The 104,555-nt window shown below is 64.2% G+C and carries 87 protein-coding genes, 5 tRNA genes and 1 pseudogene; 42 read left to right on the top strand and 51 right to left on the bottom strand.

Annotated elements, in window-relative coordinates:
* Positions 1-100 precede the first annotated feature (100 nt).
* Positions 101-1,465 (top strand): annotated as a pseudogene (gene istA / locus Q0877_RS10890) (IS21 family transposase); the annotation flags it as partial.
* Positions 1,462-2,250, top strand: coding sequence for an IS21-like element helper ATPase IstB (gene istB / locus Q0877_RS10885; RefSeq protein WP_299167648.1), 789 nt, complete (start codon positions 1,462-1,464; stop codon positions 2,248-2,250). The pseudogene istA and the gene istB, both read left to right, overlap by 4 nt.
* Before the next feature lie 390 nt (positions 2,251-2,640).
* Here the strand turns inward: istB and Q0877_RS10880 are convergent, their stop codons facing one another.
* The 13 genes from Q0877_RS10880 to Q0877_RS10825 all read right to left on the bottom strand — a co-directional run bounded on the left by Q0877_RS10880 (position 2,641) and on the right by Q0877_RS10825 (position 17,610).
* Positions 2,641-3,477 carry a hypothetical protein gene (locus Q0877_RS10880; protein WP_299167646.1) on the bottom strand — a complete coding sequence of 279 codons (837 nt, stop codon included), beginning with the start codon at positions 3,475-3,477 and terminating at the stop codon, positions 2,641-2,643.
* 166 nt (positions 3,478-3,643) lie between these two features.
* A complete protein-coding gene (locus Q0877_RS17100) occupies positions 3,644-4,099 on the bottom strand; it encodes an ASCH domain-containing protein (protein ID WP_367182163.1) in 456 nt (151 codons plus the stop codon).
* On the bottom strand, positions 4,096-6,105 hold the full coding sequence (locus tag Q0877_RS10875) for a GNAT family N-acetyltransferase (protein WP_299167644.1): 2,010 nt from the start codon (positions 6,103-6,105) through the stop codon (positions 4,096-4,098). Before Q0877_RS10875 ends, Q0877_RS17100 begins: the two co-directional genes overlap by 4 nt.
* Before the next feature lie 1,360 nt (positions 6,106-7,465).
* Positions 7,466-8,137, bottom strand: a complete 672-nt coding sequence (locus Q0877_RS10870; RefSeq protein ID WP_299167642.1) for a Type 1 glutamine amidotransferase-like domain-containing protein — start codon at positions 8,135-8,137, stop codon at positions 7,466-7,468.
* 252 nt (positions 8,138-8,389) lie between these two features.
* Positions 8,390-10,483 carry an iron ABC transporter permease gene (locus Q0877_RS10865; RefSeq protein WP_299167640.1) on the bottom strand — a complete coding sequence of 698 codons (2,094 nt, stop codon included), beginning with the start codon at positions 10,481-10,483 and terminating at the stop codon, positions 8,390-8,392.
* A 5-nt stretch (positions 10,484-10,488) separates the two neighbouring features.
* Positions 10,489-11,490 carry an iron-siderophore ABC transporter substrate-binding protein gene (locus tag Q0877_RS10860; RefSeq protein WP_299167638.1) on the bottom strand — a complete coding sequence of 334 codons (1,002 nt, stop codon included), beginning with the start codon at positions 11,488-11,490 and terminating at the stop codon, positions 10,489-10,491.
* Between the two features lie 55 nt (positions 11,491-11,545).
* Complete coding sequence (locus Q0877_RS10855; RefSeq protein WP_299167658.1) at positions 11,546-12,343, bottom strand: ABC transporter ATP-binding protein; 798 nt, start codon at positions 12,341-12,343, stop codon at positions 11,546-11,548.
* A 151-nt stretch (positions 12,344-12,494) separates the two neighbouring features.
* Complete coding sequence (locus tag Q0877_RS10850) at positions 12,495-13,358, bottom strand: prenyltransferase (RefSeq protein WP_299167636.1); 864 nt, start codon at positions 13,356-13,358, stop codon at positions 12,495-12,497.
* On the bottom strand, positions 13,355-13,678 hold the full coding sequence (locus Q0877_RS10845; protein ID WP_299167633.1) for a lycopene cyclase domain-containing protein: 324 nt from the start codon (positions 13,676-13,678) through the stop codon (positions 13,355-13,357). The genes Q0877_RS10850 and Q0877_RS10845 overlap by 4 nt, the downstream gene beginning before the upstream one ends.
* Entirely contained in the window at positions 13,675-14,025 is a 351-nt protein-coding gene (locus tag Q0877_RS10840; protein WP_299167631.1) for a lycopene cyclase domain-containing protein, read from the bottom strand. The genes Q0877_RS10845 and Q0877_RS10840 overlap by 4 nt, the downstream gene beginning before the upstream one ends.
* Entirely contained in the window at positions 14,025-15,632 is a 1,608-nt protein-coding gene (crtI, locus tag Q0877_RS10835) for a phytoene desaturase family protein (protein ID WP_299167629.1), read from the bottom strand. The genes Q0877_RS10840 and crtI overlap by 1 nt, the downstream gene beginning before the upstream one ends.
* Positions 15,629-16,543 (bottom strand): phytoene/squalene synthase family protein, encoded by a 915-nt coding sequence (locus tag Q0877_RS10830; RefSeq protein ID WP_299167627.1) that lies wholly within the window; start codon positions 16,541-16,543, stop codon positions 15,629-15,631. The genes crtI and Q0877_RS10830 overlap by 4 nt, the downstream gene beginning before the upstream one ends.
* Entirely contained in the window at positions 16,540-17,610 is a 1,071-nt protein-coding gene (locus tag Q0877_RS10825; protein ID WP_299167625.1) for a polyprenyl synthetase family protein, read from the bottom strand. Before Q0877_RS10825 ends, Q0877_RS10830 begins: the two co-directional genes overlap by 4 nt.
* Positions 17,611-17,645: 35 nt before the next feature.
* On the opposite strand from Q0877_RS10825, the gene idi reads away from it, so the two are divergent.
* On the top strand, positions 17,646-18,188 hold the full coding sequence (gene idi / locus Q0877_RS10820; RefSeq protein WP_299167623.1) for an isopentenyl-diphosphate Delta-isomerase: 543 nt from the start codon (positions 17,646-17,648) through the stop codon (positions 18,186-18,188).
* Between the two features lie 13 nt (positions 18,189-18,201).
* Here idi and Q0877_RS10815 read toward each other — a convergent pair whose 3' ends face one another.
* From Q0877_RS10815 to Q0877_RS10805, 3 genes are read right to left on the bottom strand one after another with little or no spacing between them, the layout of a single operon-like run.
* Positions 18,202-18,960 carry a glycosyltransferase family 2 protein gene (locus Q0877_RS10815; RefSeq protein WP_299167621.1) on the bottom strand — a complete coding sequence of 253 codons (759 nt, stop codon included), beginning with the start codon at positions 18,958-18,960 and terminating at the stop codon, positions 18,202-18,204.
* Between the two features lie 26 nt (positions 18,961-18,986).
* On the bottom strand, positions 18,987-19,190 hold the full coding sequence (locus Q0877_RS10810; protein ID WP_299167619.1) for a helix-turn-helix transcriptional regulator: 204 nt from the start codon (positions 19,188-19,190) through the stop codon (positions 18,987-18,989).
* Between the two features lies 1 nt (position 19,191).
* Positions 19,192-19,656, bottom strand: a complete 465-nt coding sequence (locus Q0877_RS10805) for a hypothetical protein (protein ID WP_299167617.1) — start codon at positions 19,654-19,656, stop codon at positions 19,192-19,194.
* A 165-nt stretch (positions 19,657-19,821) separates the two neighbouring features.
* Here Q0877_RS10805 and Q0877_RS10800 point away from each other — a divergent pair, with 165 nt between their 5' ends.
* Complete coding sequence (locus Q0877_RS10800) at positions 19,822-20,409, top strand: hypothetical protein (RefSeq protein WP_299167615.1); 588 nt, start codon at positions 19,822-19,824, stop codon at positions 20,407-20,409.
* A gap of 28 nt (positions 20,410-20,437) precedes the next feature.
* On the opposite strand, the gene Q0877_RS10795 is transcribed toward Q0877_RS10800, so the two are convergent.
* From Q0877_RS10795 to Q0877_RS10785, 3 genes are all read right to left on the bottom strand, one after another.
* Positions 20,438-20,803, bottom strand: coding sequence for a DUF1048 domain-containing protein (locus tag Q0877_RS10795; protein ID WP_299167613.1), 366 nt, complete (start codon positions 20,801-20,803; stop codon positions 20,438-20,440).
* On the bottom strand, positions 20,800-21,129 hold the full coding sequence (locus Q0877_RS10790) for a PadR family transcriptional regulator (protein ID WP_299167611.1): 330 nt from the start codon (positions 21,127-21,129) through the stop codon (positions 20,800-20,802). Before Q0877_RS10790 ends, Q0877_RS10795 begins: the two co-directional genes overlap by 4 nt.
* Positions 21,130-21,238: 109 nt before the next feature.
* Complete coding sequence (locus Q0877_RS10785; RefSeq protein WP_299167609.1) at positions 21,239-22,351, bottom strand: glycoside hydrolase family 76 protein; 1,113 nt, start codon at positions 22,349-22,351, stop codon at positions 21,239-21,241.
* 150 nt (positions 22,352-22,501) lie between these two features.
* Here Q0877_RS10785 and Q0877_RS10780 point away from each other — a divergent pair, with 150 nt between their 5' ends.
* The 4 genes from Q0877_RS10780 (at position 22,502) to Q0877_RS10765 (ending at position 26,976) form a co-directional block, all read left to right on the top strand.
* Positions 22,502-23,278 (top strand): SDR family NAD(P)-dependent oxidoreductase, encoded by a 777-nt coding sequence (locus Q0877_RS10780; protein WP_299167608.1) that lies wholly within the window; start codon positions 22,502-22,504, stop codon positions 23,276-23,278.
* A gap of 39 nt (positions 23,279-23,317) precedes the next feature.
* The gene (locus tag Q0877_RS10775) at positions 23,318-24,523 is read left to right on the top strand and encodes an acyl-CoA dehydrogenase family protein (protein ID WP_299167607.1); all 1,206 of its coding nucleotides are present in this window, start codon (positions 23,318-23,320) and stop codon (positions 24,521-24,523) included.
* 82 nt (positions 24,524-24,605) lie between these two features.
* Positions 24,606-25,940 (top strand): cytochrome P450, encoded by a 1,335-nt coding sequence (locus Q0877_RS10770; protein ID WP_299167605.1) that lies wholly within the window; start codon positions 24,606-24,608, stop codon positions 25,938-25,940.
* 112 nt (positions 25,941-26,052) lie between these two features.
* On the top strand, positions 26,053-26,976 hold the full coding sequence (locus Q0877_RS10765; protein WP_299167603.1) for an NADP-dependent oxidoreductase: 924 nt from the start codon (positions 26,053-26,055) through the stop codon (positions 26,974-26,976).
* A 62-nt stretch (positions 26,977-27,038) separates the two neighbouring features.
* Here Q0877_RS10765 and Q0877_RS10760 read toward each other — a convergent pair whose 3' ends face one another.
* The 11 genes from Q0877_RS10760 to Q0877_RS10710 all read right to left on the bottom strand — a co-directional run bounded on the left by Q0877_RS10760 (position 27,039) and on the right by Q0877_RS10710 (position 40,787).
* On the bottom strand, positions 27,039-28,421 hold the full coding sequence (locus Q0877_RS10760; protein WP_299167602.1) for a hypothetical protein: 1,383 nt from the start codon (positions 28,419-28,421) through the stop codon (positions 27,039-27,041).
* On the bottom strand, positions 28,312-29,019 hold the full coding sequence (locus Q0877_RS10755) for a DedA family protein (RefSeq protein ID WP_299167600.1): 708 nt from the start codon (positions 29,017-29,019) through the stop codon (positions 28,312-28,314). The genes Q0877_RS10760 and Q0877_RS10755 overlap by 110 nt, the downstream gene beginning before the upstream one ends.
* 51 nt (positions 29,020-29,070) lie before the next feature.
* Positions 29,071-29,979 carry an RluA family pseudouridine synthase gene (locus Q0877_RS10750; RefSeq protein WP_299167655.1) on the bottom strand — a complete coding sequence of 303 codons (909 nt, stop codon included), beginning with the start codon at positions 29,977-29,979 and terminating at the stop codon, positions 29,071-29,073.
* An 88-nt stretch (positions 29,980-30,067) separates the two neighbouring features.
* A complete protein-coding gene (locus Q0877_RS10745; protein WP_299167598.1) occupies positions 30,068-31,990 on the bottom strand; it encodes a DUF6541 family protein in 1,923 nt (640 codons plus the stop codon).
* Positions 31,991-32,075: 85 nt separating this feature from the next.
* The gene (locus Q0877_RS10740; RefSeq protein ID WP_299167596.1) at positions 32,076-32,870 is read right to left on the bottom strand and encodes an Fpg/Nei family DNA glycosylase; all 795 of its coding nucleotides are present in this window, start codon (positions 32,868-32,870) and stop codon (positions 32,076-32,078) included.
* A complete protein-coding gene (locus Q0877_RS10735; protein ID WP_299167594.1) occupies positions 32,863-37,533 on the bottom strand; it encodes an ATP-dependent helicase in 4,671 nt (1,556 codons plus the stop codon). The genes Q0877_RS10740 and Q0877_RS10735 overlap by 8 nt, the downstream gene beginning before the upstream one ends.
* Positions 37,534-37,613: 80 nt before the next feature.
* Positions 37,614-38,300 carry a DUF4232 domain-containing protein gene (locus Q0877_RS10730; protein ID WP_299167592.1) on the bottom strand — a complete coding sequence of 229 codons (687 nt, stop codon included), beginning with the start codon at positions 38,298-38,300 and terminating at the stop codon, positions 37,614-37,616.
* Between the two features lie 82 nt (positions 38,301-38,382).
* Entirely contained in the window at positions 38,383-39,108 is a 726-nt protein-coding gene (locus Q0877_RS10725; protein ID WP_299167590.1) for a YcnI family protein, read from the bottom strand.
* Between the two features lie 57 nt (positions 39,109-39,165).
* On the bottom strand, positions 39,166-39,768 hold the full coding sequence (locus Q0877_RS10720) for a hypothetical protein (RefSeq protein WP_299167588.1): 603 nt from the start codon (positions 39,766-39,768) through the stop codon (positions 39,166-39,168).
* A gap of 98 nt (positions 39,769-39,866) precedes the next feature.
* Entirely contained in the window at positions 39,867-40,334 is a 468-nt protein-coding gene (locus tag Q0877_RS10715; RefSeq protein WP_299167586.1) for a 23S rRNA (pseudouridine(1915)-N(3))-methyltransferase RlmH, read from the bottom strand.
* Positions 40,335-40,379: 45 nt separating this feature from the next.
* Positions 40,380-40,787 (bottom strand): ester cyclase, encoded by a 408-nt coding sequence (locus Q0877_RS10710; RefSeq protein WP_299167584.1) that lies wholly within the window; start codon positions 40,785-40,787, stop codon positions 40,380-40,382.
* An 88-nt stretch (positions 40,788-40,875) separates the two neighbouring features.
* Here Q0877_RS10710 and Q0877_RS10705 point away from each other — a divergent pair, with 88 nt between their 5' ends.
* Positions 40,876-41,643: a type 1 glutamine amidotransferase domain-containing protein gene (locus Q0877_RS10705; RefSeq protein WP_299167582.1), complete on the top strand. Its 768-nt coding sequence runs from the start codon at positions 40,876-40,878 to the stop codon at positions 41,641-41,643.
* A 77-nt stretch (positions 41,644-41,720) separates the two neighbouring features.
* On the opposite strand, the gene Q0877_RS10700 is transcribed toward Q0877_RS10705, so the two are convergent.
* The 4 genes from Q0877_RS10700 to tadA form a co-directional block, all read right to left on the bottom strand.
* Positions 41,721-41,810: transfer RNA gene (locus tag Q0877_RS10700), tRNA-Ser, on the bottom strand.
* Positions 41,811-41,860: 50 nt separating this feature from the next.
* Positions 41,861-42,343: a pyridoxamine 5'-phosphate oxidase family protein gene (locus tag Q0877_RS10695; RefSeq protein ID WP_299167580.1), complete on the bottom strand. Its 483-nt coding sequence runs from the start codon at positions 42,341-42,343 to the stop codon at positions 41,861-41,863.
* A complete protein-coding gene (locus tag Q0877_RS10690; protein WP_299167577.1) occupies positions 42,340-43,302 on the bottom strand; it encodes an SDR family NAD(P)-dependent oxidoreductase in 963 nt (320 codons plus the stop codon). Before Q0877_RS10690 ends, Q0877_RS10695 begins: the two co-directional genes overlap by 4 nt.
* A 46-nt stretch (positions 43,303-43,348) precedes the next feature.
* A complete protein-coding gene (tadA, locus tag Q0877_RS10685) occupies positions 43,349-43,828 on the bottom strand; it encodes a tRNA adenosine(34) deaminase TadA (RefSeq protein WP_299167575.1) in 480 nt (159 codons plus the stop codon).
* 22 nt (positions 43,829-43,850) lie between these two features.
* Here tadA and upp point away from each other — a divergent pair, with 22 nt between their 5' ends.
* The 3 genes from upp (at position 43,851) to Q0877_RS10670 (ending at position 46,331) form a co-directional block, all read left to right on the top strand.
* Complete coding sequence (upp, locus tag Q0877_RS10680; protein WP_299167573.1) at positions 43,851-44,486, top strand: uracil phosphoribosyltransferase; 636 nt, start codon at positions 43,851-43,853, stop codon at positions 44,484-44,486.
* 448 nt (positions 44,487-44,934) lie between these two features.
* Positions 44,935-45,777, top strand: a complete 843-nt coding sequence (locus Q0877_RS10675) for a winged helix-turn-helix domain-containing protein (RefSeq protein ID WP_299167571.1) — start codon at positions 44,935-44,937, stop codon at positions 45,775-45,777.
* Between the two features lie 29 nt (positions 45,778-45,806).
* Positions 45,807-46,331 carry a histidine phosphatase family protein gene (locus Q0877_RS10670; RefSeq protein ID WP_299167569.1) on the top strand — a complete coding sequence of 175 codons (525 nt, stop codon included), beginning with the start codon at positions 45,807-45,809 and terminating at the stop codon, positions 46,329-46,331.
* Here the strand turns inward: Q0877_RS10670 and Q0877_RS10665 are convergent.
* The gene (locus Q0877_RS10665; RefSeq protein ID WP_299167567.1) at positions 46,328-47,740 is read right to left on the bottom strand and encodes an NAD(P)/FAD-dependent oxidoreductase; all 1,413 of its coding nucleotides are present in this window, start codon (positions 47,738-47,740) and stop codon (positions 46,328-46,330) included. The two genes, Q0877_RS10670 and Q0877_RS10665, sit on opposite strands and share 4 nt — an antisense overlap.
* 106 nt (positions 47,741-47,846) lie before the next feature.
* Positions 47,847-47,922 (bottom strand) — tRNA-Arg (locus Q0877_RS10660).
* Positions 47,923-48,214: 292 nt separating this feature from the next.
* Here Q0877_RS10660 and Q0877_RS10655 point away from each other — a divergent pair.
* Positions 48,215-50,089, top strand: coding sequence for a phosphoenolpyruvate carboxykinase (GTP) (locus Q0877_RS10655; protein WP_299167564.1), 1,875 nt, complete (start codon positions 48,215-48,217; stop codon positions 50,087-50,089).
* 89 nt (positions 50,090-50,178) lie between these two features.
* On the opposite strand, the gene Q0877_RS10650 is transcribed toward Q0877_RS10655, so the two are convergent.
* Complete coding sequence (locus tag Q0877_RS10650; protein ID WP_299167562.1) at positions 50,179-51,585, bottom strand: phosphomannomutase/phosphoglucomutase; 1,407 nt, start codon at positions 51,583-51,585, stop codon at positions 50,179-50,181.
* 124 nt (positions 51,586-51,709) lie between these two features.
* Here Q0877_RS10650 and Q0877_RS10645 point away from each other — a divergent pair, with 124 nt between their 5' ends.
* Positions 51,710-53,824, top strand: coding sequence for a RecQ family ATP-dependent DNA helicase (locus Q0877_RS10645; RefSeq protein WP_299167559.1), 2,115 nt, complete (start codon positions 51,710-51,712; stop codon positions 53,822-53,824).
* Positions 53,825-53,946: 122 nt separating this feature from the next.
* Here Q0877_RS10645 and Q0877_RS10640 read toward each other — a convergent pair.
* Positions 53,947-54,034, bottom strand: a tRNA-Ser gene (locus Q0877_RS10640).
* Positions 54,035-54,099: 65 nt separating this feature from the next.
* Positions 54,100-56,190 carry a prolyl oligopeptidase family protein gene (locus Q0877_RS10635; protein WP_299167558.1) on the bottom strand — a complete coding sequence of 697 codons (2,091 nt, stop codon included), beginning with the start codon at positions 56,188-56,190 and terminating at the stop codon, positions 54,100-54,102.
* 90 nt (positions 56,191-56,280) lie between these two features.
* On the opposite strand from Q0877_RS10635, the gene Q0877_RS10630 reads away from it, so the two are divergent.
* The gene (locus tag Q0877_RS10630) at positions 56,281-58,653 is read left to right on the top strand and encodes an excinuclease ABC subunit UvrA (RefSeq protein ID WP_299167555.1); all 2,373 of its coding nucleotides are present in this window, start codon (positions 56,281-56,283) and stop codon (positions 58,651-58,653) included.
* 42 nt (positions 58,654-58,695) lie between these two features.
* Positions 58,696-60,612: an FAD/NAD(P)-binding domain-containing protein gene (locus tag Q0877_RS10625; protein ID WP_299167554.1), complete on the top strand. Its 1,917-nt coding sequence runs from the start codon at positions 58,696-58,698 to the stop codon at positions 60,610-60,612.
* A gap of 100 nt (positions 60,613-60,712) precedes the next feature.
* Here Q0877_RS10625 and Q0877_RS10620 read toward each other — a convergent pair whose 3' ends face one another.
* From Q0877_RS10620 to Q0877_RS10610, 3 genes are all read right to left on the bottom strand, one after another.
* Positions 60,713-65,188 (bottom strand): ExeM/NucH family extracellular endonuclease, encoded by a 4,476-nt coding sequence (locus Q0877_RS10620; protein ID WP_299167552.1) that lies wholly within the window; start codon positions 65,186-65,188, stop codon positions 60,713-60,715.
* Positions 65,189-65,504: 316 nt separating this feature from the next.
* Positions 65,505-66,026, bottom strand: coding sequence for a septum formation family protein (locus Q0877_RS10615; protein ID WP_299167550.1), 522 nt, complete (start codon positions 66,024-66,026; stop codon positions 65,505-65,507).
* A gap of 163 nt (positions 66,027-66,189) precedes the next feature.
* Positions 66,190-66,277, bottom strand: a tRNA-Ser gene (locus Q0877_RS10610).
* Positions 66,278-66,354: 77 nt separating this feature from the next.
* Here Q0877_RS10610 and Q0877_RS10605 point away from each other — a divergent pair.
* From Q0877_RS10605 to Q0877_RS10550, 12 genes are all read left to right on the top strand, one after another.
* Entirely contained in the window at positions 66,355-67,326 is a 972-nt protein-coding gene (locus Q0877_RS10605; RefSeq protein WP_299167549.1) for an NAD(P)H-quinone oxidoreductase, read from the top strand.
* 78 nt (positions 67,327-67,404) lie between these two features.
* Positions 67,405-67,644 carry a hypothetical protein gene (locus tag Q0877_RS10600; RefSeq protein ID WP_299167546.1) on the top strand — a complete coding sequence of 80 codons (240 nt, stop codon included), beginning with the start codon at positions 67,405-67,407 and terminating at the stop codon, positions 67,642-67,644.
* Between the two features lie 132 nt (positions 67,645-67,776).
* Positions 67,777-70,074, top strand: a complete 2,298-nt coding sequence (locus Q0877_RS10595) for a carbon starvation CstA family protein (protein ID WP_299167544.1) — start codon at positions 67,777-67,779, stop codon at positions 70,072-70,074.
* Positions 70,074-70,250 carry a YbdD/YjiX family protein gene (locus Q0877_RS10590; protein ID WP_299167542.1) on the top strand — a complete coding sequence of 59 codons (177 nt, stop codon included), beginning with the start codon at positions 70,074-70,076 and terminating at the stop codon, positions 70,248-70,250. Before Q0877_RS10595 ends, Q0877_RS10590 begins: the two co-directional genes overlap by 1 nt.
* 104 nt (positions 70,251-70,354) lie before the next feature.
* The gene (locus Q0877_RS10585; RefSeq protein WP_299167540.1) at positions 70,355-70,609 is read left to right on the top strand and encodes a hypothetical protein; all 255 of its coding nucleotides are present in this window, start codon (positions 70,355-70,357) and stop codon (positions 70,607-70,609) included.
* 40 nt (positions 70,610-70,649) lie between these two features.
* Entirely contained in the window at positions 70,650-71,303 is a 654-nt protein-coding gene (locus Q0877_RS10580; protein WP_299167539.1) for a bacterial proteasome activator family protein, read from the top strand.
* A gap of 6 nt (positions 71,304-71,309) precedes the next feature.
* The gene (locus Q0877_RS10575; protein ID WP_299167537.1) at positions 71,310-71,768 is read left to right on the top strand and encodes a hypothetical protein; all 459 of its coding nucleotides are present in this window, start codon (positions 71,310-71,312) and stop codon (positions 71,766-71,768) included.
* Positions 71,769-71,845: 77 nt separating this feature from the next.
* Positions 71,846-72,685, top strand: coding sequence for an aldo/keto reductase (locus Q0877_RS10570; RefSeq protein ID WP_299167536.1), 840 nt, complete (start codon positions 71,846-71,848; stop codon positions 72,683-72,685).
* Positions 72,686-72,795: 110 nt separating this feature from the next.
* Positions 72,796-73,851: a beta-propeller fold lactonase family protein gene (locus tag Q0877_RS10565; RefSeq protein WP_299167535.1), complete on the top strand. Its 1,056-nt coding sequence runs from the start codon at positions 72,796-72,798 to the stop codon at positions 73,849-73,851.
* Between the two features lie 11 nt (positions 73,852-73,862).
* Positions 73,863-75,113 carry an MFS transporter gene (locus Q0877_RS10560; RefSeq protein ID WP_299167533.1) on the top strand — a complete coding sequence of 417 codons (1,251 nt, stop codon included), beginning with the start codon at positions 73,863-73,865 and terminating at the stop codon, positions 75,111-75,113.
* Positions 75,114-75,188: 75 nt separating this feature from the next.
* Positions 75,189-76,337, top strand: a complete 1,149-nt coding sequence (locus Q0877_RS10555; protein ID WP_299167532.1) for a zinc-dependent alcohol dehydrogenase — start codon at positions 75,189-75,191, stop codon at positions 76,335-76,337.
* Between the two features lie 9 nt (positions 76,338-76,346).
* Positions 76,347-76,925 carry a hypothetical protein gene (locus Q0877_RS10550; protein WP_299167530.1) on the top strand — a complete coding sequence of 193 codons (579 nt, stop codon included), beginning with the start codon at positions 76,347-76,349 and terminating at the stop codon, positions 76,923-76,925.
* A 28-nt stretch (positions 76,926-76,953) separates the two neighbouring features.
* On the opposite strand, the gene Q0877_RS10545 is transcribed toward Q0877_RS10550, so the two are convergent.
* The 4 genes from Q0877_RS10545 to tmk form a co-directional block, all read right to left on the bottom strand.
* A tRNA-Thr gene (locus Q0877_RS10545) sits at positions 76,954-77,026 on the bottom strand.
* Positions 77,027-77,107: 81 nt separating this feature from the next.
* The gene (locus Q0877_RS10540) at positions 77,108-78,655 is read right to left on the bottom strand and encodes an alpha/beta hydrolase (protein WP_299167529.1); all 1,548 of its coding nucleotides are present in this window, start codon (positions 78,653-78,655) and stop codon (positions 77,108-77,110) included.
* Positions 78,652-79,815 carry a DNA polymerase III subunit delta' gene (locus tag Q0877_RS10535; protein WP_299167527.1) on the bottom strand — a complete coding sequence of 388 codons (1,164 nt, stop codon included), beginning with the start codon at positions 79,813-79,815 and terminating at the stop codon, positions 78,652-78,654. Before Q0877_RS10535 ends, Q0877_RS10540 begins: the two co-directional genes overlap by 4 nt.
* Positions 79,812-80,426, bottom strand: coding sequence for a dTMP kinase (gene tmk, locus Q0877_RS10530; RefSeq protein WP_299167652.1), 615 nt, complete (start codon positions 80,424-80,426; stop codon positions 79,812-79,814). Before tmk ends, Q0877_RS10535 begins: the two co-directional genes overlap by 4 nt.
* 219 nt (positions 80,427-80,645) lie before the next feature.
* Between tmk and Q0877_RS10525 the strand changes: the two genes are divergently transcribed.
* Positions 80,646-81,791 (top strand): PLP-dependent aspartate aminotransferase family protein, encoded by a 1,146-nt coding sequence (locus Q0877_RS10525; RefSeq protein ID WP_299167525.1) that lies wholly within the window; start codon positions 80,646-80,648, stop codon positions 81,789-81,791.
* A 9-nt stretch (positions 81,792-81,800) separates the two neighbouring features.
* Positions 81,801-82,121, top strand: coding sequence for a DUF2516 family protein (locus Q0877_RS10520; RefSeq protein ID WP_299167524.1), 321 nt, complete (start codon positions 81,801-81,803; stop codon positions 82,119-82,121).
* A 30-nt stretch (positions 82,122-82,151) separates the two neighbouring features.
* On the opposite strand, the gene Q0877_RS10515 is transcribed toward Q0877_RS10520, so the two are convergent.
* Positions 82,152-82,874: a class I SAM-dependent methyltransferase gene (locus Q0877_RS10515; RefSeq protein WP_299167650.1), complete on the bottom strand. Its 723-nt coding sequence runs from the start codon at positions 82,872-82,874 to the stop codon at positions 82,152-82,154.
* 156 nt (positions 82,875-83,030) lie between these two features.
* On the opposite strand from Q0877_RS10515, the gene Q0877_RS10510 reads away from it, so the two are divergent.
* Positions 83,031-83,786, top strand: a complete 756-nt coding sequence (locus Q0877_RS10510; protein ID WP_299167522.1) for a phosphoglyceromutase — start codon at positions 83,031-83,033, stop codon at positions 83,784-83,786.
* Positions 83,787-83,882: 96 nt separating this feature from the next.
* Here the strand turns inward: Q0877_RS10510 and phoU are convergent, their stop codons facing one another.
* Entirely contained in the window at positions 83,883-84,542 is a 660-nt protein-coding gene (phoU, locus tag Q0877_RS10505) for a phosphate signaling complex protein PhoU (protein ID WP_299167520.1), read from the bottom strand.
* A 173-nt stretch (positions 84,543-84,715) separates the two neighbouring features.
* Here phoU and Q0877_RS10500 point away from each other — a divergent pair, with 173 nt between their 5' ends.
* Positions 84,716-85,960: a cell wall metabolism sensor histidine kinase WalK gene (locus Q0877_RS10500; protein ID WP_299167519.1), complete on the top strand. Its 1,245-nt coding sequence runs from the start codon at positions 84,716-84,718 to the stop codon at positions 85,958-85,960.
* Positions 85,957-86,637, top strand: a complete 681-nt coding sequence (locus Q0877_RS10495) for a response regulator transcription factor (protein WP_299167517.1) — start codon at positions 85,957-85,959, stop codon at positions 86,635-86,637. The genes Q0877_RS10500 and Q0877_RS10495 overlap by 4 nt, the downstream gene beginning before the upstream one ends.
* A 57-nt stretch (positions 86,638-86,694) precedes the next feature.
* On the opposite strand, the gene Q0877_RS10490 is transcribed toward Q0877_RS10495, so the two are convergent.
* A complete protein-coding gene (locus Q0877_RS10490) occupies positions 86,695-87,234 on the bottom strand; it encodes a hypothetical protein (RefSeq protein ID WP_299167515.1) in 540 nt (179 codons plus the stop codon).
* Between the two features lie 257 nt (positions 87,235-87,491).
* Between Q0877_RS10490 and Q0877_RS10485 the strand changes: the two genes are divergently transcribed.
* From Q0877_RS10485 to glgX, 6 genes are all read left to right on the top strand, one after another.
* Complete coding sequence (locus Q0877_RS10485) at positions 87,492-87,974, top strand: CarD family transcriptional regulator (protein WP_056546372.1); 483 nt, start codon at positions 87,492-87,494, stop codon at positions 87,972-87,974.
* A gap of 109 nt (positions 87,975-88,083) precedes the next feature.
* The gene (gene ispD, locus Q0877_RS10480) at positions 88,084-88,803 is read left to right on the top strand and encodes a 2-C-methyl-D-erythritol 4-phosphate cytidylyltransferase (protein WP_299167510.1); all 720 of its coding nucleotides are present in this window, start codon (positions 88,084-88,086) and stop codon (positions 88,801-88,803) included.
* On the top strand, positions 88,800-89,288 hold the full coding sequence (gene ispF, locus Q0877_RS10475) for a 2-C-methyl-D-erythritol 2,4-cyclodiphosphate synthase (protein ID WP_299167509.1): 489 nt from the start codon (positions 88,800-88,802) through the stop codon (positions 89,286-89,288). The genes ispD and ispF overlap by 4 nt, the downstream gene beginning before the upstream one ends.
* A gap of 48 nt (positions 89,289-89,336) precedes the next feature.
* Entirely contained in the window at positions 89,337-90,800 is a 1,464-nt protein-coding gene (gene cysS, locus Q0877_RS10470; protein ID WP_299167507.1) for a cysteine--tRNA ligase, read from the top strand.
* Between the two features lie 88 nt (positions 90,801-90,888).
* The gene (rlmB, locus tag Q0877_RS10465) at positions 90,889-91,878 is read left to right on the top strand and encodes a 23S rRNA (guanosine(2251)-2'-O)-methyltransferase RlmB (protein WP_299167505.1); all 990 of its coding nucleotides are present in this window, start codon (positions 90,889-90,891) and stop codon (positions 91,876-91,878) included.
* A 16-nt stretch (positions 91,879-91,894) separates the two neighbouring features.
* Positions 91,895-93,973, top strand: a complete 2,079-nt coding sequence (gene glgX / locus Q0877_RS10460) for a glycogen debranching protein GlgX (RefSeq protein WP_299167504.1) — start codon at positions 91,895-91,897, stop codon at positions 93,971-93,973.
* Here glgX and glgP read toward each other — a convergent pair.
* Complete coding sequence (gene glgP, locus Q0877_RS10455; RefSeq protein WP_299167503.1) at positions 93,970-96,582, bottom strand: alpha-glucan family phosphorylase; 2,613 nt, start codon at positions 96,580-96,582, stop codon at positions 93,970-93,972. The genes glgX and glgP overlap by 4 nt on opposite strands.
* A 208-nt stretch (positions 96,583-96,790) precedes the next feature.
* Here glgP and Q0877_RS10450 point away from each other — a divergent pair, with 208 nt between their 5' ends.
* Genes Q0877_RS10450 through glgB form a run of 3 tightly spaced genes read left to right on the top strand, consistent with a single transcriptional unit; the run spans position 96,791 to position 104,237 of the window.
* Positions 96,791-98,806, top strand: a complete 2,016-nt coding sequence (locus Q0877_RS10450) for an alpha-1,4-glucan--maltose-1-phosphate maltosyltransferase (RefSeq protein WP_299167502.1) — start codon at positions 96,791-96,793, stop codon at positions 98,804-98,806.
* Entirely contained in the window at positions 98,806-100,572 is a 1,767-nt protein-coding gene (gene treS, locus Q0877_RS10445; protein WP_299167500.1) for a maltose alpha-D-glucosyltransferase, read from the top strand. The genes Q0877_RS10450 and treS overlap by 1 nt, the downstream gene beginning before the upstream one ends.
* On the top strand, positions 100,572-104,237 hold the full coding sequence (gene glgB, locus Q0877_RS10440) for a 1,4-alpha-glucan branching protein GlgB (protein WP_299167498.1): 3,666 nt from the start codon (positions 100,572-100,574) through the stop codon (positions 104,235-104,237). The genes treS and glgB overlap by 1 nt, the downstream gene beginning before the upstream one ends.
* Positions 104,238-104,355: 118 nt before the next feature.
* On the opposite strand, the gene Q0877_RS10435 is transcribed toward glgB, so the two are convergent.
* A partial coding sequence (locus Q0877_RS10435) for a hypothetical protein (RefSeq protein ID WP_299167496.1) occupies positions 104,356-104,555 on the bottom strand: 200 nt, incomplete at its 5' end.

The raw sequence follows: 104,555 nt of genomic DNA, 5'->3' as shown, positions 1-104,555 counted from the left end.
GATCGGGTACTTCCGCTGTGCTGCCATGAAATCATCCTCCGGGTAATCGATGTCTCCATCAAACCCGGTGCGGTTCACCGGACGCCCGATCGCCGAACCCGCTGCCCGGGACCGTGTCACGGACCCGTTCCTGCCCAAGATCGAGGAATGGGTCGAGGGCTCGAAGGGCCGGATCCGCGCCGATAAAGCCCACGAAAAACTCGTCGCCCTCGGCTATGAGGGTTCTGAGCGGTCGACCCGGCGGGCGATCGCTCAGGTCAAAGCCGCGTGGCGTCTCGGACACACCCGGGTGCACCGGCCGTGGATCACCGAGCCGGGTATGTGGTTGCAGTACGACTTCGGCGACGGTCCGCGCATCAATGGGGTGAAGACCGTCTTGTTCGTCGCCTGGCTGGCTTGGTCCCGGTTCCGGATCGTGATCCCGCTCAAGGACCGGACCGCACCCAGCGTGTTCGCCGCCCTGGATCGGTGCTTCCGGATCCTGGGCGGGGCACCGACGTATGTGCTGACCGATAACGAGAAGACCGTGACCACCGCCCATGTTGCCGGGGTCCCGGTCCGGAACCAGCAGACCCTGGACTTCGCCCGGCATTACGGTGTCACGGTGCTGACCTGCCAGCCCGCGGACCCGGCCAGCAAGGGCGGAGTCGAAGCCGCGGTGAAACTCGCCAAAGCCGACCTCGTTCCCACCGACACCAACCTCCGCACCGACTACGGGACCTTCACCGAGTTGGAGGCGGCGTGCGAGGCGTTCATGGATCATGTGAACCAGCGCGAACACCGGCTCACCCGGCGTAAACCCGTGGCGATGCTCGCCGAGGAACAACCCCGGTTGCATCGGGTTCCGGGCACCGCGCATACGGTCGCGTTCGGGCTCTCCCGCACCGTCCCGGAGAACACCCCCATGGTGACCTTCGAGAACGGGCAGTACTCGGTGCCGGCGCACCTGCTCGGCGCCCGCGTGTTCGTCCGCGCCCACGGCACCGGGCCCGGCGAGCAGATCATCATCGTCCATCACGGCCCTGCCGGTCCGGTCGAAGTGGCCCGGCACCGCCGTGCCCGCCCGGGCAGCCCCGCGATCTGTGATGAGCACTTCCCCGGCACCAGGACCCGGATCCCGGGTGATTACACGGTCAAGGCCCGCACCGCTGACGAGGCCGAGTTCCTGGCCCTCGGGGAAGGAGCCCGGACCTGGCTCATCGAAGCCGCCGCCGCAGGCGCGCAGCGGATGAACGTGAAAATGGCCGAAGCCGTCACCCTGGCCAAAATCGCCGGCACCGCAGCCGTGGACCGGGCCCTCGGAAACGCCGCGCTGCACGGCCGGTTCGCCCACGGCGACCTTGCCTCGATCCTGAACGCCACCACCAAACGCACCACCACGCACGCCGCCAACGAGGACCGGTCCCTGACCCAGGGCACCGCCGCCTGGTCCCGGCTCGGCACCACCGAGGAGGCAGCCGAATGAGCCCCGTCACCACAACTAACACCGCCGCACCGCCGTTGCCTGCGGAACTCGAAGCGCTGATGCGTCAGTTGAAGATGCCGCACGCCCGTGCCCTGGCACCGGAACTGATCGCCACCGCGAAAGCGCAGCGGTGGGAACCGGTCGAAGTCATCAAGGCCCTCTTCACCGAGGAAACCGCCGGGCGGGCCCGGTCCATGCTCGCCAACCGGCGCAAAGCAGCAGGCTTTCCCACCGGGAAAACCTTCGATGCCTGGGACCCCGACGCCTCGTCTATCCCCGCCCCGACCCAACAAGCATTACGGACCCTGGAATGGGTCACCCGGCGGGAGAACCTCGTCGTCTGCGGGCCCTCGGGGACCGGGAAAACGTTCTTCCTCGAAGCACTCGGCCAGCAAGCCGTGGAAGCCGGAATGAGAGTGGCGTGGTTCCGGCTCGAGGACCTCGGTGTCCTGATCCGTGCGCACCGCACCGATGACAGCGTCACCCGAGCCGTGTCCCGGATCCTACGCGCCGAGCTGGTGATCATCGACGACATCGGACTGCTGCCGGTGGCCACGGACGCCGCCGAAGGCCTCTACCGGGTCGTTGACGCAGCCTACGAGAAACGCTCCATCGCGATCAGCTCCAACCTCCACCCCGCCGGCTTCGACGAGCTCATGCCCAAAACCCTCGCCACCGCCACCGTCGACCGGCTCCTGCACCACGCCCACGTCTGCCAAACCAGCGGCGATTCCGTCCGCCTCACCCAAGCCCTCGCCGGGAAAGGAGTCACCGCCCTGAACTAACCCCATCCCCAACGATGGCCAACCCCGCCGAACCACACAGTGGGCAGATCTGTTGGCCATCACCGGGCAGTTTTACTGGCCACCAGCGGGCACATTCACTGGCCGCCTATGGGCAGAAACTAATGGCCATTGACACAGGAGCTTTTGGGCGAGGAGGATTTGAACGTCCTCCGGGCCACCAATGAGATCGCGAAGAATCGCTATTTCGAACCGGTCGTAGACCTCAGCGAGACACTCCCGGTACTTCATCCTCACGTTCTGAAGGCCATCCGCGAGATGGTCGATCAAGGGTTATGGAGCAGTAGACCGCCCTGGCGTATTTTCTGACGGATCGCTCAGCGCACCTGCTGAAAGGGGATGCCCGCTAATCCGTGGGCAGGCCTGGCCTTTCTACTTGGCAGCGGGCATCTGCCCGGTGAAGGCGTATTTCTGATGAACCTTTCGCAGCAGTATGGTCAGGTCCGCTAGTACGAGTTTCGGCATGTCTGATTCATCCGTCTCCAGTATGCGGTCCAGGTTCGGCGTGATGTGGCCGATGATCCTGAGACCTTTCTTTCGCATGCGTGTTGACGTTGGTTCCTGTCCAGTGTGCATAGCTGCAGCGCCGGGGTACATGGCGCGACTTTCGGCGATCCCGAACTCCACTGCCCGTAAGGGCCCGCTCAGCCACCACTGCCGCCATGATTCGGATGCGTTGATGTCCATGGCGACTTCTCTCATGGTTGCCCGATATAACTGCACCCGGTGAGGAGCATGTTCGAGCTGTTCTGCATATTCGAGGAAGCGCGGTTCGTCTTCACGGGGTTTGAGGGGCCACAGCGTGTCGGTGCTGCGCTCGTAGGCCTCCTCGAAGGCATCTGGGAGTCCGTTCCCAATCATGCCCTCGAAGAAGTCGAACATTGCAGGCCGATCCAGTTGCTCCAGAAAGTGTCCATCGGGCGGTGGGACATTGCCGACGAGGACTTGATACAGGCACCAGCCCTTCAGCCACTGCTCGTAGCTGAAGGGCTGCGGGTCATCCACCCTGCCCAATAATGGAGGGGCTGCGGGGTCAAAGTCCTGGGGGTTTGGTGGATTGCCCTTGTCCGGTTCAACGGTCTTCGCCGCGAAGAGTGCCTGGGACTCGGGCCTAGCCTTCCATTGGATGAATAACTCGGACGCGCTGCGCTGGGCTTGCTCGAAGAGATCAATGATCGTCTCAGCGTCCTCAGAGCTGAGCTTCTTCACCAGCGCATTGTGCTGAGGGCCCGGATCCCGGTTCCACAGCCTGGCCCGCCTCACAAAAACTTCAAGATCCATAAGTCCTTCACCAAATACGAACGGTCAACGCAAGCCACCAGAAGCACTTCTCGCAGAATCTACCCGCTCCGGCCAAAACCGGATCATTCTCCGATCAAAGGGTGTTTAGGAGTTGTGCATGAGTTTCCTGAGACAGGTATCTCCAACTTTGGGGCGGTTCTAGCGAATGGTCATTACGCAGTTCGTTGAGCGATAGATGCCGCCGGCTAGGAGTGACATCCTCAAGGTGGAGGGCATGCGCAACCGTCGATCCGTCGAAGTACGCTGTGAATTCCTCATGACTTAGGCCAAGCCGCGAGCCATACCGCTCCCAAATCACTCCCGGTGTACCGGAAGTAACACCGGCGACCCTTGCATAAGCGGTGATTGCCTGTTCTTCCCCCGAGGAGTACATCACCAACAATCTTCCAATCGGCGACTGTGGAATCTTTTTGCGCAACTCAAAAGTCTTCGTGCCAGCCAAGATAGAGCGAACGAAACGCGTTCGGATTGATATGAGGACCGCGTCCGAGTGCTTATCCAATTGATGGGACGATTGAGGAGTCCTCATTGGTTCATGCCTTTGCTATAAATTTCGTGGAAGGCAGCGTCGGGTACCTCCCGGGCGGTTGGTACCTTGTTCAATGCTCGACCATGTGCGCTCACGATAGCTTCTGCATCGGACAGCTTCACAGACGAGCGGAAGATCTCGGTGTCACCGAAGCGGAGTGCGACGGCCTCTCCCGTTTTACTCGCGCGTGACTCGATATCAGATTTAGACCAAACGCCGTACTTCTGGAATCTCTTGTGCAGGGCGCCCGGCGTTGCACGGTGAGTCGAGATGAGCTGGGACGCGGCGACAACTGAACCACCGAGCGGTCCGCTCGCATACCATAGGATCCTGCCCGGTGCCTTCGGTGTGTATGGAGCCGACTTGTAATAGACGTGCCTCCGGCTGATCCCGAGGTCCTTTTTGCGGGCGAGGAGCGGGTTGTCGTACCCAAGAAGCTCGCTAGCGAACGCCTGTTTGATGGGAACTACGTAGCATCGGAGCGGTGCATCTCGGATTTTTAGCGGCCATAGTTGGCGCTCCAACCTTGCATAGTCGCTAGCATTTGTCAGGCCACTCTCGACCCAGGGCGATAGGTCCCACCCGGCAAAATGACCTGTGCGAAGTTCGTTGAGTTCGACCTGGACATCAACCACCTGAATGGTCCAACGACCGTTGAGGAGTTTTGCTCCCTCCTGCTCAAGAATGTCTGCGTAACTCTCGCCGCCCCCTGGCGCAGGGTCTGTGAGGACGATCCGGAGAGCGCCCTGACGCAGGGCCTCATGTCTGAGCTGAAAGAGGAGTTGCTTGAGAAGGGCGGGGCCTAAGGGGGCGCGCCGCACTCTGAGCAACTCTAGGTCAACGACTCCGGCAGAAGTGTTTGTAACTATCAGTGCATCAGCAAGACGGCTATCGGACGTACGTACTATCTGTATGTCCGAATTCATTTTGGATCGCACGATGCTTCTGAACTGCGCTTTGGTCTCGCCGCTATGCGTACTCACCAGGTGGTCAAGTTCGCGGTCTACGCCGGCCGGAGCCTGCCCAATCGTTAGTTCCGTGTTCTGAATTCTCTCGGTGCCATCCCTGCGAACTCCTTTGAGCTCATCAATCGTCAAAAGAAGTTGGGAAGGGTGCAGAATATCAACGCCATGTCGCAGAGCTAGCGGGCGCAGAAGTTTCGCGGCGTTGTCGTCATTGGTGACCATGACGGACGCCCCGCTGACAATAGTTTCCGCAACGAGGCGTGCATCAGCCTTCAAGCTGGGGTCTTTGAGCAGATCAATGGGAGGGATGGCCCGCAGCAGTTCGCTGCAAAGAGCATCGCATACTGACAGTTCGCTGGAGAGCTCTTCAAACCTTCCTAGCTGGGACATGACCCGCCGCCGGCGGGTGACTGGTTCGAGCCCGGACAGTTCATTTCTCACCGACCGCGAAACACAGTAGGTCACCTCTCCCTGCAAGATAGGAGACTCGAGAAACTCCTCGGTCTCTGGATTTCGGTCCAAGAGGATATCCATGATGACGTTGGTGTCTAGTGCGACTTGAATACGAGGATCGTCCGCCAACGAGGCTGAGAACAGGTCGATATGACCGAAGGATCTCCGCCAGGCAGTCAACTCGGCTTTGTCCCTGCCCCTCCCTTCGGGGAAGCTCTCCGCTTGGAAGCCGAGCTTGGGCCAGACGCGATGCGCGGGATAGTCCCGGCGGCACTTAACGCGGATGCCTTGCCTGTCTGCGTGCTGCAGTTGTATTTCGTCCACCAACCGTCGGGAGAGGCCTGCCCCGCGGTAACCCGGCTCTATGCAAAGGTGGATCAGTCGAACGTCAGCGTAGGGTAGGGCGAAAAGCACGTAGCCAACCAACTTGTCACGGTCGAAGGCTCCGTAAACGCAGTTCGCAAGGATAGACGTCCGGTAAGCGTCGTGCGGATAGAGCCCGAGATACTTCTTGAATCGGTCACCCAGTTCCACGACAGCCTCAAAGTCGGCTTCGTTGCATGGCCGAATGACCACCGATTCCCCCACGGCGCTTCCTGTCTGTCCTGGCGCAGTACTGCGCACACCCAATCTAGCTTCCAGTTCCGATCAAATTGGTCAATTGAAAGCTGAAGTGTGGCACCACCACCGAAGATGGCTCACTAAGCTAGATCGGCAGCAAGTTCGCTGGGCTGGGAGCACAGCCCTCTCGTGAACCATAATTCAGCCGCGTAAGCCGAACCCCAAGAGCACGGCTACCGCTCGTGTTATAGCTTCCAGTACCGCTGCCCCGTGCTCGTCGACTCTTCAGTCGATCGTGTTGAGGGGGTCGTCAAGCTGGCGACGCCTCGCGCTGAGCATGAGCTTGATCATGACGGCAATCACAATGAAGAAGACGGCTAAAGGAAGCGTTACGGCTGTTATATGAATACCACCGAGGGACGCGGAGACGATGCTCTGTAAGAGGAAAGATGGCTCCTGCAATGGAGGCAGCGAACATTATCCTTCTCCAAGTGGCAGCATCACGGTCATTCAGCGAGAACAACTTGGACGCCATAGTGCGCTCCCTTCGGGTTATTTAGAACGCTGGCATCCAAACGACGCATTGTCCAGAGCGGCGGAGTGTTAACGCGCCGTATTCACCATCGGCTGCCCGCCCCAGCGCCGTAAGCCGAAGGCTCACCGTAAGTACTTCCTTCGTCATGGTTGGGCTCCTTCGGCTCATGCGGCCCGGTCCAGAGGAAGTCGCCCAGCTGGACAATCGTTAGAGGGGCGGCAACATGACAGTCGTTCCATCGCCATATTCGACGGTAACCCCGTGAGTGCGATCAATCTCCGTAGGGGTTACCAGCACATGGGTGCGGGGAGCCATGTCACCTGAGCACACGTCGGCTTCGCGCCGATCTGTGCCGATAACTAGGCGATGGGCGTCAACGACCTCGATCGATGACGGAAATGAAGGGCAGCTCGAACTCCCTGCGAGGACTATGGCGAACTTGTTGCCTCCATCAAGCCACCCAACCCTTGGAAACGGATAAGCCGAATCTTGTGGGACAGAGCTCTGCTCTGCGGTGATTGCCTCCGTAGGAAGCGGGCCTTGTAACTCTGACTCGGCAATCGATCCAGGTGAGACCGACTGCTGCTGAGCCGTCAACCCGGGTGTGGGCGCCGCTGATTCGGCTGCGCACCCCGCTAGTCCCGCCGTGATCGCGATCACTCCGAACCAAGTAATTCTCCCCATAGCTCGAGACTACGAGACGAAGTCTAGGACGTCACTCTAGTTGGCGGCACCAGCTCTCTGACTACGTTGAAAATCTCCGTAAGCAAACCGTCAGCGCGCCGGTAGGCACATTGAGGGCAAACTCATTGTTTGCAAGCTGGTCCTCCTGGCAGTGAAGCTGGCCGCCGTCTACTTTGGGAAGTACCGCCAGATGCCCTCTGTGAGGACGTCCACAGCGTCATCGGTCACGCTGATGGCCGTCTGGTCATCGATGGCGTAGGACGGGTGGCGTATACCGGCAGCCCATTTCTCTGCTGCCGCGAGAGAGTTACCGGGTGCGCCATCAGGCGCGAGGTGCGGGCAGATCGAAAAGTGAACCATTCCCAGTGCGCCGTCGTCACCCGTCGTCGGCTTCCAGCCGACGAACTCTCGACCTATCTGCGGAGTCATCACCATGCTGCCAGCGCTCATCCCAACCCACACAGTTTTCGTCAGCGACGGGAACATGTCGACCAGTCCCGACTGCTGCACCCAGTGGTTGAGGTATAGGGCGTCACCGCCAGCCGCCAGTAACACGTCGGTCTCCAGAACGAGTGGCTTCCATCGTTCTTCATCGATGCTCGGCAGCGCGGTCAATTCCAGCACGCCGACCGATCTCCATCCGAGGTCAACCATGGGATTCTCGGATCTTCCGCTGATGAATTCCCATGCCTTGATGCCGGGGCCGACCCATGGGTGGCCATATTGGGCGGTGGGAATGCACAGTGCGCTGGACTCGCTGATCGGCTTGCTGAGAAGCTCTTCGAGCGCAGTGAGGATCGTTGGATTGGTGACGCCTGCCGAGGTGAGAAGAAGCTTCACGGCGCCATCCTAGCGGCTGCCGCTAGTCGCACCGCGACTCGATCAACCGGCGCTCGCCGAGCCCAATCGCCAGCGAGCACCCGCACGACCATCAAATGCACGTAAAACCGGCACGATGAAATGCCCCGTGAAGGCTCGATAAGTGCAACACTGAAATGGTGAAGATCGGCTACGCGCGAGTCTCTACACACCAGCAAGACCTCACCATTCAAAGATCCAGAAACGTGCCGCAACGACGAAATTCTGAACCACTTACCTCGTGAGCCTGCTACGGAACAACAGGTACACGAAGTACGGCGCACCAAGCAGTGCGGTCAGCAGGCCCGCCGGAAGCTGCGCCGGAGCGATCATCGTCCGGCCGATCATGTCGCCCACACACACCAGCAACGCGCCCAGCAGCATCGCCGTCGGGATTGCGAGCTTATGCCTGGAACCCACCAGTGCACGGGCGGCATGCGGCGCCACCAGCCCCACAAACCCGATGACGCCGATTCCGGCCACCGAGGACCCTGTCAGCACCACTGCACACACCAACAGGATCAACCGCGACCGCGGAACCGCAATGCCGAGCAGCTTGGGAGTGTCCTCATCTAGCGCCAACAGGTCCTGGGTGCGGTGCAGCGAACCGATAATCGGCACCGTGAGCAACAGCGCAACGGCCATCGGAATCAGATGATCCATCGACCGGCCATAGGTGGACCCGGACAGCCAAGTCAGCGCCTTCGCCTCATTCCACGGGTCCGTGAGCACTATGAGCAGGGTGATCGCGGCCATGGCAGCCGCCGAAACACCGATTCCCACCAGCACGAACCGGTCGGTTTGCAGCCCGCCACGGAAAGCAAGACCGAAGACGACGGCGGCAGCCACCGCCGCGCCCACACCCGCCGCCCCCGCGATCAGCCAGAACCCCGCCAGCGGAATGAAAGTGATGACTGCGATCGCTCCAATCCCCGCGCCCCCGGAAACACCTATGATCGAGGGCTCCGCCAGCGGGTTCCGGCTCACCGCTTGGATGGCCGTCCCAGCCAGCGCCAGCGACGCCCCCGCAAGCAGCGCCGCGCCAACACGCGGGAGGCGCGCGTCCATCACACTCAACACCACTGGTCCTGCCTGCCCGGAAACCCAATTGGCAACGTCCCCCAGCAGCAGCTTCGCGTCCCCAAGAAGCAGCCCGGCAAGGGTGCCCGCAACGAGCAGCAGGGCAAGCAACACAACGACGACGGCGCCCGCACCCGGCCGCGTTCCCCGCAGGGACACTGGACGTGCCTCCCGCGTAGGCCCCGAGGTCCGCATCCGATGCGCAAGGATCACGAGGAAGACCGCGCCGAACATGGTAGTCACCACGCCTGTCGGAACCTCCACGGCACTCTGTGCCCCCACCAGCGCGCGCAGGAGGACGTCCGCCCCCAGAACGAGAAAGATACCCGTGAGGGCGGAGGCAAGGATGAGTGCAACGTGCCGGTGAAGGCCCGGAATCTTCGCGGCCGCAAGCCGGACGACGGCAGGGGCAGCCAGGCCAACAAAACCAATCGGACCGGAAATGGTGACGGCCGCAGCCGAAAGCAGAACGGCGAGCACAATCGCCAGAACCTGCGTCCCACGAACATTGATTCCCAGCACCCGCGCCTGGTCATCCCCAAGCGTGAGCAGATCCAGCGAGCGGGATTTCAGGAGCAGAACGACCAGCACTACGCCTATCAATGGCGCGAGGACCACGAACTTGTCCATCCCGCTCTGTCCGAGCGAACCCGCACCCCACGCGAACAGTCCGCGCGTCTCCTGGGCGAACAGAATGAGAAGGGTCTGGGTCAGGGCAGCAAACGCCAGTGCGATGGCTGAGCCCGCGAGGACCAGCCGCACGCTTCCCGACTGACCGGAGCCCGCCAGCGCCAGCACCAAAGCGGCAGCCGCGATCCCGCCGAGGAAGGAAACGCCGACGGCGCCGAGCAGCGGAACCTGCAGGCCAACCGCCGCGACCGCCACGATGGCCAGATGCGCACCGGCATTGACGGCAAGGGTGTCAGGGGAGGCCAGGGCGTTGCGGGAGACGGACTGCATGATGACACCCGCCACCCCGAGCGCTCCACCGACCAGAACTCCGGCTACCAACCGCGGCACCCTGCTGGCGCCGACAATGGCGGCCGTCTCGGCGTCGTCGTTCCCTAATAACAGGCCCAGAATGTCCGTCGCATTGACTGTGGAGGTGCCCTGGGTGATGTGCACCAGGGCGAGGAGCGCGGTGGCCGTTCCGAGGAGCAGGCCGAACACCACGAGCCGGATCCCTGGCCTCGCGTCAGCAACCTGTTCAGCTGAGGAGGCGGCGCGGGTCAGGGTATCCGGCGTCATGGGTTTTACTTCTGGTCAGCCACTGCGGAGACGGCCGCATCGATGACTTGCTCCATCGACGTGGGCCCACCGAACATCCAGATGGAGTCGGGGAAGCGCTGAACGTTGCCGGCCTCGACGAACGGCAGCGACTTCCAGATAGCGTTGTCCGCGAGCTCGTCCTGGTAGGGGTCGCCGAAGGTGTCATTGGCGATGTACCAGAAGCGGGTGTCCTCGGGGAGGGCGGTGAGGCCCTCGACATCGGTCTGGGCGAGGCCGTACACGGGATCGCCTTCCAGATCCCACGCGTTTTCGAGACCGAGTCCGGCGAGCACATCGGACACCAGCGAGCCGGTGGCGAAGGGGCGGATGGAGACGCTGCCTGCGTCGACGTACGCGTCAGAGAAAGCAACCGGAGCGCCGGCGGCTCCGGCTTCCTCGATGGCCGCGCGCCCCTCTTCGGTCTTGGCTTCGAAATTGGCCTTCAGCTCTGCTGCCTGGTCCTCGGTGCCGGTGGCCTTGGCGATGAGATCGAGGTTCTCGAACATCTGGCCGATGTTGTCGGCCGAATCCCCGCCCGGAACCACGATGACGGGAATGGTTTTCTCGATCTGCTCGATGGCGCCCTCAACCAGCTGATCGGTGACGAGCACCAGGTCCGGCTCCAGTGCGACAAGGGTGTCGATGCTTGGCTCGCCGCGGACGCCGATGTCCGTAACAGTGTCGTCCAGCGGGGCGGAGCTGACCCAGGTGTTGTAGCCCTCGATGTCCGCGACGCCAACGGGCATGACGCCCAGCGAGACAACGTTCTCGACGACGTTCCATTCAGTTCCGGCGACGCGCTCGGCAGGCCCGTCGAGGATTACCTCCTTGCCGCGGGCGTCGGTGATGGTGATGCTCTCACCGGATGCCGCCGCTGTTTCTTCAGTGTTGCTGGCGGCTTCCTCGGTGGTGCCGCAGGCAGAGAGGGTGAGCAGAGCAGCGGCCGCGAGGGCAGCGAGGATCTTCGGTTGTTTCATCAGGGTCATTTCTGTGGAGGCGCGAACGGCGCGAACGCGCTTTCGATGGGGTGAACGGGTGGAATCAGGAAGCTTGAAGGACCGTGGCGGAATGATTGCCGACGGCGTTGTGCCGGCCCACTGCACGGGTATGGACGGTTCCGCCGGAGACAGTGACATCGACACGCACCCCGTAGGCGGCTGAAAGATGCTCTGCGGTGAGCACCTCGAGGGGGGACCCCTGCGCGCGGATGGCACCGTTTTCAAGCAGCACCACATGGTCGGCGATGGCCGCCGCCTGGTCCAGATCATGGAGAACGACGCCGACGCTCACCCCGTGATGGCTCGCCAGGTCACGCACGACGTCGAGAATCTCCACCTGATACCGCAGGTCCAGATAGGTGGTGGGTTCATCGAGGAGCAGGACCCCGGTGTCCTGTGCCAGGCAGCTGGCAAGCCAGACGCGTTGCAGTTGACCGCCGGAGAGGGCTGCCACCGGCCGGTCTGAGAGTTCCGCGGTGCGGGTGAGTTCCATGGCGTGCGCAACGACGGCGGCACCGCGGGCATCGCTGCCGGTCCAGCGGCTGCGGTGCGGGTGGCGGCCGAAGTCCACGACCTCGCGGACGGTGATGCCGGCCGGTACCGGACGGCTTTGGGCGAGGAGCGTGATCTTCCTGGCGAACTCCTTGGCTGACAGCGCGAAGACATCGGCGCCGTCGGAGGTGGTGACGCTTCCGGTGTCCGCGGTGTGCAGCCGGGCAATGGTGCGCAGCAGGGTTGACTTTCCGCTGCCGTTGGGGCCGATCAGCGCGGTCACGGCGCCGGGCTTCAGTTCGAATGACACGTCGCGGACCGCCGGTTGACGCCCATAGGAGATGCTCACGTTAGCAACGTCGAGACCGACCGGTGAGGTGCGGGTCGCGGTGCGGAGGACGGGTTCGGCGAGGGTCACTCCACTAAGGTAAGGCGATCCTTAGTGATCTGGCAAACATTACGCAACAGAAGCGTTGCGTAATCCATTGTGCCGACATCGGTCAGCGGATCGTGGCGTACCAGATCAGCAGCATCGTCACGAAGAACCCGGTCACATAGTTGAGCCACAGGAACCGTTCCCAACCGCGGTGGGCGAGCTCGGCTTCGTCGTCCTCCAGGGTGGCAAACGGAACAATGTTGACCACGTACAGCAGCGCCAGAAACGACGCCAGCGGACCCGGCCAGGGCGTGAACAGCAGAAGCGCGCCGCTCACCAGATAGGCGGCAATGGCGAACCGCACGGTGGCGCGCCCACCGGTGACGGTCGCAATGGAGGCGATGCCGCCCGCCCGGTCCGCCACCACATCCTGCACCGCGCCGAACGCCTGGCTCGCCACCCCCCACAGGAAGAACGAGGCCAGCAGGGCCCAGAGCGCCGGAGTGAACTCGGCCTGCGCCAGCACCAATCCGTACACGGCCGGACTCACAAAGTGCGTGCTCGAGGTGACCGAGTCAAGGAACGGGCGTTCCTTGAACCGAAGCTTCGGCGCGCTGTACGCGATGACCGCGAAGACACTGATGGCCAACACCAGCCAGGACAGCGGTCCGCCGAACAGAACCAGAACTGCGAGGAACGGAACGTTGGTGGCGATCGCCGCGCGGAGGGTGGTCGCGTGCATGGTTCGGTCCAGCACGGCACCTTCCACGCCACCTTTGCGGGGATTGCGGAGGTCGGACTCGTAATCGAACACGTCGTTGATCCCGTACATCGCCAGGTTGTAGGGGATGAGGAAGTAGATGGTGCCGATCACCCAGGCAAGGTCGATTCGCCCGGCGGCCAGCAGGTAGGCGGCCGCGAACGGGAACGCAGTATTCACCCAGGACAGGGGGCGTGAGGACAGCAGGAGGGTGCGGATGGTCTTCATGGCTGTCGCTTCCGTCGGCGCTCACCCAGCAGCATCCACAGCGCCGGCAGCAGGAGCACCGCCGCCACCGGATAGGCGAAATCCTCCAGCGGAGCAAGGCCGACCGAGAGCCCGGAAATGAGACCCGGCGCGTAACTGAACAGGCCGGCGGCGATCATGATGTTGTCAAACACCGCCGTGAGAACCAGCACGACGACGGCGGCGCACCCCGCTGCTGCCAGCGCAGCCTTACGGCGGCGGCCCCCCAGGGCGACGGCGGCGGCAAGACCCACGGCGAGCGCCGGAAGGAGGAAGACGGCATTGAGTGCCCAATACGTCACGAGCGTTCCTCCACCTGGGCGGATCGGCGGGAGTGCAGCTGCTCAAAGCCCCGGCGGAACATGAGGAACAGGTTCATCACGAGGTAGCTGAGGAACGTCAGGAAGACCACTTCCTCAAGCGGCAGTTCGGGCGCGAGCGTGATGCCGAGCATGATGTCGGTCTGGCCCCGGTAGAAGATTCCCAGCCCGATGCCTGCCAGGTCCCAGGCGAGGAAGAACAGTACGCCGGTGATGAGCACGGCAGCCGCGCGGCCGGCGTCGTGCCAGAAAAACAGGCGCAGCCGCTGGTCCAGAAGCACCATGCAGCCCAGCGACGCCAGCAGAAACAGCAGGTAGGCGGCACCCATCAAGCGTCAGTGCTCTCGCGGACCTTGCCGGGGCGCAACGGCACGGGCAGGGGTCCGGTGCTTCCATCGCGGCGCAGCCGCTTGATGACGAGCTCCGCGCTGATCAGGCACATGGGGATCCCGATGCCGGGGATGGTTGAGCCACCCGCGTAGTACAGGCCCTGCACTTTCCGGCTGATGTTTCCTGCCCGGAAGAACGCGCTCTGCTGCAGGGTGTGTGCCGGGCCCAGCGAGGTGCCCTTCCACGAGTGGTAATCGCGCTGAAAGTCAGCCGGTCCGTAGCTGCGGCGCAGCACTATCCGCTCAGCAAGGTCGGGCACTCCTGCCCACTCGCTGAGCTGTTCAATCACGGCGTCGGCGACGCGCTCGATCCGCTCACCACCGCTGCCGCCGAGGCTCGGATCGGCCGGAATCGGCACCAGGACAAAGACGTTCTCATGCCCGTCGGGTGCGACGGTGGGGTCAGTGGCGCTGGGTTTGCACACGTACATCGAGGCAGGCGCCGGTATGAAGGGGGTCCGGCCGAAGATCGCCCGGAAGTTCTCTTCCCAGTCCGCCGTGAAGAGCAGCGTATGGTGCTCCAGTTCCGGCAGCTCGCCGCGGACACCCAGATAGAGCAGCAGGGCACTGGGCCCGGCGGTACTGCGGTTCCAGTACTTCTCGGGGTAGGTCTGCAGTTCCCGGGGGAGTAGCGCGGTTTCGGTGTGGTGGAGGTCGGCAGCTGAAACGACGACGTCGGCCGCCATGGTTGTTTGGGCTCCGTTTCCGGAGCGGTAGCTGACCCCCCGTACCGCCGCGGGGCGCTTCCGTGAGGCTGTGGGGGTGGTGTCGATCGCGGTGACTTCGGCGTCCGTGATGATCTCGACGCCGGCATTCCGGGCGAGCCGCTCGAGCGCGTCGACCAGCCGGGTGAATCCGCCCATGGGGTAGAGCACACCGTCGTCGAGGTCGAGGTGGCTCATCAGGTGGTACATGCTCGGCGCGGTGAACGGCGAGGTGCCAAGGAACACTGCCGGGTACTCGAGGATCTGCTGCAGCCGCGGATCGGAGACGTAGCGCCGGGCGTAGCTGTGCAAAGGCTCCAGCAGCAGGCGGGCAAGGCGCGGCAGACGGCCGAGCACATCCGGTGTCAGCAGCGAAGCGAACGACTCAAATGTGGAGTAGAGGAAGCGCCGGGTGGCCATGGTGTAGGTTTCGGCCGCTGAGTCGAGATACTGCTCCAGCCTGGCGCCCGCTCCGGGCTCGAGCCGCTCAAAGAGCTCCACCACGCGGCGCCGCTCAGCGGGGACGTCCACGGGCTCGGCGAATCCCTCGGACAGAAGCCGGTAACCCGGGTCGAGTTTCACCAGGTCCAACTGCTCAGCGGCGGAGGTGCCGAGCAGCTGGAAGTAGTGGTCGATCACCTCCGGCATCAGGTACCAGGAAGGACCGGCGTCGAACCGGAAGCCGTCCTCGCTCCAGGAATGCGCCCTGCCGCCCACGGAGTCCTGCTTTTCGAGCACCGTGACTGAGTGGCCCTCGGCGGCCAGCAGCGCAGCGGTGGCCAGTCCGCTGATGCCGCCGCCAATGACGACGGCGGTGCGTCCGGACGGGGTGCATGCCTTCACTGTGCCTCGACTCCGGTGGTGTGCGGATGTAGTGGCTCAAGTCCGCGCCTGCCGGTGAGGACAGCGGCTGCGATGCGGAGCTTCACCGGATTGGGGACGCTGATCCGGGTGCGGATGAGTTCTGAGGCGGGCGTGGCGCGGATCCGTTCGGCCAGTTCGGCGAACAGTTCCTGGGCCAGCGCGACCGCCCTGCGGCTCGACGGCGGGAGCCCGCGGAGTACTGCGCGTGACTCGCGGAGGTCGTGCTCGATGTCGGCCAGCAGCCGTGCCTTGTGTGCCTCGTCGAAGTTGGCGGGGGAGACGTCGGGGAAATAGCTGCGGCCCAGTGACTGGAAGTCTTCGGCGAGGTCCCGCAGGAAGTTGACCTTTTGGAACGCAGCGCCGAGGTGCCGCGCCCCGTGCTCCAGCCGTGCCGTTTCCGCCGCGCTCACGGCATGCCCGGCCAGGAAGCACTTCAGGCACATCAGGCCCACCACTTCCGCGGAGCCGTAGACGTACTCGCTGAAGGACGCCGCAGTGTGTTCCACCTGGTCCAGGTCCGCCCGCATGGAGGCGAAAAACGGGCGGGTCAGGTCAGTGCCGATCCCGGTGCGGCGGGCGGTGTCTGCGAAAGCGTGCACCACGAGGTTGGTGCTGTAGCCAAGGGCCATGGCACGCTCGGTCTCCCGCTCAAACTCATCCAGCTGCCGCCGGGTTTCCTCGGATGCCAGTCCAGCGGCGGAGGTGACGCCGTCGACAACCTCATCGGCGACCCGCACCAGTGCGTAGACGGACTCCACCTGCCGGCGCACGCCGGCATCGAACAACCGCGACGCCAGCCCGAAAGAGGTGGAGTAGGAGCGCAGCACCACAGCTGAGGACTTGAACGCGGCATCCGTGTAGTCAGCGAGTGCATCGCGGTTGCCGCTCACGCGCGGATCCGCTCGGAAACGACGTCGGAAAGGGGAGTCAAACCGTCCCGCAGGGCTTGGGGCACAAACGGCTCAAGCAGGAACTGCAGGGCCTGCTCCGTATGGTCAGCGGCGAGCTGCATGGACCGGTCCCGTGCCTTGGATTCGATCAGCAGTTCGCGGACCTCCGTTGCTCCCGATGCGCTGAGGTTTGGGTCCGCCAGGAGCCTGGCAATTCGCGGCCACTGCGGTTGCTCGGCCGCGTAGGAGATGAGCGCGGTCCGCTTGCCCTCACACAGGTCACCCCAACCCACCTTGCCCGTCCGGCTTTCGTCGCCGAAGACGCCGATCAGGTCATCAGCTATTTGATAGGCGATACCGATGCAGCGGCCGAATTCGCCGAGAGCGCGCACCAGCCGATCATCGGCGCCGGCAAGAATGGCTCCGGCCTGCAGCGGCGTTTCAAAGGAGTAGACGGCAGTCTTCAGCCGGGCCATGTCGAGCACTTCATCGACGGGCTGCGGCGTGGGATCGAGGGGAGCCAGCACATCAAGTAGTTCGCCGGCGGCGGAGGCAAAGATGGCTTCGTCGAGAAGATCTTCCAATCGCTGCCGGATCGGTAGGTCAGTGTCGACCTGTCCGAGCAGCCGGTAGGCGTTGGACAGCGCGAGGTCACCGGCGATCACACCGACTGACATGCCGGCATGCTCGGCGCGCGCAGGGCTTGCTCCCTGCTTCTCAGCGACGTTGCGGTAGGTCCCGGAGACGTTCGGCACTCCACGACGGGCGAAGTCCCGGTCCACGACATCGTCGTGCACAATCAGCGCAGTGTGGAGGAGTTCGAAGGACGCAGCGACGGTTGCCGCCGCCGCCTGGTTCGCTCCGCCAAGGAGGGTGTAGACGGTCATCACCAGGCGGGGCCGGAAGCGTTTCCCACCCACCGTGCAGGCCTCGAGGTGCTCCCACATGGCACGGTAATCCGGGTGCATTGCTGCGGCACGGGCTTTCGACCGGGCAAAAAAGGCCGTGAGGACATCATTGACGAGCCGGCTGTCGGTTGAACCAGCCAGTGTGGTCTCCTTGTCCATAGGTAAAGTAAACACGCGCAATCTATTGGAGGGAAATGAACCGAACGGCAGAGCTGGTTGTCCTGGCCGCCGACGACGGAACACCCGTCGGCACCGAGGACAAAGCGACGGTTCATTCCACGTCCACACCCCTCCACCTGGCGTTTTCCGCCCACGTCTATGACGACGCCGGCCGCATCCTCATTACCCGGCGCGCCCTGTCCAAGCGCACGTGGCCGGGTGTCTGGACAAACTCCTTCTGCGGGCATCCGGGCCCGGACGAGGCCACTCAGGATGCGGTGGTGCGCCGCGCCGAACACGAGCTGGGGCTCAGCTTGGACTCGATTGAGCTTCGGCTGCCGGACTTCCGGTATCGCGCTGTGGATGCCTCCGGGGTGGTCGAGAATGAGATTTGCCCGGTCTACACAGCACGGGCGGTTTCCCCGGTGAATCCGCGCGAAGACGAGGTGATGGAGTGGCAGTGGGCTGACCCGCTGCAGCTCACCGCCGCCGTCGCCGCTACACCCTGGGCCTTCAGCCCCTGGCTGACGCTTCAGCTGCCGCTGCTCTACCCGGAGCGCTTTCCCTCACCCGCGTAGCGGTCAGCCGCAGTCAAGACAGCAACGCACGACGACGGCGCTCGCGGCCGGCGCGAAGCGTTCGCTTCCAGCGCTCCCACGGCGGTGCCTGCCGCCAGTGCAGCGCCAGCGTATGGAAAGCCCGCGCGAAACGACGGCGCCCGGCAGCGCCCCCGGCGAGCGAGCGGGCCGAGATACCGACCCTGAGGGAGCGGTCGTACACCGTGCGCTGGGTGGGATCGAGCGCGAAGCCGAGGTCGACGTCGTCGTGCACGTCCGGGTCGGAGCGGTGAATCCGGGGACGGACCTGTTCCCAGTCCGTGCGCCGAAAGGCGCAATTGGAGCCGAACGGCGGCCAGTGTGCCATCGCCAGGCCCATGGAGACGAAGTAGGCCTGCATATAGCCAAGGTTGGCAAGCTTCGCACGGACGGGGCCGGCGTCGTAGAAGTGGCCGGGCCCGGTGAGGACGGCGAGGTCCGGCTCCCGGGTGAAGCGGTCGGCGATGCGTTCGAGCCAGTGGAACGGCGGAATGGTGTCGGCGTCGCAGCGGACGATGATGTCGCCGCGGGCGGCGTCGTAGCCGGCGGACGCTGCGGCGGCGATCCCCGGGGTTGCCTCGCTGAGCACTCTCGCCCCCAGCCGTGCGGCGACCTCCGCGCTGTCATCACCGGAGTTGTTGTCCACCACGATGACCTCCAGCGGAGCCACGGTCTGCGCAGCGAGGGCTTCAAGGCAGCGTGCCAGCGGCCCGGCGTCGTCCTTGCAGGGAATCACCACGGACAGGGACGGCATCTGCTGATCGTAACGCTCCGCGGCGTTCATTCGGACTGCTCGTCCGGCAGGAAGAGTTCCTCGAGGGTGCAGTCGAAGACCGCTGCGAGCCGGAAGGCCAAAGGCAGGGACGGATCGAAGCGTCCGCGTTCGATGGAGATGACGGTCTGGCGGGATACTCCCAGTTCGTCCGCGAGACGTTGTTGCGACCAGGCGAGGCGTTGTCGGGATTCGGTCACCCGGTTGCGCACGTTATCCCCTTCGCTGCAGGAGCAGGTAACGCAGCGCGAAAGAGGCGAAGGAGACGATGATGACGCCCACGAGCAGCAGCATCGGGTCGACGGACAGGTTCGCGGGGATGAATGCGAGCGCAGTTGCCCCAAGACCGGCCACGATGACGATGTCGCTGAAGGCCCCGGCCGCCGCGCGGTCATACCAGCCGGATTCAACGGACTCCTCCGGGCGCTCGGTTGCCCCGACCATGGTGGACCGGTCCACCACGAGAACGTAGACAAGCGACGTCATCGGCAGCGCGAGCAGAACCGCGTACACCGTGCCGCCAATCACCGGATCAGGGCCCGCTACGCCGAGCCAGACTGCAACCAGGCCCAGCAGGGCGCCGAGGGCCAGTCCGGCGGGTACGGCAACGGCCATCGCAGGCACGCGCCCCCCACCGAGTTTTGACCGGCCCCACTTTGTCCGCACATCCTGATTCATTGACATACCCTTCTGTAAAGCTCGCTTGACATGTCAAGTGTGCTTTACTTGCCGGTTCGGGTCAAGGCGGGAAGCCCTACGGCTTTCGTTGGCTGATTCGCTAGGTGGTTGGGTGGCACGTTTCGCTGGCGTTTGACGCGGGGGCCTGCCAGTACGCTTGGGAGCATGATCGCCGACCTTATCCGCCGGCCGACCACCCCCGCAGAGCTCACAGCGGATGGCGTGCGCGCAGCCGCGGTACTGAGCACCCTGGCGATGGTCATGTGGTGGGGCCCGGTGGACGTCGCGGTCTTCTTCCTCGCACTCGGCGGGCTGACGCTGTCCCGTTACGCGCGGGCAAACCCGGTGTTCGACGCCGTCTACGGCTGTGCGCTGCTGTTTGCCTGCTGGAGCAGCGTCCTCAACCTGTATGAAGTGGTTTCGTGGTGGGACCTGCTGGTGCACTGCGTCTGCACCGGGCCGGTTGCCGGGATGGCCTATGTGCTTGCCACGCACCTGGGGGTGTTGCCCGCGGCGGCGGCCACGCGCCGTGACCGTGCCGGCGTGGTCCTCCAGGTGGTTCTGCTCGGCATGGCGCTCAGCGTTCTCTGGGAGTTCGCGGAGTGGGCCGGCGACGCCTGGGTTACCGAGGATATCTACGTGACGTACTCGGACACCATGGGTGACCTTGCCGTTGCCACCCTCGGATCACTGGCGGCTGGAATCCTCCTCGCCGCGCTTACCCGTGAGCGGCAACCCGCGCTACGAAACTAGCTGACCTGCGTCGGCAGGGCGCCGTTGTTCATTGCTGCTCCGCTTCCTCGGCCTGGTCGATGGCCTTTCCGAGCCGATCGCGCTCCTTGCGGATCCAGCTTCCACCGCCATAGTTCTGCATGAAGGACTCCGCGAACTCGGCTGGATCCGTGCCCACCACGTTCCGGATGGGGGTTCCGGCCGCCACGCTCTGTTCGAGGAGGTCCGCGAGGTCCTCCAGCATCGCGAGGAGGCTTTCACCGTTGTCGCTGGGGCCGAGGTTCAGCAGGTACCGCTCCAGCGCACCGCCTGCCTTTCGGTATCCCTCCGGGAGTTGCCTGATCCGCTTCTTGTACTCCAGATAGCGTTTCTTGCCGCTGAGGTCTCCGATGATTTTCTCGAACCACATGGTCATTTCCCTCCGTCGCGGAGCTCTTCGAGTCGTTCAGTGAGGAAGCTCCAGGTCCTCCAGAACTCGTCCAGGTATTCCTGGCCCTGGGCGTTGAGGGTGTACACCTTGCGCGGCGGTCCCTTCTCCGAGGGTGCCTTCTCCACGTCCACCAGTTGCCGCTGTTCAATCCGGAGCAGTAACGCGTAGATGGTGCCCTCGGCGATGTCGCGGAAGCCCTGATCACGCAGCCCCGCCGTGATCTCATAGCCGTAGGCCGGCCTCAAGGACAGCATCGCGAGCACGATGCCCTCAAGGACCCCCTTGAGCATCTCGGTTGCCTGCTTACCCACCGAAACCTCCAGCTACTCACCATCACTAGGTACTAGTACATAGTAACACCGAGTACCGAGGTCGCAAGGGCTGACGGTCGAGCGTTCTCGCCGCGATGCTACGCGGCGCTCAGAGGCGTGCGGCGGCTCCACCGGCGACGTGAGCCGCTTCGAAGATCATCCACGCCTGAAGCTGGGTGGACAGCTCCACCGTGCCCTTTCCGGCCGGATCTCCCGGCACAGCAGGAAAAACCAACACAGTACGACGACGGCGCCCGCCGACTTCCCGCTCAGCGCGCCCCTCCCACAGGACGCATGCCGTCGTCGTAATCAGGGTGCGGGCTGTTCTGCGGGTTGCCTCGGGCAGCGCGGCGGACAGGGCTGCGAGGGCAAGGTAGCGCACGAGGATTCCGGTGAAGAGCCCGCCGTCGCCGCCGCCGTGAGTGCGCAGCGTGCCGTCGGGCTGGACGAGGTGGGTTGCTATTGCGGTGATGAGGTCTTCGGCGCGCCGCAGGCTCTGCTCATCGCCAAGCGTCAGCAGGGCGCCGAGCACCGGACCCTGATTGTAGGTGTAGATGTCCGTAACGAGTTGCTCACCGGGCACGCGGATGCCGTCGAGGAGAAGCCCGGTCGCAGGGTCCTGCAGCCTGGCGAAGAGCCAGTCGATGAGGGCCGCGGCCTCAGCCGTCCGCCCGATGCGTGCGAAGTACAGCGCCGCCGGCGCGGTGGCCGGTGTGTTCTTGAAGTCGCGGGAAGTGTTCCAGAAGAGGCCGCCGCCAAGGTCCGGCGTGTGCGCCGATGCCAGGGCTGCGGTCAGCGTGGTCAGGGGACGAGTGCCGGCGATATCGGCTGAACGCAGGGCCGCGAGGGCCAGCCAGGCCATGTCGTCGTAGTAGCTGTTTCTCCAGCGCCCGCCGTTGCGCAGGCGGATGGTGCGCAGGAGGCGGCGTGCGCGCAGGCGGTGAGCGGCGCCGTCGTCGTGCTTGTTGCCGTCGTCGTACTTGTTGGCGCCTTCGCGTTGCGCCGCGTCGAGGAGGCAATCGAGATAGTGCGCCTGCCACCAGTAGTGCCACGGCGCTGTGCACCGGTTGAGGAAACCGGCGCTGGGAAAACTGACGTGGGCGAGGTGTGTTCCGGGCAGGCCGAGCAGTCGGTGGCCGAAGGCTCCGGGAACGGACGCGGCGGCCGCTGCGGCTCGCAGTTCTGTTCCTCGACGTTCCACAGGAAGCTCTTTGGTGGGCATAGAGCCACCCTAAACCGCGCCGTCGTCGTTGTGTTTGAGCACTATGCACAGTGCCGTGCCCGGTGGATGCTGCGGTGTGCTGCATCACAGTAGGCTCGAGAGGAGTTAGTGAATGAGCTTCGACTCAACCCCCGACGCAAAGGAGATGTCATGGAGTGTGCAGGAACAGTAGCGCTGGTGACCGGTGGTGCCTCAGGGCTTGGCCGGGCAACGGCGCAGCGGCTGCATGACGACGGCGCGGCGGTAGTGATCCTTGATCTTCCGCAATCGGACGGAGCGGCTTTCGCCGAAACTCTGGGGGAGCGGGCACGGTTTGTTCCGGCTGACGTGACGAGCGAGGAACAGGTGCAGGCGGCGGTGAACGCGGCGGCGGAACTCGGCCCGCTGCGGATCGTCGTGAACTGTGCAGGAGTGGCCACCCCCGGCAAGGTGCTGGGCAGGGACGGCGTGCTGCCGCTGGAGCAGTTCAGCAAGGTCATCAACATCAATCTGATCGGTACGTTCAACGTGCTCCGGCTCGCTGCGGCAGCGATGGCCGCCACCGAGCCGGTGCAGACCGCGACCGGAACGAGCGAGCGCGGAATCATCATCAACACGGCCTCCGTTGCTGCGTTCGACGGGCAGATCGGGCAGCCCGCGTACTCGGCCTCCAAGGGTGCTGTTGCGGCGATGACCCTGCCGATTGCGCGTGAACTTGCGCGGTCGTTCATCCGGGTGATGACCATCGCTCCGGGCATCTTCGAGACCCCCATGATGGCCGGTTTGCCCCAGGAGGCGCAGGACTCCCTCGGGAAGCAGGTGCCGCACCCATCCAGGCTGGGCAAGGCCACCGAATACGCATCGCTGGTTGCGCACCTCGTGGAGAACCAGATGCTCAACGGCGAGACGATCCGGCTCGACGGCGCCATCCGCATGGCGCCCAAATAGACCTCTTGATATCTGACACCCATCCGAAAGGACCGCTCAATGGAGAGCAGCCTCCCATCCGCAGACTTCTACGGATTCGAGTCCCTGCTCAGCGACGCCGAACGGGCGAAGCTGCAGGACGTGCGGGACTTCCTCGCCAAGGAAGTGGCACCGTACGCCACCGACTGGTGGAACCGGGCGGAATTCCCGCTGTCGGTGCTGCCCAAACTCGCCGCCCTGAACCTGAGCACGCCCGTTCAGCAGGGGTACAGCTACCTGTTCAGCGGCATGGTCATCGCCGAACTCACCCGCGCCGATACGTCGCTGGCAACGTTCTTCATGGTGCACCACGATCTCTTCGTTGAAGCCCTGCACGAGTTCGGTACCGAGGACCAGAAGTCGCGGCTGCTGAGCGACGCCATGGACCTCACCATCACCGGTGCCTTCGCGCTTACGGAGCCCCAGCACGGATCGGATGTGGCGGGCGGCATGGCAACCACCGCAACCCGGGACGGCGATACCTGGGTCCTGAACGGCGCGAAGCGCTGGATCGGGAACGGGACATTCTGCGATTACATGCTGCTCTGGGCGCGGGATCCTGCGGATGGCGCTGTGCGGGGCTTCATTCTGGACGCGACGCTGCCCGGAGTCACCCGGACGGCCATTGAGAACAAGATCGCGCTGCGGACCGTGCAGAACGCCGACATCCTCCTGGACAACGTCCGGGTGTCAGAGGCGGACCGCTTCGCCGGCATCAACAGCTTCACCGACACCAAGCAGCTGCTGCGCGGTTCGCGCATCCTGGTGGGCTGGCAGGCAGTGGGGCAGCAATTGGCGGCATTCGACGCGGCACGGGCATACGCCGTCGAGCGCCAGCAGTTCGGGCGTCCGCTGGCCGGCTTCCAACTCGTCCAGGAGCAGTTGGTGCGCATGCTGGGTAACACCACGGCGAGCCTGGGCATGATGGCGCGGGTGGCGCAGCTGCAGCAGGATGAGCACCGCGGATTGCACGAAGTGCAGCAGCAGGTGCAGCACAGCGGAGCGGATATGGCGCAGGCGGCGCTCGCAAAGTCCTATACGTCGTCGCTGATGCGGGAAACGGTAGCGATGGGCAGGTCCATCTTCGGCGGCAACGGGATCGTGACGGACTACCGGATGGCGAAGATCTTCGCGGACGCCGAGGCGATCTACACCTACGAGGGTTCCTACGAGATCAACACCCTCATTGTCGGGCGGGCCGTTACGGGCGTTTCGGCGATCCTCTGACGTCGTCGGGTTCCCGCGCTTTATACCCACCCAGCGGGGAAGTGGCGGTTGCGACAGCGGGTCATCCAACGGACAGTGGAGTATGAGCTCCGCTGGATCGCTGCCGCACTTATCAGTCCGCGAAACCGCAACTTTCGTCGCCAACGTTCTCCTGCCGACGGTTGCCAAGGGACCGATCGTCAGGCGTCCGAAAGTGGTGGCGCTCGCCGAGAAGTTCCAGCTGGACGAGCGGGCTGCCACAACGCTGAAGCAGCTGACGGGGAAATATCCGGCCTCGCCGGTGCTCCTTCGCCTGCCGCTGCGGCGCCAGGCGATAGTCCTGGAGCCGCAGGACGTGCACCGGGTGCTGGCTGAAACTCCGGAGCCGTTCACTGCTGCCAGCAGCGAGAAGAAGGCCGCGCTGGCGCACTTCCAGCCGCGCAACTCGCTCATTTCGACGGGCAGGGACAGAACCGTACGCCGTGCACTGCAGGACCAGGTTCTGGACAGCTCCAACCCGGTGCATCGCCTGGCTGAGTCGTTCCTCCCCGTTGTGGCCGAGGAGGCGGAGGCGCTTCTGAGAGCCGTCGACTCCTCCGGCGAGTTGAACTGGGACACCTTCATCCAGTCCTGGTTCCGGGTAGTTCGGAGGGTCGTTTTCGGCAATGCAGCCGCGGACGATCATGAGCTCACCGACATGCTGCAGCAACTCCGGTCCGATGCCAACTGGTCCATCCTCAAGCCCCGCAACAGACGGCTGCGCCCCCGGTTCCTCGCCGCCGTAGGGCAGCGAATGGAGGCAGCACCGCCGGGAAGCCTGGCTTCGGTGATGTCGGGGATGGACAACGAAGGCGTCGCCGCGCCGGTGGAGCAGATCCCGCAGTGGCTGTTCGCTTTCGACCCGGCCGGCATGGCGACCTTCCGCACCCTGGCGGCTGTGACCGCACACCCGGAAGTCCGCTCCCGGGCAGATCGCGAGATCGCAGGGAACCGGTCGCGGCGTGAGTACCTGCCCTGGTTGCGTGCGTGTGTCCTGGAATCGCTGCGGCTGTGGCCGACCACCCCGATGGTGCTGCGGCAGACCACCCGTAGCGTTGCGTGGGACGCCGGAACCATGCCCTCCCAGTGCGGTGTGCTCATTTACGCGCCGTTCTTCCACCGCGACGAACGCACCGTTCCCAACCCGCATTCCTACACTCCGGACCGCTGGCTGAATGACGACGACGGCGACTGGGCGCTCATTCCGTTCAGCGAAGGTCCTGCCGCCTGTCCCGGACGCCACCTCGTGCTGATGCTGACCAGCGCCTTCCTCTCGCACCTTCTCGAAGGGCCGGACCTGCAGCTCGAATCGGTGGAGCGGCTGGCTGAAGGCGGGCGCCTGCCGGGGACCCTGAACAATTATTCGCTGCGCTTCACGGTGGCGCCGGACAACCGCTGAGTGGGCAGATCGCGGCGCACTGTGACCCGCTGCACGGCTGGACTCCGGAATGGCGGGCAGGCGTCCGGGGTTCCACCGAGTGAAGCCTTGTACGCGATGAAAGGGAATCAGCATGAAAGCAGTGTTTTATTCGAAGTACGGAGACCCGGGCGTCCTCGAGTACGGCGACCAGCCGGAGCCCAAGGTCGGTCCGGACACGGTCCTCATCGAAGTGAAGGCAACATCGGTCAACCCGGTCGACTGGAAGGTGATGGCGGGCTACCTGGATGGGGCGATCACCGCGCACTTCCCCGTGATCCCGGGGTGGGACGTAGCAGGCGTGGTTATTCAGCCGGGACCCGCGGTCCCCGAATTCTCCGCCGGTGACGAGGTGATGGGCTACGTCCGGATGGACACCGTTGGCCAGGGAACCTTCGCGGAACGCGTTGCGGCCCCGGTGCGCACCCTCTCCCGCAAGCCGTCAAACCTCTCCTGGGCTGAGGCAGCCACCGTACCGCTGACCGGCCTCACCGCACTGCAGGCATTGGACGCACTGGACGTGACCGACGGCGACACCGTGCTGATCCACAACGGTGCCGGCGGCGTAGGAACCTTCGCCATCCAGATTGCCCGTGCGCGCGGAGCCCGCGTGATCGCCACCGCGTCCGAGCGGAACCATGACTTCCTCCGGGAACTGGGCGCTGAGCCGGTCACCTACGGAGACGGTATCGCGGGCCGCGTCCGTGAGATCGCGCCGGACGGTGTCACCGCCGTCGTCGACTTCGTGGGCGGCGAAGACTGGAAGGCGTCCCTCGATGCACTAAGCCAACAGGGGCGGATCGTGTCCGTTGCGGACGCAGAGGTGAAGGAGCACGGCGGGCGGTACGTCTTTGTCCGGCCGGTCGCTTCGGATCTGGCCACGCTTGCTGACCTCATCGAAGCCGGCAAGGTGAAGCCGGTGCTTGCCGAGACTTACCCGCTGGAGAAGGCCGCCGACGCCTTCGCTGCGAATATGGAAGGCCACACCCGCGGGAAGATAGCGGTTACGGTCAACTAAGCCCGTCAGCTAATTTGGTCAGCCGGCCCGCATCGGGTCAGCAGGAACGACGGCCGGAAAAGCTAGTCGTTTTTGCTGACCTGGTGCGCGGAGTCTCGACGATCGGTATCTCGGTGCCCGGTCTCCGGGCGGTTGTCCAACGTTTCGGGGTCATTCTCGTACTCGTCATCGTCGTCAATAAGGTCGATCGGCGGCAGGTTCGCCGTCTGGTAGCGGCGCAGCGCCCGGCGGTAGGAGTGGTCGACGCGGTGGCGCCGTGAACCGGCAGTGATGAGCACGAGAAAGGCTGCCAGCGCAGCGGCGGCGGCCACCGGCAGCGAGCCGGGTTCGCCGATCAACCGTTCCACGATGATCCATCCCAGGCCCCAGACCAGTGCCAGAGCCACGGCGATGCGCCCGCGGTCCATCGAACAGACGGTACTTCCCACAACGACGACGACGCCGAGGCCCACAAGCGCCCAGGTGAAGTCACTTTCCGTCAGCCACGAGAAGTCGCTCAGTGACAGCACTGCAGCCGTGTGGCTCAGCGCTGTGAATCCGGTCCAGCCCAGAAACAACCCGAACGGCACATCGACGAGTGTTCCTTCCAGCCGGGTGGCAGCCGACCACCGGTTCAGCCAGCGCAGCGACACCAGAAGCAGGATAAGCAGCAGGCCGTGCACCACCAGAGTCGGTGCATGAAGTTCAGCCTGGATGGTGAGGGCCAACGCCAGATTCAGTAGCAGGGCGGCGATGACCACCCAGCCCAACCGCCTGTGCCGTGGGCTGTCCATCTGGCCGGGCAGCCACTGGTGCACCACATAACCGACCATGCCGAGCGCGATCAATGCCCAGATCAACATCGAATAAGGGCTGGGAGACACGAGCGTGAGGTCGGGGCGCAGCAGCTCCCTGGTCCAGATTTCCGGCCCGCCGAAAATCCCGGCCGCCGACGCCGTTCCCACCAGGGCGCCGATCACGGTCAGGGTGACAAGGTTGCGCCGGACCTGATCCGCCCGCCAGGAGCGGACGTTTGTGGCGGCGTTCCGTGAGGTGCTCGCGGTCCAGGCGGCGGTTTGCTTGCCTGACCTGGCGGCCCATGCTGAGGCGGCAGCGGACGCCGCTTTCAGCTTTTCCGCACGCGCCGCCCTGAGCTCCGCAGCGCGGGCCTTCTCGCGTGCTTCAGCGTCGGACGCCGTTGGGTCAGCGGTCGTTGGAACGGGCTTGCGGGTTGGGCTCGGAGCAGTACCGGCGGGCGCAGCGGCCTGGGCACTTGCTGCAGGCGCTGTCGTCGCTGTTCCGGGTTTTTCAGCTCCGGAGGGAACCGGCGCCTTCGGTTGCGCGGCTTTCAGTCGTTCAAGGACGCTGGTCGTCTCGGTCTGCGAAGGAGGCGTTTCGCTGCTCCTCGTGGGCGGCTCGGGAGGTGGTTGGGGCAGCCGGTGGTTGGACGGAGTCGGCATGCTCATGTGTCTTTCGGACCTCCCGGCGCTGCTTCAGCGCGAAGAACGCTGCAATGATCAGTCCCACCAGAGTACCCACCCCCATTCCCAGGAGTGCACTGGCCCACATCGGAAAGCCTGTTGTGACGTCCGAGATGAATCCGAGACCCACCAGCCAGAATGACCAGAGCACGCCGCCGAGTGCCGCAAAGCCAAGGAAGGGCCGCAGGGGGAGTTCGGCGATTCCGGCCGCTGCGATTCCCGCGGTTCGGCCGCCCGGAAGGAACCGGAGCGCAACCAGTCCTGCGTAGGTGGGAGATTTCCCTGCCTTGTCGATTGCGTTCCGGATGCCGCGGTGCACTGCACGCCCCCAACGGAAACGGTCCAGCCAGTGGGTCAGCCGGTTCCGAAAGAGCAGGTAGAGCGCCAGGTCCCCCAGCAGGCTGCCGGTTGCGGCAGTCAGGAGGGACACCGGGAGCAGCACTGTGCCCTCGGAAGCTAGCGAGCCGGAGGCAATGACCAGGAACTCGGACGGCATGATGGGCGCAAAAACGTCAGCAATGACCACCAGGAGCGTGACCGGATGAATCATCAGGGACCACTCGGAGATCGTTGTCAGGTCCACCCGTACCAATTTACAGCGGGATACCCGTTCGTGGCGTGCCCGGGACAGTTGTCAGGCGAGCGCGGATAGTTCCAGTCCGCTGGTGAACGACGCCGGCCGGGAGGACAGCGGATCGACAAACTCGATGTGACGGGCAAGGAGCTGCAGCGGCTTGGAGTAATCGTCCGCCTGCTGAGGCTGAAGTACGGGATAGAACGGGTCATTCACAATGCCGAGCCCGAGGCCCGCCATGTGGAGGCGGAGCTGGTGCGTCTTGCCGGTGTGCGGCTGGAGCCGGTAGCGGCCAACGCCGTTGCGTTCCTCGAGAAGCTGCACCCTGGTTTCGGCGTTGGGTTCACCGGGCACCTCCTGCGCCAGGAGGTAGTCGCGGGACTTCACGATGCGGCTGTGTACGGTGCGCGGCTTCGTGTCCAGTTCAAGCGTTGGGTCGATGCCCGCAGCGGCCTCGTACTCCTTGCGGATGCGGCGGTTCTCGAACAGGAGCTGATACGCGCCGCGGGTGGCGGGGTTGGTTGAAAACATCAGGATGCCGGCGGTCATCCGGTCGAGGCGGTGCATGGGAATCAGGTCCGGCAGATCGAGCTGCACCCGCAGCCGCACCAGCGCAGACTCCGCAACATACATCCCGCCCGGCGTGGTGGGGAGGAAGTGCGGCTTGTCCACTACCAGCAGGTTCTCGTCCTGGTGCAGAATCGCCAGTTCCACGGGCAGGCGCTTCTCCACCGGCAGTTCGCGGTAGTACCAGATGAACGTGTGCTCACTGAGCGCGGTCTGACGGGTGAGCCGCTCACCACCGAGTGCAACCACCTCACCGCGGTCAAAACGCTCGGCGATCCCGTCCGGATCCACATGGTTCCAGCGGTCCAGGATGTACTCCAGCGCGGTGCTCCACGGCCCCTCCGAGGGCAGCCGCAGCCGCGTGGCATTTACACCATTACGGACCGGGAGCGGGGATTGCATCACCCATCAAGGGTAGCGAAGAACCGGTCCCCGCATTCATGGCAGGGCAACCACGCACCATTCCCGGTCAGCATCCGGTGATTCACCCTCAGCATCCCGTGATCCGGTAGAGCGCCGCCGTACCTTCACTGTCCACCCGTTCGAACCCATTCTCGCGGGTCAGATCCTGCAGGCCGGGCACCACTTCGGTCTCTCCCGGGTGCACCGAGCTGATGCCGAAATCGAGCACGTAGCCCACGCCCATCTCCTCGACCGCCGGGCAGACTTCGGGATTGGAGGTGAGCTCGTCCAGGGATGCGTAGATCACTTTGCCGGCCGGTGCCGCGGGGAGGGTCCCGTAGGGCAGCAGCGTGGGGATACCTGTGTAGGAGTAGGACAGCGACGCACCCGTCAGCGGCACTCCGACAATGCCGGCTCCCTCCTCCACCGTCTCCGGCAACCGCTGAATAAGCGCGAGCTCGTCCACCGTCAGCAGCTGAGAGTTCTCGGTGAACCGGTACTTCGCGGCAGCCTCGGCTACTCCGCGCTGCACCGCACCGAGCGGCGCCAGCACCACCCCCAGAAGAACCAGTACGACGACGGCGACCGACACCCGATTTCCGCTGCCTCCCCGCAGAACGGAACGCACTTTCGGTTGCCGGGCCAGCGCATCAACCAGGGCCACCGCTCCCAGCGACGCAATAATGATCCCTGCCACCGGCAGCATGGCGCTAATACGGAAGTAGTCGTTGTACCAGACCCCGGCGACCAGCCACCGCAGATCCGGCGCTTCTTTCCAGTTCGCGATCACAAACAGCATTGCAGCCAGCGCGTACAGGGCAAGCGTCCAGCGGTGTCGCCTGCGGTAGAGAACGACGGCGGCCCCCACCAGCGTCAGGGCAGCGGCGAGGTAGGCGACGGGCCGGGAGAGCGGCGAGTGGAGGATCACTTCGATCAGGGCCTGACCCGCGTTGCCGAGTTCATCCCAGTTGCCTGAACTGCTGCGGGCGGGGCGGAGCCGCATCCATGCGCCCGCAAGGACCAGCAGGAAGAGCGCTGTAGGCACGAGGGTGCGCCAGGCAGCCTCACCGCTGCGACGCAGTCTGCTGTAGGCGGCGGCAAGAACGATTGGGAGGCTGAAGCCCAGCGCGCCCACCACCGACGACGGGTGGGCCAAAGCCAGCCCCGGCACAACCCCGAGCAGCAGCAGGAGGTTGCCCGCCGTCGTCGTTCGCAAGGGTGCACCGACGCGCATCAGCTGGATCACGAGGCCGAGTACCGCGGGAAGCAGGGCGATGGAGAGCATGAACGGGAAGACCACGCCGAATTCATACAGGAGATAGGGGAAGCTGCTGTAGGCGCCGGACAGCACTGCCGCGCTCAGCAGGGCCGTGCGGCGCTCGCCGGTCACGCGGGTGACCAGGAAAAGGCATCCAACGCACCAGATCGCCAGGACGATGGCGAGGTTCACCATGTTGATGGCTGCCGGAATGGTTAGGCCGGAGGACATCAGGACCACCGAGACCAATGCATGCCAGCCCGCCGGATAGAAGACAGGGGAACGCGTTCCGAGGTATCCCAATTCCAGGGAGGACGCGTTGCCGGTCTCCGCGATATAGCGGATGGCATTGAGGTGAAAGATGTTGTCATGTGACTGGGCAATGTTTTCCGGGTCGCCGAAAATCCACAGCGTGATGAGGCCGATCGGGATCGCTGCTGCCGCCCAGGCAATCAGGCCTCGCCGCAGCGGCCCGCCGGGATCCATGGCGATCGCGTCCCCGAAACGCCTTCGTACCAACCAGAGCAAAGCTCCCACCGCAACGGTTACTCCGGCAAGCGGTACGAGCGACCACCGCACGCCTGCCAACGCCGCGGCTTCAGAAGCGACGACGACGGCACTCACGCTCAGCGGCCCCGCCAGTGCCAGCAGCGTGAGACGGCGCAGTCCGAAGAGGGCACCCCACAACAGTCCGGGGCCAAGGAGTACCAGCAGCGCAACGAGGAAGCCGGGCAGTGTACTGAGCCAGCTCATGGTCTCCCTCGGTAGTCGGTTCCTGTGGTCATGGCGGTTGGATGAGTCAGGGTGGTTCGGTCAGTCATCGTGGTGCAGTCTGTTGTCACGCGACAACCCGCGCCGGCTGGCAATGCGGGCAGTGGTAGAGCACCCGCTGTTCCAGCTCATTGTCGCCCAGCTCGCTGCGGATAACCCGGGTTCCGCAGCGCAGGCAGCCGCGGTCGGTCCGGCCGTACACCCACAGCGGGTCACGGAGCATCGAGCCGGTGGTGACCCGCGTGGATCGGTCCTTGTTCACCTCGAGCAGCCGGTGCGCGAGTTCCACCATTCGCAGCAGATTCTTGACCTGACCCACCGGAGTCAGCGGATGCTCACCGGCAAGGAAACACAGTTCGCACCGGTAAACGTTGCCGATGCCGGCGAGGTTCCGCTGATCGAGCAGCGCCAGACCGATCGGTCGATCCGGGTCCGCGCGCAACCGGCGCAGCGCTTCCTCCGCGTCCCAATCGGGGCCGAGGAGGTCGGGGCCGAGGTAGCCGACGGCGTCATCCTCCTGCGCCTGCGGGATAATGCGGAGGAATCCAAGTTCAAAGCCCACGATTGTGTGAGTTTCGGTTTCCAGGATGCAGCGCGCCTTGAACGCCGGACGGCGCCATTTCCCGCCCCTGGGGTAGACGTGCCAGAGGCCTTCCATCTTCAGGTGCGAATGAATGCTCCACTCGTCCTCCACCCGGATGAGCAGGTGTTTGCCGCGTGCCACGACGTCGCGCACCGTACGTCCGGTGAAGTCCACGGTTGCGAATTTCGGCACGCGGATGTCGCAGCGGGTGAGCTCCTTGCCGTGAAGCGCACGGTCGAGGTCGCGTGCAGCGCGCCAGACGGTATCTCCCTCAGGCACGGATTCTCAGCCCCCGCGGTGTGCTGTAGAAGCCGGCATCGGCGAGGGCACGTCCCACAGGGGAATCGAGCACCGACTCGCCGTTGATCTTCTCGACCGCCATCTTTTCCGCTGCCCCATGCCGGATCGCTGCGACCAGTGCTTCGGCGGCAGCGGTAAGGGAATCGGGGTCTTCGGAGTAGGTCAGCATAGTCTTTCCGCCGCGCTCAACGTAGAGCGTGAGCTGCCCGTCGACGAGCACCACCAAGGCACCGGCTTTGCGGCCGGGGCGGTGCCCGCCGTCGTGCAGGGGCCAACCGAGCGCAGCGCCGAAGGGATTCGCGGGGTCGGTTGCCGCGAGCGCAACGGCGGTGGGCCTCTTCGGGATCGCTGAGTCGGGGCGTGCGTCGGCGCTGAAGGAGCGGAGCCGGTCCACCGTAGCCGGAACCGCGAACTGTGCGGCGCCGAGATGTTCGATGAAATAGCCGCGGCGGCAGCGTCCCATCTCCTCCAGCCGGGACAGCATCTTGTACATGAGCCCGAACCCGCCCGGAATACCTTCGCTCGCAACGGAACCCCGGGTGAGCACTCCGTAACGGTCCATGAGCAGCTCAGCGGTGGCGTGCGCGGAGATGGTGGTGTCACTTTCGACGGCGGGAAGCAGTGACCAGCGGCCGGCCACCTGTGGAGGAGTGCTGCGCTGGTAGCCGGAGCCGCTCTCGTTTCCGGCCGACAGCCCGCCCGATCGCAGGCTGCTGCCGGTGAGGGACGGCGCCCTGCCGAGCCTTCCCATCCGTGCGGAGCGCGCCCGCGGTGGAGGGGTGCGCTGCTTGTGGGCTGTCTTCCCGCCCGCCAGGAGTGACCGCACAGGCGTGAACGTGTCGTTGCCGATCCGCCCGGCCCAGACCAGATCCCATAATGCAGTGGTGACTGCTCCGTCAGCGGGCTGCTGACCGTTCGTCAGTCCCTGCACGAGCTGGCGGAAAAAGTACGCGCCTCCGCCGGCGAGCAGTTCCAGCAGCTCCTGCTGCAGCGCGGTCGGCTCGAATTCGGCATCCGGTCGCAGGGTCAGCGGTGCATTCTCCGCAAGGTGAAGCGAAATCCAGCCGTCATTGCCTGGGAGCGACCCCGCCCCGGACCAGACAACCTCACCCGTCGCGGCGAGCTCATCGAGCATTGCCGGGCTGTAGTTGGAGACCCGGGAGCGCAGGATCAGCGGTTCCCAGGCGGACGCGGGGATCGGCACTCCGGACAGCTGGTCGATCACCGTGGCCACGCCGTCGAGCCCGCGCAGCCCTGAACCGACGTGCTGCCACGCCGGCAGGAACCGCCCGTACGCTGCCGGATCCACCGGCTCAACCTCGTGTCGCAACGCGGCGAGCGAGCGACGCCGGAGCCGTCGAAGGACCTCGGCATCGCACCACTCACTCGATGCTGCCTCATGCCCGGGAGACGATTCGGTGGGCCGGAACTCTCCCTCCACCACGCGGCCGTCGGCGGAGAGCCGCTGCAGGGCGGTTACGACGACGGCGACACCCAGTCCCAGCCGCGCGGCGGCTTCGGCGGCGGTGAAGGGGCCGTGCGTGCGGGCGTAGCGGCCAACGAGGTCCCCCAATGGGTCCGGGACCGGTTCGATGAACGCCAGTGGGACGCCCATGGGCAGGGGCACTCCGAGGGCATCTCGCAGCCGGGCGGCGTCCTCAACCGCTGCAACGCGTTCTTCCCCGGCGACGTTGACGCGCAGCGCTCGGTTTGCCTTGACCAGCGCGTCGACGAAGTGGTTGGTTTCTTCGGGTTCTTCCGAGCGTTCCGAAATCTCCGCAGGCGTCAGCGGGCCGAGGAGCCGCAGCAGGTCCGCGACGCCTTCGAGCCCCCGCGCTTTCCGGTCCGGAGCGAGGCGCTGAAGTTCCTGTTCGGTGTCGGTGATGACGCCGGCGTCGAGCAGTTCACGCAGCTCTGCGCGTCCGAGGAGCTCGTTGAGGAGCGTTGGGTCGAGGGACAGCGCGGCCGCGCGGCGTTCAGCCAGCGGTGAGTCGCCCTCGTACAGGAAGGACGCAACGTAGCCGAACAGCATGGTACGTGCGAAGGGCGACGGCTGCGAGGTGGTGGTCTCGACGATCCGCAGTTCCCGGCGGTCGATCTGCCCGGCGATGTCCTTGAGCGCGGGGAGGTCATAGACGTCCTGCAGGCACTCGCGCACTGTTTCGAGGATGATCGGGAAGGTTGGGAACTTGCGTGCAACGTCCAGTAGTTGGGCCGAGCGTTGCCGCTGTTGCCAGAGCGGGCTGCGCTTGGACGGATTGTGGCGCGGCAGCAGCAGCGCACGCGCCGCGCATTCACGGAACCGGGAGGCGAACAGCGCCGATCCGCCCACCTGCGCGGTGACGATGCCGTCGAGCTCCTCCGCGTCGAAGAGGAACAGGTCCGCGCCGGGCGGCTCGTCTTCCATGAGGGGCACACGCAGCACGATGCCGTCATCGGAGGCCATCGCTGAGCCGTCCATCCCGTACCGCTGCTCGAGCCGGGCTCCCACCGCGAGTGCCCAGGGCGCATGCACGGGCATGCCGAAGGGACTGTGGAGGACCACCCGCCAATCGCCCAGTTCGTCATGAAAGCGCTCCACCACCAGCGTGCGGTCACTCGGAACCACTTCGGTGGACTGCTGCTGTTCGCGGAGGTAGGCCAACAGGTTGCCGGCTGCCCAGTCATCCAGTCCGCTGGCACGGCAGCGGGCAGCGGCGTCGTCGTCGGTGGCGTTGGAAAGTTCGCGGACAAACTTGCCGAGCGCGCGGCCGAGTTCTACCGGCCGCCCCAGGGAATCGCCTTTCCAGAAGGGGAGCTTGCCAGGCTGCCCGAAGGCGGGGGACACCAGGACGCGGTCGTGGGTGATGTCTTCGATGCGCCAGCTGGTTGCACCGAGCGCAAAGACGTCACCGACGCGGGATTCGTAGACCATTTCTTCGTCCAGCTCACCGACCCGGCGTCCGCCGCGGTTGGATCCGGCGTCTTCCGACCCCACGAGGTAGACACCGAACAGCCCGCGGTCGGGGATGGTGCCGCCGGAGGTGACAGCGAGGCGCTGGGCGCCGGGCCTGCCCGTAATGGAACCTTCCACGCGGTCCCAGATGATGCGGGGACGCAGTTCCGCGAACTCATCCGAGGGATACCGGCCGGCGAGGAGATCGAGGGTTGCCTCGAAAGCTGACCGCGGGAGGGTAGCGAAGGGCGCGGACTTCCGCACCACGTCGAACCATTCCTCCACGTCGATGGTTCCGAGGGCGGAGGCCGCAACTGTCTGCTGCGCGAGGATGTCGAGCGGGTTGGTGGGGATGTAGAGGGGCTCGATCTGGCCGGCCAGCATTCGCTCCACCGTGACGGCCGTGTTCACGAGATCTCCGCGGTGTTTAGGGAACAGCACGCCCTCGGACACCTCGCCCACCTGGTGCCCCGCACGGCCCACGCGCTGCAGCCCGCTCGCTACGGAGTGCGGTGACTCCACCTGGATGACGAGGTCGACGGCGCCCATGTCGATGCCCAGTTCCAGCGACGACGTCGCCACGACGCAACGCAACCGTCCGGACTTCAGGTCATCCTCGATCAGGGCGCGCTGGTCTTTCGAGACTGAGCCGTGATGCGCGCGGGCGAGCAGCGGCTCAGCGCCCTCGGTCTGCCCTGCCTGCGCCATCAACTCGGCTGGCGTGTGCTTGGGCTCGGTTTTTTGGGACGGATCCGGTTCACCGGGCGCATCCCAGAAAGATGCGGCTTCGAGGCGCTCGACATGAATCTCGTTCAGACGGGCCGTCAGCCGCTCCGCAAGACGGCGCGAGTTGGCGAAGACGATCGTTGACCGCTTGGTTGCGATCAGGTCAACGATCTTTTCCTCTACATGGGGCCAGATGCTCGGCGAAGGTGAGGGGCCGTCGTCGTCATCATTGGTGGGCGCCCCGCCCAGCTCGGTCATGTCTTCCACCGGAACGGTGACCGTAAGGTCCCACGACTTCTTCGAGGGCGGCGCCACAATTTCCACCGGCGCATCACCGGCGAGGAAACGGGCAACGGTCTCCTTGGGCTCAACCGTCGCCGACAGCCCGATGCGCTGCACGGGCTTCTCCAGCATCGCATCGAGCCGCGCGAGGGAGACAGCGAGATGCGCGCCGCGCTTTGTTCCGGCGACGGCGTGAACCTCGTCGACGATGACCGTGTCCAGATCCATCAGGGTTTCCCGCGCCCGGGAGGTGAGCATGAGGAAGAGCGATTCAGGCGTGGTGATCAGGATGTCCGGCGGCCGGGTGAGCAGGGCGCGGCGCTCGGCCTGCGGTGTGTCACCTGAGCGCACACCCACAGTGACGGACGGCGCAGGCAGATCAAGCCTCTTGGCGGTCTGCGTGATGCCGATCAACGGAGCGCGCAGGTTCCGCTCCACATCGACACCGAGCGCCTTCAACGGAGAGATATACAGGACCCGGGTGGATCGCTTGCCCTCAACGGGCCGTGCAATGAAACTGTCCAGCGCCCAAAGGAACGCAGCGAGGGTTTTACCCGAGCCGGTTGGCGCGACCACCAGTGCGTGCGAGCCCGCGGAGACGGCGTTCCACGCGCCCTCCTGGGCAGGAGTAGGTGCGGAGAAGGCGCCCTCGAACCACTGTCGTGTGGCGGGCGTGAATTTCTCAAGCACCGATGTCATCGATTCATCATCTCCTACCCCTCCGACATTTTGTCAGGCGGGGTGGAAGCGGCGCGCTGGAGAAGGGGCCGGATGCGCTGCTACGGCGAGAGCGGCTCGGTGGGAGCCACCGTCATCAGCACGATGTCCTCGGACGCGCACGCGGTGCCCGCCTGGTCGACGATCAGGGAACCCGTGTCGTTCGGCGGGTACACGCGAAGCCCGGCGGTGTCCGTCAGCTGGCAGTCGGCGCCGTAGTTCTGGGCGTTCGTCTGTTGCACGGGTGCGACTGCCGATTCACCCGGAGCCAGGATCACCTCGGGCGATTCCGCCGGTTCCCGGTCGGCAGGCGCGCCCACCTGGTTGCCTTCGGCGTCGACATAGGAAACGCCCGGGTAGCCGGTGATCTCGCATTCCTCGTCGGCCGTGTTGGTGAAGATGATCTGCCGGTAGACGCTACCGGCCGCGCCGCCGCCCATCGCGGTTTCAAGGACTGCGCTGAGCATGTCGGCGGTGCAGGCACCATCCGCAGCGGCCGCCGTCGGGCTGGTAGTGGCGGACCCGGACGGAGCGGGCACGCTGGACTCGGTGGGCGCAGCCGATGCTGATGCCGAGTCGGATGGCTCAGGCGCAGGCTCGGCGTCCGCTGTGGTCGGCTCGGTGCCAGCAGACGACGCGGGGATTGTCCCCTCCTCTGCGGGTTCACCGGAGGCACACCCCGTCAGGGCGAGCATTCCAAGAACGACGGCGGCAGAGAGAAGGCGGGGAGTGTATGCGCGGGTGATCATGAAACCACCCTGATGGGCAAGGACCCCTGCGTCAATCAGCCGCGGCGGCGCGTGGCCGATTGACGCAGGGATCGATACGTTCCTAGGACTTGGCGTTACGCGTGCGCAGGAGGGCGATGACGCCTGCAATCAGCCCGAGCAGGCCGGCTGCAAGTCCCACGTAGCCGACGGTGGAGGCGCCGGAGGAGTCATTGCTGGCGGACGCGCTTTCCAGGTCAGCTTCCCCTGCGGGCGGTTCGATCTCACCCGCCGTTTCTGCATGCCCGTCCTCCTCGGCGCCGGTCAGCGTGATGGTGGGTGCGGGAGCCTCAAGGCCGTGCGGGTCCTCGCCCTCGGCGGGGATTTCCGCCCAGTCGGTTTCGCCCTCTACGCAGCCCTGCAGTACGGGGAACGCAAGCGTCTCACCCTCGCTCTCCGGCAGCTGAACCGACATGTCGAACTGCTGCAGGTAGCCGTCCTCCACAGGCGTCTCGGCTGTGTAGACGATCTGCCCGACGCGCTCGGTTACGCTGCTTCCGTTGTCCAGGGTCAGCGGCTCGTCGAGCGCCTCGGTCACTTTCTCCACCGTCCAACCGGGAACGATCTCCGGCTTCGCATCCACCAGCGGCTCCGGCAGGGAAATGGTCAGCTTGTTGGTGGGCGAACCCTCGCAGTCGTGCGAAAACGACACAGTCAGCAGCGCGTGCGAGCCCGCCGCGGTGGTGTCCGGGGTGATCGTGACATGGGCTGCAGCGCCCGCAAGGCCAAGGCCCATCAGGCCGGTAGTAGCGGCGGCAGCGGTCAGGGTACGGCGAACTGAAGTCTTCATGGTGTTACCTCTCAAAGGCGCTGATCATGGGACCAGCTGAATCTTGGTTGGGGTTGTCTAGTGAGAGGTGGGCAGGGGCGGGCCGCGCAGCGGCCTCATCGTCAGCAGCGGCTCAAGGTAGCTGCGGACGGGGTGCTCAGGAACGAGTGGAAGGTCAGCCGGGGGCGGGTAGACGCTCAGCCGGGGCAACGCGGCAAGAGGCCGCAGCCACTGAACGGCCAGTTCCAGTGCCGCTTCACCGTGATACAGCATCAGTGCAGTAATAACGACGGCGCCGGCATGCGCCGCGAGCATCACCGGACTGTCGAACATTGAAAAAGCGTGGGCGTGTTCGGCGGTTCCACCTGCCGGCAGGCAGTGCACCTGCTGCGGACCGAAATGGTCACGCGGGGCTGGAACGCAGGCCGCCGCCGTCGTCAGCGTGGTGAATGCCTGGTGGAGCAGTAGCTGACCGACGCCGAGAATGCCGAGCACCGCCGGAAGCTGGAGCTTTCTCCGCGCAAGGATGGTCACCGCGAGCAGTGTGGTGACCGCAAGCATCGCGAGAATGAGCGGGCTGGGCAGCGCCGCACCACCGGCGAGGTGTGCGCCTGCGGCAAGAAGGAAGACGACGAGGGCGGTAGCTGCGGCGCGCACAACGCGCACGTGGGTGCTGGCCATCAATCTCCTCCTCCCGCACTGAACTTCTACTCGTCGTAGAAGTAGTGGTCTGTTCCCACTCTATTCGCTGCCGCCGACGGTTTGGCTCGGTCTTGCGCCTACTCGTGATGGTAGGGGCGGCGCCCTGCAATTTCCTGGGACCGATAGAGCTGTTCGGCCAGGATGAGCCGGACCAGTTGGTGGGGGAAGACGAGAGGTGAAAGCGACCAGACGAAGTCGGCGCGCTGATGAACTTCAGGGTTGACGCCGTAGGCTCCACCGATGATCAGCGTGATGTTGCGGGAGGTGTCGAGAGGTTGTTGGAGGCGGGCAGCGAGCGTGGGGGAGTCCACTGCCTTGCCGCGCTCGTCGAGGAGAATGACGTAGTCGGTGGCGTTTTTCCCACCGAGTTTCTCGAGGAGGCGTGCTGATTCCTCGTCGCGGGCGGGGCCACCCTCCCTGGCCGAATGCGGGATGAGCTGCCAGGAGAGATCGAAGGGTTTCTTGAGCCGTTTCTCGTAGCGGGCGATGCCCTCTGCTACCCACGGTTCGTGTTTCCGGCCGACGGCCAGCGCGCGTAATGCCATATCGACAACGCTAGCGCCGACCGTCGCTCGGTGTTCAGTTATTGCTCACGCGGCACCGAGCTGCTTCAGGATGCCTGCTTCATCCGAGCAGCCCCAGCGCTCGACGATCAATCCGTCCTCAAAACGGGCTACCTGGATTCCTCGAACGCGGATACTGCGTCCGGTTGCCTCTACGCCCTGAAACGCACCCTGATGCGTACCGGCGAGGGTCAGTACTACGGTGACCTTGTCCTCGTCGGCCATCAGCACCTCAGGGTTGAGCTCGACGTCCGGGAAAGCGGTCAGGAATTCAACCCAGAAGTCGATGATGCCGCGAACACCGGGTGCTGCATCCGGAGCGGGATCGTGGTCGACGACATCTTGCGCAAATACCTCATCCAGCCGGTCGACCTCCCGGGCAGCGATGATGGAGCCAAGCTTTTCCTGAGCCTTGAGGTTGATCTCGCGTGACATGTGGTCCTCCTTGATAGTCAGTAGACTTACTAACTACCCTTGCGGTAAAGCTCATTTCACGCAACCCGTTGGACGATAGGAGCACTTCATGAAGAAAATTCTCATGGTACTGACCAGCGTTTCCGAGATCGGCGATACGGGAGAGAAGACCGGCTACAACGTGGCGGAGGCTGCACATCCCTGGAAGGTCTTCAAGGATTCCGGGCACTTCGTCGACTTTGCGTCCATCAAAGGCGGCCAGCCACCGCGCGACGAGGTGGACACGCATGATCCCATTCAGGTTGCCTTCACGGAGGACGAGGTCACGCGTGCCGGGCTTTACAACACTGCCCGCGTCGACGTCGTTGATCCTGACCAGTACGACGCCGTCTACCTCGTGGGCGGCCACGGCACCATGTGGGACTTCCCTGACAGCGAGGGCTTGCAGAACCTGGTGGCCAGCATCTACAACGCCGGCGGCGTGGTCGGTGCGGTCTGCCATGGACCGGCCGGCCTGCTTCACGTGGAACTGGAGAACGGTTTTCGCCTCGTGGAGGGCCGGGAGGTGGCCGCCTTCACCAACGACGAGGAGGTCGCCGCAGGGAAGGACAAAGTCATTCCGTTCTTCCTGGCGGACCGGCTCGAGGAACAGGGCGCAACCCACGTGTCCGCCGGTGTCTTCGAGGAGAAGGTCATCGTCGACGAACGGTTGGTGACCGGCCAGAATCCGGCGTCAGCGGCTGGAGTGGCCAAGGAAATGGAGAAGCTTCTGGCCGAGGTCATCCACCAGGAAAAGGCCGAGGAACAGCATGACGCGGAGGCGCTGCGCGCCGAAAAGGATGCCAGGAAGACTGCTGCGTCGGACACTGAGCACTAAGCGGACGCTGCGGCCCGTTCCTGGGCAAGGCAAAACCCCTGCTTCCCGTCGTACAGATGGGAAACAGGGGTTTCAGTTGGCGGTGACGGTGGGATTTGAACCCACGTTGGCTTTTACACCAAACAACATTTCGAGTGTTGCACCTTCGGCCGCTCGGACACGTCACCAACGCCAACACTTTACCGGCTGAGGTGCTCTCCACCCAAAATGGGCGGTTCTAGAGGTCCACGACGTCGTTCTTCCCCGGATCAGGGCGCTCACCGGTGACCATGCCCTTGGCGATCTCGAAGGCCGCCACCACCCGCGGGGTGTCGAGTGACCAGTATTCAGCTGTGTCGGCGTCCACCTTGATCAGGGCGACAGAGGGGTCGTCCTTACCGTCGAACCACGGCTTGACCGAAGAACTCCACAGTTCATCGATCTTTGCGCGGTCCTTCGTCAGCGTGGCCGTCCCCGCTATCGAGAGGTAGCCCTTGCCGCTGCTGATCGAGACATTCACCTGCGGGTTGGCGCGGATTTCGTCCGCTTTCGGGGAGGGGTCTTCCGTGAAGAACCACAGGTCGCCGTCGAACTCTGCCTCCTGCACCGCGAGCGGCCGGCTCACAAGCTGGCCCTGGGCGTTCACAGTGGTCAGGATCGCGATATCAGCGTCCTTCACGATCTTGATGAGTTCCTTCATGCCGTCCTGCTGCGAATTCATTCCTGCTCCTTAGTCTTTGTGGGTAGGGGATCTTTGTGGGTAGGGGGAGTACTTCGATGGAGGCGTCCCAGCTTGCCCCAGCCGCCGGTGATGCCGTTTGCGCCGGGGTTCGGTGCGAACACCGTGCCCGGATGGGCAGCTACTCGGCCCCGCCGAAGTGCCACGAGATTCATCAGCGGCCCAACGCATGCGTCGTACACGCGTGGAAGCAGTGCGTGCAGCGGGATGAAGGTGCGCTGAACGGCACCCACTATGGTCGTTGCCCGTCCGGACTGGGCTGTCCGCAGAATGGCCTGCGCCACCCGTTCGGGGTGGACCACCGGCGGCAAGGGGTGGACGTTATGCCGCGTGTAGTTCGCGGCATGCTGATAGATCGGGGTGTCAATCGTGGCCGGAAGCACCATCGAGACGTGGATGTTCCGCGCTTTGCGCAGTTCCTGACGAAGCACCCGGACAAACCCGTACAGGCCGAACTTGCTCGTGACATACGCCGAGACATACGGGGAGGTGATGCGCGAGTACACGGATCCGATGAAGATCAACGAGCCAGCACCCTGCTTCCTCATGGCCGGCAGGGCCTGCCTGGCCGTGTTCACCGCTCCGAGCAGGTTCGTCTCGATGATTCTGCGGAACACGTCCGACGGCGTCGCCTCAAATGAACCATAGCCATACACGGAGGCATTGATGACGCAGATATCGATCCGGCCGAACTCAGCGACGGCGGACCGCATCAACTCCGTGACCTGCGCTTCATCGCCGACATCCGTTGTGACGGAGATCACGCGCGCACCGCGCTCGCGGCACTCGTCCTCAACCTCCTGCAGGTTCTCATCGCTACGGGCAGCGAGGACGAGATGGGCTCCCTGCTCAGCAAAGATCCGCGCGGTAGCCCTGCCTATGCCGCTGCTCGCTCCGGTTAGAACGACGACGGCGCCCGTGACGCTCCGTCCGCCCTGCACTTGGCCCTCCGTACGATTGGTAAGCACGCTTATCAATCACCCTACGTCAGTGCCTGCGAATAGCGAAGAACTCCTTCAACAGGGCTGCGCATTGGTCTTCAAGGACGCCGGGAAATACTTCGGTCCAGTGGTTCAACCGACGCTCCCGTAAGACATCGAAAACCGATCCGGCCGCACCGGCCTTGTCATCCCAGGCACCGAAGACCACACGGGGAACCCGGGCGAGCACGCTGGCCCCGGCACACATGGAGCATGGTTCAAGGGTTACCACCAGCGTGCAGCCTTCAAGCCGCCAGGCACCCAGCGCCGCTGCCGCACGCCGGATCGCGAGAACCTCCGCATGGGCGGTCGGATCGCCCGTTGCCTCCCGTTCATTCCAGCCGGTGCCCAGCACCGTTCCGTCAGGACCGACGACGACGGCGCCGATCGGCACGTCCGCGCTCTCAACTGTGCGCCGGGCTGCCTGCAGCGCCAACTGCATCCAGGCGCTGTGATCCCGCTGAGCGGCGGCAGGGTGGGCGGGCATGTGCCAATGATACTTTTGAGCAATGCGCGTTCTGGTTGTCGACCATCCCCTGGTGTCCCACAAATTGACTGTCCTGAGGGACAAGAACACTCCGTCCCCGGTCTTCCGGCTGCTCACGGAGGAGCTGGTGACATTGCTGGCCTATGAGGCAACCCGGGATGTGCGCGTTGAGCCGGTGCAGATCGAGACTCCGGTGACCACCGCCGTCGGAACCGGACTGGTGAAGCCCACGCCGTTGGTTGTCCCCATCCTCCGCGCTGGGCTGGGCATGCTTGAGGGGATGACCCGCCTCGTGCCCACCGCGGAAGTCGGCTTCCTTGGGATGGCCCGCAACGAAGAGACCCTCGAGGCTATTACCTACGCCGAGCGGCTGCCCGATGACCTCACCGGCCGGCAGGTGTTTGTCCTCGACCCGATGCTCGCAACGGGCGGCACCCTGCGCGAGGCAATCAAGTTCCTTTTCCGGCGCGGCGCAGCGGACGTCACGTGCATCTGCCTTCTCGCGGCACCCGAGGGACTGGAAGCACTCCGGCAGGAGCTGGAGGGAACCAACGTGACAATTGTTCTCGCGTCGATCGACGAGAAGCTGAACGAGAACGCTTACATCGTGCCGGGGCTGGGTGACGCCGGAGACCGCCTCTACGGAGTCGTCGGTTAACCGAAGGCGTCCACTATTCGGAAGGGCGCGTGAGAGGTGGTTGCCTCAAATGCCTGAATCTCCGGACATTCCGCATTGGCACAGTGCAATGCCTTGCAATTCGTCTTTTCATTTGCTGAGTCGGCGCGTTTTCGAGAACGCTTTGTCTCCCATCCCGAGCGTCCAGCATGCGGACGCCCTACCATTGTTACTTGCGCGTAACGGATTGTTACGTGCAATAATTCGAATCGTGAACACCAACTCAGCAGCATCTGCAGCCGCAGCTTATTCCCCGGGCATCATGTCCGCGCAGGGAACTCGCTGCTGTCGAATGTGCGCGTAACGGTTTACCCCACCCTCTTACGCATTCCCTAGCCCAACGGCGGGCTCCACAGAAGCTCCATCTCGACCGGGCACACCCCTGCATTCGAGCCGTGATGACGGCGATTCACCATGAGGTTGTTTAGACATGACCGTTTCTTCCGGATACGTCCACATTTCCCTTCGCAACGCACAGAGCCGCGCAAGCATTCAGCGGCAGACCTATGGGCAGCGCCCCGGCATTCCGGCTTACAGCCAACCGGCCGCTCCGTCCTACGCACCGGCTTACGGACAGCTGAAGTCTGTGCCGTCGCCTGCTGATTCGGCCCAGCCCATCACCGCACCGGTTCCGGTGGTCACCCCGAACGGGATTCCGGGGCCCCAGGCGGTCACGGGCGACACCACCGCACGCGGGTTCGTGCTCTACGTTGCGCTGGATGAGGACACGGCCGCCGAGAACGAGACCACCCTGAGCAAGCTCGCACAGGATGTCCGTGCCTATGTTCGTACCCTGGTGCCCGGCGCGCAGAGTCATGCTGCCGTCGCGCTTGCTCCCGCCGACGCCGTCGGTACCGACATAGACGTTGTCCGGCAGGCACTTGGAGATCCGACGGTGAACCGGCGGCCGCGTAGCGAGCAGCAGTCCACTCCTCCGCCGGCGCCCCGCCCCACCGGAGTGCTGATCGATCTCTCACGGCGCGAGGTACACCTTGACGGGGACATCCTCAACCTGACATTCAAGGAATTCGAACTCCTTAACTACCTGGTCGAGAATGCCTCACGGACCGTCGGTCGCGAGGAGCTCCTCAGCGGCCTCTGGCGTAACGCGGACGAGGTGCCCAACGAGCGCACAATCGACGTCCACATCCGCCGCCTGCGCTCGAAGCTCGGACGCCTGGCCAACACCGTGCGCACAGTCCGCGGACAGGGCTACCGGTTTTACGAGCACCCCGAGGTTGTCGTGTGGGCTGCCCCGGAGTACTCCATCTAGCTTCCGCTTCCACAAAGTAGGGTGAGGGGATGTCCTCTCACCACCTGAAGCGCCTGATGCTCCTGCGCCATGCCAAGTCCGACTGGCATGGTGATGTGGCGGACCATGAGCGGCCGCTCAGCGGGCGGGGGCATCGGGACGCGCCCCTCATCGGGCGCTGGATGGTGGAGCACGACGCCGTTCCGAACCTCATTCTCACGTCCACCGCACTACGCGCACGGCAGACCTGTATTTGGGTGTGCCAGGAACTGGGGGATAAGGCACCGACGCCGCGGCTCGAGCCGAAGCTCTATGCGGCAACCGCCACCGAGATGCTCACGGTCATCAACCACGTGCCGGATACCGCGACGAGCGTACTGGTGATCGGGCACCTGCCCGGCATCCAGAACCTCGCCATGCGGCTCGCGTCAGTGAACTCCGATGAGGATGCCGTCGTGGATCTTGCCAGTCATTATCCGTCGGCGGGACTCACCGTCCTCAGTCATGCCGGCCAGTGGTCGGAACTGGACGGGCGCGATGCCGATGTGAGCGACTTCGTGGTGCGCCGCGCCTAGAGCCCGTACTTTTCCAGCAGCCGCAGCCACACCTCGCTGATGGTCGGGTAGGCGGGGACGGCATGCCAGAGGCGATCCAGCGGTACCTCGCCCGCAATGGCGATGGTCGCCGCGTGCAGGAGTTCGGCGACGTCCGGCCCGGCGAACGTCACACCCACCAGAACCTTCCGGTCCTCGTCCACCACCATCTGAGCCCAACCCTCGTAGCCGTCGGCATGCAGTGACGAGCCGGCAACCGAGAGTTCGAGGGACGTCTCGCTGGCATTCACCCCGTCGTCGCGTGCTGCCTCGAGGGTTTTGCCGGCCATGGCGATTTCGGGATCGGTGAAGACAACCTGCGGGACGGCATAGCTATCAGCGGTTGCAGCAAACGGTCCCCACCGCTCCGGTTGTCCGTCAAGTTCACCCTTGGCCCGGGCGGCAATGGCATCCCCGGTCACCCGTGCCTCATATTTGCCCTGATGCGTGAGGAGCACTTTCCCGGCGGCGTCCCCCACCGCGTACAGCCACGGATGGCCCGCTACCTGACCGGAGTCATCCGTGTCGAGTTGCTTGGGCTCGAGGCCAAGGGATTCGACGCCCAGGCCGGTCAGGGCCGGATGGCGTCCGGTGGAAACGAGCAGCTTTTCTGACTCTACGACGGTTCCGCCGGTGAGGCTCACACGGAAGCGGCCGTCGTCGTAAGCAACGGATTCAGTGCCGGTGTGCAGGTGGAGGGTGACGCCGTCGCGCTCCAGGCCCTCCTGCACCAGTCGTGCCGCAGGCTCCGGGTAGCTGCCCAGCAGGGCGCTCCGCGCTACCAGCGTGACCGTTGAGCCAAGGCGGGCATAGGCCTGTGCCAGTTCGGCACCCGAGACGCCGCCGCCCAGCACGGTAAGCGATTCCGGCACCTCCTTGGCCGATGTTGCTTCCCGCGTGCCCCAATAGTCCAGACCGTCCAGGCCGTCGATCGGTGGGACGGACGGCGTGGAGCCGGTGGCAAGGACAACGGCGTGACGGGCGACCAACGTGGTCACGCCGTCGTCGGCGCTCACTTCGACGCGCCGCTCGCCGGTGAGGCGGGCACGTCCGCGGACCAGGGTAATACCCGTGTCCCGCACCCACTCCTCCTGCGAGGAGTCATCCCAGTGCGATGTGAACTCATCGCGCCGGGCGAGTACCTGCTGAGTATCGAGAGTGCCGGTGACAGCTTCGCGGGCGCCCGCAACTGCGCGCGCAGAATGCAGTGCGGAGCCCGGCCGCAGCAGTGCCTTGGACGGCATGCAGGCCCAGTAGGAACATTCACCGCCCACCAGTTCGGACTCCACGAGGATGACTGACAGTCCGCCACGGATTACGCGGGCGGCGGCGTTCTCACCCACAGCGCCCGCTCCAATAACGACGACGTCGGGAGTTTGCTCAACACTCATGGTCCTGAGCCTGTCACCCGACCGATCAGGAGGCAAGCAGTTGGCCTGCCACCTGTTGAGGATCGGTTAAACGCAAAACCGCCCCGGTTTCCCGAGGCGGTTTGACTGGTGCGCGCGAAGGGATTCGAACCCCCAACCTTCTGATCCGTAGTCAGATGCTCTATCCGTTGAGCTACGCACGCAATTTGAAAGCCGAATTGAGCGACTTCGCAAGGCCGTTTGGCCGTAGATAACTTTACAGCCATTCGGAACCTAATGCTAATTGAGCTGCAGGGGCCGACTCCTACCCGGCAGTAGTGTAGACCGGTCTATGTGACCTTTATCACAACGGCCCGGGCGCGGGCGCACGAAAATCGCGGAAACTCGCGGTTCAGTGCTCAGGCTCCACCCACTGTACGCGCCGGAGAGCCGGGATCGGCCAAGATCCCGCCCCTAGCATCAATACACACCATCCACCCAACGAAGGGACGAGAAATGGGCGATTCCGCGCGTCAGCCGCTGCTGGCCGATCGAGCGACTGACCGGGATGCAGCAGCACCTGCACCGACAACCCACCAGGAACTGCTGACCTGGGTTGAGGAAACTGCCGCGCTGACGCAGCCGGATCGGGTGTATTGGGTCAACGGCTCCGAGGCGGAGAACAACCAGCTCACTGACGAGCTGGTTTCCACAGGGACCTTCAGGCGCCTCAACCCGGAGCTTTTCCCCAACTCATTTGCGGCGTTCTCCGATCCGGCCGATGTAGCCCGGGTCGAAGAGCAGACCTTCATCTGCTCCCGCAACGAACGTGATGCCGGGTTCACCAATAACTGGATGGACCCCGACACCATGAAAGAAAAGCTGCGCGGACTGTTCGCCGGCTCGATGCGCGGCAGGACCATGTACGTGATCCCGTTCGTGATGGGCCACCTGGACGCGGCGAGCCCGAAGTTCGGCGTTGAAATCACCGACAGCGCCTATGTGGTCACCTCCATGCGCATCATGGCAACCATCGGCACCGAGGTCCTGGACCGGCTGACCGACCTCGATGCCGACTTCGTTCCGGCCCTTCATTCAGTGGGTGCTCCGCTGGAGCCCGGGCAGCAGGACGTCGCGTGGCCGTGCAACGAGGAGAAGTGGATCGTGCACTTCCCGGAAGAGCGCTCAATCTGGTCCTTCGGATCCGGGTACGGCGGGAACGCCCTGTTGGGCAAGAAGTGCTATGCCCTTCGCATCGCCTCAGTGATGGCGCGGGATGAGGGCTGGCTGGCGGAGCACATGCTCATCCTGAAGCTCACCTCCCCTGCCTCGGCGGACAAGGACAGCAAGACCTACTACGTCTCCGCGGCTTTCCCGTCCGCCTGCGGCAAGACCAACCTCGCCCTTCTGGACCCAACCATCGACGGGTGGAAGGTCGAAACCCTCGGAGACGACATCACCTGGATGCGTTTCGGGGAGGAGGGTGAACTCCGCGCAGTGAATCCTGAGGCAGGCCTGTTCGGCGTGGCTCCCGGCACCGGCTGGCACACCAACCCCAACGCGATGCGCGCTATCGCCAAGGGCAATTCCATCTTCACCAACGTGGCAATGACCGACGACGGCGGTGTCTGGTGGGAGGGCATGACCGAGGAGGTGCCGGCTCATCTGACGGACTGGCAGGGCAACGACTGGACGCCGTCGTCGGACGCGCCTGCTGCCCACCCCAACGCGCGGTTCTGCACGCCGATCGATCAGATCGACATGCTTGCCGAGGAGTTCAACGATCCTGAGGGCGTTGAACTGTCAGCGATTCTTTTCGGTGGCCGGCGCAAGACCACCGTTCCCCTGGTGACGCAGTCCCGCGACTGGACCAACGGCATCTTCATGGGCTCCACCCTGTCCTCGGAGACCACGGCCGCCGCTGCCGGGGCTGTAGGCAGGGTTCGCCGCGATCCGATGGCGATGCTTCCCTTCATCGGGTACGACGCCGGTGATTACCTCAGTCACTGGCTGAAGGTCAGTGGGCAGGCGGATCAGTCACGGTTGCCGAAGATCTTCCTGGTCAACTGGTTCCGCCGCACAGCCGACGGCGGCTTCGCCTGGCCGGGCTTCGGCGACAACTCGCGCGTGCTCAAGTGGATCATCGAGCGGCTCGAGGGTGACGCGGACGCCGTTGAGACGCCGATCGGGTACGTGCCGACGCCGGATTCAATCGACCTGACCGGGTTGGATCTCACTCCCGCGGATGTTGAGCAGGCGGTTCGGGTCGACGCCGAGGAGTGGGCAGCAGAGCTGGAGGGTATCGAGCAGTGGTACCAGCAATTCGGCGATTCGCTGCCGAATGAGCTGTCCGGGGAGTTGCAGCGGTTGAAAGAGCGGTTCGCCGTCTAGCGAGGCAGGCTGCAGACGACACACGCTGCAGAAAAATGTGGCCGGTTCTGCCCGAAGGCGGAGCCGGCCACATCTCGATGAGGGAGTTGCTACTGGCGGATCTGCTCGAGAACCGCAGCGGTGAGGCTTTCGAGAGTCTCAGGCTTCTCGGCTTCCGCGTTGAGTCTCAGGAAAGGCTCCGTGTTGGACGCCCTGAGATTGAACCACCAGGAACCGTCATCGGCAGTGAAAGTGAGGCCGTCGACCTCGTCCACGGTGACGCCGTCGTTTTCGAATTCCTGCCGCACCCGGGCAGTGGCCGCATTGACGTCGTCGAGCCGGGTATTGATCTCGCCGGAGGCGAAGTAGGGCTCGTATTCGCGGCCGAGTTCCGATAGCGGCTGGTTCTGTTCGCCGAGCGCTGCGAGGACATGCATGGCTGCGAGCATTCCCGTGTCGGCATTCCAGAATTCCCGGAAGTAATAGTGAGCTGAGTGTTCCCCGCCGAAGACCGCGCCCTCCTCAGCCATGACCGCCTTGATGAAGGAGTGCCCAACGCGGGTACGCACCGGGCGTCCGCCCTCTGCACGAACGAGTTCCGGCACGGCGCGTGAGGTGATCAGGTTATGGATGATCACCGGTTCCTGCTCGCCGGCTGCCTGCGCCCGGCGGATCTCCCTGCGTGCCACCATGCCCGTAACGGCACTGGGTGAGACGGGATTGCCCTGTTCATCGATGACGAAGCACCGGTCGGCGTCACCGTCGAAAGCAAGACCGATATCCGCGCCGTTGCTGACCACTGCCGTCTGCAGGTCCCGGAGATTCTCGGGTTCCAACGGGTTGGCGGGGTGGTTGGGGAACGTCCCGTCGAGTTCGAAGTACAGCGGGATGATATCCAGCGGCAGGGCGTCCAGGTACTTCGTGCCGAGTACTGCCGGTGTGGTGAGTCCGGCCATGCCGTTGCCTGCATCGACAACGACCTTCAGCGGGCGGCTGCTTGAGAGGTCCACCAGTGAACGCAAGTACTCGGCGTAGTCCTTCAGGACATCGCGCGAGGAGGTGGAGCCTTGGCGGTCAGCCGCCGCAATGGTGCCCTCGGCTAGGTAGCGTTCCGCCAGGTCCCTTACCTCGGCAAGGCCCGTCTCTGAGGACATGGGCACCGCGCCGGGTCGGGACATCTTCATACCGTTGTACTGTGCGGGATTATGGCTGGCTGTGAAGGTGACTCCCGCCGCGTTGTACCGGCCGCTGGCGTAGTACAGCTCGTCCGTGGAGATCAGTCCGAGGAAAACGACATCGGCGCCGCGGGTGGTCGCTCCGTCAGCGAAAGCCTCCGAGAACTCGGGGGAGGAGGGCCGCATGTCGCCACCCACCAGCACGGTTTCCCCGGACAATCCGAGCACATCGACGAACGCCGCTCCTACGGCCCTGACGGATTCCACGGTGATGGTCTCACCGACAATCCCCCGGACGTCATAGGCCTTGAACGATGCGGAAAGGTCGATGGTTGTATTCACGCTGGAAAGTCTAACCGTTCGGATCAGTCCTTCGACGGGGTGGGGAGTAATGGACGACGGCGGTTGTCCACATAGAGCCAACGGCCCGGCGAAACCGTCGGTAGCAACTGCCATACTGGGGCGCATGGCTGAAACAACCACCCTGCACCAGCAGGCGCTCTCCATCCTCCGGTCGCTTGTCGGGCGTGAGGACGCCGTCTTTCATGAGGGTCAGTTCGAGGCGATCGAAGCACTGGTTAATGGGGGCCGCCGGGCACTGGTGGTCCAACGCACCGGATGGGGAAAATCGGCCGTCTACTTCGTTGCGAGCCTTCTACTGCGATCAGCAGGTGCCGGTCCAACCCTGATTGTGTCGCCGCTGCTGGCGTTGATGCGGGATCAGGTGGCGGCGGCTGAACGCGCCGGGGTGCGCGCTGCGGCGATTAATTCCGCAAACCAGACGGAGTGGCAGGAAATCACCGGGCAGCTGGAAGCGAACCAGTTGGACGTGCTGCTGGTGTCTCCTGAACGGCTCAATAATCCGGCCTTCCGTGAGAACCAGCTACCCGAACTCATCCGGCGCACCGGGTTGCTGGTGATTGACGAGGCGCACTGCATTTCTGACTGGGGGCATGACTTCAGGCCGGACTACCGGCGCCTCCGCGACCTGATCACTACGCTTCCCGACGGCGTGCCGGTCCTCGCAACTACGGCCACCGCCAACTCACGGGTGGTCAAGGACGTTGAAGACCAGCTCGGCTCCGATGGAACCGCCGTTTACACGCTGCGCGGAGAGCTTGCCCGCAAGTCGCTCCGGCTGGGGGTCCTTCGCCTTCCCAGTCCGCGTTCGCGGCTGGCCTGGCTCCTGACACACCTGGGAGATCTACCCGGCAGCGGCATCATCTACACCCTCACCGTTTCCGCTGCAGAAGACACTGCCCGGCTGCTGCGCGAGAGCGGTCACGCGGTCCTGGCCTATACAGGGCGCACTGATCCGGCGGACCGGGAAGCGGCAGAGAAGGCGCTGAAGAACAACGAGGTGAAGGCGCTGGTCGCCACGAGCGCACTCGGCATGGGGTTCGACAAGCCGGACCTGGGGTTCGTGGTCCACCTCGGGGCGCCATCTTCCCCGGTTGCCTACTACCAGCAGGTGGGCAGGGCGGGCCGAGGAACTCCCAACGCGGACGTGTTGCTGCTTCCGGGCAATGAGGACCGCGAAATCTGGGAGTACTTTGCTACCGCTTCCATGCCCGCTGAGGACAAGGCGCAGCGAATTCTGGAGGAACTGGCCGGAGGCGCTGTACTGTCCACGCCCGCACTGGAAACCCGGGTTGACGTCCGGCGCTCACCGCTTGAGCTCCTCCTGAAAGTGCTTGACGTGGACGGCGCCGTACAAAAGGTAACCGGGGGCTGGCAGGCAACCGGGAAGCCCTGGGAGTACGACCGCGAGCGGTATGCGCGCATTTCGAAGGCCCGGGTGCAGGAACAGAATTCGATGCTGGACTATGAGAACACCAGCGATTGCCGGATGGAGTTCCTCGCGGCTGCGCTCGATGATCCCACTGCCGCTCCGTGTGGGCGCTGCGACAACTGCGCCGCGCCCTGGTACTCGGACGAGGTGTCCCATGATGCATCGGAGAGCGCGGGCAGCGCACTCGGCAGGGTCGGCGTCCTCCTGGAACCCAGGGGGCAATGGCCGTCCGGGATGGACAAGCTCGGTGTCCCGGTGAAGGGTCGGATTGCAGCGGACCAACAGATTTCCGCCGGACGTGCCCTCGCCCGCATGACTGACCTCGGTTGGGGAAATCGGGTGCGCGAGCTGCTCGCTGACTCGTCTCCGGACGCGGCCCTGGATCCGGCAGCCGTGCAGGCGTGCGTGCGCGTGCTTGCCGAATGGCAGTGGGACTCCAGGCCGGTGGCGGTGGTCAGCATGCCCTCCCGGCGGCGGCCCCTCCTGATCCGTTCGCTCGCTGAAAGCCTGGCCGGCGTCGGCCGAATCCCTTATCTTGGGGCGCTTCAACTGCCGCAGGGGTGGCCGAGCGGCAGCTCCGGCGGTAACAGCGCGTTTCGTCTCGCATCGGTGTGGGACAGGTTCGCGGTTCCTGACGAGGGCCGCGTCTGGTTCGGGGCCAATCCCGGACCGGTGCTGCTGGTCGATGACCTGGCGGACAGCCGCTGGAGCCTGACTGTTGCCGGACGTGCGCTCCGGCAGGCCGGCGCCCAGGAAGTGCTGCCCTTTGTCCTCGCGCTGAAGGCCTGACAGGCCTTGGCCAGGCACATCCGGTAGTAGCGCTGCCCAACGGAATCCAGCCCGAAGGCAACGAAACCCGAAGGCAAACGAAAGGCGCCCCGGTTCAGAACCGGGGCGCCTTTCGAGTAACGCGGAGACGGGGGGATTTGAACCCCCGGTAGGCTTTAGGCCCACACTTCATTAGCAGTGAAGCCCATTCGGCCGCTCTGGCACGTCTCCAGCAGCTATTACTAGCCACCCAAGACTACCCAGAACCTTCGGGCAAGAGCAAAATAGCGCCGGCGCTACAGCTGACCCGTCAGCGCCTTCCACACAAACTCGTGGGACATGGCGTGCATCCGCGCTGCCTGACGGTTATCCGACGCCCCGGCATGCCCGCCCTCCAGCGCCTCGTGGAACCACACGTTGCCAACCCCGAGCGCCTTCATCCGCGCGGCCATCTTCCGCGCCTGAACAGGGCCAACCCGGTCGTCGCTGGTCGCCGCCCAGATCAGGGTCTTCGGGTACGCCGTACCTTCCTGCAGCCGGTGGTACGGCGAGAACGTCTGCACGTATTCCCACTGCTCGGGCTTGTCGGGGTCGCCGTACTCGGCAATCCACGAGTACCCGGCAGAGAGCTTGGTGTACCTCTTCATGTCCAGCAGCGGCACACCGCACGAGATGGCGCCGAACAGGTGCGGATACTGCGTCAGCATGTTGCCCACCAAGAGCCCGCCGTTGCTCCTGCCCGTGCAGCCGAGCAGCTCCGGACGGGTGACCCCCCGAGCCACCAGGTCCTGGGCGATGGCGGCGAAGTCCTCGTACGCACGGTGCCGGTTTGCGTGCAGCGCGGCCTGGTGCCATGCCGGACCATACTCACCGCCGCCCCGGATGTTGGCCAACACGTACACACCGGATCGCCCGTCCTCGGTCCGCCGTTCCAGCCAGCCACGTCCAATCACGCCGCTGTACGCGGGCGTCATGGCATGCTCGAACCCGCCGTACCCGGAGAGCAGGGTCGGGTTGCCGCCGTCGAGCACCAGGCCTTTCGGCGCCACCTGGAAATAGGGCACCCGGGTGCCGTCGCTGGATACCGCGAAGTGCTGCGAAACCTCGAAAGCGGACTCATCGAAGTACGACGGCGACGCCTTCACTTCCTCATGCGTCCCACCAATGGTGCCGCGCACCACCGTCGTGGGAGTGAGGAAGCCGGTGGCGACGAGCCAGTAGTCGTTGCCGGCGTCGTCGTCTTCGTCATCCACTGCGTAGGCATCCACCGAATGAAAAGGGGGACAGGCATCCAGCAGTTCAGCGGACCAGGAATCAGCGGGGTTGAGCACGCGGATCTCCGAAGAGACATCCTTCAGGAGGTTGAGCAGAAGGTAATCGCGCGTCCAACTCCAGGACTGCAGGGCGGTGTGCTCATCCGGCTCGAACACCGTGGTCAGTGCGCGGTGGCCGGCGAGGAAATCCTCCAGCAGCGCTGCCTGCAGAGAACCGCCGCGGTACGTGACGCCGTCGAGCTCGAAATCCGTGCGCGGGCGCAATAGCAGCCACTGACGGTGCAGTGACACGTTGACGTCATCGGGGACGTCGATGTGCACCCACTCATCCTCGCGGCGCAAATAAGTGCGGCTGGAGTAGAAGTCGACGATGTGAGCGGCGATATCGCGTTCGAAGCCGGGCGTCTGATCGTGCGCCACGGCAGCCATCATCGAGTTTTCGGGGATCTCGAAGTAAAGGTGCGCAGCTTCGAGCGGCTCGCCACGGCGGAGGGTCCGTACCGTCCGGGGATAGGAACTCGTGGTCATTGATCCGGGGCCAAAATCAGTGCCGACGTGCAGCGTGTCCGGCCCCGCCCAGCTGATCCTGCTCTTCGCAACCGGAATGTCGAAGCCGCCCTCCACGAAGGAGCGGTCAACGACGTCGTACTCGCGGTAGCGCTGCGCGTCGCCGCCGTCAGGGGAGAGCGCAACCAGCGCGCGACGGTAGGGTTCGCCGTCGGCGGGGCGCAGGAAGATCGCGCCTCCCCAGACCCACTCCTGACCCTCCGCAGCGGCCAGCTCGTCCACGTCGAGAAGGACGTCCCACTCCGGGGCATCAGTCCGGTAACTGTCCCAGGTGGTCCGCCGCCACAGTCCTTTCGGATGTTCTTTGTCCCGCCAGAAGTTGTAGTAGTGCTCGCCCCGTTTGGCCACCATCGGTATCCGGTCGGTCGAATCGAGCACCTCGAGGAGACGCTGTTCGCCGGCCAGGAACTGCTCATTGACGAGTTCCGCCTCGGTCACCGCGTTCTGGCCGCGCACCCAGTCGAGGGGTTTGTCTCCATAGATGTCTTCAAGCCAGAGGAATTCGTCGTCACTTGTAGGGATGGGGTCAGGCACGGTAGACGTCATGCCGTTATCTTAGGCAACCTGCCGGGTGGCGTAGCGCCAGCGCTCCAAAAAACCCTGCCCATCGGAGACCGCAACTGGTTGAATGGGGCAATGCATATTGCAGACGCCCATGACCTGATCCGCGTCCAGGGTGCGCGGGAGAACAACCTCAAAGACATCAGCGTGGACATCCCCAAGCGGCGGCTGACAGTGTTCACCGGTGTATCAGGATCCGGCAAGAGCTCACTGGTGTTCGCGACCATAGCTGCGGAGTCGCAGCGGATGATCAACGAGACCTACAGCGCTTTCCTGCAGGGATTCATGCCCTCCCTTGCGCGGCCGGATGTCGACCTGCTCGAGGGACTCACCACGGCAATCATCGTCGATCAGGAGAGGATGGGCGCCAACCCGCGCTCAACCGTGGGGACTGCCACCGATGCCAACGCCATGCTGCGTATCCTCTTCAGCCGGTTGGGCTCTCCCTATGTCGGCCCGCCCACGGCCTACTCGTTCAACGTCCCCACCCGCAAGGCCAGCGGGGTCATGTCCACGGACAAGGGCGGCCGGGTAGAGAAAAGCGTGGTTAGCCAGGCCATCTATCTGGGGGGTATGTGCCCCCGGTGCGAGGGAATGGGCAATGTAAGCGACATCGACCTGACCGCGCTCTACGACGAGGCGAAGACCCTCGCTGACGGCGCGCTCACCGTACCGGGCTACTCAATGGACGGCTGGTACGGCAGGTTGTTCGAGGGCATGGGCCTGCCGATGGACAAGCCCATCGAGAAGTTCACCAAAAAGCAGCTCGACACCATGCTGTACGCGGAGCCGACCAAGATCAAGGTCGAGGGAATCAACCTCACTTATGAGGGCATCATCCCGAAAATCCAGAAGTCGATGCTGTCCAAGGATCCGGAAGCGATGCAGCCTCATGTGCGCCGCTTCGTGGAACGGGCAGTGACTTTCCAGATCTGCCCGGAATGCAACGGGACGCGGCTGACGAAAGAGGCTTTGTCCTCCAGGATCAACGGCAGGAACATTGCCGAACTGTGCCAGATGCAGATCAGCGACCTGGCGGAGTGGCTGCGGGGACTGAAAGAGCCGTCGGTGGCGCCGCTGCTCAAAGGCCTGCAGCACCTGCTCGACTCATTCGCCGACATCGGTCTGGGGTACCTGTCCCTGGACCGGCCTGCGGGCACGCTCTCGGGCGGCGAGGCGCAGCGCACCAAGATGATCCGCCACCTCGGTTCCTCGCTCACGGACGTCACCTATGTCTTCGATGAACCCAGCATCGGCCTTCACCCCCACGACATCGAGCGCATGAACCGGTTGCTGCTTCAGCTGCGGGACAAAGGCAATACGGTGCTCGTCGTGGAACATAAGCCCGAGACGATCACCATCGCCGATCACGTGATTGACCTGGGACCCGGAGCCGGCACCGCGGGTGGAACGCTCTGCTTCGAGGGAACCGTCGAGGAGCTGCGGAAAAGTGACACCATCACCGGCCGTCACCTCGACGACCGCGCGAAGCTCAAGGAGTCCGTCCGCCCGTCGAAGCAGGCGCTCGAGATCCGGGGAGCATCAACGCATAACCTTCAGGACGTCGACGTGGACATCCCCCTGGGGGTGTTGTGTGTTGTGACCGGTGTGGCCGGTTCCGGCAAGAGTTCGCTGATCCACGGTTCAGTGGCGAAGCGCGACGGCGTGGTGGTGATCGACCAGGGCGCCATCCGCGGTTCGCGGCGAAGCAACCCGGCTACGTACACCGGCCTGCTTGAGCCCATCCGGAAGGCCTTCGCGAAGGCGAACGGCGTCAAGCCTGCCCTCTTCAGCTCCAACTCCGAGGGCGCGTGCCCCACCTGCAACGGTGCCGGCGTGATTTACACCGACCTCGGCGTCATGGCAACGATGGAGTCCACCTGCGAGGAATGCGAGGGCAGGCGGTTCCAGGCCTCGGTGCTGGAATATCGACTCGGCGGCAAGAATATCGCTGAAGTGCTCGCCATGCCGGTATCGGAAGCCACGTCGTTTTTCGGTGAGGGAGACGCGCGCACGCCTGCCGCGCACAAGATCCTCGACCGGATGGCCGACGTCGGCCTCGGTTACCTCAGTCTCGGACAGCCGCTCACCACGCTCTCCGGCGGTGAGCGGCAACGCCTCAAGCTGGCCACGCAGATGGGGGAGAAGGGCGACATCTATGTCCTCGACGAACCGACCACCGGCCTGCATCTGGCCGACGTCCAGCAGCTCCTCGGTTTGCTGGACCGGCTCGTGGACTCCGGCAAGTCGGTTCTGGTGATCGAGCACCACCAGGCGGTGATGGCGCACGCCGACTGGATTGTCGATCTTGGTCCCGGTGCCGGGCACGACGGCGGCAGGATCGTTTTCGAGGGAACGCCGGCGGATCTGGTGGCCCAGCAGTCCACGCTCACGGGCGAGCACCTTGCTGCGTATGTGGGGAGCGAACTTTCCGCTCCGGTGAGGTAGCGGCGTGAACGGGCCGGTCCAGCCGGCCGATAACCTAGACGGATGGAAACGACGCGGACGGTGACGGCAGCCATTCTTGGCGCCGGTCCACGCGGTACGTCCGTACTCGAACGCCTGGCAGCGAACTGGGCAGCTCTCCCCGAAGGAACCCGGCCGCGAGTCACCGTCCATCTGATCGAGCCCTACGAGCCCGGTCCCGGTCACGTCTGGCGGACAGACCAGTCGCGGCATTTCCTCATGAACACTCCGGCGCTGTTTCCCACCGTGGTGCCGGTGGGACAGGCTGCCGCCGAACGTGCGCCGTCGCCCGTTCCGGTGTCCTTCGATGACTGGCGGCGACTGATGGATGGGGCACCGGATGGCCGGCTCAGCGACGATGATCTCGCAGAGTTGCAGTCCCTGACGTCCGCCGACTTCCCCAGCCGCGCGCTGTACGGCCGCTACCTCGAATGGATCTACAGCTCGCTGATGGAGCGGCTTGGAGCCGGTTTCGATGTCGTTGTGCACCGTGCTGAAGCACAACATGTAGTGCCGCTGGAATCGGGCTTCCGGGTGGAACTCGGTGAGGACGGCACAGTGGGAACTGACGCCGTCGTGCTTGCGGTTGGACACCTTCCCGCGCAGCTCAACCCTGAGCAGGAAAAGTTGCGCGACGGCGCTGCCCGACTCGGTCTGCAGTACTGGCCGCCGAACGTCCCGGCCGATGTGAACTGGAATCGACTTCCGGCACGCAAACCGGTGCTGGTGCGCGGGCTGGGACTCAACTTCTTCGACATCATCACCCACCTCACCGAGGGCCGTGGCGGCAAGTTCGTCCCGAACGGCGAACCGGCAGGGCGAGCTTTGACATACCAACCCTCGGGCCAGGAGCCGCTGGTTGTCGCGGCTTCCCGTCGTGGCACGCCCTACCGGGCGAAGGCGAAACTCGACAGCTACGTTCCACGCAGCGTCCGGCTCCGCTACTGCACGCCGGAACGCGCCGGCAGTTTCGCAGCAGACGGTATCCAGCCCGGCTTCGACCACGACCTGTGGCCGTTGCTGCACCGTGACGCCGTGTGGGCCTACTACAGCACGCTGGCCCGCACCTCAGGCTTGGCGGATTCATTCCTTACGTCACTGCAGGACGTGCTGGCGGACGCAGACAGTGTCTGGCGCCGCCGGTTGGAGGAACTCCTCGGCAGTACCGTGCCACTCGCCGACCGGTTGAACCTGGAAGCGCTCGCGCGGCCGTTCGGGCGGCACCGGTTTGCTTCCGAGGAGGAATACAACCGGGCGGTGCTGGACTATCTGGAGGGGGACGCGGCCGGGTCCGAGCGCGGCGAGGACGATCCCCTGAAGGTTGCTATCGGCGCGATGAACGCTGGCCGCACCGTCATCAAGCAGGTCGTGGCCGACGGTGGCCTTACTGAGGCGTCGTGGACAGCGGAGTTGCGCGGCTGGTTCGAGCCGCTTGTGGAGGGCCTCGCGAGCGGCCCGCCTGCCCTGCGCATCGAGCAGCTGGCAGCGTTGGCGCGGGCCGGCGTCGTGCGCTTCGCGGGTCCGGCGCCGCGGTTCGAGCTGGATCCCGAGCTGCGCAGGTTCACCGTCTCCTCGCCCTGGGTGGAGGGCAGCAAGTACGACGCCGGCTTCCTCGTCGAGGCGATGATGCCGGCCAACCGGGTGGCCCAGAACCGGTCGGTCCTGCTCCGCCGGCTGCTGGAGGAGGGTTTGGTCCGGGCGCGAACCACCATGTCCGAGGACGGTGTGCCGGAGATTTCGCCCGGACTGGACGTCACCAAACCGCCGTACCGGGCTGTGGGCGCCAACGGTCTAATCCAGGAGAAACTCTTCGTCGTGGGACTGCAGCTCAGCTCAGTGCAGTGGGGAACTGCGATCGCCGCAGAGGCCGGTGCTCCGCTCGATGCAGGAGGTCGTACGCTGCTTGATGCAGATGACATCGCGTGCGCGATCCTCGCCTGACCTGGAAGTCGCCTGCGCCTAACGAAAAGCGCTCCTCAGGCACGTGCCGGAGGAGCGCTTTTCGTTGTGTTGCAAGGGTCCTACATCACCCCGACAGCATCTAGCCGCGACGGGCATCTGCAAGGCACTTGCGGTACTCCGCCATTGCCTTGCCGTAGCTGTTCGGCTTCTCGAAGCCCTTGCCCCGCTTCGGCTTCTCCGGAGCGGCGCACTCGGCTCCGGCGACTGCCTCGATGGTGACCGGTTGGGTCACCGTCGTGCCGGATTCCTTGGCGACGAGGACGATGCTGCCTGACCCCGGTGTTGCTTCGGGCACAGTAACGGTGACCTGTGCTGCGCCATCCGTGACGGTCGTGGTGCCCAACTCGGTGACCTTGCCGGCGCCGTCGACGAAGCTCGCCGACAGGCTGGTGTTGGTCGGGCTGCCCAGCGACGTCAGATTCAGGTTCGCGACGTCGAAGGTGACACTCTCACCAGCCGTGACGGTGGCCGGTGCATCCTTCACGATCACTGAGCGGCGGTCGAAGCTCGGAGACAGCGGGCTGTTCTGCTCGATGTAACTGATCCACGCATCGCGGTCTACCAGGCCGGAGTCACGGACGTCGGTGCCCTCCTGAAAGACGGTGAAGTTGTCGCCGCCCTGTGCCAGGAAGCTGACCGTGCCGATCCGGTACTCCTCGGCCGGATCCAACGGGGCACCGTCAATCGTGACCGAGGTAATGCGGGAACCGGCAGCGAGATCCGGGTTATAGGTGTAGGACACGTTGTCCGACAGCCCGAGGGCCAGGAAGGACCGCGAGGCACCTTCCGGCTGCCACTGCTGCTCGAGCATCGTGACGAACTGTTCACCGGTCAGGGTGATGGTCCACAGGTTGTTCACAAAAGGCATCACAGCATTCGCCTCGGCGTAGGTGATGACGCCGTCTTCGCCGTAGTACAGCTCGTTGCGCAGACCACCCGGGTTGATGACGCCGATCTCCGCGCCACCGCGTTCGGTGGATGAGAGTGACGCCCGCAGGGAATCAGCGACCAGGTTCCCGAGTGTTGACTCGGCGGTCCGGTCATCGCGTACACCGCCGACGAAGGCGGTGGTGATGTCAGCCGTTACTGAGCCGACAGGCTGATTGCCGATGATTGCTGCTTCGGCGAGGGCCGCGTCGACGATCGTCTTGACCTCGGCAACCCGCGGATACGTGGCTACCAGCGCAGCCGGGTCGGTGGTCGTGCGCGCCACGTTCTGCGCCGTGTACGACTCAACTTCTCCGGTGGCGTTATCAACGGTGAGGGTGATGTGACCGATGAACTCACCGTAGGAACCGGTCTGAACGATCGGGCGGGTTTCGCCCTCAGCGCCGGGTACCGGAGCGTCCCACGCATACTGCTTGTGCGTGTGGCCGGTGTAGATGGCGTCCACGAGCGGCGAGGTGCCGGTGACGATGTCAGCGAACGCGCCTCCGGCGGCCACCTCTGCCTCGATGGTGGAGCCCTCGACGGCGCCGTCTCCGGCTCCCTCGTGATATTCAGCGATGATAACGTCGGCCAGATCCTGGTCCTCGATCTGCTGGGCCACCCGATTCACGGCCTCCACGGGGTCGCCGAAGTCGAGGTCGGCGATTCCACCGGGGCTCACCAGAGACGGTGTCTCCTCGGTGACGGCACCGATGATTGCGACGTCAATCCCGCCCACGTCCACGATCTCGTACTCCTGCAGCGCCGGTGTGGTGGTTCCCTTCTGGTACACATTGGCTCCCAGGTAGGGGAAGTCCGCGGCGTCGGCAACGCGGCCGCTCAGGTCAGCGAAACCGCCGTCGAACTCGTGGTTTCCGACTGCCGAAGCGCGGAGGTCCAGAGCGTTGAGAACGTCGATGGTGGGCTGGTCCTGTGCAACGGAGGAGGCGAAGAGCGATGCTCCGATGTTGTCGCCGGCGGAAAGGAACAGCGAGTTCTCCTCGCCGTACTGGGCGCGCAGTTCCTCGACCGTTCCGGCGAACTTCACGGTGTTCGAGTCGATACGCCCGTGGAAATCATTGATGCCCATGAGGTTCAGCTCGGTCGTGGTGTCCGCCGGTGCTAGGTTCAGGCCGACGATCACTGGATCGTGGTCACTCGCCCTGAATTGGTTCGGCTCGTAGAAGTCGGTGGCGTTGTAGTTGTAGCGGCTGTACTCCAGCGCTACGGATTCCACCGCGTTGATGTTCCATACGTCCACGCCGGACACCGTCGCGTCTGCTGCGGGGGAGGCGAGGATGTGGTCAAGGGAACCAACGAGTCCGGAGAAGACGTAGGAGTGTCCGTCGGTCTTGGCGCCCTGGTTTATGTAGCCGGCGTCGTACAGGATCTGCATTGGATCCTCGGCCGAGTAGGAGTTGAAGTCCCCTGCGAGGAAGACCTTGTCGGTGCCCGCGTCAGTCTTCAGCTGTTCAGCGAACTCGACGAGAGCGGTTGCCTGCTCGATGCGGTCGGCGTTGGATGCACCCTGTCCGTCACCCTGGTCTGCGTTCTCGCCGGTGCCCGATCCCTTGGACTTGAAGTGGTTCGCGATGGCCAGGAACTTGGTGGAGTCGTCACCGCCGACGATGTTGAAGGACTGAGCCAGGGGCTTGCGGGCGTTCGAGAATGCCACATTGTCGTCCAGGATGACGGACGCGCCAACCGGCTCCACAACCGCGGTCTTGTAGATGAACGCGGTGCGGATGACGTCCTCGTTCTCGATGGCGGGCAATGCCTCCGGTGATCGGACGTAGTCCCACACACCTGGCGCAGCCTCGTTGAGGGCGGACGTCAGCGTGGCAAGGGCGGCATCGCGGTCCTTGCCGAATTTGGCCGAGTTCTCAATCTCCTCGAGGGAGACGACGTCAGCGCCGAGCCCGTTGATCGCCGCAACGATCTTCGCTTCCTGACGCTCGAGGTTTTCCGCATTCGCGGCGCCGCGCGCGTCGCAGCCACCTCGGACCGTGACGGGATTGCCGTCGCGGTCCTCGTAGTACGTGCACCCGCTCAGCTGGTCGCCGGTAGTGGTGAAGTAGTTCAGCACGTTGAAGGACGCGATCTTGAGGTCGCCGCCAACGCTCTCCGGTGCGTCAGGACGCGCGCCCTCGAACGCCACGGGCTGTACCTCGGCGGCGTTCGTTGCGGTGAGCGCGGTCAGCGGCTGGAACTTCCAGGAGCTGTTGCGGAAATCGAACACAACGGGCGAGGTGAAGGTCGCCGATGAATTGACCCGCACCGGCTGCTCCGCCGTGAGGTAGGGCAGCGGCTGGTCCATGTTGGCGCCACGCAGGAAATCGGTGGTGGCGCCATCGTCGAGCTTGACCCGGCGGGCGGCGTTGTCAGCTGCGACAGCAGCATTCTCCGCCGTTCCCGGCGGCGCGATTTCCGTCGGCTGCACGAGGGGAGTGTCCCCGTCGGCCAGGGTGATTTCGCCGTACTGGTTCAGCGCGTAGTTGTCCGACACAGTGAAGCCGTTGGTCGGCTGCACGAGCATTCCCTCGAGTGCCTCGCGTGCGGCATCGTCGGCCGGATACGCGATAGCGGCCGTCTTGACGGCCTCCGCCGGCTCGCCGGGCTTGGTCATTCCGCCGGCCAGGACGGTGATCTGTGAGAGGCCGAAGTACTCGCCGGCGGTGCCAGTTACCTCGACGAAGTCGCCGACAGCAACGTCAGCGACCGTTACGGGCGAGTAAATGAAGATGCCGTCTGATGCTGAGTGATCCGCACCGAGGTCACCGCCGGTACCGGCAGTCTGGATGTAGTAGCCGTCGAATCCGCCGGTGGGGTAAGTGGCAGTCACTACGCCGCGGGTGGTGACAATTTGCCCTTCATGCGGCGTTGCTCCGCCCGTGCCCTGAATCTGATCGATCGGGATCACTTCGCCCGGAGTGGGCGGCTCCGGTTCGGGCTCGGGTTCGCTACCTGCCGTCTCACCAGCTGCGTTGGTGGGAGTCACGGCATCGAGGGCGGTGAAATCTGCCTTGTTGTTGTCGGTGTCCACGCCGCCTGCGCGGTTCATCGACAGCGTCGTAAGGCTTCCCACGCCTTCTTCAACGAGCGTTTCGTAGGTGTTGGAGCTGCCGTAGCCCAGTAGGTCCACAACACCGGGCGCCTGAACGACAGAGCCGATCGCCAACGGGTCCACCGCGGTGGACTGGTCGGAGAGGACTATCGTGCCGCCTGCTCCCGCGGGGTTCAGCGCCCCGCTGGACAAGTCGGGTGACGGGAGAGCATCGCCGTTGATTCCGTTGCTCCCACCCTGCACCAGGAAGCTGCCGTTGGCCGGTATGGTGCCGCCAAGAGGCACCACGCTGGTCGGTGCGGCAGATCCCGTCCGTGAACGGTACTGAAGAGACCAGCCGTCCAGGCTCACCGGAACATCGGTGGTGTTGATCAGTTCTACGAACTTGTGCTTGAACGGTGCGTTGGCGCTGCCCCCGTTGACGTACGCCTCATTGATAACGACGCCGGAGGCCGCCTGGGCCTCGACGGTTTCCTCTGCGCTGGCTGGCGAGAACGCCATCGGCGAGGCAAGCAGCCCCACCGAAAGCGCTGAACACAGCGCGCCCCTCCACGAATTTTTCATTCGTCCTGTTTCTCCTTGCTTTTGGCCGGATTGCGACCGCGAGTGATGTCCGCCGCTGGCATTGCGCCCCGGCGGAAGTGGCCACGAAAGTGACAATAGGAACTGCCGGTGACATTTCGGTCGCGGCAAGCCAACCACCTCGTAGTGAACGGGCGGTTACCTCGCGGAGAACAGCACAGCCGGTTGAGACCATCAACGGCATTTCCCATCGTCTGTCCGGTGGTGCCGGACGTCGGCGTCCGGAGCATCACCTTTTAGTGATGTAGACCACACCGAACGCCTTGCATATTCAAGCACGACTGCTTGCCGTTGGGAACTATTCGTTGGAGCCGCGGAGTGTTCCCGTCGAAGGTGCGCCGTCAGCGTTGCCGACGAGGCAGACCACCGACCGCCCACCGTCGTCAGTCCATTCCGACTCGACGGGATAGAAATACTGGAGGTCAAGGGCTGACGCGTCGTAGTCCAGGCCGATGAAAGCAGCGAACTCACTGCGGCAAAATTCCTGCGCCTGTGCGTCTGCTTCGCCCAGGCCGGGGTAGTCGCCGGCGGGCAGGTCCGTCGTAGCAAACACCTCAAACGGATGGGGCTCCTCGCAGGGCAGCAGCTGGAGGTTGGGATCGGCGGCAGTCCCGGAGTCAGCCATGCACTGGCCCTCCTGCAGGTCTTTGGGAGCGACCTCGGAGGCCGCCTGTCTCTCAACAGCCTGAGCGCTTTCCACCGCCGATGGTGCTGAAGGCGGCGCGCCGTCGTCGTTCCCGGGAGTGCAGCCGTTCAATACCGCTGCCGTACATAGCAGGGCAACGGGCAGGAAGTATCGCTTCGGGGCAACGATCATCATTGAAAGGCTCCTCGTCGTTGTCGGCACTTTGGGAGCCTACCCGATTGGGTAGGGAAGCCGAGGTGTAGGTGAACCGCGCAGAATCCGCCCGAAACACCCAGTAAACAGAAGCACCCCGCCCAGCAGGACGGGGTGCAACTGGTGAGCTCGGCTCAGCTCGATGCGGAAGGTAAGGGATTCGAACCCTTGAGACGGGGTTACCGTCCACTGGTTTTCAAGACCAGCTCCTTCGGCCGCTCGGACAACCTTCCATACGGGGAATAGTGTTTCATGCAGAGCAGGCTGCACAAAACTCCCAACCATCAGGGCACCATCCGGGAAGGAAACCATGAAAGCCGTAATGCTTCGCCAGTTCGGTGAACCGAACGTTCTCGAGGTGGCCGACGTTGAACCGCCTCGTCCTCAAACCGGGGAGGTGCTGATCGATGTCATCGCTGCCGGACTGAACCGGGCAGACGTGCAGCAGCGGAAAGGCGTGTACCCGCCACCTCCCGGGGCATCGGAGTATCCCGGCCTGGAGGTGTCGGGAAGGATCGTCGACGGCAGCGGGTCGGCCTTCCAGCCCGGCGACCCCGTCGTGGCGCTCCTTTCAGGCGGCGGTTATGCCGGTCAGGTTGTGGTGCCTGCCGGCCAGGTGCTGCCCGTACCCGACGGCGTGGATCTCGTAGCTGCTGCCGGGCTGCCTGAAATCGCGGCAACGGTGTACTCCAACCTGGTCCTGACTGCAGGGCTGAGCAGCGGTGAAACGCTTCTCATCCACGGCGCATCCGGCGGAATCGGCACCATGGCGATCCAGTTTGCGCGTGCACTGGGAGCACGGACGATCGTGACGGCCGGAACGCCGGAGAAACTGGACTACGCCCGTTCGCTCGGCGCGGAGATCTGTGTGAACTACCGGGAGCAGGACTTCGTCGCTGAGGTGGGCGCTGCAACGGGCGGGCGGGGCGCGAACGTCATTCTCGACGTCGTTGGCGCCAAGTACCTCAGCCGCAACGTTGAGGCGCTCGCGACCGGCGGAAGGCTTGTGATTATCGGGCTGCAGGGCGGGGCGAAGGCTGAACTGAACCTTGGAGCGCTCATGGCCAAGCGTGCATCCGTCGCCGGCACCACCTTGCGCTCGCGGCCTGTGGAGGAGAAATCGGCCATCATGGCTGGCGTGCGCGAGCACGTCTGGCCGCTTATTTCGAACGGGTCGATAGCCGTGCCCATTGACCGGACGTTTCCCCTCACCGACGTCGTGCATGCACACGAGTACTTTGACTCCGGGCAGCACACCGGAAAAGTGCTCCTGACTCTGTAGTCCCCGACACTAAGGCTGCTTTGTAGATCCGGGGCGGTATGACAAGCTAGCACCCACCGGAATTCCAAGGAGGAACCCATGGCCAAGCACAGGGCAGAAGGCGAGCCGGACGGCGCAACGCACGGCAAGGACGAGGAGTCGGGCCTGGAGCGCGCCGCCGAGAGCTGGACCGAGAACCTCGCCGACCAGGTGAACGACGGCGTGAAGAACAATCCCCGTGACACCGCCAACGATGGGCCCGATCCCCGGACGGACACCCACTCCAGCCTCAGCGAAGGGTCCAACTCCAGAGACGGCCGCGACGACCCCTCGCACTAAACAGTTTCGTCATTCACCTCACCGTTCCTGCCGTTCGGCGACTTTCGCTTTTCCGCGCCGGAAAGCTGTGACACTGCGCTCATTCCACTGCTACCTTCAGTGAATTAAGCCACTCACAGACGAGGGAGCACCATGAGTGAGAAGTACGTCGGACGCGGGCGTGGAGAAGCCGGCCGCGGCGATTGGGAAGAGGACGGCGGCGTCCTCCTTCAGGACCCGAACCTCCCGTCCACCGCGGTGGATCCGGATAAGGAAAACCGGGGCTGGACGCCGCTGAAGATTGCAATCTGGGTGGGTATCGCGCTGCTCGGCGGCGTGAGCTGGACAATGCTTGCCGTTGTCCGCGGTGAGACGGTCAACGCGATGTGGTTCGTGTTCGCCGCGGTCTGCACCTATCTCATTGCCTACCGGTTCTACTCGAAATTCATCGAACGCAAGCTGCTGAAGCCGAACGACCGCCGCGCCACCCCTGCCGAGTACAAGGCTGACGGCAAGGACTACGCCGCCACCGACCGGCGGGTGCTCTACGGCCACCACTTCGCCGCCATCGCTGGAGCGGGTCCGCTTGTCGGCCCGGTCCTTGCTGCGCAGATGGGCTATCTTCCCGGAACCATTTGGATCATTCTCGGCGTTATTCTCGCCGGTGCGGTCCAGGACTACCTCGTCATGTTCTTCTCGATGCGCCGCGGAGGGCGGTCGCTGGGTCAGATGGCCCGCGAGGAGCTCGGCATCATCGGCGGGACCGCAGCACTTCTGGCCACCCTCACCATCATGATCATCATCGTCGCGATCCTGGCACTCGTGGTCGTCAACGCGCTGGGCGAAAGTCCCTGGGGCGTCTTCTCTGTCGCCATGACCATCCCCATCGCACTGTTCATGGGCGTGTACCTGCGCTATATCCGGCCGGGCAAGGTCACCGAAGTGTCAGTGATCGGGTTCGCGCTATTGATGCTTGCCATCATTGGAGGCGGCTGGATTGCCGAGACTGACTGGGGCGTCGCCGTCTTCACCCTGGACCGCGTCACCATCGCCTGGGGCATCATCATCTACGGCTTCATCGCGGCAGTGCTGCCGGTATGGTTGCTGCTCGCTCCCCGCGACTACCTCTCCACCTTCATGAAGATCGGCACCATCGTCATGCTGGCCGTTGCGATCGTCATCGTGCGCCCGGAGATCAACGTTCCGGCTTTCAGCGAGTTCGCCGGCCGTGCCGACGGCCCGGTTGTGCCGGGAACCCTCTTTCCGTTCCTTTTCGTCACCATCGCGTGCGGCGCACTCTCGGGTTTCCACGCACTCATTTCGTCGGGAACCACCCCGAAGATGATCGAGAAGGAACGCCAGACCCGTTTCATCGGCTATGGCGGCATGCTGATGGAATCCTTCGTGGCGATTATGGCGCTCGTGGCGGCGCTGTCGATCGACCGCGGCATCTACTTCGCGATGAACTCCTCGGCTGCGGCAACCGGCGGCACCATCGAAGGCGCCGTCGCATTCGTCAACGGTCTCGGCCTGACCGGGGTGAACCTCGCTCCCGAGGCCCTGAGTACGCTGGCCACCAACGTCGGTGAGGAGTCGATTGTCTCCCGTACCGGTGGCGCGCCGACGCTGGCCGTCGGCATCGCCCAGATCATGCAGGGTCTCTTCGGCGGCGCGGGCATGATGGCGTTCTGGTACCACTTCGCGATCATGTTCGAGGCCCTGTTCATCCTGACAGCGGTCGACGCCGGTACCCGCGTTGCGCGGTTTATGCTGCAGGACAGCATCGGTAACTTCGTGCCGAAGTTCAAGGACACCTCCTGGCGGGTGGGTGCCTGGGTCTGCACCGCGATCATGGTGGCCGGCTGGGGCGCGATCCTGATCATGGGTGTCACCGATCCCCTCGGCGGAATCAACACGCTGTTCCCGCTCTTCGGAATCGCCAACCAGCTTCTTGCTGCTATTGCACTCGCTGTGTGCATGGCAATCTGCGCGAAGAAGGGTGCTTTCAAGTATCTGTGGATCCCGGCGCTGCCGCTCGCCTTCGCCTCTGTGGTGACCATTTCGGCGTCGTTCCTCAAGATTTTCTCTCCGGTGCCGGCGGTGGGTTACTGGGCACAGCACTTCGCCTTCCGCAATGCACTGGCGGCGGGGGAGGAGAGCTTCGGCAACGCACCGACGGTTGCCGCGATGGAGGCCGTTGTCCGCAACACCTTCATCCAGGGCACGCTCTCGATCGTCTTCGTGGTGCTGTCGATCATCGTCATCGCGACGGCCATCATCGCGACCATCAAGGCCTACCGCACCGGTGGCGGGCCAAGTGCCGAGGATCCTGCGGTTCCGTCCCGCACCTATGCGCCGGCCGGGCTGATCGCCACGCCCGCTGAGAAGGAACTCGAAGCGCAGTGGGCCGACCTCCCGCAGGACAAGAAGCCGGCACGGGCTGGTCACTGATGAGCGTCAAGGAGCTGATCTGGCTCTTCAAAGGCGTGATGGGCGAGAACGCGTACCAGCAGTACCTTGACCACCATGCCTCTACCCACAGTGATGAGCCGCCCATGACCGAGCGGCAATTCTGGCGGGATAAGACGGACCGCCAGGACGCCAATCCTCAGGGCCGCTGCTGCTAGTCGGCCGGAAGGTTACGGAGACGGCGGGTTCGACTCAGGTCGAACCCGCCGTCTCGGTACTGACTTCCCTAGCGCCGCCGAAACACGCGTGGTTTGCTGGAGGAATGACTGAGAACCTGCCGGAACACCTCCGTGAAGACATCAGCGCGCCCAGCCCCGGTGCCGAGTCCGAGGACGAGCACCTGCGCGAAGACATCAACGTCCCCTCCGAAGAGAATGACGGTGGCCCCGAATTCTCGGAAGGCCACTTCACTTCCGGGCAACTCAACGCCGGGCAGCGGGTTCCCGGCGTGAGCCCGGGAGGGGAGTACAAGGAGGGCCGTGAGGAAGAGCTTGCACACAGGGAAGAAGCCGACTGACCCGCTTCCCGCCGCGGCCACGCATGAGAGCATGAAACCTATGACCGAAGAGCAGCCCGAGCACCCTGCAGTCTCCCCTGAGCAAGCCGCGAAGTACTCCCAGGAGAGCCCTGTACTCCTCGGGAAACTGGATGCCGGCCGTGGGCTCCCGGAACAGAACGACGACGGCGCCTCCCGCAGTGAAAGAGGCCCTGCGACGAAGCTGACCGAGTTGGTGGACGAGCCCGCCAAGGTCATGCGCATCGGCACCATGCTCAAGCAGTTGCTTGAAGAGGTGCGCAGCGCCCCGCTGGACGACGCCGGACGCAGCCGCCTCGCCGAGATCCACGAGCGGTCCATGCGTGAACTCGAGGACGGGCTCGCTCCTGAACTGGTTGAGGAGCTGCACCGGATCAACCTCCCGTTCACTGACGATTCGGTCCCTACCGACGCGGAACTCCGGGTGGCGCAGGCGCAGCTGGTGGGGTGGCTTGAGGGACTCTTCCACGGCATTCAGACCGCGCTGGCCGCTCAGCAGATGGCCAACCAGCAGCTTGCCGCGCAACTTCAGCTGAAGCAGCTGCCGCCGGGCACCGTCATCGCGCCCGGCGTTGTGGTTGGTGAGGACGGCGAGCCGAAGCGTGCGCCGGGCTCCCGCCCAGGATCCGGACCAGCCCAGACACCGGACACCCACGGTCCGGGCCAGTACCTCTAGACGCACGTGGCACTTTTCGCGGCGGCCCGGCAGGGACGCAAGGATGACGCCGAGCTCGGCACTGGGGTGTGGCGCCGGGCGCATGACCGCTTCCGGCGCGGCCTGGACCGCTACCACCAGATTCTGGAGGGAGTGGAGGACGACGCCGTCTACAACGAGCTGGCCGGCATTGCCAATGGTCTGGCCCAGTTGCTCCCGCGCGTGCGGGAATGCTGCGTGGCCGCCCAGACCCAGCACCCGAGCGACGGCCTCGACATTCCGGGTGCACTCCTCCAGGTGCACCGGGCGCTCTCCCGCGCGGGCAACGCCCTTGCAACCACTGCTGAGGCTGCGGCGATGGCCCGCCTCGACGGGGAACGGTGGGGGATCGCGTCGGCAGGCCTGGAGAACGTACGGCGGCGGGCGGAAGTGGTCGCCGAGGACGTAAGCGAAGCTGAGCGCCTGCTGTTTGGCTCCGGCCAATAGTCGGGTACCCGGAATACTTCCGGTGAGAGCCGGGTTGCCACAGTTCGACAAGAGCAAACAGCCACCGAAAGGCATTCATGAGCACTTCACCCAACCTGACCTTCAACGACGGCCGCACCATTCCCCAGTTGGGCTACGGCGTGTGGCAGGTGGACGACGCAACCGCTGAGGACGTCGTCGGGCGCGCTTTCAAGGCGGGTTACCGCCACATTGACACCGCGAAAATCTATGGGAATGAAGCTGGGGTGGGCAGGGCGATCGAAGCCTCCGGACTCAGCCCGGAAGAGCTGTTCATCACCACCAAGCTGTGGAACGCCGATCAGGGCTACGAGAGCACCCTTGAGGCTTTCGAGGGTTCCATGGAGCGGCTCGGCCTCGAAACCCTTGATCTCTACCTGATTCACTGGCTGCAGCCCAAGCAGGGCAAGTACGTGGACACCTGGAAGGCGCTGATAGAGCTTCAGAAGCGCGGCCGTGTGCGCTCCATCGGCGTCTCGAACTTCACGGTCGAAGCGCTGCAGGAAATCATCGATGAAACCGGCGTTGTGCCCGCTATCAACCAGGTCGAGACCCACCCGTACCTCAACCAGGCCGAACTGCGCGCCTTCGAAGCCGACAAGGGGATCCTGCACGAGTCCTGGTCGCCGCTCGGCTCAGGCAAGGGCCTGCTTGAGGACCCGCTTCTCGCCGAAATTGCGGAGAAGCGCGGCGCCACCCCCGCGCAGGTTGTGCTCGCCTGGCACCTCGCGCTTGGCCTTGTGGTCATCCCGAAGTCGGTGACCGAATCCCGCATCATCGAAAACTGGAGCGCACTCGATGTCTCGCTGACGGATGAGGACATTGAAGCGATCAACGGCCTCGACAAGGGTGAAGCCGGCCGCACCGGCGCCAATCCTGCGACGGCGGACTTCGCCTGATCGCCGGTCCGAAATGATCGGGCGGTAGATCGCCCGAAAGGCTGCAGGCACTGCGAGCGTTGCAATAACGCATGCGGTGCCTGCACCGTTTTACGGCAACAATGGTCCTCATGGACAGCGACACGGTTAACCTTCTGATCGGCACCTACCCGCCTGAGGGCGCAGACCCCGGCTCCGGGGAAGGCATCTGGCGGGTAGCGCTCGACCGCCGAAGCGGCGCCCTCAGCGGTGAACAGCGTCTTATTACGACGACGGCGCCCTCCTTCCTCGCGCTTCACCCTTCCGGGCATGTGCTTTATGCCGTGAACGAGACCGAAGAAGGCGCTGTCAGTATGTTTCGGCTGGACGGTGGCAGTCTCACCCATCTGGTTACAGTGCCCACCGGCGGGGCTTCTCCTTGCCACCTTCGTGCGTCCAGGGAAGCGCTCTGGGTTGCTAACTATGGAGACGGCGTCGTGACCCGGTTGGAGCTGAACGACGACGGCCTACCGGCAGGCGCGCAGGCGGTATACCGGAACGCCGGTTCCGGTCCGAACAGTGAGCGGCAGGAAGGCCCGCATGCGCACTACGTGCACGACGCCGGCAATGGCTCGGTCTGGGTCAGTGACTTGGGCACCGACGAAATCCGCCGGTTCACGCAGGCCGGCCCGGACGGTGTTGCCGCCGATCTGCCGCCGGGTACGGGGCCGCGGCACCAGGCATCTCTGCCAGGTGGCGCCGTCGTCGTTGTGGGGGAACTAGATTCGCGCCTGCACGTGCTGTCACTTGACGGAAGCGTCCTCTCAAGCGTGCCGGCGCTGGTAACCCCGGTGCCGGATGGCCGGCCGAGCCAGCCGTCCCACCTCGACGTCGGTGTGTCCGCGGCGACGAGGAACCTGCTGTATGCCGCAACGCGTGGGCCGGACGTGCTTGCTGTCTTCGCTGTGGAGGAGGAGCCGACTGAGAATGGGCAGACGCTCAGGCACCTGTCGGACGCGCCCATCGGCGGGGCATGGCCGCGGCACTTCGCCGTTGTGCCAGCGCAGGACGATGCGGCTGACTACGTGATCGTGGCGAACCAGGGTTCGTCGACTCTCAACGTGCTGCGCGTTGATGGTGCAGGTTCGGTCGAACAGGTTTCTTTGCTCGGGCTACCGGCGCCCGCCTGCGTCCTCCGGGTCGGGTAAGGGACGGGTTCGTGACCTCAACTACCGCCGGCGCGCCGGTTGCCGCTCCACGGGACCTTCGGAATGCCCGGATCGCTGTCGCAGCACTCTTCTTCACGAACGGTGCCATCTTCGCCAACCTTCTTCCCCGCTATCCCGAGATCAAACGCGACCTCGCACTCAGTAATGCCGAATACGGGCTGGCGATAGCCTCCTTCCCACTGGGCGCGTTGATCGCAGGACTGGCTGCAGCTGCGCTGATCCGGCGGTACAGATCATCACGGGTAGCAGTCGTGGGCACGCTTTTCGTTGCCGGAGGCGTCTTCCTCGCAGGCGCATCGCCTACCTGGATAACGCTGGCTGCAGCATTGTTCTTCGCGGGAGCCATGGATGCGATTACCGACGTGGCCCAGAATTCGCATGGACTTCGTGTCCAGCGGCTGTACGGGCGGTCAATACTGAACTCCTTCCACGCCGTGTGGTCCATCGGCGCCGTCTCGGGCGGGTTGCTGGGCGGTCTTGCCGTGGCACTGGACGTTCCGCGGGGCATTCATCTCGCCGTCACCGGTGCGCTGTTCTTCGTCGTTGTCCTGATCAGTTACAGGTTCCTGTTGCCCGGAGCCGAGCCGGCGGAACGGGGAGTGCCCGTTACGGTGCAGGCGGATGATCCGAGAACCCACGGCCTCAATGGCGGTGGCCCTCGGGCGCGCCGGACGTCGCCGTACCCTACGCTTGCGGCGTTGGTGGTCATCGCCGTCGGCGGCACGCTGGTCGAGGACGCCGGCAGCACGTGGGCAGCGGTCTACCTCTCAGGGCAGCTGGACGCCAGTGTCAGCATTGCCGCCCTCGGCTTTGTGGCGATGGTCGGCGCGCAGTTCGTCGGCAGGCTATTGGGTGATGGGCTCGTGGACCGCTTCGGGCAGCGGGCGGTCGCCCGGGCGGGCGGGGTCATCGTCTTCCTCGGGATGGGTGCGGCGCTCGCGTTTCCGTCCGTTGCGGGCACCATCATCGGGTTCGGTCTTGCCGGGTTCGGCGTTGCCACCCTGGTTCCCGCAGCAATGCACGGCGCAGATGAACTGCACGGCTTGCGTCCTGGAACCGGCCTGACGGTGATCAGTTGGCTCATGCGCGTTGGTTTCCTCGTGTCGCCGCCGGTGGTGGGCCTGATCGCCGACACGTTCAGCTTGCGACTGGGGCTTCTGGTTGTGCCGTTCGCCGCGGTGCTTGTCATCGTCTTGGCCGGTGTTCTCTCTTCCGAGCGTGCGAAGCAGCACCGGCGCTGACCAGCCTGCCCTACCCGCCCCGGCCAGTCGACAGTATGCTTACTATTCCGACGAACAGTCCGGAATGAGGCGACAATGCGAGCAATGGTCTATCGGGGCCCGTACAAGGTCCGTGTCGAGGAAAAAGACATCCCGGCGATCGAACACCCGAATGACGCCATCATTCGCGTGACGAGGGCCGCCATCTGCGGTTCCGACCTGCACCTGTACCACGGCATGATGCCTGACACCCGCGTCGGAACAACCTTCGGGCACGAATTCATCGGCGTCGTTGAGAAAGTGGGAGGCTCCGTCCACAGCCTCAGTCCGGGGGACCGGGTGATGGTTCCCTTCAACGTCTATTGCGGATCCTGCTATTTCTGCGCCCGCGGTCTCTACTCCAACTGCCACAACGTCAACCCGAACGCGACGGCGGTGGGCGGCATCTACGGCTACTCGCACACAACGGGCGGGTACGACGGCGGACAGGCGGAATACGTACGCGTCCCGTTTGCCGACGTCGGGCCCTCACTCATTCCGGATTGGCTCGACGATGAGGACGCGCTCCTCATGACCGATGCCCTGGCGACCGGCTATTTCGGCGCCCAACTGGGCGACATCGTGGAGGGGGACACCGTTGTCGTTTTCGGTGCGGGGCCGGTGGGGCTCTTCGCTGCGAAGTCGGCATGGCTGATGGGCGCCGGCAGGGTGATTGTGATCGACCAGCTGGAGTACCGCCTGGAGAAGGCACGGACCTTTGCGCACGCCGAAACGTTCAACTACAACGAGTACGACGACATCGTCGTCGAGATGAAGAAGACGACCGACTATCTGGGCGCCGACGTCGTCATCGATGCCGTTGGCGCCGAAGCCGACGGCAACTTCCTCCAGCATGTCACTGCAGCGAAACTCAAGCTCCAGGGCGGATCGCCGATCGCGCTGAACTGGGCAATCGACGCGGTGCGCAAGGGCGGGAACGTCTCAGTGGTCGGTGCATATGGACCAATTTTCAGTGCAGTGAAGTTCGGCGACGCCGTCAACAAGGGGCTTACGCTGCGGATGAACCAGTGCCCGGTCAAACGGCAGTGGCCGCGGCTTCTGGAGCACATACGAAACGGCCACCTGAAACCGAACGACATTGTCACCCACCGCATACCGCTTGAGCACATCGCCGAGGGCTATCACATGTTTTCGGCCAAGCTCGATAACTGCATCAAGCCGCTGATCGTTCCGAACGCCCGCTAGGAGAGCTACGTGCCATCAACGCCCTATGTTTCCAACAAGCCCAAGAACACCGAAACGCGCGAGGAGCTGAGGGCCCGCATCCCCGGCTGGGGTGCCGACCTGGATCCGGCGGACCGCCCGTCCTACCCCAAGGAACGGCTGGACCCGTCAGCGACCGGCGCGCACTGGGACTTCCCCGAGCGGCAGGCGGGCGCGGAGGGCCGCGAGCACTCCATCGAACACGAGATCGTTCCGCCGGTGTTCGGCACGTCCGTCCCGCTCAAGGGCTTTTCGGGTGCAATCCGGCGGCACGCCTACGCGTCCTACAGCGAGGGACGGGCGGCTCATTGGCTGCTCCTGATTCTCGGCGACCGCGTGGACGCCTGGGAGAGTCATCTGCGTTCCCTGGCCTCACTGCGGCCCGACAACCCGGTGACCGAGACGGGCGTCCTGTCGGAGAGGCGCCGGCATGGCATCGCCTCACGATTCGGGGTGAAGCGGTCGGACATCAATCATCAGTGGATCGACCCGCTGATTGTCGGTGCGCCGTGGGTAGCGGCGGGAGGCGCCGCCGTCGTCGTCGTCAGGAAGCTTGTGCGGCGCCGTTAGGGAGCGAACTTCGCCAGGGCACAAAAAGAGCCTCCTGCCAGAGTCGAACTGGCGACCTTCTCATTACGAGTGAGACGCTCTACCGACTGAGCTAAGGAGGCAACTTGTGGATGATCTCCGCTAACGCAAAGGCTCATTCCACAAGCAATAACTGTATAAGAGCATGAGCTCACCGGTCAAAATCAGCAGCGGACGCCGTCCTCGGGCACGGTGCCTTCGATCAGGAAATCATCCACGAGCGATTCGATGCACTCGCCGGAGCGGCCATAAGCGGTGTGGCCCTGCCCCTCCCAGGTTACGTGAACGGCCGATTCCAGCTGCTCCGCCAGGGACAGCGACCATTCGTACGGTGTGGCAGGATCGCCGGTGGTTCCGATGACGAGCATGGGCGGCGCGTCCGGCGCGCTGGCGGGGGACGGTTCCAGTACCGGTTCATACGCCCACTCCTCGCAGGCCAGGGCGCCGTAGCTGAGGTACTCGCCGAACACAGCCGACGACGCCTCAAGTGCCGCCGCCTGCTCGGCCATGACTTCCGGGTCAGCGGACATGGGGTAATCGAGGCACGTCACCGCTGTGAAGGCGGCGGACGCGTTGGTGAGGTAGTCGCCGTCGGACTGGCGCTCCGCGCCGAGGTCCGCAAACCGGAGAATTTCGCTTGGGTCGCCCTGAAGCGCACGGTCAATCGCGCCGGTGAGGGCCAGCCAGCTGGCGCTGTCATACAGCGGAAGTACAAAACCCTGGAAGAACGTCCCGACGGTAACCAGCCGGCCGTCGGCGGCGGTCATCGGACTTTCCTCGACCGACTCGAACAGATCATCAACGACGGCCACGCCCTCTTCCACGTCGCCGGGAAGCGGGCATTCGGCCTGGCTCTGGCAGTCCGCAACATAGTTCCGGAGCGCCTCATCAAACGCGGCAACCTGGCCCGCCGTGATCTCGGCTGAACTCAGTGAGGGGTCCACTGCACCATCGAGCACGAAGCGCCCTACGTTGTCCGGAAACAGCCCGGCGTAAGCCGCCCCGAGCTGGGTCCCGTAGGAGAACCCGAGGTAGTTCAGCTGCTCATCGCCCACTACAGCCCGCAGGATATCCATGTCTTTGGCGGCGCTGGCTGTGTCGACGTAACCCAATAGTTCACCGGTGCGTTCGGCGCAGAGGTCGGCGTATTCGGCGGAGTCTGCTTCAAGGATTTCCAGCGCTTCGGCATCTGTGGCGTCCGGCGGGATGGTCTCTGTCCGGGCTTCATCGCGTTCTTCGTCCGTCAGGCATTCCACGGCGGAGGACCGGTTCACCCCGCGCGGATCGAAGCCCACCACGTCGTAGGACTGGCGCAGTTCCTCGCTGAGGATGTTCTCCGCTGAATCACGAACGAGGTTGTAGCCCGAACCGCCGGGCCCGCCGGGATTCACAAGGAGTGAGCCCTGCGCATCGCCCGATGCGTCCAGACGGATAGCAGCGATATCGATCGATTCGCGATCGGGATCGCTGTAGTCCAGCGGCACCTTGACGGTGGCGCAGGCGAAACCGTCCTCGCATTCTTCCCACGTGACTTCCTGGGAGTAAAACCCCTGAAGGTTCTCCGGAACCTCGCCAATCACTTCGGCGGGTGCAGCGACCGCGCCGGTTTCCGGGCCGGCATTACAGCCGGAAAGCACCAGGGCGACGACGACGGCGGCAGCACCTGCCAGCGCGCGCAGGGGTGAGCGGCGCACGGGGTGGGAGTTGGTCACGCGGAAAGTTCCTTTTCTGGCAGCAGGCTGACAGCCATCGCTTCGATGGCCAGCAGGGGGGCAACATTGGTTCCAACGATTCGGGTACGCACTTTGTTGATGGCCTCGATACGCCCGAGAGTCTGCTCAGGCGTTCCGTGTTCCGCGTAGCGCTCGAGTTCGGGCCGCAGCGGCTCGTTCACCAGATACCCAACCGTGCCCAGTTGCAGCATGAGGACGTCACGGTAGAACGAGGTGAGATCCGTCAGTGCCCGGTCGAAGTAGTCGTTCTTGGAACGTTTGGCGCGGCGGTTCTGGTCCTCTTCCAGCCGCTTGACCTGCGCGCGGATGGCAGGTGGAAGCGTGCCCGATTCCGGCGCACCGAGCGAGGTCAGCAGCGCGGCTTTCTCTTCGGCGTCGCGCTGCTCGAAGGAGCTCTGCGCTTCGGCTTCGGCGAGTTTCACGAGATCCGCCGCGGCCTTCATTGCGCCGGCGATGTTGCGCAGGTTCAGGGGCAGCCGCACGATCTGGTTTCGGCGTTCGCGTGCGTCTGTGTCCGTTGCCAACCGCTTCGCGACACCGATGTGGCTCTGGGCTGCACGGGCTGCGGCTTCGGCGATGACCGGATCGATGCCGTCACGCTGCACCAGCAGGTCCGTTACAGCCTCGACGGGCGGAACACGCAGACTGACCGACCGGCAGCGGGAACGGATGGTGACCAGCACGTCGCCGGGACTCGGCGCGCAGAGCAGCCAGATGGTGCGCGGGGGCGGCTCCTCGATTGCCTTGAGGAGTACGTTGGTGCTGCGTTCCTGCATGCGGTCGGCGTCTTCGACGATGATGACGCGCCACCGGCCGGTGGACGGTTTGTCCTGTGCTTTCCGCACCAGCTCGCGGGCCTCGTCGATGCTGATGGTGACCTTCTCGGTAGTCACATTGGTGACGTCGGCATGCGAGCCGGCCAACGCCGTCGTGCACGCCTTGCATTCCCCGCAGCCGCGTTCCTCCAGCAGCGGGCGGTCGCAGAGCAGCGCCGCGGCGAAGGCTCGGGCGGCATTGGAGCGTCCGGAGCCGGGAGGGCCGGTAAACAACCAGGCGTGGTTGGGCTGGTCAGCGGCCGCGGCACGGCGCAGTTGTTCAACAGCGGCGGCCTGACCGGTCAGGAACGTCCATACGCTCACGCGAGGCGTTCCTGCACGGCGTCCGCGATGATCGCTGCCAGTTCATCGACGGGATCCGACGCGTTCAGCACCAGATACTGGTCCGGGCTCGACGCCGCCTGGTCCCGGAAAGCGGCCCGAATCTGCTCGTGGAAGGAGTCGGGCTCGGATTCCATGCGGTCTTCCTGTGCTGCAGTGGAAGTTCGGCGGCCGCGGCCTTCCACATGGTCAACATCCAGCAGCACGGTGAGGTCAGGTCGCAGGCCCTCGACTGCCCAGAGGTTAATGTCCCGCACCCTGTCCGAGCCGAGACCCCGGCCCACGCCCTGATAGGCCACAGAGGAATCGATGTAGCGGTCGCAAACGACGACGTCGCCGCGCTCCAATGCGGGCAGGATCACCTGATGCACGTGGGCTGCGCGCGCGGCCGCGAAAATCAGCGCTTCAGTGCGGGAGTCAATGTGCCCGTGCCCGTGTTCAAGCACAAGGGAACGCAGCTTCTCGCCGATTTCGGTACCACCGGGCTCGCGGGTGCGCACCACCGTTCGGCCGTCGGCCTGAAGGAACTCCGCCAACCGCGCAGCCTGCGTGGACTTGCCGGCGCTGTCTCCGCCCTCGAAGGCAACGAACATGCCGCGGGTAGGGCGGGAAGTCTGGGATGTCACTGGATCAGCCTACCGACTTAGCCCTGGCAGACGCGCAGCCTGTGGAGAACACGTAAAATCCACCCACCGGTCGTGCTGAGCAACCGCTAACTCAGAGTTGATGATTCAACGGGTGACTCTCCCCTGCGGGCGTCATCGGCGGTGCCGGATTACCTCCCGTATCACTCGGCAACTTAACCTGATCCAATGACCCAGCACGCGCACCTTGCCCCGGATACCCTCACTGTGGCCGCAGGCCGCCCGCCCCGTGAGCACGATTCCCCGGTCAACCCGCCCATTGTGCTGTCATCGACTTTCCACGAGACCGCGCCGCCCACCGGATCCGACCGCATCTACGCGCGCATGTCCAACCCCACGTGGGATCCCTTCGAGGAAGCCCTCGCTGAACTTGAGGGTGCCGCGCTGCCAGCGCTCGCTTTCGCATCCGGACTTGGTGCTGCCGCCGCTGCGCTGTCGCTGGTTCCCACCGGGGGAATGGTGGTCATTCCCCGCCACGCGTACGGCGGCTCCGTCTCGCTGGCGCTCGCCGAGGAAGCGCGGGGTCGCCTTACGGTCCGGCAGGTGGACATCGCGGACACCGAGCAGGTGCTGGGCCAGCTCGACGGCGCTCACATGCTGTGGCTCGAAAGCCCCACCAACCCCATGCTTGAGGTCGCTGAAACCGCGGTGCTGACGGAGGCTGCCCACGCAGCCGACGCCGTCGTCGTCGTTGATAACACCTTCAACACACCGCTGGTGTGCCGGCCGCTGGACTATGGCGCCGACGTCGTCCTCCACTCCGTCACCAAATATCTTGCCGGCCATTCCGACGTCGTGCTCGGGGCGCTGGTCACGTCCGATCCTGAACTGCGCGCCAGGCTGACCTCCTACCGCACACTTCACGGCGCAATTGCCGGGCCGTTCGAGGTGTGGCTCGCCCTTCGCGGGCTCCGCACACTCGCTTTGAGGATGGAACGCAGCCAGGCCAACGCGCTGGAACTGGCGACCAGGCTGGCGCAGCACGCCGCTGTCCAGAAGGTCCGCTACCCCGGACTGCCAACGGACCCCGGCCACGAGCGCGCCACTGCGCAGCTAAAAGGCTACGGCGGCATCATCAGTATCGAACTGGAGAGCCGGGAAACCGCTGACGCGCTGGTCGAAGCTGTCCGCCTCTGGTTGCCCGCCACTTCCCTGGGCGGTGTTGAGTCCCTCATCGAACGACGACGGCGCCAGCCCGGTGAGCCGAAAACGGTACCAGAGGCGCTGGTCCGGCTGTCCGTCGGCATCGAGAACGTCGAGGACCTGTGGACTGACCTCGATGCGGCACTCTCATCCGCCGCCAATACCCGCTAGGCTGATTCCGTGGAAATTGTGCTGTTGACCGAGTTGTGGCTCTTTCGTGTTCTCGGCTACCTCGCGCTCGCCATTGAACTGTGGGCGCTCGTGGACTGCGCCCAGCGCAAGCCTGCCTCCTTCGAGGCCACCTTCAAGCGCACCAAGAGTTTCTGGCTCGGCCTGACTGCTGGCTCTGCAGCGATCGGGGCGCTCACCGCGTACTTCGGCGGTTTCGGCCTGTTCGGACTTCTGCAGCTCGTTGCGATCATCGCCGCCTGCGTCTACCTCGCGGACGTGAAGCCCGCGGTGAGCGAAGTCCAGGGCAGCGGTCCCTACGGCCCCTGGTAAGTCACGGCCCTGTTAAGTCCTACCGCTATATCACCGAGGCGCAACCGCCTCCCAGGCGACCGTAATCTCGCCCAGACGCCACCGTGAGGGGCCGTCGACAAGCGGCCAACCGGCGTCGGCCAGTGCTGAACACATGGCCATCCACCGCTGGCGGTTCCCAAAAGAGCCCAGCGGAGCGGCATCTAACCAGGCGCGGTCAAGCGCCTGCAGATAATCGAACACCCGCTCGCCCGGAACGTTCCGGTGAATCAGCGCCTTCGGCAGCCGTTCGGCCACATCCGAGGGCACCTCGAATCCGCCGAAGCGCAGCGAAATACTGAGCGACACCGGGCCCTCAACACTGATCGCAGCCCACGTTGCCCGGCGCCCGATCTCGTCACAGGTCCCGTCAATGAACAGCCCATCCTCGGACAGCCGGCTCCGGACACGGTCCCAATGGGCCGCATACGCGTCCTCGCCGTACTGGCGCAACACGTTGAACGCGCGAACAACGACGGGACGCCGCCCGCCGAGCGGCACCTCAAAGCCGCCCTGGACGAAACTCAGGCCGGGCCGCTCAAGCGGAAGAGCGGCGCGCACCCGCTCAGGATCGATCTCGACACCCACCACCTGGACGTCGGCGCGAACCGCACGAAGGCGGGTGAAGAGTTCGACGGCGGTCACCGGCGTCGCGCCGTATCCGAGGTCGACGACGAGAGGGTCCTCGGCCGACCGGAGGCGCCAGGCCTGGGGGCCGGCCAGCCACCGGTCCATTCGCCGCAGCCGGTTGGGGTTGGTGGTGCCGCGGGTGATGGCTCCAACCGGCTTTCCGGGCTTTCGTTCTGGCACTGTTCAAGGTTACGGGTAATGAAACTGCCGACCTCAGCTCTTCACGTGCCCCTCCTCACCAAATACGGCAGACTGGGAACCATGACTTCTTACAAACTGATCCTGCTGCGCCATGGCCAGAGCGAGTGGAATGAAAAGAACCTTTTCACCGGCTGGGTTGACGTGGCATTGACGGAACTGGGCCGCAAGGAAGCCGTGCGCGGCGGCGAGCTTCTGGTGGAGCATGACCTCCTGCCGGACATCGTTTATACCTCGCGCCAGAAACGGGCCACCATTACCGCCAACCTCGCGCTGGAGGCGGCTGACCGCACCTGGATTGACGTCAAGCGGAGCTGGCGCCTGAACGAGCGTCACTACGGTGCGCTCCAGGGCAAGGACAAGGCCCAGACGCTAGCCGAGTTCGGTGAGGAGCAATTCATGGAGTGGCGCCGGTCGTATGACACGCCGCCGCCGCCCCTGGACGATTCGAGCGAATACTCGCAGGCCAATGACCCCCGTTACGCGGACCTTGGTGAGGATCTTCCGCGCACCGAGTGCCTCAAGGACGTCCTCGAGCGGTTCCTTCCGTACTGGGAGTCAGACATCAGCGTGGACATCAAGGCCGGCAAGACGGTCCTCATTGCCGCCCACGGTAACTCCCTGCGCGCGCTCGTCAAGCACCTCGACGGCATCAGCGACGCTGACATTGCCTCCCTCAACATTCCCACCGGCATCCCGCTGGTGTATGAACTGGACGAGGACCTCAAGCCCGTCAAGGCCGGCGGTACCTACCTCGACGCCGACGCCGCCGCTGCCGCCATCGAGGCGGTCGCAAACCAGGGCAAATCCAAGCACTAAGACGCACTAACAGAGCACTAACAAAGCAAGTACGACGACGGCGGCCCGCCTCCCAGCAAAGGAGGCGAGCCGCCGTCGTCAGTCAGACCAGATGCGTCAGTTGAGCGGAGCGCTGGGCTGCCACTCGCCGGTGACGAGGTAGGTAACCTTGCGGGCGACGGAGATGCCGTGGTCGGCGAAACGCTCGAAGTAGCGGCTGGCAAGGGTGACATCCACGGTGGTCGGCGCGGACGCATCCCAGTCCGCAGCGGCAACCGCCTTGAAGACGCTCGCGTGCAGTTCGTTGATCCGCGCGTTGTGCGCATTGATCTCGCTGGTCAGCTCCAGGTTGCGTGTCTCGAGGAGCTCAGTGACCTTGTTGGCGATAGCGATGTCCAACTCCGCCAGCTCAACGAAGGTAGGCCGGATACTCTCGGGGATCACGAGTTCCGGGAAGCGAAGGCGGGCCAGCTGCGCAATATGCCGGGCAAGATCGCCCATCCGCTCCAGCGACGCGCTCATCCGCAGCGCGCCGACGATCATGCGCAGGTCGCTGGCAACCGGTCCCTGAAGGGCGAGCACGTCGATGGCCCGCTCGTCGAGATCGTTCTGGAGGAAGTCGATGCGTGCATCCGCAGCAATCACTTCCTGCGCCAGTTCGGTATCCGCTCCCTCGAACGCTGTCGTGGCCTTCTGCATGGCCTCGGTAACCAGCTTCGAGATCTCGATGAGTTCTTCGCCGATTTGGTGAAGCTCCGCCTGAAAAACCTTACGCACGTGGGCGTCCTTTCCCTTTGAGGTACTGAACGGGCGCAGATGCGCAGTCCTGTCCAGCACGCTTTCAGCTGCCCCTTAACTGTTACGCACCTTTAGGTGAACGTTAGTTGAACCACCGGGCCAAAGCCACCGGATCTGCAGAGGGAGGCACATCTACGGCCTAAGCTGGATCCGTGGATCCTGTACTGCTGAGCCTCGTAGCCGGGGTGGTCGGCCTCGCCATCGGTGTGGCCGGCATGCTCGCCCATCGGGCCAGCGAGGCACAGCGCCGTGTGCGCCTTGACTCGGATGAACCGGTGCTCCCCAAAGGAGCAGCCGATGTGCTCTCAGTCGTCGGCCGCGCGTACGTGATTGTCGACGGTATCGACGGAGTGGTCCGGGCAAGTCCGGCCGCCTACGCGTTTGGGCTGGTACGCGGGCACACGATCGTGCACCGCGAACTCCTCGACCTCACCGCACGAGTGCGCAGGGACGGAGTAATCGAGGAACGCCAGCTCGAACTTCCCCGTGGCCCGCTGGGACAGGGCACCATCATCGTGCAGGCGCGCGTCGCCGCGCTGGGTGAGGAGTACATCCTGATCCTCGCTGATGACCGCACGGAGATCACCCGCACCGAAGAGATCCGTAACGACTTCGTGGCAAACGTGTCCCATGAGCTGAAAACGCCCGTTGGAGCCATCTCGCTCCTGGCTGAGGCGCTGGATGACGCCGCATCGGACGAGGTGGCGGTGCGCCGTTTCGCGCAGCGGATGCACAAGGAATCGGGTCGTCTGTCGGCCCTGGTCCAGGACATCATCGAGCTTTCCCGCCTGCAGGGTACCGACGTCGTGCGCCGTGGCAAGCCCGTCAATATCAACTCGGTGATCGCCGAGGCAGTGGACCGCAACAAGCTTCCTGCGGAGAGCAAACAGATCGACATAGTGGTCGGCGGGAAGATCGACGCTCCCGTGTACGGGGACCCGGACCTGCTTATGACGGCTTTCCGCAATCTCATCGACAACGCCATCCGCTATTCACCGGACGGAACCAGGGTCGGCATTGGCCTCCGTTCCCGCGACGGGCTGGCGCAGATTTCCGTCACGGACCAGGGCCTTGGCATCACAGCCGAGGAACAGGAACGCATCTTCGAGCGCTTCTACCGCATCGATGCGGCGCGCTCCCGGCAGACCGGCGGGACGGGCCTGGGCCTGAGCATCGTCAAGCATGTGGTCTCGAACCACGGCGGCGAAGTGACCGTGTGGTCGCAGCAGGGCCAGGGCAGCACCTTCACGGTGCGCCTGCCGGAGATGGAAACAGCCGACGACGCCGGCACCGGGCCGGCTGCCAGCATCACCGCGCGTGCGGAGCCGGAAAACAGCCACGAAGGTGCGCAGAGCGAGCAGGGCAACAGTGCCCGGAATCAAGGAGTGAAAGCGTGAGCCGAATCCTGATCGTTGAGGACGAAGAGTCCTTCAGCGACCCCCTGTCCTACCTGTTGGGCAAGGAGGGATTTGACGCCGTCGTTGTTGACAACGGCCTTGATGCGCTGACGGAGTTCGACCGCGCAGGGGCGGACCTGGTGCTCCTCGATCTACAGTTGCCCGGCCTCTCGGGAACGGAAGTGTGCCGTCAGCTGCGGCAGCGGTCAAGTGTGCCCGTCATCATGCTCACGGCGAAGGACTCGGAGATCGACAAGGTGGTCGGACTTGAACTGGGAGCCGATGACTACGTGACCAAGCCCTATTCATCCCGTGAACTGGTCGCTCGGGTCCGGGCCGTCCTGCGCAGGCAGGGCGAACCGGAAGAGCTGATTTCCAGTACCGTCGCAGCGGGACCGGTACGGATGGATGTGGAGCGCCACGTCGTAAGCGTAAACGGCGAGCAGGTGCCGCTGCCGCTGAAGGAATTCGAGCTGCTCGAGATGCTGCTGCGCAATTCCGGCCGCGTGCTCACCCGCGGACAGCTCATCGACCGTGTCTGGGGCTCCGACTACGTGGGGGACACCAAGACTCTCGACGTTCACGTCAAGCGGCTTCGGGGCAAAATCGAACCGGACCCATCAGTGCCGCGGCACCTCGTGACCGTGCGCGGGCTGGGTTACAAGTACGAGCCCTAGGCCACTCAAGCACACGAAAGGCGCCGGTCCTCGGACCGGCGCCTTTCGTTGAAGTTCCTAGTGCTCCTCTTCAGCTGCCCCTTCGACGGCATCCTCTGAGGGTGACGGCTCCGGAGTGAATCCGCCGGGCACGAACTCGCGGTATTCCTCAAGCGTTCCGTCAAGGACTGGTACGCGGAACGTCTCATTCTCTGAGTTCACGGTGAATTCGAGGTCTACCAGCGATCCGGGGATCTCGCTGATGCCCTGGAGCGTGCCGTCGTCGTCCACTTCGTCTTCGAAGACGTATTTGCCTTCGGCCTCGATGGTGATCTGTGAATTTTCGTTCTCGCCGTCAATGGTCACCTGGACAGGGGAATCGGACTCGTTGAAGAGTGTGCCCAGGAGCGTGCCCGGTTCCCCTTCGTCGGAAGTGATGATGAGGACATTGCGCAGCAGTACCGGACCGACGCGCTCAACGATTCCGTCCGAGGCGGCGTACTCAATGGTGGTGGCCTGCTCGTTCACTGCGGAACAACCGGTTGCTCCAAGGAGAGCCAGTACAGCGCTTCCGGCAGCTACTGCCAGCTGTACTCGTTTCTTCGGGGCAATCTTCACGGCACTAACTCCTGAGGGTATGGTCACGGGGACCGGCGGACATCGCTAATGAACAGCCTATCGGCATCGAGGAAGATTATCGGACCCGGTAGTGCGTTTATAACGCATGGAACTCCGCCTGCAAGCATCAAAACCGTCCTGCGTCAAGAGCGGAATGATAGCTAATTGAGCGCCGTTCGCCCCGCTGACCTGCGAAAACGCGTAATCGGCGTGTCGTTTTCGTGATAAACTGATCTGCGGGAAAGGGGATTATCCACATGGTTTTTGAGGTCGGCGAAACAGTTGTTTACCCTCACCACGGCGCAGCAAAGATCGAAGAGATCAAGATGCGCGTCATCAAGGGCGAAGAGAAGATGTATCTCAAGCTCAAGGTGGCACAGGGTGATCTGACCATTGAAGTTCCAGCAGAGAACGTTGACCTCGTCGGGGTACGCGATGTTGTGGGCAAGGAAGGCCTTGAGCACGTTTTCGACGTACTCCGGGCTGAATTCACCGAAGAGCCCACTAACTGGTCGCGCCGCTACAAGGCCAACCTGGAGAAGCTCGCATCGGGAGACGTCATCAAGGTTGCCGAAGTAGTTCGGGACCTCTGGCGCCGCGATCACGATCGCGGTCTGTCTGCCGGTGAGAAGCGGATGCTGGCGAAGGCCCGCCAGATCCTGATCTCGGAACTTGCCCTGGCAGAGAAAACTGACGAAGAGAAGGCAGCCACGGTACTCGACGAAGTACTGGCTTCCTAGGAAGAAAAAGGACCGCGTAACTGCGGTCCTTTTCTTTTTCCTGCTTGCTGCATCGGCGAAAAGCAGGAAACCTGGAAAAGCAGCGATGCGCTTCGCGTAGGGTGAAGCTGTGTCTGTTGATCCAACACGCGTCGGCGTGATTGTTGTTGCCGCTGGAGCCGGAGAGCGTCTCGGTCACGGAATACCCAAAGCGCTCGTTCAGTGCGCCGGTCGCACCCTGCTTGAACATGCACTCGACGGCGTCTTTGCAGCGGCAGTGGCTGGGCATGTCCGGGTGGTTGTACCGGCCGGCGCCGCAAAGCTGCGTTCAATAGTCGAAGCGCAGCGCCAACCCCGAGTCACCGTCAGCGCTGTCGACGGCGGCGCAAGCCGGCCCGAATCCGTCCGTGCCGGTCTGGATGCCCTACCTGATGACGTCGACATTGTGCTCGTCCATGACGCAGCCCGTGCCCTCACCCCGCCGCAGGTTTTCCGGGCTGTGGTAACTGCGGTCCGGAACGGTGCAGCCGCCGTCGTGCCGGGGATTGCAGTATCGGACACCATCAAGGTAGTGGAGGGGAACACGGTGACATCCACCCTCGACCGCACCTCCCTGCGCGCAATCCAGACGCCCCAGGGGTTCGACGCCGCAACCCTGCGGGCCGCCCACGGGGCATCGAGGAGTGACAGTGTCATCACCGACGACGCGATGCTGGTGGAATCCCTCGGCATCCCGGTATCGGTCGGCCAGGGCGATCCACTGGCGTTCAAGGTGACAACGCCCAACGACCTGATGCTCGCCGAAGCGCTCGTGCATCAGGCGCGCAGATACGCCAGGGAGCAACAGTGACCGCCAATATTCCACGCACCGGCATTGGCATCGACGTCCACGCCTTTGCCCCCGCCGATCAGCCGCGAACGCTCTGGCTGGCTGGGCTCGAATGGCCGGGAGAGCGCGGGCTGGCCGGCCATTCCGACGGCGACGCCGTGGCGCACGCAGCAGCTGACGCCCTGTTCTCGGCCTCCGGGACGGGCGACCTCGGCACGAATTTCGGCACCGATCGGCCCGAGTACGCAGGCGCCTCCGGTGTTACCCTCCTGGCGGAAGCGGCACGAATTGTGCGCGAGGCAGGTTTCGAGATCGGGAACATCGCCGTCCAGCTTGTTGGGAACCGACCCCGCTTCACGCCCCGCCGCGTGGAAGCCGAGGCAGTACTCTCCGAGGCTGCGGGTGCGCCGGTCACCGTGTCGGCGACCACCAGCGACGGGCTGGGTTTCACCGGACGAGGCGAGGGGATAGCAGCAGTCGCGACCGCCGTCGTCGTGCGGCTCTAGCGGGTGTCCAGCGAGCTGGGCCATGCGCAAATTCTGTAGTCTGGATCCGTGAGCCTGAGATTCTATGACACCGCAACCGCAGAAGTCCGGGATTTCGCGCCCCTGACACCAGGCGCCGCGCGGGTCTACTACTGCGGCGCCACCGTGCAGGGCATGCCGCATGTGGGACACGTGCGCTCCGCCATCGCGTTTGACCAGCTCATACGCTGGCTCCGGGTGTGCGGTTACGCAGTCACAGTGGTACGCAACGTCACTGATATCGACGACAAGATTCTCGCCAAGTCGAAGGCGTCCTTCGAAGAAGCGCCGTCAGATCCGGACGCCGTGCCCAATGAAGAGTGGTGGGCCCTGGCTTACCGCTATGAGCAGGAGTTCCTCAAGGCGTACGACGCCCTCGGCGTGCAGCGGCCCACCTATGAACCGCGGGCCACCGGCCACATTCCGGAGATGCACGAGCTCATCCAGCGGCTCATTGACCGTGGTCATGCCTATCCGGCGGCGGACGGCTCTGGGGACGTCTACTTCGACGTTCGCTCCTGGCCCGCGTATGGAAGTCTCACGCGGCAGAACGTAGATGACATGCAGGCGGCGCCCGACGTTGATGAACAGTTCGGCAACCGCAAAAGGGACCCCCGCGACTTCGCCCTCTGGAAGGGCTGGAAGGAAGGCGAGCCGGAAACGGCGGCCTGGCGCAGCCCGTGGGGCAGCGGCCGCCCGGGCTGGCACCTTGAGTGCTCCGCGATGGTCACGAAGTACCTTGGCGCTGAGTTCGACATCCACGGCGGGGGCCTCGACCTGCGCTTTCCTCACCACGAGAACGAGATGGCACAGTCCCAGGCCGCGGGACACCCCTTCGCCCGGATCTGGATGCACAACGGGATGGTGACCTACGAGGGCGAGAAGATGTCCAAGTCCGTGGGCAACACGATCAGCCCGGACGAAATGCTGCAGCTCGCAAGTCCCCGGGTGGTCCGCTACTACCTCGGGCAGGCCCATTACCGCTCTGTACTGGACTATCGGCCCACTTCGCTCCAGGAGGCAGCTGCCGCCGTCGAACGCATCGACGGATTCCTTGCAAAGGCGGGCACATCCAAGGCGGGCACCGTCGGACCCACGCCGGATTGGCAGGACCTGCCGGAGGGGTTCGCGGCGGCGATGGATGATGACCTCAATGTGCCGCGGGCGCTGGCTGTTCTTCACGAGACGGTCCGGGCCGGCAACTCCGCGCTGGCAGTCAGGGACGACGACGCGGCCGCCCGCGCCGCAGCGGCTGTCGCCGCCATGACCGCTGCGCTGGGGCTCGATGATGCCCGCCCCGCGTCCGGAAACCAGGAAAGCCCCGAACGCTCTGCTCTGGACTCGCTGATTCGCTCACAACTGGCGGATCGCGCAGCAGCACGAGAAGGAAAGGACTGGGCTCGCGCGGACGCAATCCGGGATGCGCTGGCGGGAGCCGGCGTCGTCGTCGAGGACTCCGCTGACGGTGCGCGCTGGAGTCTCGCCCGGGACTGAGTCCTTCACCAAAGCGGGAGGGGAAGGACAACACGCCCGCCCGCGTAAACTGGAATCACGCAAGTCCTCTATCTGAAGGTGTTTCCCCATGGCCAACCACGGACGTCCTGGTGCTATCCGCAAGACCAAGAAGGGCCCCAGCATCGGCACGGGCGGGCACGGACGGAAGTCGCTTGAGGGCAAGGGGCCAACGCCCAAAGCCGAGGACCGCCCCTATCACAAGGCCTACAAAAGCAAGCAGCTCGGGGAGCGTTCCGCCGCCAAGCGCCTTGCCGGCAAGGCCGCTTCCGGCCGCGCCAAGTCGAAGTCCGGCGAAGAGTATGTGACCGGGCGCAACGCTGTTGTCGAGGCGCTACGTGCAGGCATTCCCGCGAAGGCGCTGTATGTCGCCATCCGAATCGACGTTGATGACCGCGTCCGCGAGTCCCTGAAGCTCGCCACTGAGCGCGGAATCCCTCTCATGGAAACCGGCAAGCCCGAACTCGACCGTCTGGCGGACGGATCAGTGCATCAGGGAATGATGCTGCAGATTCCGCCCTATGAGTATGCCGACGGCCAGGATCTGGCCCGCGAGACGGTTGCAAAGTGGAAGAAGGGGCATATCCGGCAGGCGCCGCTGTTCGTCGCACTGGACGGCATCACGGATCCCCGCAACCTGGGTGCGATCATCCGGTCGGTATCGGCCTTCAGCGGTCACGGCGTGATCGTGCCCGAGCGTCGCTCGGTGGGCGTCACTGCGTCCGCCTGGAAGACCAGCGCCGGAGCAGCGGTGCGCGTACCGGTGGCACGCGTGGGTAACCTGAACTCCACGCTGAAATCCTTCAAGGACCTGGGAATTTTTGTGCTGGGGCTCGACGGCGACGGCGATGTTTCACTGCCCGGGCTCACCCTGGGCGCCGATCCGGTGTGCCTCGTCGTCGGCTCTGAGGGCAAGGGCCTCTCGCGTCTCGTACGCGAAAACTGCGACCAGATCGTGTCCATCCCGATCGACTCGGCCATGGAATCGCTGAACGCGTCCATGGCCGTGGGAATCAGCCTGTATGAAATTTCGCGCCAGCGGGCAACCGAAGCGCGCTAGGAAACGAATCGCCTTTATGAGCATGACCACCGAGATCGTCCAACGTTCCCAAGCCTTCCCACTGGGCGTTCGTCGGTGTGAGGGAAACCAGCCGGACCTCTTCAACGTCGCTGTGTATGCACCTGACCTGGATGCGGTCGAACTGCACTTCCAGAATGAGGACGGCGAATGGGAAGCCGCTGTCCTCCCGGAGATCACGGACGGTGTCCACCACGGACTCGTAAGCGGGATGGGCGGTTCGGCGAAGTACGCGTTCTGGCCGGCCGGGGTGCCGCTCCCGACGGGGCCCGGAGAATCGCAACTGCTCCTGGACCCGTACGGCCGCGCTGTCGATACCGTTCAGGCGGGCGAGGAGCCCACCTACTTCTCCCTTGTGGTTGACCAGGAGTTTGACTGGGGGTCGTCACGCCGCCCAGCCACGCGCTGGCGGGACACAGTCATCTACGAGGCGCACGTCAAGGGGCTCACCCAGCTGCACCCGGATATTCCCGAGGAGCTTCGCGGAACCTACGCGGGCCTGGCCCACCCAGCTATGATCGGGCACCTCAGGGAACTGGGGGTGACCGCCGTCGAGCTCCTGCCCATCCACTTCCACATCGATGAACCGCATCTGGCTCCGCTCGGCCTCACCAACTACTGGGGCTACAACACGCTGGGATTTTTCGCCCCTCATCCCGAGTACGCCACCGAGGTCGCCCGCAAGGCCGGACCCAAGGCTGTGCAGGACGAGCTGAAGGGCGCGATCCGCCTCCTTCACGAGGCCGGCATCGAAGTGATTCTCGACGTGGTCTACAACCACACAGCCGAAGGGCCGCAGGGTGGGCCCGCACTGTGCTGGCGGGGCTTGAGCGAGATGAAGTACTACCGCCATTCCGACGACGGCCGGTACCTTGACACGACCGGTTGCGGAAACACGGTCAACTTCACGGAGCCCCGCGTCATTCAGTTCGCGCTGGATTCACTGCGCTACTGGGTGGACGAGTTCGGCATCGACGGCTTCCGCTTCGACCTTGCCGTCGCGCTGTGTCGCGATGAGACCCACCAGTTCACGCCGCGGCATCCGCTGCTGATCGCGATCGCGGCAGACACCGTCTTGAGCGGCGTCAAGCTCATCGCTGAACCCTGGGACGTGGGCTACAACGGCTGGCAGACGGGCAACTTCCCCCAGGGTTGGGCAGACTGGAACGACCGCTTCCGTGACACGGCCCGGGACTTCTGGCTCTCCGATCAGGCAGCCCTGGCCGACGGGCGGCGCGCCGGCACCGCGGCCCGGCTGGCCAGCTGCCTGGCGGGTTCGGCCGAGGTGTTCGCCCGTTCCGGGCGTACCGCCGTGTCCTCCATCAACTTCGTCACGGCCCACGATGGCTTCACGCTGACGGATCTCACGGCCTACAACCGGAAACACAATGAGGCCAATGGTGAAGCCAACCGGGACGGTCACAACGACAACCGCAGCTACAACCACGGTGTGGAGGGACCAACGGAGCAGGAGACTATCCTCGCTGCGCGGTCGCTGACAGCCCGGAACCTGATGGCGACGCAGCTCCTCGCGCTCGGGGTTCCCATGATCACCGCCGGTGACGAATTCGGCCGGACCCAACTCGGCAACAACAATGCCTACTGCCAGGACAACGAGCTGGCATGGGTGCACTGGAACCACGACGACGGCGCAGGCACCATGCTCACGGCAACACGGGAACTGCTGCGCATCCGCCGCGAATTCCTCAGTGAGCAGCCCGCTGGGTACCCGGCGCGGGAAGAAACTTCCTACCTGCTGTGGTTCAACGCCGACGGCGAGCCGATGTCGCAGGAACAGTGGTCGGACCAGGAATGCCGAACCATTCAGCTGCTGCTGGGATCGCCGGACGGGGCCCTTGACGGGCTCATTGTCGTCAACGGACAGCTGGAAGACCGCCGGGTGGTTCTACCGTCCGCAGCGGCACTGGAAAAACTTGGGGCGCTTGAGAGCCGGAACCAGATGTTTGAGCTGAGATTCACCACTGCCATCAGCCAGGCAAAACGCCGCGGCGCCCGTCTCCGTGCGGGAGAAGCGGACACCGCGGCGTCGAACTCGGTTACTGTCTACCGCGCCTAGGCGTTCACCACGAGCCCGAGTTCAGCCTTGGACGCCAGGCTCTCATGCTGGGGCAGAACGCGAACGGTATAGCCGAAGGAACCGGAGTGGTCGATGGTGATTTCGCCGCTGAACAGGAACCGGCCGCGCCCGAGGTCCTCTTCGACGCGCAGTTCGGCTACCGCCACGTCGTTCAGATCGTCGCTGTCTGACGCGCGCCCGTAGACCACTTCCACTGTCACGTCGTCCGGGCCGAGGCTTCCGAGGGAGACGTAGGCGTTGACGGTCAGGGAGTCTCCGATCTGCGGTTCCTCCGAGACGCCCAGGGAGTCGACGTGCTCAACCTGCACCGCAGACCAGCCGTCCTTGATCTTGGAACGCCATGAGGCCATCTGCCGGGCGGAGCTGTAACCGTCGGCGATCGCGAGCTGCCCTGAGCGCCAAGCGGGCTGGTACAGCCGGCTTACATAGTCCTGCAGCATGCGTTCCGCAGAAACCGCCGGGCCTAGCTTCGCCATGGTGTGCTTGATCATCGCCACCCACTGATGCGGGACGCCGTCGTTCGATGCTGACGACGCTTCAGCCGCGCCGAACCCGGGTGGGCGGACAGTGCTGTAGAACCGGGGAGCAACCTGTTCCTCAATGAGGTCGTACAGGGCGGACGCTTCGATGTCATCGCGCTCGTCGGCGGAAGCTCCGTTGTTGGCAGTGGGAATAGCCCAGCCGTTGTCGCCGTCATACATCTCGTCCCACCAACCGTCCAGAACAGACAGGTTGAGGCCGCCGTTGATCGCTGACTTCATGCCCGACGTGCCGCAGGCCTCGAGCGGGCGGAGCGGATTGTTGAGCCACACGTCACAGCCGGGGAAGAGCGTTCGGGCCATCGCGATGTCGTAATTCGGCAGGAAGACGATCCGGTGGCGTACCTCGGGGTCATCAGTGAATCGGACCAGATCCTGGATCATGCGCTTGCCCTGCTCATCGGCGGGGTGTGACTTTCCAGCGATAACCAGCTGAATAGGGTTCGTCGGGTGAAGCAGGAGCGCCTTCAGACGATCGGCGTCGCGCAGCATAAGTGTGAGCCGCTTGTAGGTGGGTACGCGGCGGGCGAAACCGATTGTCAGTACATCCGGGTCCAGGACGTTGTCGGTCCAGGCAAGTTCCGCGTCCGCTGCTCCGCGCTTCTTCCAGGAGGACCGCAACCGGGAACGCACGTCGTCGATGAGGTTGGAGCGCATGATCCGCCGCAGCCGCCAGATGTCGGCGTCCTCAACGTCATACACACGGGCCCACTGCGGGTCCAGCACCGATTCGGCGCCGAAGCTCTCCCGGGCAAAATCAGCGATGAGCGGATCCACCCAGGTGGGCACATGGACACCGTTCGTCACCGACGTGATCGGAACTTCGCGAGCGTCGAATCCCGGCCAGAGCCCCGAGAACATTTCACGGGACACTTCCCCGTGCAGCTTCGCCACGCCGTTCGCGCGCTGCGCCAGCCGCAGCCCCATGACGGCCATATTGAACTTCGAGCCGTCACCGCCGTCGTAATTCTCTGCGCCAAGCTCCAGGACACGTTCGGTGGGAACCGATGGGGCCAGGCCCGCGTCGAAGAAGTGCTGGATCTGCGCGCGCTCAAAGCGGTCGATGCCGGCAGGAACGGGCGTGTGAGTGGTGAACACGGTGGACGCACGGCCGGCGGTGAGAGCTTCCTCCCATGACATCGGCTGCTCATTGGAAGAGTCCATCAGCTCGCGGATGCGCTCGATGCCGAGGAAGCCGGCGTGCCCTTCATTCGTATGGAAGACCTCGGGCGCAGGCATGCCGCTCAGCCGCTGGAAGATCCGCAGCGCCTTCACCCCGCCCATGCCCAGCAGCAGTTCCTGCTGCAGACGCTGATCTCCGCCACCGCCATACAGCCGGTCGGTGACATTGCGTGCCGCCTCGTCGTTGCCCGGAACGTTGGAATCCAGCAGCAGCAGCGGAACACGGCCGACGTCGGCCCGCCAGATGTGGGCGCGCAGCTCACGGCCGTTGGGCAGCGGCAGCACTACCGTCGCTGCGGTTCCGTCTTCCTCGCGCAGGAGCGTCAGCGGGAGACCGTCCGGGTCGAGGACGGGATAGGTTTCCTGCTGCCAGGCGTCGCGGGAGAGGGACTGCTTGAAGTAGCCGGCCTGGTAGAGGAGTCCGACGCCGACAAGAGGCACGCCCAGGTCGGAGGCGGCCTTGAGGTGGTCGCCGGCCAGGATACCGAGGCCGCCGGAATACTGGGGCAGCACAGCGCTGATGCCGTATTCGGGCGAGAAGTAAGCAATGGACCGCGGGGCGTCGTCGCCGAGGGACTGATACCAGCGGGGTTCGGACAGGTAGCGCTCAAGATCATCGCCAAGATCCTGAATGCGAGCGGTAAGTTCCTGATTGGCAGCTATCTGCTGCAGCTGCTCACGGGTGATGGAGCCGAGGAACTGAACCGGGTCGTGTCCACTGGCTTCCCAGGCCTCAGGATTGATGTCGTGGAAGAGACGCGCAGTCGGCAAATGCCAGGACCAGCGTAGGTTGCTGGCCAACCTGCCTAGGGGAGCGATGCTCGCCGGAAGAACGGTACGGACTGTAAACCTACGGATTGCCTTCACGTTCGGTAGGTTAGCGCACATTCATCCGCCGGAGCGCGTCCCGTGCCCTCATGTGCGTAAACGCTTGCATTGTGTCGGCCGCCTCTTCTGCTGTTTAGGAAGTCTTCTGCTGTTTAGGAAGTCCCCTTAGCAATCTGGCCCGATAATGGATAACGTCTAGTCTGTGACCACTTCGAGCGAGGCGACACGAACAAGGGCAGGCGCATCCATGGCTGAAGAATTGCGGTTCGGAAGAATTCCCATCAGCAAGGTAACTCCGGTGGTCGAGTGCGGATTGTTTCCCTCCAAGGCAATCCCGGGCTCGGACATCACGGTAGGGGCAACGGTATTCCGGGAGGGCCACGACCAGCTGGGCGTATCGGCAGTGCTGCTCGACCCGAAGGGTGCGGAGGTGCAGCGCGTACGTCTGACGCCCCTTGGCATGGGCACAGACCGTTACGAGGGCACGCTCCGGCCTGCCGCCGTCGGGCTTCACTCCTTTCTGATCGAGGGCTGGGGCGATCTCTATGAAACCTGGCATCACAACGCCACCGTGAAGATCGATGCAGGAGTTGACGTTGAGCTGATGCTCGAAGAAGGGGCGGCGCTCTTCACCTCCCAGTCCTCCTCGCGGCCGGCTGCCGAGCGGGACCTGTTCCTGGCCACCGCTGAGCGCCTGCGAAACCGGGAGCTGCCGGTTGATGAGCGTCTCGCAGCCGGGCATTCGGCCGGCATCCAGGAGGCCATCGAACGAGAGCCCTTGCGGGCACTGGTTTCCCCATCGCGTCCGTACCCGATCCTTGTGGAGCGTGAGGCCGCGGGCCGCGGCTCCTGGTACGAGTTCTTTCCGCGGTCCGAGGGCGCCAGCTATGACCCCTCGACGGCACAGTGGACCTCCGGCAATTTCACTACTGCGGCCCGAAGGTTGCCAGCGGTCGCGCAGATGGGTTTCGACGTCGTCTATCTGCCTCCCATCCACCCGATCGGCACCACGCACCGGAAGGGCCCTAACAACACGCTGAACGCGGGGCCGGGTGATCCCGGATCACCGTGGGCAATCGGCGCACCCGAGGGCGGCCATGATGCAATCCACCCGGACCTCGGTACCTTCGAGGACTTCGACGCGTTTGTGCAGCAAGCCAAGGAACTGAACCTTGAGGTGGCGTTGGATCTTGCCCTTCAGGCTTCCCCTGACCACCCGTGGGTCACCGAACACCCCGAATGGTTCACCACCCGGGTGGACGGTTCCATCGCCTACGCCGAGAACCCGCCCAAGAAGTATCAGGACATCTTCCCGATCAATTTCGATAATGATCCGGACGGCATCTACAACGAGGTCCTGCGCATCGTCCTGTTGTGGATCAGCCATGGCGTCCGCATCTTCCGGGTGGACAACCCGCACACCAAGCCGGTGCAGTTCTGGGAATGGCTCATCGCGCAGGTGAACAGCAAGCACCCAGACGTCATCTTCCTTGCCGAGGCGTTCACCAGGCCCGCCATGATGCATGCGCTTGGCCGCGCCGGGTTCCAGCAGTCATACACCTACTTCACCTGGCGGAACACCAAGGAGGAACTGGAGCAGTACTTCACCGAGGTCAGCAGGGAAACCCCCGCGTTCTTCCGCCCCAACTTCTTCGTGAACACACCGGACATCCTCACGGAGTACCTCCAGTACGGAGGGCCCGCAGGGTTCAAGGTGCGGGCGGTCCTTGCGTCCATGGCAAGCCCGCTGTGGGGCGTGTACTCCGGTTATGAACTCTACGAGCACGTCGCCCGACCGGGGGCGGAGGAGTACATCGACAACGAGAAGTTCGAATACCGCCCGCGCGATTACGAGGCCGCTGAGGCCCAGGGGCGAAGCCTGGCTCCCTACCTCACCCGGCTCAATGACATCCGCCGCTCCCATCCGGCACTCGGCGACCTGGAGAACCTCACGGTTCACAGCACCACTGACGAAGCAATACTCGCCTTCTCCAAGCACAAGGAGGGTCTCGGCGAGGATGGACGGGGCAAGGACACATTGATCGTCGTCGTCAATGTTGATCCCCACAGCGCGCGGGAATGCACCGTATCCCTCAACCTCGAGGCTCTCGGCCTCGAGGAGGACGACTGGAATGAGGACGGCACCTACTGGGTGGAAGACCTCATCACCGGTCAAAGTTGGCAGTGGGGAGCCCACAACTATGTCAGGCTGGACGCCCACGTGGAACCGGCACACATCCTTTCCGTCAGGAGGACTCGTTAGTGGCGAATCCGTTTCAGCTGCATGCCCCAGGTCTTGCACACGACCCGCACTGGTACCGCAAGGCCGTGTTCTACGAAGTGTTGGTGCGCGGTTTCGCGGACGCCAACGGCGACGGGTCGGGAGACTTCACCGGACTGATCGACAAGCTCGACTACCTGCAGTGGCTCGGAGTCGATTGCCTCTGGCTACCGCCATTCTTCAAGTCCCCGCTGCGTGACGGCGGCTACGACATCGCGGATTACTACGACGTGCTCGACGAGTTCGGCAGCCTGAGCGATTTCAAGCGGCTGGTGGCCGAAGCGCATGCACGTGGCGTGCGCGTCATCATCGACCTTCCGCTGAACCACACCTCTGACAAGCACCAGTGGTTCGAGGAATCCCGCACCGATCCCGACGGACCGTACGGCGACTTCTACGTCTGGAGCGATACAGATGAGAAGTACCAGGACGCCCGGATCATCTTCGTCGACACCGAAGAGTCCAACTGGACCTTCGACCCGGTCCGCCGGCAGTTCTTCTGGCACCGGTTCTTCAGCCACCAGCCGGATTTGAATTTCGAGAATCCCAAGGTGACCGAGGCGCTGTTCGACGTTGTGAGGTTCTGGCTGGACCAGGGTATCGACGGCTTCCGCGCGGACGCGATCCCGTACCTCTTTGAGGAAGAGGGCACCAATTGCGAGAACCTGCCTGCAACGCACACGTTCCTCAAGGAGCTTCGTGCCATGGTGGACGAAAACTACCCCGGACGGGTGATCATCGCCGAGGCCAACCAGATGCCTGACCAGGTGGTGGAGTACTTCGGCGACGACGACGGCGCGGAATGCCACATGTGCTTCCACTTCCCGATCATGCCGCGGCTCTTCTACGCGCTGCGTGACCAGAAAGCCGCGCCGATCATCGAAACGATGGCGGAGACTCCGGACATCCCTTCCGGCGCGCAGTGGGGCACATTCCTTAGGAACCACGATGAGCTCACGCTTGAGATGGTCACCAACGAGGAACGCGAAGCGATGCTCGGGTGGTACGCGCCGGACTCCCGGATGCGGGCCAACATCGGTATCCGGCGCCGGCTTTCTCCGCTACTGGACAATTCGCGGGCCGAGGTGGAACTCATTCATGCGCTGCTCCTCTCGCTGCCCGGAAGCCCGTTCCTGTACTACGGCGACGAGATCGGCATGGGTGACAACATCTGGCTGGAGGATCGCGATGCCTCGCGCACGCCGATGCAGTGGAATCCGGACCGGAACGCCGGTTTCTCGACTGCGGACCCCGGAAAGCTCTACCTGCCGGTCGTCCAGTCCCTTGTGTATCACTACAACCACGTCAACGTTGAGGCGCAGTTGGCAAGCTCGAGCTCACTGCTGCACTGGATGCGGCAGATGCTGGCTGTGCGCCGCTCCCACCCTGCCTTTGGCCTGGGCTCCTACCGCAACGTACCCACTGAGGCCGAGCCCGTACTCGCCTTCATCCGTGAGGTGCCGTCGGATAACCCTGAAGGCGAACAGCCGGAGGTTATCCTCTGCGTGTTCAACCTGTCCCAGCATCCGGTTGCCGCACGCCTTCACCTGCCCGAATACTCGGGCAGGGGACTTCGGGACCTCTTCGGCGGTACACCCTTCCCTGCATTCGGCGAAGACGGCGATCTGACCCTGACCCTGGGCAGCCACGACTTTTACTGGTTGCGACTGCGCTCGGCCAGTTCCAATGTGGCGTCTCCGAATACCGAAGCCATCCCCGTAATTCCTATTTCGAAGGCAGTGCAGTAATGGCCGCATCGACGTCACCCCTTCCCGAACTGCTCGCATCCTGGATGCCTAACCAGCGCTGGTTCCCCTCGAAGGGCAGGGAGATAGAGCTGAGCCGCGTTGGCGGAATCCGGCTTGAAGACCCGACGGGCGAGATTGGCGTTGAGGTCCACATCGTGGGAGTGGAATCGGGACGAAGACTGGACGTTGTCAATGTGCCCCTCACCTTTCGTTCAGAGCCGCTACCCGGCGCGGAGGCTGCGCTTCTGGGTGAAACCGAGCATGACGAGTTGGGACGCCGATACGTCTACGACGGCACTCATGACCCCGTCTTTGTCTCCGCCTGGCTGGAACTGATCCGCACCGAGGGCGGCACAGGGGACGGCCGAACCACGGCTACAGCTCTAGGCGGCTTCGCATCGACCGCAGCAATAACGCCGTCCGCGGAGATTTCAGTGCTCGGCGGTGAACAGTCCAACACTTCGGTGGTGATCTCTTCCGGCGAGACGCCGATGATTCTCAAATTCTTCCGGGTCCTCGCTGCGGGGGAGAGCCCCGATGTACTGGTGAGCGCGAAGCTCACCGATACCGGGTCCACCGACGTCCCGCAGACGTTCGGTTGGGTGATGGGCAGCTGGCAGGACGGGAGGTCCGACGACGAATGGGTCACCGGGCACCTCAGCGTGCTGCGGGAATTCATCCCCGGCAGCAAGGATGCCTGGCGGCAGGCCATCACAGCACTGGAAGCGGGCCAATCCTTCACCAGTGAGGCTGCGGAGCTCGGCCGCGTCATCGCGCGGGTTCACCTCCAACTCGCCGAAGCCTTTGGAAGCCGCCCTGCAACTGAGCAGGAAAAAAGCGAGTTTCGGGAATCCCTGGCCAACCGCATCGATTGGGCCTGGCGGGAGGCGGGATCCACAGTCGGTCCGAGCGACGAGGAGATCCAGTCAGTCATCGGCGAGGTGCAGGGGCTGGCGGAGCTTCCCAAGCTTCAGCGCATCCACGCGGATCTGCACCTCGGCCAGATTCTCGCAACAAGTGACGGCACCTGGCTCGTCCTTGACTTCGAGGGCGAACCGCTCCGCCCGGCCGCCGAACGAAGCGTGCCCGATGTGCCTGTCCGCGACGTAGTTGGCCTTGTGCGTTCCCTTGAGTACGCAGCCGGAGTGGGTGTACACGAAGGCTCGGTCTCGTCGTCGACTGCCGAAGCATGGGCCAGGGAATCGGTGGAAGCTTTCCTGGCCGGGTACTCCAGTGAAGCCGGATCAACGGTGAACCGTGCAGGTTCCCTCTTCCGCGCTCTATGGCTTGACAAGGCACTCTATGAGGTGGTGTACGAATTGAGAAACCGGCCAAACTGGGTGGACGTACCCGTATCGGCAGTGCGGCGCATGCTCAAGGGCAGCGGTTCCGCAGCAGAGCAGACACCGAGCCCAGTCGCCGCTGGGCAGGAGAGCGAGACGCCATTGGTTCAGGACCAGACCACCTCGAACGCATCTTCCGCAGACCCGATTCCGGTGGAACCGCACGTCCTCCAGGAGGTATCCGAGGGCCGGTACTACCAACCGCACGCTGTGCTTGGAGCGCATCTGGACCAGCACGGGCATGTGACCATCCGTACGCTTCGCCGGTTGGCGGAGCGTGTCACCGTGGTAACGGGCACCGGCCGCGTTGAGCTGACCCACGAGCACAACGGCATCTGGGTCGGCACCCTCGAAGCGGAGCGGCCGGGGCATGTTCCTGACTACCGCCTGGAAGTGGTGTACGACGGCGCGCCTCAACTGAGCGACGACGCCTACCGCTTCCTGCCCACGCTGGGTGAGATCGACATGCATCTGCTGGCTGAGGGACGGCACGAAACCCTATGGACTGCGCTCGGGGCACACGTTCGCCGTTATGCTTCGGCCCTGGGTGACATCTCGGGCGTCAGTTTCGCCGTGTGGGCGCCAAACGCCCAGTCGGTCCGGGTCAAGGCCGACTTCAACGGTTGGGATGGCTCGGTCCATGCGATGCGGTCACTTGGCAGCTCCGGAATCTGGGAGCTTTTCGTCCCGGGCGCGGAAGCTGGAGCCCGCTACAAGTTTGAAATCCTTGGTCGTGACGGGCAATGGCGTGAGAAGGCCGACCCGATGGCGCGCGGCACGGAAGTGCCGCCGCTCACCGGCTCCCGGGTGGTGGAGTCCCGGTATGTGTTCGGTGACGACGAGTGGATTCAGCGGCGCAGCTCCAGCGATCCGCACAACGGGCCCATGAGCGTTTACGAGGTACACCTTGGGTCCTGGCGGGTAGGTCTGGACTACAAGCAGCTCGCGGAAGAACTGGTCGAGTATGTGCGCTGGCAGGGATTCACCCACGTTGAGTTTATGCCGGTTGCGGAGCACCCATTCGGTGGTTCGTGGGGTTATCAGGTGACGTCCTACTTCGCGCCGACGGCCCGCTTCGGCCACCCTGACGACTTCAAGTACCTCGTGGACAAGCTTCACCAGGCGGGTGTCGGCGTCATCATGGACTGGGTGCCGGCGCACTTCCCGAAGGATGAATGGGCGCTTGCACGGTTCGACGGAGACACGCTGTACGAGCACGGCAACCCGCAGTTGGGTGAGCACCCCGACTGGGGAACTCTGATCTTTGACTATGGCCGGAGGGAAGTGCGCAACTTCCTCGTGGCAAACGCCCTGTACTGGCTGGAGGAATTCCACATCGACGGGCTGCGTGTTGATGCCGTGGCCTCGATGCTTTACCTGGACTATTCACGCGAGGATGGCCAGTGGCAGCCCAACCGGTTCGGAGGACGCGAGAATCTCGAGGCGATTTCCTTCCTGCAGGAGGTGAACGCCACGGCATACAAGCGGGTACCGGGCATTGTGATGATCGCGGAAGAATCCACCGCGTTCGACGGCGTCACACGTCCCACATCACAGGGCGGCCTTGGTTTCGGAATCAAGTGGAATATGGGCTGGATGCACGATTCCCTGCAGTACATTTCCGAGGACCCGATAAACCGGGTGCACCATCACGGCAAGGCGACATTCTCGATGGTGTACGCATACACCGAGAACTTCCTGCTTCCGATCAGCCACGACGAGGTAGTGCACGGTAAAGGATCACTCCTTCGTAAAATGCCGGGCGATCGATGGCAACAGCTGGCCAACGTGCGTGCCTACCTGGCTTTCCAGTGGGCACATCCGGGCAAGCAGCTGATCTTCATGGGCACAGAGTTCGCGCAGGAATCGGAATGGTCTGAGCAGTACGGACTGGACTGGTGGCTGTCGGACACAATCCCGCATAAGGGTGTGCAGAAGATGGTGCAGTCGCTCAACTCCATCTACCGCGATACGCCGGCGATGTACGTTCGGGACAACGATCCTTCCGGATTTCAGTGGATCGACGAGAACGACGGCGCCCACAACACCCTGTCCTTTATCCGGTGGGACACGCAGGGGAATCCCCTTGTCTGCATTGCAAACTTCTCCGGTTCCCCGCACGAAGGCTATCGGGTCGGGATGCCCTGGTCGGGACAATGGACCGAACTGCTCAACACGGACGCGGAGGAGTTCGGCGGCTCAGGAGTGGGAAACATGGGTCTCGTAGAGGCGGTTGAGGGAGCACACAACGGACTGCCCGCCTATGCCGATCTCAGGGTCCCACCCCTCGGAGTTCTCTACCTGACGCCAGCCCAGGTCTAACTCCTCAAAGTCGCCCCGGGGTCGGATTTACAAGTCCGCTCCCGGGGTGCTAGAGTTTATATCCGCGCCGACGATCACTTCGGATCCGGCCGACATCCACATCTAGTGAAGATCAGGTTCATTTCTGGTTGCCGCGAAATGTGTGTGAAGGGCGGATTTGACGGGGTGGGGTTTGGCGGGTAAGTTTGAAAAGTTGCTCCGGAGCGATGATGCGGCCTTGAGGGTTGTGTTTGGTGCCGGGTGCTTCTGTTGTTTGAGAACTCAATAGTGTGCCATGTTTGTTGATACCGATTGTTTTTTGATTGGTTGATTTGCTGG

It is taken from the genome of uncultured Arthrobacter sp. (assembly GCF_947495145.1).
In the GTDB taxonomy this organism is placed as follows: Bacteria; Actinomycetota; Actinomycetes; order Actinomycetales; family Micrococcaceae; genus Arthrobacter_D.
Note: the sequence above shows the minus strand (reverse complement) of the source record. Positions and strands in the feature narration are given on the sequence as shown.

Excerpts from the sequence above, each read along its gene's own strand:
- istB (WP_299167648.1), top strand. The coding sequence starts at position 1,462 with ATGAGCCCCGTCACCACAACTAACACCGCCGCACCGCCGTTGCCTGCG.
- Q0877_RS17100 (WP_367182163.1), bottom strand. The coding sequence starts at position 4,099 with ATGAGGACTCCTCAATCGTCCCATCAATTGGATAAGCACTCGGACGCG.
- Q0877_RS10865 (WP_299167640.1), bottom strand. The coding sequence starts at position 10,483 with ATGACGCCGGATACCCTGACCCGCGCCGCCTCCTCAGCTGAACAGGTT.
- Q0877_RS10860 (WP_299167638.1), bottom strand. The coding sequence starts at position 11,490 with ATGACCCTGATGAAACAACCGAAGATCCTCGCTGCCCTCGCGGCCGCT.
- Q0877_RS10850 (WP_299167636.1), bottom strand. The coding sequence starts at position 13,358 with ATGAAGACCATCCGCACCCTCCTGCTGTCCTCACGCCCCCTGTCCTGG.
- Q0877_RS10840 (WP_299167631.1), bottom strand. The coding sequence starts at position 14,025 with ATGGGTGCCGCCTACCTGCTGTTTCTGCTGGCGTCGCTGGGCTGCATG.
- Q0877_RS10825 (WP_299167625.1), bottom strand. The coding sequence starts at position 17,610 with ATGGACAAGGAGACCACACTGGCTGGTTCAACCGACAGCCGGCTCGTC.
- idi (WP_299167623.1), top strand. The coding sequence starts at position 17,646 with ATGAACCGAACGGCAGAGCTGGTTGTCCTGGCCGCCGACGACGGAACA.
- Q0877_RS10815 (WP_299167621.1), bottom strand. The coding sequence starts at position 18,960 with ATGCCGTCCCTGTCCGTGGTGATTCCCTGCAAGGACGACGCCGGGCCG.
- Q0877_RS10805 (WP_299167617.1), bottom strand. The coding sequence starts at position 19,656 with ATGAATCAGGATGTGCGGACAAAGTGGGGCCGGTCAAAACTCGGTGGG.
- Q0877_RS10800 (WP_299167615.1), top strand. The coding sequence starts at position 19,822 with ATGATCGCCGACCTTATCCGCCGGCCGACCACCCCCGCAGAGCTCACA.
- Q0877_RS10795 (WP_299167613.1), bottom strand. The coding sequence starts at position 20,803 with ATGACCATGTGGTTCGAGAAAATCATCGGAGACCTCAGCGGCAAGAAA.
- Q0877_RS10785 (WP_299167609.1), bottom strand. The coding sequence starts at position 22,351 with ATGCCCACCAAAGAGCTTCCTGTGGAACGTCGAGGAACAGAACTGCGA.
- Q0877_RS10780 (WP_299167608.1), top strand. The coding sequence starts at position 22,502 with ATGGAGTGTGCAGGAACAGTAGCGCTGGTGACCGGTGGTGCCTCAGGG.
- Q0877_RS10775 (WP_299167607.1), top strand. The coding sequence starts at position 23,318 with ATGGAGAGCAGCCTCCCATCCGCAGACTTCTACGGATTCGAGTCCCTG.
- Q0877_RS10770 (WP_299167605.1), top strand. The coding sequence starts at position 24,606 with ATGAGCTCCGCTGGATCGCTGCCGCACTTATCAGTCCGCGAAACCGCA.
- Q0877_RS10765 (WP_299167603.1), top strand. The coding sequence starts at position 26,053 with ATGAAAGCAGTGTTTTATTCGAAGTACGGAGACCCGGGCGTCCTCGAG.
- Q0877_RS10760 (WP_299167602.1), bottom strand. The coding sequence starts at position 28,421 with ATGAGCATGCCGACTCCGTCCAACCACCGGCTGCCCCAACCACCTCCC.
- Q0877_RS10750 (WP_299167655.1), bottom strand. The coding sequence starts at position 29,979 with ATGCAATCCCCGCTCCCGGTCCGTAATGGTGTAAATGCCACGCGGCTG.
- Q0877_RS10745 (WP_299167598.1), bottom strand. The coding sequence starts at position 31,990 with ATGAGCTGGCTCAGTACACTGCCCGGCTTCCTCGTTGCGCTGCTGGTA.
- Q0877_RS10735 (WP_299167594.1), bottom strand. The coding sequence starts at position 37,533 with ATGACATCGGTGCTTGAGAAATTCACGCCCGCCACACGACAGTGGTTC.
- Q0877_RS10730 (WP_299167592.1), bottom strand. The coding sequence starts at position 38,300 with ATGATCACCCGCGCATACACTCCCCGCCTTCTCTCTGCCGCCGTCGTT.
- Q0877_RS10725 (WP_299167590.1), bottom strand. The coding sequence starts at position 39,108 with ATGAAGACTTCAGTTCGCCGTACCCTGACCGCTGCCGCCGCTACTACC.
- Q0877_RS10720 (WP_299167588.1), bottom strand. The coding sequence starts at position 39,768 with ATGGCCAGCACCCACGTGCGCGTTGTGCGCGCCGCAGCTACCGCCCTC.
- Q0877_RS10715 (WP_299167586.1), bottom strand. The coding sequence starts at position 40,334 with ATGGCATTACGCGCGCTGGCCGTCGGCCGGAAACACGAACCGTGGGTA.
- Q0877_RS10710 (WP_299167584.1), bottom strand. The coding sequence starts at position 40,787 with ATGTCACGCGAGATCAACCTCAAGGCTCAGGAAAAGCTTGGCTCCATC.
- Q0877_RS10705 (WP_299167582.1), top strand. The coding sequence starts at position 40,876 with ATGAAGAAAATTCTCATGGTACTGACCAGCGTTTCCGAGATCGGCGAT.
- Q0877_RS10695 (WP_299167580.1), bottom strand. The coding sequence starts at position 42,343 with ATGAATTCGCAGCAGGACGGCATGAAGGAACTCATCAAGATCGTGAAG.
- tadA (WP_299167575.1), bottom strand. The coding sequence starts at position 43,828 with ATGCCCGCCCACCCTGCCGCCGCTCAGCGGGATCACAGCGCCTGGATG.
- upp (WP_299167573.1), top strand. The coding sequence starts at position 43,851 with ATGCGCGTTCTGGTTGTCGACCATCCCCTGGTGTCCCACAAATTGACT.
- Q0877_RS10675 (WP_299167571.1), top strand. The coding sequence starts at position 44,935 with ATGACCGTTTCTTCCGGATACGTCCACATTTCCCTTCGCAACGCACAG.
- Q0877_RS10670 (WP_299167569.1), top strand. The coding sequence starts at position 45,807 with ATGTCCTCTCACCACCTGAAGCGCCTGATGCTCCTGCGCCATGCCAAG.
- Q0877_RS10665 (WP_299167567.1), bottom strand. The coding sequence starts at position 47,740 with ATGAGTGTTGAGCAAACTCCCGACGTCGTCGTTATTGGAGCGGGCGCT.
- Q0877_RS10655 (WP_299167564.1), top strand. The coding sequence starts at position 48,215 with ATGGGCGATTCCGCGCGTCAGCCGCTGCTGGCCGATCGAGCGACTGAC.
- Q0877_RS10645 (WP_299167559.1), top strand. The coding sequence starts at position 51,710 with ATGGCTGAAACAACCACCCTGCACCAGCAGGCGCTCTCCATCCTCCGG.
- Q0877_RS10635 (WP_299167558.1), bottom strand. The coding sequence starts at position 56,190 with ATGACGTCTACCGTGCCTGACCCCATCCCTACAAGTGACGACGAATTC.
- Q0877_RS10630 (WP_299167555.1), top strand. The coding sequence starts at position 56,281 with ATGCATATTGCAGACGCCCATGACCTGATCCGCGTCCAGGGTGCGCGG.
- Q0877_RS10625 (WP_299167554.1), top strand. The coding sequence starts at position 58,696 with ATGGAAACGACGCGGACGGTGACGGCAGCCATTCTTGGCGCCGGTCCA.
- Q0877_RS10620 (WP_299167552.1), bottom strand. The coding sequence starts at position 65,188 with ATGAAAAATTCGTGGAGGGGCGCGCTGTGTTCAGCGCTTTCGGTGGGG.
- Q0877_RS10615 (WP_299167550.1), bottom strand. The coding sequence starts at position 66,026 with ATGATGATCGTTGCCCCGAAGCGATACTTCCTGCCCGTTGCCCTGCTA.
- Q0877_RS10605 (WP_299167549.1), top strand. The coding sequence starts at position 66,355 with ATGAAAGCCGTAATGCTTCGCCAGTTCGGTGAACCGAACGTTCTCGAG.
- Q0877_RS10600 (WP_299167546.1), top strand. The coding sequence starts at position 67,405 with ATGGCCAAGCACAGGGCAGAAGGCGAGCCGGACGGCGCAACGCACGGC.
- Q0877_RS10595 (WP_299167544.1), top strand. The coding sequence starts at position 67,777 with ATGAGTGAGAAGTACGTCGGACGCGGGCGTGGAGAAGCCGGCCGCGGC.
- Q0877_RS10590 (WP_299167542.1), top strand. The coding sequence starts at position 70,074 with ATGAGCGTCAAGGAGCTGATCTGGCTCTTCAAAGGCGTGATGGGCGAG.
- Q0877_RS10585 (WP_299167540.1), top strand. The coding sequence starts at position 70,355 with ATGACTGAGAACCTGCCGGAACACCTCCGTGAAGACATCAGCGCGCCC.
- Q0877_RS10580 (WP_299167539.1), top strand. The coding sequence starts at position 70,650 with ATGACCGAAGAGCAGCCCGAGCACCCTGCAGTCTCCCCTGAGCAAGCC.
- Q0877_RS10570 (WP_299167536.1), top strand. The coding sequence starts at position 71,846 with ATGAGCACTTCACCCAACCTGACCTTCAACGACGGCCGCACCATTCCC.
- Q0877_RS10565 (WP_299167535.1), top strand. The coding sequence starts at position 72,796 with ATGGACAGCGACACGGTTAACCTTCTGATCGGCACCTACCCGCCTGAG.
- Q0877_RS10555 (WP_299167532.1), top strand. The coding sequence starts at position 75,189 with ATGCGAGCAATGGTCTATCGGGGCCCGTACAAGGTCCGTGTCGAGGAA.
- tmk (WP_299167652.1), bottom strand. The coding sequence starts at position 80,426 with ATGTTCGTTGCCTTCGAGGGCGGAGACAGCGCCGGCAAGTCCACGCAG.
- Q0877_RS10525 (WP_299167525.1), top strand. The coding sequence starts at position 80,646 with ATGACCCAGCACGCGCACCTTGCCCCGGATACCCTCACTGTGGCCGCA.
- Q0877_RS10515 (WP_299167650.1), bottom strand. The coding sequence starts at position 82,874 with ATGGACCGGTGGCTGGCCGGCCCCCAGGCCTGGCGCCTCCGGTCGGCC.
- Q0877_RS10510 (WP_299167522.1), top strand. The coding sequence starts at position 83,031 with ATGACTTCTTACAAACTGATCCTGCTGCGCCATGGCCAGAGCGAGTGG.
- Q0877_RS10485 (WP_056546372.1), top strand. The coding sequence starts at position 87,492 with ATGGTTTTTGAGGTCGGCGAAACAGTTGTTTACCCTCACCACGGCGCA.
- rlmB (WP_299167505.1), top strand. The coding sequence starts at position 90,889 with ATGGCCAACCACGGACGTCCTGGTGCTATCCGCAAGACCAAGAAGGGC.
- glgX (WP_299167504.1), top strand. The coding sequence starts at position 91,895 with ATGAGCATGACCACCGAGATCGTCCAACGTTCCCAAGCCTTCCCACTG.
- Q0877_RS10450 (WP_299167502.1), top strand. The coding sequence starts at position 96,791 with ATGGCTGAAGAATTGCGGTTCGGAAGAATTCCCATCAGCAAGGTAACT.
- glgB (WP_299167498.1), top strand. The coding sequence starts at position 100,572 with ATGGCCGCATCGACGTCACCCCTTCCCGAACTGCTCGCATCCTGGATG.